Genomic DNA, 115,343 nt, shown 5'->3' on the forward strand with positions numbered 1-115,343 from the left:
ATGGCGAGGATTTTGCTATTTAGTTGTTCTAAATGAGAAATTTTTAACGCAGGTAGCGTCAGATTTGATCCTTCAAATTGAGCAAGGATCAGACTAATGGGTATTAGGCTTAGTGGCAAACGGTAGACGAAAAAAAACCAGCATAAGCTGGTTTTTTTATTTGGTGCGAATGGGGGGACTTGAACCCCCACGGCCGAAGCCACCACCCCCTCAAGATGGCGTGTCTACCAATTCCACCACATTCGCAAATTCGGTGTATTTCCTAACGATTAGTTAGGTACGTCAGAAGCTGGATTTTCTTCTGTCGCTGGCACATCATTTGTCGCTGGAACTGTTGTTGCAGCAGCTGGTGCCTCTAGATTTTCCCACTCATTAGTCTTTTTAATCTGACCCGTAGTTAGGTTACCTAGCACAATACTTAGCACAAAGAATATCGTTGCTAAGATTGTTGTTGTCTTGGTCATAAAGTTGCCTGCGCCTGATGAGCCGAAAACTGTCGCTGATGCACCTGCACCAAACGAAGAGCCCATATCTGCGCCTTTACCTTGCTGAATCAACACCATACCAATTAGTGCTAACGCCACAATTAAGTAAACAACCATTAGAATTTCGTACATTTACTTATCCTTTTGCACTTCTGCATATTGCGGCGAAACTCTCAGGTTTTAGGCTTGCGCCACCGATAAGTCCACCGTCTATATCGTCTTGTGCGAATAACAATTCACTGTTCTGTTCATTAACACTGCCACCATAAAGAAGTTGCAGTGATTGTGCAATTTGCTCATCATTTTCTGAAAGCAAATCACGTATAAATTTGTGTACCGCTTGCGCTTGCTCTGGAGATGCTGTTTTACCAGTACCAATAGCCCAAACAGGTTCGTATGCTATCACAGAGTTAGTTAGCGCTGCCACACCTAATTTGGCAATAACCGCGTTTATTTGCCTAGCAACTACTTGCTCTGTCTGCCCATTTTCTCTTTCTTCTTCAGTCTCACCAACACATAAAATTGGTGTCAAACCTTGTTCTTGAGCATGTGCAAATTTATTAGCAACATCTTCATCGCTTTCGCCATAAATAGCTCGACGCTCTGAATGACCAACTAAGGTATATGTTGCACCTAGCGATTTTGCTAGGGACGCCTGGATCTCTCCAGTGTATGCGCCTTCTTTATATTCCGAAACAGTTTGTGTTCCGACAGTAAGCCCTTTACTTGCTGCTTGCTCAATGAGCATGGCAGGAGGAAAAACAATTACATCTGCTTGAAATGTTTGATTGCTTACTGCTTCTGATATTTGGTCAACAAGGGCTTTTGAGCCATTCATTTTCCAGTTACCAGCAACAATTTGCTTTCTAGTTGTCATACGATACTCCGCAGTAGAAAGCGGGTGAGATACTAACTCTACTCACCCGAAGTTACAAGAAATAAATTTAATTTTTGGTTTAATTGCTCACAGATTCAACAACTTCAGCGATTTTTTGGGCAAAATCGATAACTTGCTTCTGTTGCTGAGCTTCAACCATGACGCGAACCACTGGCTCTGTACCAGATTTACGCAATAGCACTCTGCCCTTTCCAGCAAGCTGAGTTTCAACTTCAGCGACAACTGCTTTAACAGCGTCTTGCTCGGTTGGATCATCTTTAGTGCTATAGCGCACGTTAATCATCTTCATTGGGTACTTGCTAAAACCTTCACCCAAATCTTTTAATGTTTTATTCTGCGCAACCATGGCAGCAAGCACTTGTAAGCTTGAGACAATGCCATCACCGGTGCTGATCAGATCCAGATTTAAAACGTGACCTGAACTTTCGCCGCCGATTTTCCAGCCTTTCTCACCAAGAAGTTCCATTACATAGCGGTCACCGACTTTACTGCGCTCAAAAGCAATTCCGCGTGATTTAAGGGCGTTTTCGAGCCCCATGTTAGACATTACCGTACCGACAACACCGCCACCTAATGTGCCATCAGCATGAGCTTGGCAAGCGATAATATAGACGATGTCATCACCATCAAATACATGACCGTCGTGATCGACCATCATAACTCGGTCACCATCACCATCATAAGCAATACCAACATCCGCTTGATGTTCAAGCACGGCTTTTTTCAACGCTTCGACATGCGTTGCACCGCATTTTTCGTTGATGTTGACACCATTAGGTTCACACGCGGTTGTGATCACGTCTGCACCAAGTTCACGCATGACACTTGGCGCAATGTGATAAGTCGCGCCATTTGCGCAGTCCAGCACCACTTTCAACCCTTCAAGCGATAGCTCTTTAGGAAACTGGCCTTTACAAAATTCGATATAGCGACCATCCGCACTCTCTAGACGCTTAGCTTTGCCGAGCTTTTCAGACGCGACACACGTCATCGGTTCATCCAGCTTTGCTTCTATTGCAAGCTCCACCTCGTCAGGGAGCTTTTTACCATCGCCACCAAAAAACTTGATGCCATTGTCATGGTATGGATTATGAGATGCACTGATCACAATACCAGCTTCAGCTCTAAACGTTTGCGTCAAATAAGCAACAGCAGGTGTCGGCATAGGCCCCAATAAAATCACATTGATCCCAGCGGCAATTAACCCAGCCTCTAACGCGGTTTCAAGAAGGTAGCCAGAAATGCGGGTATCTTTGCCAATAATTACCTTTTTGGTACCACGCTCAGACAGCACTTTTCCAGCCGCCCAGCCTAGTTTCATTGCAAATTCAGGCGTAATTGGGAACTCGCCCACCATGCCCCTTACACCATCCGTACCGAAGTACTTTCTTGTTGTCATTGAGTAACTCCATTGACCGACGCTAGCCATACATTAAGCGCGTCGCTTGTTTCTTTTACGTCATGAACACGAATTATGTGCGCGCCTTTCTGCGCACATATCAATGCACCAGCTAGACTCGCAGCTACGCGCTCATGCGTTTCCCGAGTGAGTAGTTGTCCAAACATGGACTTTCTAGAGAGGCCTGTCAGAATAGGCAAATCGAAAGCATGAAACTTGTCCAATCCACCTAATATCTGAAAGTTGTGCTCTAGAGATTTACCGAAGCCAAAACCAGGATCTAAAATCAGCCGGTTGGTATCAATCCCAGCTTGCTTGCACGCACTGATCCTAGCTTCGAAAAACTGACTGATGTCTGAAAATAAGTCATCATAGTGAGGGTTATTTTGCATTGAGCGAGGTTGACCTTGCATATGCATTAAACAAATTGGTACATCACTGTACTGAGCTGCGACTTCAAGCGCGCCTGGCTCTTGCAACGCTCGAACATCATTAATGATATCAGCGCCAGCCTCTATTGCTTGTTTCATCACCTCAGCTTTACTGGTATCTACCGAAATCACACAGTTAGAGTGTGTGCGAATTGCTTTAATAATCGGTATTACGCGCTGTAATTCTTCTTCTAATTGTACGTCTGGCGCGCCGGGACGAGTGGACTCTCCACCTATGTCTAAGATGGTAGCGCCTTGTGAAAGCATTAAATTTGCTTGCTCGATTGCGCTATCAAGGTGAGTAAAATGTCCACCATCAGAAAATGAGTCGGGAGTAACATTTAAAATCCCCATTACCTGAGGCTTATCTAAACTAAGGGTGCGCCCTTTGGGTAAACGTAACTCGTACATTCTATACCTATTTTCTGTAGTCTAAGTTTGGTGATAACGAAAGGCTTATAGCAGTTGATTTAAGTTCTCGCATTTAATGTCATAAAACTTATATCAACTGATACAAAAAAGCCCCGATTGCTCGGGGCTGTCGTATTCTACCTAATCTTACGATTTGTCATCAAGCTCTGAGTTTGATGATGTGTCGTTTGACTGCTCTTCTGCTGGCTTTTCAGCTTTAGGCTCAGGTTTTATTTCTGTTACTTTCGCAGATTCTGCTTTTTTCTCTGGCTTAATGTCATGCGCATCCCTTGGTGGACGAACATCACGACGCTCCATTAGATCATCAATCTGCAATGCATCAATCGTTTCGTATTTCATCAACGCATCTTTCATCGTGTGAAGAATATCCATATTATCTTTTAGAATTTGCTCCGCACGTTTGTAGTTGCGATCGATGAAATCTTTAATTTCAGCATCAATAAGCTTAGCGGTTTCATCTGACATACCTGACATGCGGTGAGAACCACCACCCATGTACATCTCGCCTTGCTCTTCTAAGTACATCTGTGGACCAAGTTTCGGACTTAAGCCCCACTGAGTAACCATTTTCTTAGCAATATCGGTTGCGCGCTCAATATCGTTGCTCGCGCCTGTCGTTACTTTGTCATCGCCGTAAATCAGCGCTTCAGCGATACGACCACCGTATAAACTCGAAAGCATAGATTCTAGGTGTTGCTTAGAGTGACTTACACGGTCTTGCTCCGGTAAGTACATTGTTACACCTAATGCGCGACCACGTGGAATAATAGACACTTTATATACTGGATCATGCTCAGGCACTAAACGACCAACAATCGCGTGACCGGCTTCGTGATAAGCCGTCATTTCCTTCTCTTGCTCGCTCATCACCATGGACTTACGCTCAGCACCCATCATGATTTTATCTTTCGCGGCGTCAAATTCCGCCATACTTACCTTACGCTTGTTGCCACGAGCGGCAAACAGTGCAGCTTCATTCACAAGGTTAGCTAAGTCAGCACCAGAAAAGCCCGGCGTACCACGTGCAATCACAGACGCTTCAACATTATCGTCTAAAGGCACTTTACGCATGTGAACGTTTAAGATTTGTTCACGGCCACGAATATCCGGAAGACCAACGACGACTTGGCGATCGAAACGACCAGGACGTAATAATGCTGGGTCTAGTACATCAGGACGGTTAGTAGCAGCAATAACGATAATACCTTCGTTACCCTCAAAGCCATCCATTTCTACAAGCATTTGGTTAAGTGTTTGCTCACGCTCGTCGTGACCACCGCCCATACCTGCGCCACGTTTACGGCCTACCGCGTCGATTTCATCGATAAAGATGATACAAGGCGCAGCTTTCTTTGCCTGTTCAAACATGTCACGAACACGAGATGCACCAACACCAACAAACATTTCTACGAAGTCAGAACCGGAAATGGTAAAGAATGGTACTTTTGCTTCGCCAGCAACGGCTTTAGCAAGTAGGGTTTTACCCGTACCTGGAGGACCAACCATCAACACGCCTTTCGGGATGCTACCGCCCAACTTTTGGAACTTTGACGGGTCACGCAAGAAATCTACTAGCTCAGTAACATCTTCTTTCGCTTCGTCACAACCAGCAACGTCCGCAAATGTTGTCTTAACTTGGTCTTCGCTCATTAATCGAGCTTTACTTTTACCAAACGACATTGCGCCTTTGCCGCCACCGCCTTGCATTTGGCGCATGAAGAAAATCCATACCCCGATAAGCAGTAGCATTGGGAACCAAGAAATAAAGATATTCGCAAGGAAAGATTGCTCTTCCGGTGCAACACCTTTGATATTTACGTCGTTCTTAAGTAAGTCATTAACCAAATCCAAATCAGTTAATGGAATTACTGTTTGAAAACGATCTCCACTTGAACGAACGCCACTAATCACGCCGGTTTGACGATCAATACTGACTTCTCTTACAGAGCCATTGCGCACATCCTTTACAAATTGTGTGTAACTCGTTTGGCGATCATATTGTTCGCCACCGTTAAAGCTCTGGAACACAGTCATTAGCACTACTGCAATCACTAACCAGAGTATTAGATTTTTAGCCATATCGCTCAAGGAGTTAACCTCTTGTATCCAAAAAAATTCAAATTCAACTTGATGCTTTCCAACTGTACTACAGTTTGTAGCCCGTCGCCACTACATATACTTCGCGTGAACGAGGACGAGACGCTTTTGGTTTACGGATCTTTACGACCTTAAAACAATTACGTACCTCTTGTACAAATTGATCAAAGCCTTCTCCTTGGAAAACTTTAACCGCAAATGCACCGTTTGGTTTTAGCACTTGATGGCACATATCTAATGCTAGCTCGACCAGATACATACTGCCAGATTGATCGGTTGACATATTTCCGCTCATATTTGGTGCCATATCAGAAAAAACCACATCAACATTCTTACCGTTTATTCTATCCAGTAACGCATTTAATACCGCTTCTTCTCTGAAGTCCCCCTGAAGGAAATCGACACCCGCTAATGAGTCCATCGGTAAGATATCACAAGCAATAACTTGTCCGTCAATATCTACCTGCTCTGCGAGATACTGCGACCAGCTCCCCGGAGCAGCTCCTAAATCAACTACCGTCATTCCTTTACGGATCAATTTATCCTTTTGCTGGACTTCTTCCAGCTTAAAAACCGCTCGTGAACGATAGCCACGTTTTTGGGCTTCATGCACATACGGGTCTTCTACGTGTTCTTTTAACCAACGTTTCGAACTGGCGGAATGTTTTTTATTTGCCATATTAACTACAACTCATTAGTAATATTGTCTAGATGGCGTTAGAATATCGATAATTCAAGCCTTTTAATAAATAAGATTGTATCAATATGACCTTATCAAATAAACAAAAGCAGTTCCTAAAAGGGCTAGCTCATTCTTTAAACCCAGTTGTTCTTCTAGGCGCAAACGGCCTAACCGAAGGCGTCATGGCTGAAATTGAGCAAAACCTGAACATTCACGAACTTATCAAGGTAAAAGTACCAACCAATGATCGTGAAACTAAGAAACTGATTTTTGAAGCAATTGTTCGTGAAACAAATGCACATAAAGTACAAACCATTGGCCATATCATTGTGTTGTACCGCCAAAGCGAAGACAAAAAGATCCAGTTACCTCGTAACTAATCTTTGTTGTCTGCGACGTTTTCACCTGAAGACGTCGCAATCTCTTGTAATAAACTCGCTTCTTCTGCTTTTACTTTCTTAATTTCCTGCTCACTCACCTGAGGCAGTAATTTCTTCTCAAGCGCCAATGCGTCAACAATAAAGTCGTTCGTAAGCTGATTAATAATGCCACTCTCTGCATTTAACAGTAGACTAAACCCAATTCCAAGCTCTGGAATAATCACCACATCGGTACGATAACCTTGCACCCAGCCGCTATGGTAATAGAGCAGTTTGCCATCATAGCGATAAATTCGCCATCCAAGTCCATAGTAAGCTTCTTCTACGTGGCCACGCCAAACGCGCCTGCGCAGCTCACGTTTCGTCAACGTATACGGCACTGATTGCTTACTCAGAGCATCTGGTGATAAAACACTTGGATACATACCTAATTGTGCTTTTAACCACTGCGCCATATCAGCAGCACTAGCGTTTACACCAGCTGCGGGGAGTACTTTATAATAATGCGGCTTTAATTTAGCGGTATGCCAACGCTTTCGCCCTCTGACATGCGGCCACGCAAAATTATCATTTTTTGTCATTTGCTCGTAGCCTAGACCGGCGTCATGCATATTAAGTGGCGCGAAAACAAACTCTTCCATCCAAGTTTTGTAACTAATGTTCGTCGCCTGCTCGATAACATCTCCAATCAAGCTAAACATGACATTTTGATAACCATAACACTCCCCGGGCTGACATAACGCTTTGACTTGCAGTAAGCGCTCAACAATTTGTGGGTAGTCCATGCGAGACTCGATTAAATTATCGTAGGCATTAGGCACTAAGCCACTCGAGTGACTTAACAAATGATAGAGCTTAAGTTGGCTATAATCACCTTGGGCGACTTGCGGCAAATAGCTACCCACTCTATCGTCAATATTAAAATACCCTTCGCTCGCCAATTTAGCAGTTAGACTTCCTGCAAACGTTTTTGAAACCGATGCCAAGCGAAAGCGAGTTTGTTCGTTGACCACACTTCCTTGTCGACTTTTTGTCTTGCCAAAACCTTCTGCGTAGCTGCCGTGCTCGACATGCACGACGGATAAAGCAGCACCGGGCACCGATTTTTCTTTTAGTTTGCGCTCGACTTGCTTAGAATAGCTCTTTAAAAATTGTGACCATTGCTGGTTTGGGGTTTTTGCAATCGTTATTTTTGGATAACTAATGCAAAAAAAACAAACTAATGTGAGAATTAGCGACTTCATAATGACTCATTTCATTAACACTCGCCCGCCATACTAACATGATGAATTGGCGGAACTCACTAAATATAAGAAAATAACTGTTTAATTGAGGTATTTTAATGCGTTTAGTGCTAGCAGCTCTATGTACAAGTCTACTTTTTGGATGTGTCACCACAGCGCCATTAGCGCCAAAGTTAGATGTACCTAAGAAGCCACTACTAAAAAAGTCTGTTTATCAAATCAGCTATAGTACCGAACTTAATTCCGCACGAATTAAATCAGTGCAATTGCCCGCTCATCCACTTACTCAAGGTGACACAGTCTACATCAATGCCGATAAGGTAAGCTTGACTGATACACTGAGAAAGCAGATTGTTGCTTTACTTGAGAAAAAAGGTCTGAAAGTTGTTGCAGCTAAGAACGCAAACTACACGCTAACGATTCATCAACTTGATTTGGAGTTTGCAGCTAATAAAACGTACGCACTGGATAGGCCAAGAAATCCACATCCACATATTGCTGAACTTGCTCAAAATTCGCCAGCATTTCAATGTACTAATATTGTGGCTTCTGTCAGTATGCGTTTAGCACATCAAGCGTCATCCGATGTTGTCTGGTTTGCCAAGTCATCGGTAGATAGCGCGGGCTTCCAAGGTATCCCTTTACAATTCACCTTTACTGAAGTGGAAAAAATAGAAAACGAACACGATGTACTGTCGTTTATCGTCGCACAAAATACCGACGAGGCACGCCGTCAACGTGGCGAGAAGCCCGTTGATATTCCTCCTTACAAGGTAACTAAAACGGTTTCACCGCTTGAAAAAACCGCTGGTGCATGTACCCAAACGGAAGTATCAGCGTTAACAGCGGATATGCAAAAACACTTGGCCGAGAGTTTAATTGAAAAGCTAAACGTTAAGTAACATAAGTACTCGCCAGTTTGATAGAGGTCAACTGCAGGCTGGCGCTACACTTATTTACAGACAATAACGCTTTTAGGATTATACTCGACGCAGAAAAATAAAAAGTTCGGAGTAAAGACATGGAGCAATACGGCACAATCTTATTGGTTGAAGATGATACTTCATTGGCGCAATGGGTCGCCGAATATCTTGATAACCAAGGCTATAAAACACATTGCTGTTATCGCGGTGATGAAGTTATTGAACGTGTTAAGTCACTAGACCCCGACCTTGTTTTACTTGATCTTATGCTCCCTGGTAAGGACGGTATCAGTGTATGCCGCGACTTACGTCAGTTTTATAACAAGCCTGTTATTATGCTCACTGCCAAAGATGAAGAAATGGATGAAGTCATCGGTTTGGAAGTCGGTGCTAGCGATTACGTTATCAAGCCTGTTCGTCCTCGTGCCTTACTCGCTCGGATCAAAGCAAATGTGCGCGCTGCACAGGAAAAACCGCAAGATCATCACGCAGCCAATCACGAACTCGTAGTTGGACAGCTATGTATCGACACTCAAGCTCGCAAAGTCAGTGTTGCTGGCCAAGAAGTCATCGTTTCTAGTGCTGAATATCTACTACTGCAATTTTTAGCCAGTCACGCTGGTGAAGTTGTCTCTCGCGATGCGGTATTTAAAGCGACAAAAGGGAGAGAGTATGACGGCCTCGACAGAAGCGTTGATGTACTCATTTCTGCCTTGCGTAAAAAGTTTAATGATGATCCTCAAAACCCAGAAAAAATTAAAACGGTGTGGGGTAAAGGATATCTACTCGTACCATCAGCTTGGTAATGAAGGTCGCAAGCTAATATCGTGAAGAAACTCTACATCTACTTACTCGCTGGTGCATTGATTTCGATCTTTGCACTGGGTTGGGTGATCGACACCTACAATCAGCAAACCGCTCCCTTAGAAGATAGTTTTGAGTGGCAAAGCAAGCTGATCACCGGCCTTGCGAAGCAAGTTGCAAATATAGAGCAGGAAAAGCGCGAAAATGCAACGGCGTTAATTGCCCAACAATTCGACATCAACATTCGTTATAAAGATGGCGATACTTTAGCCATGCCGCTCGAATTAAAGCAACAGATGTTACTACCTGATGGGTTAGTGATAGAGAATGAGAATGTATATCTGCTAAAAACAACCCCTGAAATGGCGCCTGATTACGTTGAACTTGAATGGGAGCCTCAGGTTGAACAGGCAGATTACGACGTATTGCTGACGTTATTTTTCTACGGTGGCATTTGCGCAATATTATGGTTTATTCTCTCTCCGTTAGTTAAACGCTTGATCGTTCTCAACACTGCAGCAAAGCACTTTGCCAGCGGTAATCTAAGCGCGCGCATCGCCCCCAATCATTTCACTTACATCCGTGACTTAGAAAATACCTTTAATCGAATGGCAAGCCAAATAGAGAAGTTAATGGCTGAGAATAAGCTAATGGCCTCCAGTCTTTCTCATGACATTCGAACACCTGTTGCGTGTTTAAGGTTTGGCCTTGATGCAGCTTTAGATGAAAGTGACATCGATGCTATTCACGACTATTTAACGCGCATGGAAAAAGATCTAGATCAAATGGAAGATATGCTCTCGAGCTATCTATCTTTTGCGACGCTTGAACAAAAGTCTCATTTACTCAAGCACGAAGTAACAACCCTATCTCGCTATGGTCAAGACCTGATGCAGCAAATGCAACCAAAGCTGCAAAAGAACCAGCTGTCTGGCCGCGTAGAAATTCCTGAACACTTAATGATCCATGGTGACTTACATTGGCTTGCAAGAGCGATAAGTAATTTGATCAGCAATGCCTGTGATTTTGCCACTGCCAGTGTGTTATTAAGTGCACACCGCACCGAGCATTGGCTCATTATTACCGTTGAAGACGATGGCCCTGGGATCGCGAGACAAAATTGGGATAAAGTCTTTAGTCCTTTCTTTCAAGAGCAAACTCACCGTAACCGTGCAGGTAAAAGCTACGGCTTAGGCCTTGCAATCGTTGCAAAAGTCATGGATTGGCATCATGGTACAGCCACCGTTAGCCAGTCAGAACGATTAGGTGGCGCAAAATTTGTGCTTTCGCTACCCTGTAAAGAAAAATAATTATTGTAAATAAGTCGCTACACGTCGACTTATCTCATATAGAAATAATCGTGAAAACATTAGCTTATAAGCTAAGCTTTGCTTTTTGAGTGCAACAACTTAATTACGGCTAAATATCAGGCTAAAACTTGCGCTAAATCAAGATAATTTACTCTTTTTATTTCTTTTTAATTACAGTAGATTGTCAGCGCCGTTAGAAATTTTTAGAGAAGTATAATAATTATGAGCAATGTCCGAGGAGAGTTCAGCTCTCGCTTTGGTTTTATTATGGCCGCCGCAGGGTCGGCGGTAGGTTTGGGAAACATTTGGGGATTTCCAACACAAACGGCATCCAATGGTGGTGCTGCGTTTGTTTTAGTTTATCTGGTTTTGGCTTTTTGTCTTGCTTATCCAGCACTAATGGCAGAACTCGTCATTGGTCGTCACGGCCAAGCAAATGCCGTATCTTCACTGCGTAAACTAACAAATACAGCATGGCAAAGTAAACTTGCTTTTGTTGTCGGATTCGGCGGCATAATTTGTGCGGGTCTTATTTTAAGTTTCTATGCAATCGTGGCTGGGTGGATGTTTAGCGCAACACTTGAACCCATCGCAGAAGTTGCATCAATGACTCAAACGCAATCTTGGCTTGCTGATTCGTCTATGTCGCGCAACATCGTCTTTACAGCCGCCTTTATTGCACTCACCGTGCTTATAATTAGTAAAGGCGTAGAAAACGGGATTGAAAAGTGGTCAAAGCGTTTGATGCCTGCACTTATCGGTATTTTATTCTCGTTAATTGCGTATGTATTAACCCAAGAAGGTGCCGTTGAAGGTCTTAAGGTGTATCTTGTTCCTGACTTTTCTTCTGTGCTTAATCCGCAGTTACTCGTTGATGCCCTAGGACAAGCATTTTTCTCGCTTTCGCTTGGTACCAGCGTGATGATCATTTACGGCTCATACATTAGTAAAAAAGAGAATCTAGTTTCACTTGGTGCAATGGTTACCTTAATCGACGTCTTTATCGCATTCGTTGCCGGCTTACTTATCATTCCCGCCATGTATGTCGCGCAAGCGCAAGGCGTAGAGATTTTTGCAGCTGACGGCTCACTGCTTAATGAAGACACCTTAGTGTTTCAAGTATTGCCAGCATTGTTTGATAGCATGGGGAGTATTGGCCTTTTGGTAAGCTTCGCTTTCTTTGCTTTGATGAGTATTGCCGCACTCACCTCGTCTATTTCGATGCTAGAAGCGCCCGTATCCTATGCCGTTGAACGTTTTGCATTGGGCAGAGTACAGGCCACCTGGATCATCGGTACCCTGGTAACAGCCGTAAGCTTCACCATTTTGGTAAACATCGAAACCTTGTTCGGCTTTACTGTTAGCCTAACAACTAAGTTTGGCCAGCCACTACTTGGCATGCTGTGCTGTGTATTTGTCGGTTGGATTTGGCACAGAGCAAAACTGCTTAAAGAAATTGAATCAGGATGCCCGGAAGTTGGCAGTAGTTTTTTCTGGAAAGTATGGCCTTGGTACATCCGCTTCGTTTGTCCAATCGCTATTGCTGCGGTATTTTTAAATTCACTATAATTTCGCTCATAAAAAGAGGCTATTCGTAGCCTCTTTTACTTTTTAACAAATAGCATATCCTGATGCGGGATCCCATCTTCTAGATAACCTTCACCTTGCTTCACAAAGCCGAGCCCAGTATAAAACTTGTCTAAATAACACTGCGCAGAAATAACTAAAGCCTCATGGGTAATATCCGTTTCACAACAAGCAATCGCACGATGCATAAGGTCATGTGCAACGCCCTGTCCTCGCAGCGTTGATGAAACAATAACACGGCCAATGGATGCAGTAGTTACGGATTTTCTATAACAACGTGCATAGGCTAAAATTTGTTCATCTTTTACCAAAAATAGATGTCGAGTGTCAGGCGCCCTATCGGTATCATCAATTTCTGGATAGGGACATGCTTGTTCCACAACGAATACATCAACCCTTAGCTTTAAAATCTCAAAAAGCTCATCTTTAGTGAGCGCATCATAACTTCTAATTTGCCAATTCATTTTCTTCTCTCATTTATGCTTGGAACAAAAACGCCCAGACAAAGCTGGGCGTTTTAGAGTAAATTAAGTGATTATGAGAACAGCCGCTCCAACTGATCGCACAATTGAGAGATATTTACGTGATCGTGCTCAATCGTTAGATCGACGTAACCATCCCCTCGAAACGCTCTGTCTAACTCTATCAGTACATGAGTACGATGCGCTTCAGGTACAAACGAAAGCTCAACTTCTTGTAGTCCAAATAATGCACGTGAGTTTGGTCGGTATTCTAATTCTTGGTAACAACCAGAAACAGACTGAAACTCAGACGCTCGTAAATAGCCCTTTTCTACATCCGCTTTCACTAAATGGAAGCCTAAACGCTCCATCGCTGTCATACATGCTTTCACCGCTTCATTTGGATAAATGTGTAAAGCATCTTTGTCTGACGGATCGATTGCTAAATCAATGTCTAAACCAGTTTCAATCCAAACATGACAACGGTTGAAGCCCGCATTGATTTCTGTGATTGGTGTTTCTGAATGAAGTCGAGCTTCAAAAGGAATAACTTTTTCTTCGCCTGGGCCTATCGTGAAATTATTACCTACACGCCAACGGTCAATAACATGATTACTAAAGTATTCTCCGTCTTCCCCTTCAACCTTAACTCTTGTCATTAGCGCAAGCTCTAAACCTGTTACTTCTTGGCTAACGTCACCGCCTTTTACTACAATTTGCGCTTGAAATTTCTGTCCCGGGTGCAAATGCTCTGTTTCCAATACAGTATCTACTTTTGCCGCACCGATACCGACAGATGCTAGGATCTTCTTAAACATTACGTCTCCTGTCCGGTATGTCCTTACCTGCATCATAACCATATTTTTTCCAACTTGTCAGCGAAAATTTATAATTTATATATCAGGAGGTTTTGGTACACTGCTCATATCTTGGATAAAAATTTAAAGTTATGGAACTGCTCTATTTTGCTGTCGCATTTGCATGCGGATTTTCTGTTTATCAATTAAAGCTTCCTCCTTTGATTGGTTTTTTGATGGCAGGCTTTGTCTTAAACCTACTTGGCCATAAAACCACGGACTTACTTACCCAACTGGCAGATCTTGGTGTAACGCTGCTGCTTTTCAGCATCGGCTTAAAGTTACGAGTTGGTAACTTAATAAAGCCTCAAGTTTGGGCGCCAGCGAGTATGCATATCATTACCAGTACGGCGTTTTTCGCTAGCCTGTTGTTGATGCTAGGGGCGATGAGCCTACCTTTATTTACCGACCTAGACTGGCAAAGTGCTTTATTGGTTGGCTTTGCATTTAGCTTTTCCAGTACCGTTTTTGCGGTAAAAGTGCTGGAAGAACGCGGTGAAATGGCAAGTCTTCACGGTAAAATCTCAATCGGTATTTTGGTTATGCAAGATATCTTTGCAGTTATCTTTCTCGCCGTCAGTACGGGCAAAGTACCCAATATTTGGGCACTGGCACTGCTTGTAGTGCTACCGCTTGTACGCCCAGTTATGTTTTGGGTATTAAGCCGCTCAAAGCATGGTGAGTTACTTCCTCTTTTTGGCTTCTTTTTTGCGTTAGTCGCAGGTTATCATGCCTTTGAATTTGCGGGTCTCAAAGGTGATCTCGGTGCGCTGATCATGGGTATGATTTTTGCTCCACATAAAAAAGCCGGTGAGTTATCAAAATCACTACTGAATGTAAAAGACATCTTGCTTGTTGGCTTTTTCTTGAATATTGGTTTGAATGCCACGATTACACTGGATGCACTTTTAATAGCGATTCTACTGGTAATTGTTCTACCGATTAAAGTCTCACTTTATTATCTTTTCACCAATATGTTCAAATTGCGTGCTCGTACATCGCTATTGAGCGCTTTTACACTCACTAACTATAGCGAGTTTGGTCTTATCGTGTGTGCCGTTGCATCTGCTTCTGGTGCGGTTGCTCCTGACTGGTTAGCAGTCGTGGCTATTGCTGTTTCTATTACTTTTGTGATTGCGTCTCCGCTAAACAAACGCTCGAACGAAATCTACGTTAAATTAGAGCCTTGGTTATTAAAGTTTGAAAGCCAAGACCGCTTAGAAGAAGAGCTCCCCGTAAACCTAACCGATACCAAAATCGTAATATTTGGCATGGGAAGAATTGGAACAGGTGCTTATGAAACGATACAAGCTAGCTTCCCAGACACCGTTGCAGGTGTAGATATTAAGCCAGAGGTAGTTGAAAAACATGTATCCAGAGGCCGCAGAGTATTGACCGCTGACGCAACCGATCCTGACTTTTGGCAACGTGTAAATCATTCTGAAGTAGAAATGGTAATGCTCGCGATGCCAAAGCATATGCAGAACATTTACGCACTAGAACAGCTCAAAGCATCGGGTTATAACGGCCAAGTTACCGCCATTGCGAACTATCCTGATCAACAGAAAGAATTAGAAGAAATGGGTGTGAATTCTACCTATAACTTCTACCTTGAAGCAGGTAGTGGTTTTGCAGAACACGTAAAAGAGAAATTATTTACTTAAATTAGATATTGGTTCTCAGTATCATAATTGGTACTGAGAACTATTTTCATATTCAGATCATTGTGTTACGTCTAGACGTCTATTTTTATTGTTTCATTCCTCTCATTATTCGATTTACAAAGCTTTACATCCAAGATGGTAATTTGCCCCGACTTCAGAGTAAACTGATCACATCGGACATGGCGTAAGTATCTATTTTATGAACATAAATTGATACCGAATGCCTTTTGAACATCGTGTCACTGGATTGTGAACAAGCACTACCTCTGGGGGTTTTATGATTAAGAATAAATCTAATGGTCAATTTTCTGCAGTAGTGGATGACGTCAAGGCTGCGCCTTTTTCAGACCTCCAAGAAAGACTAGACGCAATTCAGGACAGCGGCATGACAGCGCTGGCAATTCGCAATATCCTGTTTCATAAAATGCTCGATATGCATGCGGTACCAAACGATCATTATTTAAGAGATGAAGAAACTCCGAGCCGTTTAGACGATCCAAAACTAATTGAGAAGTTAAATGAGCTAGGCTTTTTCCGCAGCAAGCCTTCATCGCAACTACACTAGTAAAGATTTAGGGAGCCTACTCTCCCACATAGGCTGACAATGCCCGTCGTCAGCCTATTTTCCTCTTCCAAGCACAAGCTTTCACCTCTTTCACAAGCATCCTAATAAAGTAATAAATAGCGTAAGCTATTACGGTGATTAGCAACACCAATTTTTCCCTGCAAAGAAGTGGAGCTGAGTAACCGAGATCAGTCACCCTGCGAAGATTTTAGTGGTGGGTTATTTTTCTTTTTCGGTAATAACGTTTTCCAAGCCTGCTCAAATGGCTTCAAATAAATCGCGGTCAGTGAATCATGCCCTGCATCATATTGTCCGACTCCAATGGTAATTTTACCCGCACTCGAAGCCTTAATCAGCGAGCCATACATACGGTCCCAAATGGCTAGCGCTGAACCTAAATTGGTATCAAAATGGATTGGATTGTCACTGTGATGCACTTGGTGTTGTGCCGGACTAATAAACCAATTCTCTAACTTATCACCCCAACTCAGCCAGATATGTGAATGCCTTAAATTGGCCCCAAAGATATTAAATAAAAAGACAAACGCATTCGCACCAAGAATATCGTACATGCTCAAACTACTGCCAAATACGTAATACCCTATTCCGACTACTATCCCCTGAGTTAATGCCATACGACAGGCGTACAGGTAGCTTTCAACGGGATGTGAGCGATAAATGGTAAAGGGAGTCAGGACTTTTGCAGAATGGTGTACCTTGTGAAACTCCCAAAAGAATGGGATTTTATGTAGGATCAGGTGCAGCAAGAACCGAGTGAAGTCATCGACTATAAATAAAAATAACGTAAATAGTCCAATCACCAGCCATTCTGGCGCTTCAAGATGTAACGCTGGACCAAAAAGCGCTTCAAGCCCACCGGATAACCCTAGCGCCACCGGTACCATAGTCAACACGATAGGCGTGAACGTCGCCGCCTTTATCAATCGATTTGTGACCAATAAACAGTAATCGAGCTTGGCGCTTTTGCACCACCACACTTGCTTGGGAAACAGAAACTTTAAAAAACCTTTACCAGAGCGCGCTTTTTCTGTGGCGATATAAACAGGAACAGCCATCAAAATGGCACTAAACAAGTATGGCAAATACACTCTTTTATTGGCATCGAACAAGTAGCCTGGGAGTTCAGTAATGCTTTGCCATAATTGCTCTAACATAGTCATTTCCATCAAAAAGAAATAATGAGTTCATATATTTTTGGAATAGCTCCATAGGTCTAGCGACAGGCGCCATGAAGCTGCGGCCCTTATTTTAAGAGCCGCATAGACAATCAATTAAAACTGGTATTTATAGCCTAAACTAAATTGTCTTGGTTTGCCTGGGCGCGCGCCATACGGGCGGCGACTGACAATTTCTGCTTCATCGAACAAGTTATCGATTTTAGCATAGATTTGACCATACTGGCCTAGCTCGTAACTTGCAGATACATCAACGATGGTTGTGTTTGGCACCTTTGCGCCTTCAAGTACAAGCTCAAAGTCTTCAGTGCTTCTGCCAGCAGCTTCGCTCATCTCACTGATGTATTTGATGGCTACGTTAACTTTCCAGTCACTTGCTGCGAGGCCAATGTTAAAAGTGGCTTGATGAGATGGTAAATACGGAAGCTCATCACCATTTTTAATATAACCCCATTGTGCGAACGTTGTCGCACGCTCATTCTGGAATTCACCTTTCGTATAGGTGTAGGTGAGACTATAAGGGATATCCAGTTGAAGGTTCAAAGGGTAACGTTGTGCAAACTGCATTTCGAGACCGTAAACATCCACCTCACCGCCACTGAATTGCTGATCTTGCTGGTCATCAACACCACAATTAGACTGACCACAGCTTTCGTTCAGATTCTCATAATCGTTGAAAAAGCTCACAATCTCAAACTGAGTCACACCATCATTAAAGCGCCCACCAAATTCGTAGTTAACACTCTTCTCAAGCTCTATATCTGGATCTTGTTGTGGTGAAGAAGGCACAAAACCTTGGTGCACACCAAATAAAAGACCGGCATCATCAGAAAGCTGATAGAAACCACTTAGGCTAGGTAGCCAAATACGGGTGGTTTTATCAATCCAAACATCGGCATCTTTATTATCTTGGTAAGACATGTCCATCAGCTCGCCACGAAGACCAAGGCCGAGTGTCAACGCATCAAGTTGTACTTTGTCTTCTAGATATACCGACCACGCTTTAGTATTTTCAGTATTCAGTGATGTAAACTGCTTTGAACCCTCTAGCAACACAGGTGAACCACCTTCCATTGCATACGCTTGCTCAAAGTGTTTGCGCTCAATTTCATCTTCGTGGAAACGCACACCAACTGCGATGTCATGAGTTAAATTAAACAGGCTAAAGCTGGTATTGGCATCGACTTGAAGACCTTGAGAGAAATACTCACGATCATTAGTCCCCATATTCAAAAAGATATTTGAACCTGCAACGACAGAATCCCTTGCCCCTGTGATCACGCCGTACTCATTTGCAAAAGTCTCTGGGTTTGCCATGATTTTTGAAAGGGATGGCCCACTTTTACTACCTAGACTATTAAGCTTAAGCCAAGCTCGCTCATAGTCATTACGGTACAGCCTTGTTGTAACGTTAAAGTCTTTGCCATCAAGTACATGAGATAACATTACCTGAGTATGCTTGGTATCCATTTCTGCAGGCTGAGACGCTGCGTATCGACGATACGGGTTTTCAGCAAAATCAGCATCCGTTAAACCTAGGTAGGTTTCATCGGACAACTCGTCGGCATAGCTGAGTTTTAAGCCAAATGTATGGTTTAGCTCACCTTGAGAAAGTTTATAATTAAACTTAGCTAATATATCGTTCTTCTCAAACCCCGTATCACCACCGCCATCAAGCTCTTTAAAACCATCGGCCTGTAGATTTACCGCTTCGAATAAGAAGCCGACATTATTTACTACTGAACCGTAGTAACCGTGTGCTTTGGAATAACCGTCGCTGCCAGCCGCAACATCAATACCGCCTTCTGTAAATTCTGGCACTTGGCGAGTCACTAAGTTGAGCGCACCAGCAACTGTTTGCGGACCATGCTTGATAGCCGCTGGCCCTTTGAACACCTCAACCGCAGTCATACGAGTCGTAACCGGAAAATAATAAGCAGCCGGCGCAGAATAAGGAGCTGGGCCAATGAGCACACCGTCTTCCATAATGGTGATTTTTTTGCTTCGCTCAGGTGTTACACCACGAAAACCAATGTTTGGTCGCAGGCCATAACCATCTTCTTCACGAATATTAACACCAGGTACATTAGAAAGAATACGGTGAATATCGTCGTATTCGTATTCTGCCAACTGCGCTTCTGACAACAAGGTTGCAGAGCCGGCTTCTTTTCGCAATTTATCGTGATGGCTGATAATAGAGATATGCTCAATATCTTGATTATCATCCGCAGCTTGCGCTTGAGGTAGTGCAAAAATTACCGCCACCGCTAATAAAGATTTCTTCATGTTCATGCGCTTAGTCATTGTCACCTGCCGAAGTTTGTGGAAGTTCTAGGGCGAGCTTTTCGATAAACTCGGTCTTTAAATCATCCGTCACTTTTTTAACGTCTGTATGCGTTTGCGTCACTTGCTCTGTAGAACCTGCAAGCTCAGCTTTCAGGCTCGCATTCATCGCAAGCAGAGTAGCTTCTGCCTCCGCTAGCCCTGCAAGCATGCGCTCTTTTACATCACTACCGTTCTCAGCATCTAAAAAGTCGTCAAAGCCCAATGTATTCTCAGCATCTTGGCCATTACCAGTGAAGATGTTTCTAAATGCTCTGATGTTAGCAAGTAAATTCTCTTTCGAATGTTCTGCAATTGGCGACTCCACCGCTTCAGGGCAAGCCTCTAAACCACACGCATTCGGAAAACCTAGGCCTAACGGCGTCGCTATTTTGCCGTCTTTTAGCTCTTCGGTCATGTAAAATAGCGCCTTTGATATTTCATTGAGCGCTAAGTGAGGCGTGTCAAACGGTGACCCTGGTTGTCCTGCATTAACAAGTTTAGCTGCGTAGCCATTTTCTCCAGTCCATTGAGACAGAAGTGAACTACTCTGTGCTTCAATGTCTTTAGCCACTTCAGTCGCAAACTCACAACGCGCAACCGCTCTTTCCTGAGTTGAACGGCTATTCCATGGTGCCAAAGCATCATTCACTGACGAGCAGTTGTGATCAAGGTTGGCATTGAATAGAAGGTGCTCTAAGGCAGTTAAGCCTTTACGGTTTGCAGTACGCTCAGAGATATTATAAGGATTGCTAGCATTACCGTTAATAACGCCATCCTCAAAATACACCACATCCAAGTCGATATCACATAACGAGCCTGTAGCGGGCCAAACATAAATATTATTTTTAAGCTCTTTACTATTGGCAGTAAGTGGACCCATTTGCATCAATTCAACATACTGCCACCCAACCATAGCGTTGCGCCAACTTTGTTGAGCATTTTGCTTTAACGCAGCGGTATTTTCAGCCAGTACTTTTTCAGCACTACAATAACTCGCAACTTCAAGTTGTTGTGTTACAGCGAGTTCATTGAATTGCTCAATTGCAGGGGTAAGCACATTATTCACAAGGTTATTTACCAAGGCTGCTTCATCAAATTGCGTAGGTAAAGTTGGGTTATCCGTTCCAGAGTTATTATCCTTCACTCCAGGTCCTTGGCTACTTGAAGTACTTTCACCACAACCAGACAATACCAAAGCCACTGCGACGGCAGCGGCACTTAAACGTTTAGATACTCTCATTTGTATTCTCTATTATCTATATACAACAAAAGGTTAGCAGAATTAACGGCTAACCTTTTAACGTTATAAACGAAAATTTAGATTACCAGCTGGCAACATTCTCAGCATCGAAATCATATGCAGTTGCAATGATTTCTCGCGCTTCCAATAAAGCAGTCTTATAAGCTTCCACTTTATCTGCCGCGAATTCAGGCTTATCACCCATTAATTCATGGATTTTAACAAAATCTGCATCTGTAACAGGAGAAAACGGATTAAACTGGAAGTTTAATGCGAAGCCTTTCATTTCAGACCAGTGCTTTGCTACTGCATAGAATTGATCAGCATCAAAATCACCTGATGCGATATCATCTAAATCACCATCATCATTTGAGATTGTATCATTGATATAATGCACAACGGTTGCAGCGATAGACTTTTCCCATGCTAACAACGCTTGATTACGCAATGCTTCTAAGCGTGCTTTGTCCTCGTCTTCCCACTGCGCAACATTAGTACCAACATTAGCGTTGATAAGTTTACGCGCTTCAATAAATGCTAATTGTGCTTCAGCGCTGAAGTCTGTTGGGTTAGCGTTAGATTTAGTGCCACGGTCACGCTTTGCTGCATTGGTTGAGTTACCAAAGTTAAATTCAGATAGTAGATCGATTTTGCCGTCATTATCCAAATCATGATAACCACTTGCATACGCTTCACGGCCACCTTTAGCTGAAAGTTCATCGTCTGTGTAGTCTAGATAATCAACAGCAGCACCGAAATAGCCATAGCCTTCATCAAACTTGTGTTCAAGTTCAGTGTAGCTTTTGCCATCCGCTAATGTCGCGTTATCAGCTGACTTTTCACCAATGAGTAAATCATCTAGATAATCGTCCGCACCTTGAGAAAGCGATACTGCACCGTTTAAGTGTTTTTGCATTAGCTGGGCAAGATCAAGGCCTTCCGGTGTTACATATAGTTTGTTCAGCGTGATAGCTGTGCCATTATGCTCTGCTTTGATTGTTGAGCCATTTTCAAATTGCTGAAGTTGCGCTTGTAGCAGGTCTAAATAGTGTAGGGCTAAACCTTCAGGTGTTTTTGGCTGTGTACCAAAGTTAACCCAACCAGCCATGACACCATCCTCTTCCCATGCTTTATGCATATTAGAGGTATCACGTCCCGCAATTTTACCACCTTCGCCAGCGACGTTTTTCAGTGAACTTGAAATTTGTCCTAATGTAGTTTGTGCAGCGTTTGCGGCAACAGCGAAATCAAGGGTTTCATCCAAGACCACTGTGTCTGTCGGCATTAAGAAGGTTTTAATCTCAGTGATTGCCGCTTCAGCTGTTTTTTGCTCCGCCGCATTACCCACAGTTTCATTATTAAGCTTACCCATTAGGCTCTTAATATGAACCATAGCTGCGTGACGTGCGATTTGGCCAGAATAAGAAACTGAAGATTCACCTTGTGTGTTATTAAAGGCATAGCGGTTTACACCCGCTTTGTTTTCTTCAGCAATTTGTTGAACAGCAATTTCAGCTTCAACTTCTGTTTTTTCGCCTTTGCTGTCAGTTGCCGTGATAGTTACCGATACTTTACCGCCTTCAACCTGTTCGAAGTTTAGTGCGTTTGCAGCTTTGAGCTTAACCGCACCGTCAACAATTTCAAAACGGTTGTCAGAGATGGTTAGTGTCAATGCACTTACTTCATCGCTATCGTCAGAAAAAGAGATATTTGCAACAGCAGCACCAAGCGTATCCTCAGATACTGATGCACTGTCTACGGTAATAGTAGGTGCAGCATTGGTGGCTGGAGGTGGTGTTGTGTTGTTATCATCGTTGTCATTTGAGTTGCTGCTAGAGCCACCACATGCGGTGAGGCCTAAAGTTGCAGCGAGAATAGCAGTCGTTAACAGAGACTTTTTAAGTGCCATTGAATTGTTCCTTTGAGACTAATTATGTTTATATTTTCATAACTAGGCGTAAAGTATACACACACCTAAATAGCAATCAATATTATTTGCATTGTATAAATAACAATTTTTTTAAAAATGCTACGTAACAGCTAACTACTCCAGCGCTATCACTCGTGAAAGAGAATGCTGATACTCCATATAAAACAAAGGGATAGCATCATAAAAATGACATTATCCCTTTGTATCAGAAACCTGTTTCACAAATTTCTCCGAATTGAACATTCGAAAAATCCGAAGTATCTTTGCGTTAAATCAAATTGTTACTTTTTAGTTCCAAACGTCGGTAACAAATAAGTAACCCTGACGCCAAATCGTTTTGATCTTCTCTGGACGACTCGGATTATCGTGTAGCTTTTTACGCAAGCGAGAGATGCGAACGTCTATTGTCCGAGTATCTGGGCGATAATATTTGCCAAGGATCTGCTCGTATACAAAGTCACGTTTCACTACTTTGCCGCCATTGCTCGCAAGTAACCATAGCAACTCAAACTCATGGGTTGTGAGGTCAATGCGCTCCTGCCCATAACTCACGCGCCTGGTGTTTTTGTCGATATGCAGCTGGCCAAAGCTTAATTGCTCTGGCTCATCGTCAAACTGCGAGTTTGCAGCTTGCCTTCTTAACACTGCATCAAGTCGAGCTCGCCATAATCTAGGCTTTGCGTCTTTGGAAATAACTTCGTCAGCACCGAGCTCTAAAAACAGGCTGTGAACATCCTCGTCATCGCTGTCAAGACTGACGATCACGGGAGCTTTAAATCTTTGTCTAAATTGGCTGATTGAATCGCAGGTTGGTACGGATGCGATAGCTTGATCAAGCACGATACCGTTAATAGATTTCCCTGAAAAACCGTTCAATTGACCTAATTCCCTCAACAACTCAACAGTATAGCCTTGCTCTTCAAGCATTTTTTGTTGTGATGTCAATATATTGTTATTGCTTTGTGCAACCAAGATAGTGGACACGGACGCACCTCATTCATTCAACATGGATGAACACAGTGTAGTCACGCAACCTGAATGGATGCTTTACAGCGTAAATAATCCTTTTGCCGTATCCCAAAGTGCTTTAACAACTGGGTCATATAACCGTTTATTCTTAGTTACAAGTCCAATTTCAATTTCATCCGATCTAAGCTGTAAAAGCTGAACTTGATTCTTAAATGGACTTTGACTAATTACTATCTCGGGGACACACGCAATACCAAACCCTAAACTCGCGAGCGCAACCATAGCTTCATGACCCGAAACATGCGCATAAACTTTAGGAACAAAATTGTGTTTTTTGCAAAAGTTATCGATTCGATCTTTTAACACGCCTTGCTCTGGCATAATAAAAGACAGCCTCTGCCACGGCATTTCGCTATGACTATATTCATCAATAATAGACTTAAGCGGACAGTCCATCGTTGGGCCAATAAACACCAATCTCGAACGGCCGATTGGCAAGTACTCAATACCGTTCGGTAGATGTTTTGGCTTCACTGCTACCGCAACATCTTCCTTACCACTAGCCACTTCTGCTATTGAATGCGCGGGATCACCAGTAATAAGATTTAACTCTACTTGCGGGTACAGATGGCGAAACTTGGAAAAAAGATCATAAATAAAACTGTAAGTCGCGGTCACTGAACAAAATAAACTCAGCTCACCAGTCAAAGGCTTATCATCGTCAACGCATTCACTCTTAAACTGCCGCCAGCTTGCTAATGTCGCTTGCGCGTAATGAACAAACGCCTTGCCTTGCTGAGTCAACTCTACGGTGCGATTATCTCGTAGGAATAAAGGCGCGCCAACTTCCTCTTCTAACTGCTTGATTTGACGGCTTAATGTCGGAGGACTTACAAAGCAGCGTTCACTCGCCCGAGAAAAATGCAGCGTATCTGCAAGTGCCAAAAAATATTTAAGTTGTTTGTGATTCATAGTATTTCACCTTTTGAAACACTATAGTTCAAATATATCATTTTACGCAATCAAAAGTTCGCCCTACTCTGACTTCAATCTATTTCTACAGAATCAGGAAATATCATGTCGAATTACTTTAATACTTTATCTTTACGTGAGCAATTAGCTCAGCTTTCTCAATGTGAATTCATGGATCCAAAAGAATTCGAACAAGGTGTCGACGTTCTGATTGGTAAAAAACTGGTCATCGTTGGTTGTGGCGCACAAGGCTTGAACCAAGGTCTAAACTTAAGAGATTCTGGCTTGAACGTCAGTTACGCACTACGTCCTTCAGCAATTGAAGAAAAACGTCAATCGTTTCTTAATGCATCTGAAAACGGCTTTATTGTTGGCACTTATGAAGAACTCATTCCTGAAGCTGATTTGGTTCTAAACTTAACCCCTGACAAACAACATACTTCTGTTGTAAACGCAGTCATGCCGTTAATGAAAAAAGGCGCAACACTTGCCTACTCTCACGGCTTCAACATCGTGGAAGAAGGTATGCAAGTGCGTGAAGATATCACCGTAATCATGGTTGCACCAAAATGTCCTGGCACAGAAGTACGTGAAGAGTACAAACGCGGTTTTGGTGTACCTACGCTGATTGCAGTTCACCCTGAAAACGACCCTGAGGGTAAAGGTCTCGCGCAAGCTAAGGCATATGCGGCGGGAACCGGTGGTCATCGTGCTGGCGTATTGCAGTCATCATTTATTGCTGAGGTAAAATCAGATCTAATGGGTGAGCAAACCATCCTATGTGGTATGTTGCAAACTGGCTCACTACTATGCTTTGACAAAATGGTAGAAGAAGGCATTGAACCTGGATATGCATCAAAGCTCGTACAATATGGCTGGGAGATCATCACTGAAGCGCTAAAACACGGTGGTATCACCAATATGATGGACAGACTGTCTAACCCCGCTAAGTTACGCGCATTTGAACTGAGTGAGCAACTAAAAGACATCATGCGCCCGCTCTACAACAAGCATATGGACGACATCATCAGTGGTGAGTTTTCAGAAGGTATGATGGCTGATTGGGCTGAAAACGACAATAAATTGCTTACATGGCGTGCAGAAACCGCACAAACTGCGTTTGAAAAGCAAGCGAATACTGATGCTGAGATTTCAGAGCAGACTTTCTTCGACCAAGGTATTTTGATGGTTGCTATGGTCAAAGCTGGTGTAGAGCTAGCGTTCGAAACCATGACAGCAGCAGGCATTATTGATGAATCAGCGTACTACGAATCACTACACGAAACGCCGCTAATCGCGAACACCATTGCGCGCAAAAAGCTGTTCGAGATGAACCGTACTATTTCTGATACCGCAGAATATGGTTGCTATCTGTATAATCACGCATGTCTACCACTATTGAAGCCATTTATGGAATCAATCACAAAACGTGAGATTGGTGAAGGCTTGTTAGACAGTGACAATTATGCTGACAACCAAAAGCTCATAGCTGTAAACCGTGCGATCCGTAACCATCCGGTAGAAAAAATAGGTGAAATCCTTCGCGGTTACATGTCCGATATGAAAAAGATTGTTTAGTAAGTAGAAATAAATTTGCGTCAATAATATAGCAAACTAGTTCGCTTGTTAGTAACCAAGGCCACTTTCCACCCTGAGATTGTGGCCTTTTATCTCTATTTCTCAACATAACCACCCATTTAACTCAAATACAGTTAACACTAAATACTGAGATTAACTTTATTTTATAAACCAAAATTATTTTTTTGTGACTTGGATTGTTACTTGTTCCGAGCTGGTTATTTACTATGCTAGAATAATCGGTTCCACGGGATTACACACACTAATCGAATGCAAAACACAGGTTTAACAATTACTCAAAGAATTACCCTTTTGGGTAGTCTCATTGCGATTGCTGTCGCTTGTTTAATCGGGTTTACCTCGCTTTACAGCGCCAAAACGCTCATTAATGAACGCATGATGCAGTCTGAATTGCCAAGCAAGATAGAAAGTATCAATAAATCATTAAGCAAGCAGATAGACACGTTGAAAAATGCAGCCGAGCAGCTTTCAAGCAATTTATTAATCACCCAAAGTGCCAAGCAAAATACTTTGGACGAAAAACTTCTTGTCAACGAACTCAAGCGTATTGCGGCGCAGTATGACTTAGTTACGGCTTCTTGGGCTAACCGCGAAACCAATCAATATTGGAATCAAAACGGCTTTCTGCGAGTACTAAATAGAGAGCAGGATGGTTGGTTTTTCGGCTTTACCACTAGTGGCTCGCCATACTCTATTAGTATCTATCAAGAAGCACCGGGCGATGTAAAAATGTTTGTAAACCATCAACAGCTAAGCGGTGTTGGTTTAGCTGGACTTGCGAAAAGTATTGATGACATGCAGGCGATGCTTGCTAATATGAAAATCGAGCAAAGTGGCTTTGTTTTCGTCATTAATAGGCAAGGTACGGTGCAATTGCACCCAGATGCAAGCAAAGTCGCAAAGTCCTCAATTGAAGACTTTTACGGCCAGCACAGTCGCGATTTTACCTCCACACATGGATTTATCGTTAAAGAGTTGGAAGTGGGTGGCGAAACCAATTTAGTTGCAGCGAGCCCAATTCCAAACACAGATTTGCTTGTTATTGCCCAAGTGCCAACCAGTGAAATCAATAGTGGGATCACTTCTTTGCAGTGGCAAATCATTGGTTTTTCGCTGGTGATTGCGCTAGTGGCGAGCTTTTTTAGTATGCTGCTGGCTAAAAACTTAAGCGCGCCACTTAAAAAGATGGCAGATTTATTTGAACAGCTTGGCAGCGGCGACGCAAAACTCAATTATCGTTTACCAGACTCAGCACAACCTGAACTTCATGCTTTGGCTGGCGGCTTCAACCAGTTTATGGCTAAGATCGAAGAAGCTATCCACATGGTTGCGGAAGAGAGCCGTTCAATTCGCGTGACGAGCGAAGCCGTGTTTAAACAGAGCCAGCAAAACTCTCAGTCTCTGGATGAACAAAAGTCTCAAACTATGTCTGTTGCCGCGGCAATCAATGAAATGGGTGCGACAGTACAAGAGATAGCGAGCAGCGCGACCAATACGGCAAAATTAACAGAAGAAAGTAAAGCGTCAACTAAGCGCAGCCGTCAAGGTGTGCAAGAAAGCCAAGAAACACTTCACTTACTTGCTGGTGATATCGAAAATATGGCAGGTCAAGTCGCTACATTGGCCGAAAAAACACAGTCCATTGCCAACATCGTTGATGTGATCAGAGGCATATCTGAGCAAACCAACTTGCTTGCACTCAATGCCGCGATTGAGTCTGCGCGTGCGGGTGAGCATGGCCGTGGGTTTGCCGTCGTTGCAGATGAGGTGAGAGCGCTTGCGAGCCGTACATCACAATCTACCGACGAGATCCAAGCAACGATATCTGAATTAACTCAGGTGTCTGGCGCTGTCGTAAACCAAATCCAACAATCCAGTGAACAAGCAGAGCAAAGTGTTCAAACAATGCAATCGTCAGTGGAGTTAATGTTGGAAATATCGGAAACCGCAAATCAAATAAATGACATGACCGCGCTTATCGCAACAGCGACAGAAGAGCAAAGTAATGTCGTCGCGGACGTCGGCCGCAACATCGAGCAAATTAGCGAAATAAGCGATGCCGTGATGAACGAGCAACTTGACACGGAACAATCAATTCAGCGTCTTGCTGCATCAGCAAAAGCGCTTGATGATCTCGTCGCGAGCTTTTAACCTCTGTTCAACTCTAAAGTAAGCCTGCATGTTTGGTCTTGTAGGCTTACCCTTTCAAATTGTCTCTTTGTTACATAGTGTAACAATCACACCGCGCAAATTTTGCAATTATAGTCTAAATTCAATAATAGTAAGGGCCAAAGGTAAGCAATGAAGCCATAACTAAAAGTCAGCCGAATGCCCAATCTGGAGGTTGTATGAAGATAGTAATTCAGTTCTCTATTATTGTGCTTAGTGTTTTACTTAGTGCCTGTAATAGCACTCCCAAAGCGACGATAGACACGTCAATTCTCAATTCAAAGCATCAATTTAATATCCAGCCTGTAGAGTCATACTCAGAGGTATTTCAGCTAAACAATCAAATTAAAGCAAAACTCGCGCAATATTTTCATAACGACGAAATTGGCGTTAAACGCGCAAAAATGTTGATGGCGTTTTTGGTCAATAGTGGCGACGATTCAATGTCATATTTATCTGGTGCTAATCTCACTGCCAACCAAGCTTTTAGTAATATGAATGCCAATTGTCTTTCGCTTTCAATTTTAACCCATGCTATCGCGAGACAAGTGGGTTTGAGAACACAATTTCAACGTGTACACATACCCGAATATTGGGATGAGAGCCAAGGCTACAGCTTGCTTACAGGGCACGTAAACATAAAAATATTTGAAGTGGATAATACCCAAGATTCTGTAAAAACACTGTATGTCAAACCCGCTTCCGTTACCGTAGACTTTGACCCTAATAGCAGAGCACAACATTTTAGTACATCGGCAATAGATACAAACACTATCTTATCCATGTTTTATAACAACAAAGGCGCCATGGAAATGATTAATGGCGACCTTGACATGGCCTACAGTTACTACAAAGCAGCGGTAGAGAGCGATCCCTATCACGATGGCGCATGGGGTAATCTTGGGATCCTATATCGCCTAACTCAACAGTACGACCTTGCTGAGCGCGCATATAACCAAGCACTTGCCATCAATCATGACAATCGAAACGCACTAGGCAATCTTGCAAAACTTTACCACCTCACAGAGCGTGACCACGAAGCAAAAGTGATCGAAGCCAATATTCACAACTTAAGAAAGAGCAATCCCTATTATATGCTAGTGTTGGGTAATGAAGCGTTTAAGCATGGAAATTTAAGTCGCGCTAAGCATTTTTATCAAAAAGCTTATCAACTCGACCATAGTATTCACGGCAGTTTCTTTGGATTAGCAAAAGTCGCATTTGAGGAAGGGAATAGAGAAAAAGCAGAGTACTACCTCAATAAAGCATACAAAGCATCTGTCTTCGAGCACGACAAAACACGCTACGAAGGCAAATTAGCCTTATTGAGAGGTGTTGCAAGCAACCAGTTAAATTCCACAGACAACGATGAGAGATAACAATAACAATGAAGAAGCTCCCGTTCAAACTACTCGGCATAATGCTGACCGCGATATGTACCACGAGTGCAGTGGCGCAAACGCAACATCCAAGTATTGTTCATGTTGATAATATATTGGTGCAGGATTTACAAACACTTACGAGCATTAGTCACCAAGGCCGTAAAAGTGGAGCCCAATCGCCTAACATCAGTGCACAATATATTTTTGCTGCTTTTGAGCAATTAGGTGGAAATCCGAGCTATCAGCACTTTACCTTTAGAGCCGGCATTTTTAGTAAAGACGCAGGTCACAACATCACAGCGACTTTGCCTTGCACCCAACCTCGTTGTGACAAGGCCATTGTTATCAGTGCGCATTACGACCATTTAGGAACCACAGGACAGAGACATTATCCAGGCGCCAATGATAATGCATCTGGCGTAGCTGCGATGTTACACATGGCTAGGCAACTCAGTAAAACAAATCGCGCTCGCGATATTTTGTTTGTCGCAACCGATGCAGAAGAGCGCGGCTTACATGGTGCAAAACATTATGCCAAGCATCTTAACCGAGAAGTTGAACTCAACATCAACCTTGATATGTTAGGGATAAATAACAACAACCGTTTATTTGCGTTGTTTTCACCGGGTTTCAAGGAATATAAAACAGAGCTTCAGAACAAGGCGCAATCTTCAATAAAATTGACCATAGTATCGTCACAACGACAAATTGAGCGTTATACAAATAATCCTAGAATTGATTGGCACAAAGCAAGCGATCACTACGCCTTTTATCGTCAAGGGATCCCCTATATTTATTTCGGTATGGGTGAAGATAAACATCATCACACCACCAGAGATACACTAGAGAATATGGATTTAAATAAGTATCAGGCAGCGGTAAACCTCATCAATGACTTTATTTTGTCATTAACGCGTTCGCCTTTTGACTCTACTAGCTGAATTTTTTGTGCTTTTGTAAGCTGCTTAACATGCCACTCAAGTTTTGCAGCTTGAGATTTAGTACCAGCAGCACATTGAAATTTTAACGTTAAGGGCCCTTTACCTTTTAAATTTTTTGCCCCCTTCCCAGCCTGATGCTGCTCTATGCGCCGCTCTACATTGGTTGTTATTCCTGTGTACCAATGACCAAAGCGCGTTTCTAGGATATATAAGCTCCAAATAGCTTGGTGATCCGTTTTATTGGGCTCGCTAAGTAACATTTTTCCTAGCACTAACAGGCTCTCCTCAAAATCTTATCAATGACTTCTACCACACATGGCAGCTCTTGCAACTTATCTGCGAACTTTTTACACTTAGTGCAGTCCAATTCCGCTAAGAGACTTTACCTTCTCTGTGCAATCGGTATCATGCAAATAACTGATAATAAGGATACACAATTTCATGCTGTCTAATAAAACCCTTTCTGTTTGGCTCAGTGCTGTAGTTATGACGGTATTTATGTCTGGCTGTTCAAGCTGGATTTATCGCATCAACGTGCCACAAGGTAATTTCTTAGAGCAGTCAGATGTAGATAAACTTCGCGTGCAAATGACCAGAGAGCAAGTGCTATATGTGCTAGGTACACCGCTTGCTAAAGATACTTTTAACAACAATATCTGGCATTACCAGTACGTATTTAATATTGATAGAGAGTCAGAGGTCAGAAAGTCGTTTAGCGTTTATTTCGAGAATGACAAACTAGTTCGCGTAAGCGGCGACTTCGAAGAGCCAGAAGAATTTAACACTCCTTTAGACTCATAGAGTCAAAGGGCACACATTATTTCGTAGTCAAAGGGGAAAGGTATTTCCCCTTTTTTAATTAACCTGAGGTTTGGATAAGGAATGAGCTAACTCATTGTTTTTAATACCACATTAAATTATACCCTTATCTAGCCAGACAGTTTTAGGGATAACACCGCTTCTGCGTCCTGCTCTCGCTAAGGTACCTACATCCTGTAGGCAAGGCGAATTTACGCACCAATAGTTGGCTATTGGAAGTGAATTCAACGCAGTTAGCGCTAAAACTGGCTGCTAGAAAGGCATTAACTATCCGAAGCTCAGGTTAATTATTCCTTATCTCCTAAAGAGACAGGTCGCCCACCGGTAACTTTGCTTGCACGACCTTCTTCTTTTGCTTTCTCCGCACGGCGCCTGCGCGCTTCTTTCGGGTCAGCAATTAACGGACGATAGATTTCGATTCTGTCACCATCACTGACTACTTGCTGTAATTTTACCGTTCGGTTCCAGATCCCGAGCGTCAAATCATTCGCATCTATCTCTGGGCATTTTTCTAAAATCCCTGACTGTAGTACTGCTTGCTCAGCAGACGTCCCTTCAGGCACATCAACCGACAATGACGTCGCGCTGTCTGGCAATGCAAATACCACTTCAACCTTTATCATCATCTCGCTCCGTAAACAACTTTGGCTCGCTGGGTAAACGCAGACACCATATTCTTGGCCACTTCATTAAATAGCTTGCCAAACGCCATCTCAATTAATTTGCTCGCGAATTCAAACTCTAATTTTAAACTCACCTTACAAGCCTGTTCATCAAGCGCGGTAAACTCCCAATAACCATTTAAAGACTTAAATGGTCCATCTACTAGGCACATTTTTACTCGATTGCCGTCAAATTCATTTTTTGTGGTAAACCACTTTTTTAGGCCGGCTTTCGAAATTTCTAGACTCGCGGTCATCCCTTGTTCATCATTGCTGATAACTTTTGCATCTGAGCAATGCGGCAGAAATGCGGGATAAGCGTCAACATCATTGACCAATTCAAACATTTCCTTGGTGCTATACATCACCAAAGCACTTTTTTCTATCTGTGGCATAGACACTCCAAATCTTAATACAAGGATTTTACCAAGGTTTTGCAGATTTATCTTGTTTGCAGCCACTGACTAAGTAAAAATACGTCACATTAATGAAAAAGCGCTGTCTTAAAACAGGATTTATAGGTAGACTAAGCCATTATGGCAAAGAAAAATTCAAGTAAATCAAATAGCAATACCATAGCGCTAAATAAAAAAGCGCGTCATGAGTATTCACTACATGAAAAGTTCGAAGCAGGTATCGAATTACAAGGCTGGGAAGTAAAAAGTATCCGCGCCGGTAAAGTCAATATCTCAGATACTTACATCCATATCAAAAACGGCGAAGCCTATTTGTTGGCCAGTCAAATTCAGCCGCTAAATAGTGCCTCTACACATGTGATATGCGATCCGCTTCGTTATCGTAAACTGCTACTAAATAAACGTGAAATCTCACGTCTTATCGGTGCGACCGAGCGTGATGGTTATTCTCTGATTGCCACAGCAATGTATTGGAAAAAGTGCTGGGTAAAACTCGAGTTCTATCTTGCGAAGGGTAAAAAGCAACACGATAAACGTGCTGATATTAAAGACCGTGACTGGTCACGTGATAAAGAACGTTTGATGAAACACAATGTACGTTAATTTATTTTAATATACGAACAGAACGAAAAAAGCAGGCTTAGCCTGCTTTTTTGTGTTTGATATAAAGTTAAGTGTAAAGTGCTTAACCTTTGTACTTTTGCATCACAAGTGTTGCGTTTGTACCGCCAAAGCCAAAGCTGTTTGACATCACCGTATTAAGCGGCCCATCACGGCGCTCGGTTACAATGTCTAGGCCTTGTGCTTGCTCATCTAGTTCATCAATATTGATCGATGGTGCGATAAAGTCATTATCTAGCATCAGCAAAGAGTAAATCGCTTCATGCACGCCAGCCGCACCGAGTGCGTGGCCTGTCATTGCTTTAGTTGCACTAATAGCTGGGGAATTATCGCCAAACAACTCTTGAATAGCACCTAACTCTTTCACGTCACCAACTGGTGTTGAAGTACCGTGCGTGTTTAGGTAGTCAATCGGTGCGTCAAGACTTTGCATCGCTTGTTTCATACAACGTACCGCGCCTTCACCTGATGGTGCTACCATGTCGTAACCATCTGATGTCGCACCATAACCAACGATTTCAGCATAAATGTGCGCGCCGCGAGCAAGAGCGTGTTCTAGCTCTTCAACTACCACAATACCGCCACCGCCAGAGATTACAAAACCATCACGATTTGCATCGTACGTACGTGATGCGCGCTCAGGCGTTTCATTGTACTTGGTTGACAACGCACCCATGGCATCGAATTCCATCGCGAGCGTCCAGTGTAGCTCTTCACCACCACCAGCAAAAATAACATCTTGTTTGCCTAGTTGAATTTGTTCAACTGCATTGCCAATACAGTGTGCTGATGTTGCACATGCAGAGCTGATTGAGTAGTTCACACCTTTAATTTTAAATGGTGTTGCCAAACACGCAGAAGTCGTGCTTGCCATGGTACGTGGAACCATATAAGGCCCTACACGTTTAACGCCTTTTTCGCGCAGAATATCAGCGGCTTCAACTTGGTACTTAGACGAACCACCACCAGAACCTACGATAAGGCCTGTGCGTTCGTTTGATACTTGCTCTTCTGATAGCCCTGAATCTTCAATTGCTTGTGCCATCGAGATATAAGAAAACGCTGCCGCGTCCCCCATAAAACGATGTGCCTTACGGTCAACGAGAGATTTTACGTCGATATCTATTTTACCAGACACTTGGCTACGTAGGTTGTAGTCTGCAAATTCTTGGTTAAAAGCAATACCGCTCTTACCTGCTTTTAATGACTCTAAAACTTCTTGCTTGTTGTTGCCGATGCTCGAAACAACACCGATCCCCGTAATAACGGCTCTTCTCATGGGTTTATTCCCTTCGATATTACAAATTATGCGTAGTATACGCTGAATTTTAGCGCCAAGTGGTCAGCTTTCCAGCGTACACATGTACTCTGAACCTAAATAACTAAAAATGCAACCAGACTATTGAGTCGAAAGACAGTAAAATAGTTCCCAAATAGTCGAACATAGAGTCTTTCATGATAAAAAACGCTCAAATACACTTCAACGATGCTGGTACCCCTGTTGCCGATAGTTTTGACGATGTCTATTTTTCCAACGATGATGGGTTAGCTGAGTCACATTACGTCTTTTATACTCAGAACCATATCGACGAGCGGTTACAAAATCATGGCAAAGACCGATTTGTCATCGCAGAAACTGGTTTTGGTACTGGATTAAACTTTCTCAACGCTTGGTATCACTTCAACCAGCGTAGCAAAGACGCATGCGTTAACCAACTCCACTTTGTCTCATTTGAGAAATATCCAATCCATATTGATGATTTAGTTAAAGCGCTACAAGCTTGGCCTACGCTTGCCCCGCTCGCCGAAAAACTTTGCCAACAATACCCGATGGCCCTTGAAGGATGTCATCGCCTAGAGTTTGACGATGGTCAAGTGACCTTAGATTTATGGTTTGGTGATATTCACGATAATTTACCACAGCTAAGTTTTGAGCAAGCCGGATTTGTCGATGCTTGGTTTTTAGATGGCTTTGCTCCGAGTAAAAACCCAGATATGTGGCAGCAAAGCTTATTTGATGCCATGGCCAATATGAGCCGAGATAGCGCTACTTTAGCAACATTTACCGCCGCAGGTTTTGTCCGCAGAGGACTACAAGACGCCGGCTTTGCGTGCAAAAAAGTCAAAGGGTTTGGTCGCAAACGCGAAATGGTGGTTGGAACGCTGAGCCGTGCCAATAAAAACTCCAATACTCCAGCGTATTACAGCACCACACCGCGTAAGCTAGAGAGTATCGCTATTATTGGCGGCGGTATTGCCTCAAGTTGTTTGTTGTATCACCTTAGTAAACGTAATCTTGGCGCAACACTTTTTTGCCAAGACGACGCGTTAGCCAAAGGTGCTTCTCACAATCGTCAAGGCGCGCTATATCCAAACCTGCAAGCAGATCACACGCCATCAAGCGAGCTATACGCCCACAGCTTTTTATATGCAAAGCGCCTTTATCAGCATATTGCAAATACAGGCTACCACTTCGCACACGATTGGTGTGGCGTACTCTTGCAGTCAGTTAGTGAAGCCAAACAAGCGCAGCACCAAAATCTAGCTGAAAAAGCAACTTGGCCGCATGACTTAATTCATGCCGTTGATGCCAAGCAGGCTTCAGTCATAGCAAATACCGCACTGCCCTACGGTGGTCTTTATATTCCAGAGGCAGGCTGGCTAAACCCGGCAGAGGTAACGCAAGCGGTGTTTGATGCAGCTCACGCATTCAAAGCGGTGTCGACTCATTTTAATACTGATATACAAAAGCTTGAAAAAACTGAGAGCGGCTGGCTGTTACACAGTGAAGATAATACATTTGGGCCGTTTTCAGATGTTTTTGTCTGTGGCGGTGAGCACTCTGACCGATTCGAGCAAACCAAACATATTCCTATACACGGCGTTCGCGGTCAGGTCTCTCATGTTGATGCTGGAGAAGGATCACAAAAACTCAATACCGTACTTTGCCATAAAGGGTACTTTACTCCCGCAATGAATGGGCAGCATTGTATGGGTGCGACATTTGAAAAAAATAGCAAAAGCCGAGAGGTAAAAGCCGAAGATGATGCAGTTAACCGCGCCCAGCTTGAACGCTTTTATAAAGACACGGATTTAGCCGCGAGTCTTGGCGAGATCACCTCTGCAAAAGCCGCGGTACGTTGCTGCTTTAACGATCATTTGCCTATGCTTGGTCAAGTCCAGCATAACGATGAGTTTTGCTCGGCGTTTGCTAATTTAAGAAAGGGAAAACACTACGGTTTTGGGAAGCCAGCACTACCCTATCAAGGAATTCATATTGTTACTGGTTTTGGCGCACGAGGACTGTGCAGTGCTCCACTTGCTACTGAGCACTTAGTTGCAACTCTACTTGGCGAAGCAAGACCTTTAAGCGAGCGAGTACATCAGGCAATCCACCCAGCCAGATTGCTCGTCAGGGATTTAATTAGAAGTAAAATCTAATAATGGCTAAGGCATAACATCACCTAGATATTATGCCTTAATCGATATACACCCATTACACGGTAAAGACCTGTCTATTTACGACACCCCAATAGTCGTCTTGATATTGAGATTCGCTGTAGTCGATACCGTTTAACGTCAATGCGTTGCGCCAAAAATTGATCGCGTGATCTGCGCCTTGAATTTGCTTGACTTGCCAATGCCCAGGATACATTTGCCATATTTCGGACATAAACGAAGAACCAAGTTTACGTTTTCTCGCTGTAGGCACGATATAAAACTCACATACCTCAAAGGTATTTTGCGCTTTAAAAATATTGATAAAGCCAACCGGATGGCCATTTTCATATGCCAAGTAGCCAAAGTGCTGTTCATCTATTGGCGTATCTATCTGAAATAAACCGTTACTATCTGGTAATTTTTCCGTCAACACTGAAAACTCAGCTTCATATGCTTGCACCAAATTAAAATAGACTTGTGTTAATGAACCCACTACTTGACGAATTTCCAAAATACCGACCTTTACTCAGAATTAGTCGGCGCAACTTACAGCAATAGTGCACAAAGTTAAACAGACAAAATTACTATTTCATCTGAACTTGGAATTAGAAATGAACTAACTAAAATGCATAGATCAAAAATATCATGCGACTCTAGCACGGTACTTTTACTCCGGATATAAAACCCAATACCGGCAACGGCATTGGGTTATGGTTAATATTAAGTCAGAAAAGTAATTGTATTTAGCTGCTTAATACGGGTTATTGGGTAAATAAAAGTTACTCAAGTTTCCGTTAATGGAGAGCGCGAGTTCACCGCTACTATGTGTGTGGGTGTAGATGTTGTAACTCTGCCCCGGCAACACTTTAACCCGCAAAAAGTCTTGATATTGTACTGCTTGACCGCAAGCAAGTGCTGTTCTTTTAGTTTGTGCTGTTTCTTTGAGAATATAAACTTCAGCGCTGCCATCCACGATCCCTTCGCCTTCGCTATTGATGAAAATTGATGTTGCTTCACTCGCTGCAATATTAAAATAGTTACTACTGTGGCGAGCTAAAGATACGGCTGCACGTCCCATTCTGTCACGCTCAGCAAAGTGCGTGTCTGTTAGGGCATTGTCTAGCATGGGGATAGAAACAAACCGACTACTAAAATTCAGTGTTTCGTGACAAAAATCGGTTACTACTTCACTGGAGATAGCACCGAGCACACCATCAGGATCGTAAATACTGTCGGCCAGTAACGCCATTCCAGCTGATGTACCACCAACAACACCTCCCTTATCAAAAACGTGCTGCACCGCGCTTTGGACAGAAGTTCCTTGCCATTTATTTAGATAATCAGACTGATCGCCTCCAGCAAACCAGACAAACTCAGCACTGCGAATAGCCCAATCAACATAAGGGTCATTAGCCTTACTAACAGAATCAATAATTAACGTCTCAACTGAATCTGCCGCCATCAGACCAAGTAAGTAATCATTGTACGCGTCCGTGCCGGAAGTACGCAGTACCACCACATCAGCACCATTACCAATATGAGGAGCTACTCTTTGGCTAAAAGCATTATCAACATCGGTTCCCCCTCCCATTAAGAGCGTGGCACCGTTATCCGGTGTGAGCGTGTTGCACGTGTCTGAGCTATTTCCAGCAAGATAAGCCTTTAATGCCCCAGGTTTTGACGGACGAATACCGTAATTACACTCTCCAGTTGGCGGCGGAGGAGTTTCACCTTGGACAAAATTCACAATCAAATCATACCAACCAGAGCCACTATATCGGGTTAGCTTTATATAATAGGTACCTGCAGTCTCAGCATAAAAACTCCCCGTTTCTGGTATTTGACTCGTTTCCCTACTGACAACTGCTGAGCCTGTTTCTTGATATAAGAACCAGTCAAAATCATCACCAGAGCTATGGTCTAGCGAGATATCTATCGAACCTGGCGCCGCCACATCAAAAGTAAACCAGTCGATATCACCTCTGGATAACTCGCCGCTAATTGTCGTGTTATTACACACTCCACTATTGGCATTACCTTCGCTGTCGTTAGATTCAGTTTCCGTAGTTGAGCAAGCGTAGCTATGGCTTGCAACAAGCATTAAAGCAGCTAGTGATACAAATAGAATGTTATTGTTTTTCATAGTATTTACCTGAATGATATATGTTTCTATGATCCGTACCGTTGCATTGCAAAGCTACGCTGCCGCACACGGTATTTGCACGAAGCGCCCACTGCAACTTATACACTGATGACGATGGCCAAAAGTGCAGAAGTAAGCCTTATACCAATTGAATTAATTCTCTAATCAATTTGAAGGGTGAAATAGCATATTAGCTTCGTTAAAAATTTCTCATTTAGAACAACTAAATAGCAAAATTTTTGCCTTGCTACTAAAGCTATTTCCCCGCTTCAAGATAGATCATTTACTTAATACAACTGGTATTATTAATTTGGTTTTGTGAAAAACCTAAACGCAATTAGCGTTAGAGCTTACATTCGCATTGATACGGAACGTGATAAAACCCGACCAACAAATTGTCGGTGGGAATAGAATTGAAATTCAGGTGAGGCTATTCGTCGAACCACTCACTCAAGTGGTAATTAACGGAACATTCATGCAGATCACTAGGGCGTTGTTTGTTGTAGATGAACATTTACGTCTCCTAGATGATAGTTAAAAGAATGAGTATTAAGCAGATGTAAACAACCTGCATAAAAAATATGGCATGCAACGCCTACCTTTTCAACTTTTATTATCAAAAACTCAACAAAACAATCATCGAATGACGTCAATTACGGACTCTCGACATAACAACTCGGCTTTCTTGGGCAGCTTTTTCCTCGAGTACAAATCACCCTAACAGAGCCCTCAAGCCCTCTTTCAATCCACTGAATATTTAAAATCTTGGCAACACGGAGTAATTGGGTTTTCATATGATAGGGCACCACACTCGCGCCACCATGGCTAATACAAGCTTTTTGTAACTCTCCAATCAAGGCGTCAGCATCAATTCCTTGTGCATTAATAGCAGGATTGAGATCAAGACCCGCGCACAGCACCCTTGGACGATTCGCCACATCAACGATTTTTACTGACTCACAGCAATACAGACGCGGTTTACCATTAACATTCAGGATCGAAAGCTGAGCACTGGCACTATTACTATCATCATGAAATTTACGAAATACGGCCCAGTGTTGACACGGATCGGCAACGCTACGCATATTACCCCAAGGTAAAGGAATGCCATTGCCCCGATACACCGCCTTGAGTTTACCAGCTTGATAAGCATCAAAATAATGCCAATGTGGATAAGGTGAAACCGATGTCATTCTGCGCATTGCAACGGAAGCAGAAATACCAAGTTGCTCATGGACGCGCACATCGTAACCTCGGCTTTCGAGTAACTGCCGAAATGGTGTACGGGGACACAATAAGGCCCCTGCGAAGAAGCTCGATTCAAAATCCTGCCACGCGCTCAAAATATCTTGGGCATTTGGAGTATCATGATCGGGGTTATCGTTACTTTTACGACTTTCTCCGGTAGTGAGTACACATTCTAACCCTTCACTATTGTGAAGCACTGCATGGCCAATATGAACGGCTAAATCGTATTTCATTCTCGCGGGATGTGCGTGCAACGCGCGATTTATAAACACCATGTTTGGCTCTTTGAAATAAGAAGTGATCATCCCCTCTCCGTCAGGCGAAGATTGCTCAAACCACTCCACTTTTCGACCTTTTGCTAGCAAAATTGCCATGAGGTCATCACAGCTGAGATAGAGATTTTTGCCTCCCACTTCATCGGCTGCTCGCTCTAAATCAGGAAAGTGGTTTTGATGGTGTTCTTGGTGGGCACGGATCAAAAGGTGCGCAAACTGCCTACCACTGATCCCCGCTTGGGATAGCATTTCTGGGATCGCAATTTGTAATATCTCTTTGGCAAATAGAAAGTTGGGCTCTAAAGCCATCCCCACTATCCCACCGAAATTGCCTTTATCTGGCGCTATCTCCGGTGCTTCTGGTTGACTATCTAAAAACCACTCAATCGGTTTTTGAAATACATTAGAGAAGTTTTCGAGCATCGCTTCGCTTGGCGTACGCTGGCCTCTTTCAATCATTGATAGGTAAGAAACGGAAGGCGCGCTGGCTGGATCTTGCTTAACGCATCGAGCCGATAAGTCTTCTAAAGTCAGATGGTTACGCTTTCTTAGATTTCTTATTTTAGTGCCCAAAAAGTGAGACTTTCTAATTAAGCTTGCAACTTTTGCCATGATTTCACACCCCATTTTTGTGAAATTCACACTGTGAAATTCTTTTTGTGAAATTATTTGAATATTTAACTTACACTCAAAATGTACACGAAACAACCAGAATATATTTCCCAATTTATGACAACATGAACAAGTGAGGTGGATCATGGCAGCGCAATTACAACCGCATACAGAGCAACCAATTGACGATACGAAAGCGCAACAGTCAATGCTGGCAAAACAGTATCTTGATGAACAATGTCCTTTAGAGTTTGGCTCACACATGGAGGTGACAGACTATGTGGTTTACTACAATCACCTGCTTGCGTTTTTTGCCAACGGCACCCATTGTGGTTTAAAAAATTGTAGCCAATTCGTCGCGCTTTGCGGTCACCGTGAAACACCGGAGGCTATTTTGTTAAAACAGGACGATGGCTTACATATTGAAATTACCTTCAATCGCACCGGAATGCTCGGCCAATTTGATAGCGCCCATATCGAAGATATTATCGTCGAAACACCACTGGCGTCTGTGGTTGGTAAAAAGACTAAAACCCAGCTACAAAAACTATGGATGAGCTTTTATCACGGCGTGCAACAACCAGCAGGAAAAGCCTGTTATCGTGCCAAAAATGGGGATGATTATGAACTTTGAGTAAACACTCGATAATTTGTAATCAAATCGCTCAAACATTCAGTAAGTTTTAAGCTAAGCTAATTAAAATACCGCTCTTTTTTCGACTGAGCACATGACTAAATTGCTTAATTTTCTAAAAAACATTAACTGGATGCTTTGGGCGCTCATACTTGGCATTTTTGCTGGTTTAGTTTTCGGTGAACGGTTATCATTTTTAAAACCTATTGGTACAGGTTTTGTAAACCTGATGCAAATCACCATTCTCCCTTATATTGTCGTCAGCCTTATCGTGGGTTTAGGGAAATTTAATCCCGAACAAGTTAAAAGCATTCTTGCAAAAGCAGCGCTAGTCATGATCTCCATTTGGGTGGTAGGTCTTGCTGTGATCTGGTGCTTTATTATGACATTACCAGCGCATGATGCCGGGACCTTTTTCTCCCCAGCATTGGTCGCCGCAGCTCCCGAAGTAGACTTCGTTAAACATTATATTCCCTCTAATCCTTTTGCTTCTATGGCAGAAGGTAATGTACCGGCCTTAGTCATATTTTGTATTGCGCTAGGCATGGCGCTTATTTCTAATCAAAAGAAAAACCGTTTACTCGATGTGTTAGAAGTCGTTGGTCAAGGTCTGTCGGTGATTTCCAAGAAGATCATTGCCATCTTCCCTATCGGCATTTTTGCGATGACAGCAAGCACCGCTGGCACCATGAGCGCAGAAGAACTGTCTGAATTGCAAGTGTACTGGGTTGTCGTTTTATGTGTCGGCGTGTACTTGATGTTAGTACTACTACCTATGCTTGTTGCTGCACTCACCCCTGTTAAGTACCGCGACCTCATCATGGTTATGCGCAATGCATGGATCACCGCATTTAGTACCGGAAACGTTTTTATTGTATTGCCGGTGATCACCGAGGGGATCAAAGATCATTTACGCAAAATAAAACAAAGCGACGAAAGCTCTGATCACATCGCTGAGGTGTTAGTGCCTATCGCTTATACCTTCCCGAGTTTAGGAAAGCTTACGACCCTCATTTTTGTCTCTTTTGCAGCATGGCTTACCGGCAACCAAATCGGCATCGAACAAATTCCTAATGTGTCTTTATCGGCGATGCTAAGTTACTTTGCAAACGTACATATCGCGATTCCCTATTTGCTCGATACCTTGCGTGTCCCGGCTGATACTTATCAGTTATATTTATCGATGTCAGTACTCACCGCAAAAGTGGTTTCACCGACCACTGTGGTATATATCTTCGCATTTGTATTTTTATGTATTTTCATCAACCGCAGGCAATTACACCTAAAACGCGTGCGCTCGGTTTATTATTTAACGCTACTATCTGCACTACTCCCAGCATTCATGTTGTTGAGTTTTACAGCAAATAATTACCTTGGTAAGCAAACTAAATCGGCCGATGAGGCTATAGCTAATATGGTGATCTCGGATACCGTACCTGCTCATGTGCTTAGCTATGTCCCTAAAGCATACCAAAGCGGTGAGTTGTCTTTGACAAATATCGATGTGATTAAAAAACGTAACTTGCTGCGTGTTGGATATCTTATCGATAATGTGCCGTTTAGTTACTTTAATCAAAAAGACCAGTTAGTGGGTTTTGATGTCAGCCTCGCACATAGGCTCGCATCCGACCTTGGGGTTAAAATCGAGTTTATTCCTTTTAAAAAGCCACAACTGGCAGAGTATCTCAACAAGGGATATTTCGATATTGCAATGTCCGGCCTTGAAATTAATATTGCCGACTTACAAAGCGTGCGCTTTAGTGACAAGGTGTTGGAGCTGCAACTAGCGCTCTTGGCCAAAGATCATGATTTAAAGAAATTTGCTGACAAGTCAGCCCTACTTACGCTTGATAAGCTGAATTTAGCTCACGTTGAGTATGCTCCGCTACTCAAACAATTGGCGCAGCAAAACCCTAAGGTAAAAGTATCCAGCATTAACAATCTGCAAAGCTATTTTAAGCACCCAGAGAAATATGACGCCTTAGTGATCAGCGCAGAGGCGGGCTTTGCATGGAGCATGTTCTACCCTGAATTTGGCGTTGTGGTGCCGGAAGGAGCGAGCTTGAAATACCCCGTTGGATTCGCTGTCGCCAAGCGCAATCAAGATCTACTGAGTTATGTAAATGCTTGGCTGACTATCCAGCATACCAATGGCCGTATTGAAAAAACTTATGATTACTGGATCTTAGGAAAAGGTAGTGTACAAAAGCAAACTCGCTGGTCGTTAATGGATGAACTGGAAATCGACCCCAACACACTTATTGATAAACTGAAGTTTTAATACCAACGGAATAAAAAACGCCGTCAGTTAACACGTTAACTGACGGCAAGTCTACTCACTGGGCGAGCTAGCTTTCAAGCTCACTTTAACCTTAGCCAAACCACAAAATAAAACAAGTTTTTAACAAAAAATTCATCAATTTGATAACCGACTTCGCAAACCACTACTGCGACTGACACTTCGATTCATACCCTGCACTAATACTTTATATTGTGCCACCAATTCAAACTGCTGTTTAGCTCGGGTGATCCCAGTATAAATAAGCTGGCGATTTATCCCCTGCTGCGCACGTTGAATTGGTGGTAGTATCATTGCCGTGTAAGCAAACTCAGAGCCTTGCGATTTGTGGATAGTCATCACGTACACTCTATCAAAGCTCGGCAATCTGGCAGGATAAAAGCGCCTAACGCTTCCCTGTTCATCGATAAATGATGCCTGTAGTTCACCCTGTTCATCGCGTAAAATGATCCCGATATCACCGTTAAACAGTTTCAACTGATAATCGTTTTGGGTGATCATAATGGGCATACCAACGTAAAAGCGCCCTGTCGGTTGCACTAATCCCATTTGACTAAGCTTAAGCTCTATTCTGCGATTTAACTCGTTCACACCGTAAGGGCCTTCTCTCACGGCCGCAAGCAATTGATAACTGGCAAACTCGCTATGAATTATGGCCTCACTCTCACCATGATGAATGGCAAGCAGGTATCGTTGGTATTGCTCCGCCGCTCTAGCAATTAGGGCATTGTAGGTTTCACTATTTAATTCATGATGCTGTATATCGCTATAACCTTGCCCCAGCACGCTGTCTAATTGCCGCTTATTGTTACTATTTACGGCAAATGCTAACTGACCAATCCCACTTCGACTGTCAAAACGGTGACTTTTTTGTAAAAACGCCAGATTATCTTCCAACATAAACTCAGCGCTGGTATCACCCGACTCAGGCAGGTTTTGTTTACTCAACTCCGCTAACTTTGCTTTTAGTGCCTGACTGTAATGTGGTGCTTGCCCAAGCGTTAAGTTTTCACATAAGTCGCTGAGTACGTTACCGGTATCTACCGATGCGAGCTGATCTTTATCGCCGAGCAAAATAAGCCGTGCATGTTTTGGTAGTGCATCCACCAGCTTCGCCATAAGCGATAAGTCCACCATGGATGCTTCGTCAACGATCAGCACATCAACATGCAGCGGGTTATCTTGATTGTGACGATAGTGCACGCTATTAGGAATAACGCCTAACAAGCGATGAATAGTTTGCGCGTGCTCCGGCAGTAAATCAGCAAGCGCTGGCGGCAGGTTTAACCTCGCTTTCGCACCAATAATTGACTCACTGAGCCTAGCAGCTGCTTTGCCGGTCGGTGCTACTAGCTTGATGGTCAACGGCGCTCTGTTATACAGCGATTGTAAAATAGCAAGCAGTTTTGTGACCGTCGTGGTTTTTCCCGTACCGGGACCACCCGTGATGACACAAAATCGCTTAATAATAGCAAGCGTACAAGCCACTTTTTGCCAATCAATGTCTTCTTCACTGGCTGGAAAAAACGACGCCAACAGTGCACTCAGTTTTGCTTCGTCCAGCGTAACATCGGCTTTTGCCAACATTTCAAAGTGTCCAGCAAGCCTTGCTTCATAATTTGCTAATCTCGCCAAGTAGAGCTTATTACCGTATAGCCGAAGCGGCTTATCTTCACCGATCGCAGGATGCTGTGCAAGCGCTGCAAAGGCTATACCTGTGCTTGAAAATGGCGACAACTCTACAGATCCATCCGCAACCGCGTAGCTGAGCTCAAACGGATCCTGGTAATTAATACTGTCTAACTCTAAACAACTATGCTGACGACCATGAGCGATTAATAATAGTAAAAATACATAGAAGTGATCGTCGTAGCCTTGCTGATTCAGCAACTTGGCTAACGCGATATCGGCTTTACCAACTCGTTTATGTTCAAGCAATAACGTTATAAAGCTATGATGATCGAATGCCTCAAAGTCCATACTCAACTGGCTCATACAGACTCCTCAAATAATGCATCTAATTCTAACACCTGCTCTACGCTTAACTGATTGAAGAAAACCCCCTGATTGTCCGGTAATGCACGTAAGAACAAATAGTAGTTCCCGCCCAAATGCTGCTCAGGGTTATAGTCCACAAGGCGCTGCTTTAACAAGCGGTGAAGTGCCACGGTATAAATCATATACTGCAAATGATACTGATGAGACGACATCGCGGCATTGAGGTTATCGTAGTGATAATCTTCAGGGCTATCACCTAGGTAGTTGGACTTATAATCGAGAACAAAAAACTGTCCTTGCCACTTGAAGATTAAGTCGATAAACCCCTTCAGCATGCCTTTCACATCATCAAAGTTTAAAAACGACTTTTGTCCAGTGATATCACTGAGGATCTTGTTCAGCTTCACCGCACTGAGTGGTTTCAGTGGCAAATAAAACTCCATTTCAACAATGCAGTCGTCCGGTGGCAGCACACCAAGTTGTAAATGAGGATGTGGCGCAAGTGGTGCTGCCAAACAGCTTGTTATCCAGCGCTCAGCGGTCTCTTGCCATTCGGTCGCAATACCAAACTTATCCAAAGACTTAGTGACCGCTTCGGTCAGCGTATACTTATCTTCGTTTTTGGGGGAATGCGGTGCGGTAAAATCTATAAGCTCAAAGATTTCGTGCAAACAGCTGCCCGGCTTGGCCCCCTTAGGAAAAGTATAAGAGGTTTTTTCCCGCTCTTGACGCTGCTCAGGTAAGTCCAGTAAATGGTTTTCGTCCACGGCCCCAGCTGGTTTATCACCATGATGCGTGTGATAGCTTAGCTGGCTAAAGCTTGTAGTACGCCAGTGGCGTTCAATCTGACCGCTGAAGGTTTTCGCAGACAGAGCTAGAGGCTTGTCTTCAAGTTTAGTGTTTATCGCTTGCTGTGGCGTGGTGATTTCATCTAATCTTACATATTCCATTGCCACATGTGCTTTACACAACTGGCTTAAGGCACTTTGCCAAGCCTCGGCACTGTCGAAGATTTCCGTGCCAAACAAGGCAAATCCTAAAGCCGTTTTGTGCAGCGCAGACTTTTTACTGCGCCCTTGTTGAATGTCGTAAAGCCCAAGCTCGCAATAATGCACCGCACGCGTCAGCGCAACGTAAAGTAAGCGAATATCCTCAGCCAGTCGTTCTTGCTCTGCTTTTTCTTTGGCGTCGTCACTGGCTTCAAGATCGACAACTAGCTTATCCCCTTGGTGATAAACTAACGTATCAGGTTCACGAAACCCAAGCGCAAATGGCATAAAGACAATCGGATACTCCAAACCTTTTGATGCGTGCATGGTCACAATTTTTACCAGGTTGGCATCACTCTCTAAGCGAATTTGGCTGCTGTCACTCTGGGCGTTATTTAGCTGCGATAAAAACCAACGTAACACACGACCCGTGCCATCGAGCTCTAATTGCTTATGCTGTAAAAGCTCAGCCAAATGACGGAAGTCAGTTAGCCAACGCTCCACTTCCATTCCCTGCTGCTGCCAAATCACTGGCAGCTCACAAGTTATCAATAAGTGTTCCAGCATCGCCATTGCACCAGAGCGATACCAAAGCTGTGTTAACTCACTAAATAACTGCAAATAACCTTGCCACTGCTGCTCATTAAACTGCAAGTCGTATAGCGCTTGATTGTTTAAATAAAATAATGGTCCCGCAAGCACGCCTCTGAGCGCCGCTTCGTCGTAACTCCCGTGCAGTACATCAAGCAGTTGATACAACGCAATTGCTAACGGCTGCCTAAATACACTATCTCTGGCAAGGTACACACTGGCAATATCGAGTTGATTTAAGGCTCGTTTGATCAAGCTCGCTTCTATGCGGTCGCGAACTAAAACACAGATATCCGCTGGCACTACTGGGTTTTCGCCAATCTTCGCAATCCGCGACTGCCCTTGCTCGATAAGCTCTGCAACTCGACCTGCGAACGCCTGACTTAGCCGCGCTTGCGCGGCGCTTTTGCTAAGTGCTTCATCCTCATTTGGTAATACACTAAAGCGCAGAGCTGACGACTTTTTAGACGCAATAGTAAATTGCGCATCCTCGGCTTTACCTTGCGCGCTTACCTCAATGAAAGGGATATCTTTGTTGTAGATAAAACTATTGGGATGGCGAGTAAATATCGTATTCACTGCGGCAACCACGTCACTATCGGAGCGATAATTGGTTGCAAGCGTATACTGCCTGTCTTGCGCAACTCCTTGCTTTGCACCGATATAAGTAAAAATATCCGCTCCACGAAAGCCGTAAATGGCTTGTTTTGGGTCGCCTATCAAGGTTAATGCGGTATTTTCCTTTGCGTAAACTCGGCTGAAGATCCCATATTGAATGGGATCGGTATCCTGGAACTCATCTATCATGGCAACCGGATATTGCTGTGCAATTTTTTCGGCTAAGCGCTCACCACTATCGCCCATCAGCGCTTGATGCAGCTGCTTAAGTAAATCATCGGGAGAGATCAAGCCATATTCTTCTTTATGGGCGTGAAGCAAAGCTCTTACCTCGTTCACCGCGTGTTGTACCAGCGCGATTTTAAGCCCACTCCCAACCAATTGGTGGAGCTCTGCCAAGGTATCAAAGTGACGAATAAGCTCATGCTCCAGCGGCGTTGTATTCTTTTTATATTGAGCAACATCAGCAAGGCTTTCACTGCCCCAAAGTCCAAAGGAATGATTACTGCTACCAAACTCAAACCACCACTGCTCACTGTTGACATAATCCTCCAGCGCTTGAAGATTAGCTTTTCGCCCTGGTGCCCGATTGCCTGCCAGCCCCGCGTTTTTCAACACATTGATGTAGTCAGCTTTGACTATTTCGGCCTTTAGCCACAGTGCTAGTGTTTGGTATTTTTCGCGAGCTGCAAATACTGCATCTAAGGAAACAGAGGGTTTAATTTCGGCATTTTCTCTTGCTAATAAGGGTCTAACTTGCTTCGCCAGTGCATAAGGTGTAGCAAATTGCTCTATCACAGCCTGTGTTTTTTCTGTATCTAGCGGATAGACAAAACGTCGCCAATGATCTGCCATCGCGGCGTCAATCAACTCGCTCTCATCAAGAATAAACTCGAGGTTAAATGCCACCTTAGACTCAAAAGCGTGTTGCTTCAGCATTCTTTGACAAAAGCCGTGAATGGTGAATATCGTAGCTTCATCCATTGACTTAGCGGCAGCATCAAGGAGATCAAAGGCACGCTTTTTATCTTCAACTTGCGCCAAAATAGCACCTATCAGTTCATCTTTACAGACTTCACCTAGTAGCACGTCTCGAGCTTGAACAATGCGTTTTCTCACTCGGTCTTTGATCTCTTGCGTTGCCGCTTCTGTGAAAGTTACCACTAAGATTTGTTCAACGCTTAACGGCTCATGTTGCTTATCAGAAGTACGCAAACCAAGTAAATAACGCAGATATAAACCGGTGATGGTGTAGGTTTTCCCCGTACCTGCACTGGCTTCAATTAGGTTTTGGCCACTTAGAGGCATAGTAATGGGATTAAGCATCTCCATGGCGTACCTCCTCAGCGGCATCAAGAATAGGTGTTAACAAAGTAAGGCTAAGTGCACAAAAACACGCTTCATGAGCTGACAAATCGCTAAAGCATAGTTGAACATAGGGATCTTCCCCTTCTCCTCGACCAACATATTGCGGCTTAAATTTATTTACGGCCTTTTTAATATCCTGTGTTTTGGCGTATTCCATGCTAGAACTTGGAAAAAATGCCACAGGTTCACTCAGTGCTTGCTTATAAAAAGCCAGCCACTGCTCCAAATATTGCTGTGCTTGCGGCTGTGAAATAGCGGCAAAGTGCACGCTTTGATCTAGCCCAACAATATAAGTAGTAACTTCATGCCCCATTACACAGGCCGCGCAATGATGTAAAAACCCTTTAATCAAATCTTTGGCTTTAATGCTGGCACTACGGTAATACACTTGCCTGTTGTCATACACACAATCAAGCCAACCAACCAGTATATGCTCTGCAACACTAAGTTTTAGCTCTAGAGGCTCCTTTGGCTCATTAAGTAATGGGGCCAGTACGTTAACCATAGGTTCAACGCGGGTGAGCAGGCCCTCCAGCTGTAATTTGCCAATGTTTGCTTGAGGCAGCGAGCCTCGTTGTAATATCTGTTCAAGATTTAAGGGCTGTTGTTGTAGCTGAGCATCCAACACTTCATCTAAATATTGGTAGCGCTCCAAAGCATCTAATGCAAAAGGCTCTTCATCGAGTGTTAACGCTTCTATTGGTTTGAGTTTAATGCCCAGCGCTTGCTGATAAAATAACTTTTGCGGCTCGCAAACGCCGCGCAGCAAATCGCTAAACTCAATTTCTGCGTCTAAAACTGGTGCCAACGGTTTTATTTCATCAGCTTGCGCCGCTCTATGCTGCCAAAGCCAGGTACGATTGTAGCTCTGTAGTGAGCCTGCTTTAAAATGTTCAGGATTAAAAGGTTGTAATGGCAGTTGTGAAGTTAATCGAGTAACAAGCGACTGCTTTGGCATATCTTCAAAATAAAAGCTGCGATCTAGATATTCAGTCAATTCGCTGACTAGAACAGATGGCACTTGGGCTTCGTTGTTAAAGCAAGAGCGGCCAATATAACTGATATACAAGTTTTCTCGAGCACTGAGTAACGCTTCTAAGAACAAGTATCTGTCGTCTAGTTTTCGTGAGCGATCGCCTTTACGTCTCGTGGAGTGTGCGACTAAATCAAAACCAATAGGCTGCACAGTACGAGGATAGTCCGCGTCATTGAGACCAAGCATACACACCACTTTAAATGGAATAGCACGCATCGGCATCAGCGTACAAAAGTTTACCGCCCCGGCTAAAAAGCGCTGCCCAACCCCTTTTTCTCTGACGCCTTGCTTGACCAAATACGCTAATATTTTTGCTGAAACTGGCGCTTGAATATCGCCATTTTCATGGTGTTTTTCGATATTCTCTATAATCTGCTCAAGCTTAAGTAAATCCCAACTCTGTTCAGACTCTGACGAGTAAAATAGCGCCATGGCTTCACGTAGAATTGCTGCGAAGTTCGTTAAGGTCTTTTCGCTGTTGAGTTGTCGCTTTAACCAAATCAGCGCATCAACAAAGCCAATAAGCTTGTTAAGTACTGCCACCGACATACCTTCGACTTCATCAGCAGGATAAATAGATGCGAACGGCGTCTGTTCGTCGTTTGTTGCAACCCCTAAGAGCAAACGGTTGAGTCCATGCTGCCACGTATTTAGTGGTATTTTTGGCAAGCCATATTCGCTTTTATGGCTGTCATTTAAGCCCCATTTAACACTGACCTGATCAAGCCAATAGCGAATTAAGTCAAACTCATGGCTTTCAAGGTTAAACTGTTCGGCGATCGGCAAAACGCCCAACAAATCGAGAATATCCGACACGCAAAAACGGTTATTGGGTAAGTCTGTTAGTGTCACAAAAGACGTTAAAATAGGCCGCTCTTGCTCGATTGCAAGATCGGAAATCGCATAAGGGATCCTTAGCCTATCTTCACTGCTGTCAAACACTGCTTTAATAAATGGCGAATAGGTGCCCACATCAGGCATCATGACGATAATGTCTTTAGGCGTCAGGCTTGGATTTTGTTCAAACAGATTGAGTAAATAATCATGGAGTCGCTCGACCTCACGCAGTGGCGTGTGGCAATCCTGAAAAACGATGCTGGTATCATCCGCCATAATGGGTAACTTGCCCTGCTGCGAAACAAACCAATTTTGATCAGCGGTTAACGACTCTCCTTTAAATGCCAACTGGTAGATCTCTTGCTGTACTTGGCCAAGCAGGCTGTCATCAAACGCGTCATCAAATCCATCTATCCAACTGGCATCAAGCTGCAATAATTGCTCAAAATAGTCACGCCCGAGCTTCCCCCATGAAGAGAGGAGTGGATTGCCAATGTAGTAATACTCGCCGTCTTTCGCTTCAAGTTCTGGCATCTTGGCGTATTTTGCAGCGACTTTAGCTTGAGTCTTCTCATCGACTAAATCTCCCCAGTAGTGTTCACTGGGGTTAAAAAAGAATAAAAATACATTCGTTTTTTGGCCAAGCGCTTGAAAAATATCAAGCTGACTGGTCGATATGGCCGACAGTCCAAATATACAGATCCGCTCGGGAAGTTTGCCATCTGGTGCATTGGCCAGCCCTTGCAGTAACTGATCGTGCATGTTGGCACGGTGATACGGACTTTGTTCAAGTGCTTCAACATGGTGGACTAAACGACGCCAGAGATCAGGCTGCCAAGGGGCGATGGCTTCAACATCCACATCTATAAGCGCATCTTGGCCCTGATCCCAAAATTCAATCCACTGGGGGCGGTACATTAAATATTGGTCAAAAACGTCGGCAATTTTTTCACACAAGGCAAATAGCTTAATTCCTGACGGGTCGTCACCTAAATAGTGCTTAAGCGCAATATATTGAGGCTTATCAATGCAGTCAGGTAACAGCGTAAATAGCTTCCAAGTCATATTGCTTTTATTAAAAGCGGATTCCTTGGGAACATCATCAATGAAATTTTGGTATAGCTTCCAAATGAAGCTAGATGGTAATGGAAAGTCGACCTGTGCACTTATTCCTAAGTGCTGACTCATACCTAGTTTGAGCCATTCAGACATACCAGGAGATTGTACTAACACCACTTCTTTTGCAAAAGGGTTAGTGAGTGGTGCTGATTTTATGAGTGTGCAGAGTTGCGCCTGCAAGATTTCCATTCGATTCGATTGGATGATGTGTAACATGTTGTCTGCCATGCAGTTTAACGCTGTGTTAAGTGTATCTGAATCTTCCTATAAGCGGTAGTTATTGAGGTTAATGCGAGTGCGCTTGAGTAGAAAAGCGACAACCGTCGCTTCTCAGATTAAACTGTTAGAACAAATCTATATCAGAGCTCTCTTCCGGCGCTTCAATTTTATGCTCAGACAGCAACTCTTCGTAAAAACAAAGCATATCGCGACCGTTATCTTTTGCGTAATAAAGCGCTTTGTCGGCGTTTTCAAGCACAGTGATGGGGAAATCATATGGACTAATGCGAGACATTCCGACACTGACGGTGAGCTTTTTTACGAATGGGAAGTGGGTATTTCGTACCAGCTCCATAAACTCGTCCATCTTGGCTTTGATTGAATCGTAATCGGTTGGCTCAAAGACCAGTACAAATTCTTCACCACCGAAGCGAAACAATAAGTCTGTGGAGCGAAAAAACTGGCGCATACGCTGTGCTAATAACAGTAAAACCTCATCTCCGCATACATGTCCGTAGTTATCGTTTACTTTTTTAAAGTGATCGATATCCATGATCGCAAGCCATGAGGTTGAACCTTTATGCACCGAGCGCACATCACCATGCCATACCGTTTTATGTTGTTTGATAACTTGCTTTTCAATCAGTTGTTTTAAGCGCTTCTCAAACGTTTGACGATTCAGTAGTCCGGTGAGTTTATCGCGCTCGTTTTCGTGAAGAATAGTGAGGTAATTTTCAAAAATGCGGCAAAATGCATTAAGTAGTACTTGATCTGCACTCGACAACCCAGTGCTGATAACCGCTATCGCACCGACAGGCTTTTCCTGAAGGCTAATTGGCACCCAACGATGCTCGGTGCCATCTTTCGCTTGTACCGTAATGATACAGGCTGACTGCAAGCAAGAAATTAATTCCTTATCAGGTTCTTTAACTAAGCTTCGCTCTTCCCAATCAAATTCCTTATCGGACAGTTTTCTTAGCAACAAGCTTCTCTCTATCGCGATCTCTCCAGGAACGAGCAGATCCTTATAAACAGCGACTTCTTTACAGCCTATGAACTCTTGAATAGTAGACACTAAGCTGTACTCGAGAGAGTCAACGTCTCTCGTTTTTGTTATTTTGATAACGGAATTTAGTAAATCTTCTTGCATGTCCGACGCACTCACAACTGCATTGCTGGCATATTATTACACACTTAGCGAACAAATAAACTCCAAAGTACTCCTTTATTCCTATCAATGTTAAAAAATAAGCTACAATCCAGTTGATTATTAATTAGCAAATACTTGAGGGTTAAACACTTAACTGCTCTCAAGCTTAATTGATAAAGATGACAACTTTTGCATCAAAAGTTTTCGCTTTACCACTGACGCCTGCTTTAAGCTTATGCAATGTACAAAAAAATGCCAAACTTAAGTGTTTGGCATTTCTCTAAATTCATACTTATGGGTTGGTTTTAGTCTAATGTTGCGAGCATAGACTCATCATACTCTTTCACGGCTTGACCGGCTTTCACCTTCTCCACATAATCAGGATTGGCAATGAACGGTCTACCAATCGCCAATAAATCAAATTGTTGATTTTGAATCGCTTCTGCACCTGACGCTGCAGTGTAGCTCCCCACACCAACTAACGTTCCTTTATAGATGCTACGCAAATAAGCCGAGGCACTGCCGCCCAAATATTCAAACTCCATCGCGTCATCAAAGATACCCACGTGCAGATAGGCTAAGTTGCGACTGTTTAATGCCGAGATTAAGAAATCAAATACCGCTCTGTCTCTTTGATCACCATCCATGTTGAAGTAAGCACCGGGTGACACTCTCAAACCCACTCTGTCGGCACCAATACGATCGGCGACAGCATCGGTGACTTGCAAAGCAAATCGACTCATATTTTCTGGTGTTTGACCATACTCATCGGTACGCTGATTCGCGGCGTGATGTAAGAACTGATCAATTAAATAACCATTGGCACCGTGAATTTCCACTCCATCAAAACCAGCTTCAATCGCGTTTGCTGCCGCTTGGGCATAGTCGGCAATGAGTTTTGTAATATCTTCCTTCGTCGCCGCTTTTGGCGTTTGGTAGGTTAAATCACGCATTCTTGGAATTGAACCTTCGATACCAATAGCCGACGGTGCTAAGACCTCCCCATCAAAAAAGTACGGGTGCGCAACACGTCCAACGTGCCACAACTGCGCAAACATTTTGCCACCTTCAGCGTGTACAGCATCTGTTACTTTTTTCCACCCTGTAATTTGTGCCTGTGTAAACAAACCTGGGGTATTCGGGTAGCCTTGCCCATCAGGGCGAATAATCGTTGCTTCACTGATGATTAATCCAGCTTTGGCTCGCTTAGCGTAGTACTTCACCATGTCATCGGTAGGTACTAAATCGTCGTCTGCCATACAGCGCGTCAATGGCGCCATTAGGATGCGATTATTGAGTGATATCGTGTTATTTAGCTTAACATTTTCAAAAAGTACCTGTGGCATGCGTGTCTCTCCATATTTGAATATACATTCAAGATAGGGATTCTTGAATCATTATTCAAGTTAAACCTTTACATTTTTTTCATTGTTATCAAAAATAGGGGTGAAGTATTGGTATAATGGCGACGTTTAAACACATTTGGTGCACTTAGGAAATCGATGAGAACAGCAGAGTTTGATAGAGAAACCGTACTGAGAAATGCCATGCAAGCATTTATGACTTATGGCTACAACAAAACCAGTATGCCCAAACTGACCGAAGTAACCGGACTCCACCCGGGTTCTATCTACTGTGCGTTCAAAAATAAAAAAGGTTTGCTATTAGCCGCCATAGATCAATATCAAGCAGACCGACGAGTGCATTATCAAAAGCTGTTCGAAAACAGCACCAGCCTTCGCTGTGCACTTAAGCGATTCTTACAAGATCTTGTCGGTGAATGTTTAGGCGACGAGTCAAAGAAAGTGTGTTTGCTCACCAAAACGCTTAATGAAATTGGCGAGCAGGATGCGGAAATTCAAGCGGCACTCAGCGCTAACTTGCACCAATTTGAATCACTTATCAGGCAACAGTTTTTGATAGCTTGGCCCGATAGTGAAGCATTAAGTGAAGATGAAGCCACAAAGAGGGCCCGTTTCTTTATTATGTCTGTATATGGTATTCGAACTTATGCAGCGACGCAGTGCGATAGCTCACACCTAAATGCACTGGCAGATAGGTTATTGGAAGTCTCAGTTTAAAGCCGAGAGCTTTGCGCTTGGCTAAACTGCTGTTTAAACGTATCGTGTAAACTCTTGTCTATGTATTCTAGATGCCAATTAATAAAGCGCTCGTCCATCGTCAAGCCCGCCAATACAGAGTTAACCGCCGCTAAAAACCCGCGTGTAACGGGTGTATCCCGACAAGCGATATGCCCAGTAATAAATGGAGCAAAACCACTAACCGCAATTGGTACGGGTTTTTCTGATGCGTCTTTCGCGTGGTATGCAATAACCGAGGGATATTCAAGCAGCAACTCAAAACGCTTGCTCATCAACATAGAATACATTTGCGCTTCGTTTTCGCTGCCTTCTTTCACGTAGAGCTGATCTGCTGGCGTCTGCTGTATCATGGCATCGGCAATATCACCATATGAGCGCTCTTTTTCTACGCCCAACAACCATTTGGGATGACTCGTTAACAATGTCTCTAGGTTTTGCTCGGTTTGTGTAGACAACAATTGCACTGAGGGTGCAGCAAAAACTTGTAACCCCAAAAAGTAAGTGGTCGGCTCAGAAAATAGCAATGTTTCACTGCGCGCTTTATTCACAACTAAGTTTCTAACGCACTCCCCTTCACCCCCTGCAATATTTTTAAGCGCACGGTCAACACTGGCATCAGACTGTGTAATCTCAAACTGAGTTAATTGGCTTTGCAGATAGGAAAATACACGGCTTTCGGTTTGAACACCTTGAGAAGGGTTATTGTAAATTGTGATTGCTTGCGGCTGGGGCTGAGCGATTGAATAGCTACAACAAAATAACAAACCAATTAGTATGCCAAGTCTATTCATTGATACATCCTTTTATTTCCCGTTGAAACGTGCCACACGCCGTTTGATATATAAGGCAGAGTATACAACGAGAACAAGCCCAAGATAAATGAATCACCGGAATTGATATCTACGGATACTTTTCATACAACACTGTTACTTTCGATATTTTTCGTACAGAGAATCAATGGAGTATTCAAATAGCGCTTTTATATGATTTTTAGCCTCTGGAATTGAGACAAGCTCAAAATCGACTGAAGCAGATTTACCACCAAAGAGTCCAAAAGTAGCTGGTTTAGACACAATATCCAAAGTCAGTAATCCGCGGTTATTTTCTATTGGTGTCAATTGGTAAGACGCGCACTTACCGCCTTCATCGCCAAGTATAAAAAAGAACCCGCCACCTTCCCCAAGTGCCTCAAACAATTCCAATTCCTTGTCCCAAGGGTAATGATCAATAACATCCCAAGCCTCACGATAAGACTGTAATTCTTTTTCATAATTGATGAGCTCAGTGCCACCGTCACGATGTTGGTAATAGACTTTAACTCGCCTCATTAAACTTACCTTATCCACTAACATCACATTTTTTGAGAATTTGCTGCCGTAGAAAAGCCTTCAGCAGCTTAGTTGACATACTCTACATTTGCGCCGCAAATACGTCATGTATTTTCTCTGGCGTTAGCTGGTTGAAATCACCGTCATGATAGCTTTCGACATATTCAATAAAGGCGCTTGGAGTGGTCGTAATAGCTGACAGAAGCCAGCTCGAACCGTCATCTTCATCATTAGTAAACTCTACTGCTCCTTGAGACCAAGTTGCTTCATTATCAAGTCGCCAAATACAAAACGTGACCTCTTCTATTTCGAAAGCCTCGTCATTCAGTACTTCCAACAGCTCTGTTGCCGCTCCCTCGTACATCCCCGGCCATACACCGTACTCTTCTTGAGCATGAGGGCTAACTTCCGATCCATGATCGAATCCCTTGATAAGGAGCGACTCGCCTTTGATCACGACAACAATATTGTCGCCGCCCCCATTTTCGTAAGTCGCGATATCAATACCAGCAACCCAATTTTCGGTATAAGTAAAACAGCGCAAATACTCATCATCTGAGATTTCAATATCTAATGCCGCACTGGCCTTAAGAGCCAACTTTAATTCCTTATGTGATATTTTGTTGAGTTCCATCTTTTTTCTCTATGTTGGAGGTGAGTTATTGTGTAATTTAGCACTTTCTAAGGTCTAAATTATGATGAGTGTCGCTGCTTTTTTGACTTTCAGAGTCAACTTCCGGAGCAGCTGAATTATGCTACTATCTGGAGCCGAACAGAAAGGAAAGTGTTACTTTCCACTATTCTGCCAACTAACACTTGGTTAACCCCTTATGTAATAAGGGGTTAACTCACTACAGGGGACAGACAATATGGATATATCAGATACCCGATGGCACACTAAAACCAAAGCTTCACCTGCTACCTCATATCGTTCGAATACGGTCACCAACCAGAACAATACACGCAATACACAGGTGTCTGTTTCTTCATTGGCAGTGAAACTAAAAGAAGCACAACAGGCAATTGACGCAGCTCGTTTAAATCAGCAATCATTTCCACAGAATAACAACGTTTTAACGTGGCAAGCGCAAAGCAATCAAGAAGAGGTTAATTCGGCTAAGTGGGAGTTTGAGCAACTGTCCAAACCTCAACTGGAGACTATCGCCATGGATCCCAGTAATACCTTTTCAAAAGCAGAGAAGGCTGCTGCTTACGAAAAGTGGCATGCACTTGATCAACGAGCGTTGTCTGAGCTGAAGCGGAACGCCCTCAATGATGATAATGCAATGACATCATTTGAAGCTGCGCTATACACACATAGCCAGACATTCTCAGAACTCGGTAAAGCTATGCTCCCTGATGATTATCTTTCGCAAGCACAGTCACACTTCGAGTCAGCGCTCCAAGACATGAACTTATCAGCGCATACAATGAGCAATCAAGCTGAGCATTACTATAGCCTAATGGTTACAGATCTGTTTGCTGGCAATGAACCTAAAGTGCACAATGGCGCTGAAGGGATGTCTTCACATAACTTAGAACGCAGCAACTATGACTTCTTGACTCATAAAGACAGATTTATGCTGGCTGATATGTATGAATATGCAGAGAAAAGTGGCATAGATTTCGAGTATATTCAAAAACTTGCTAGTGACATAGGAAACTACCGACGACATGATGACGGCAAATTACTCAGTAATTTCAACGAGGGGCATTTTAATACCGAAGGCCAAAAGCTCACTGTCGGATTTACGCAAAGAGATCAAGCCTCTATAGATCGCCTGATGAATAATGGTGCACTATCTTCCAGTGCTCTGGACGCGGGCTTTGTATCTTTTATCACAGACCCTGGCCTTGGCGCACTCTCTCACCAAGGCAGCTACCAGTTTCTGGCACATATAGCAGAAGTAACAGCCGGTATTGCGACCAGTGACTCAGCAACGCAATTTAAAACGTTCACCGAGGCAAGTAGCATCAACGAGCGCTATGTCATGACCCAATCTGAAGAAAGTATTTCCCTCCCAGAACCGGATGTGACATGCAAAAACGGGGTCTGTGAGGTAACCGAAAAAGGACGGAAAAATGGCGTAACCTTAACGCAAAATACTCAAGTGCTAGCACCGCCTATTGAGTTCAAGCCTGCTCAATTTGATACCCTACTCCACCTACAAACCGACCCCGATACTCAGAAATCAGTCTGGTTCGAATGGCTTTTAGAAAAGTAATTTTTAAACTTAAAGTGGGCGTTTCGTATTTTTGTAAATAAGATAGCCAAACTCGCTCAACCTCATGTTTGTTTAGCTTTATATCGCTGAGACATTTAAGTCGAGATAAATCACGGGTACTGAACTCAAATTCGTACGACTATGCCGTTTGCGGCTCCAGCCGATAATCTAAGGCTAAACTACACAAGCAAAGGTATTTTTAAATAGAAATGACGTCAACCAGTATGGCTTTTGAAGATGCGCTGTATTTAGGAAATAAAAGCGAAGTTTAGGGTTATCATAGCCCCAAATTGTCCCCAAAAGTACAATCAGCTTTTAGTAGGTAATTGATTTGAATAAAGAAGAAATGGCGGAGAGAGAGGGAGTCGAACCCTCGATACGCTATAAACGTATACACGAGTTCCAGTCGTGCGCCTTAAGCCACTCAGCCATCTCTCCGCACTGAATTGCGGGGCTAATACTATGAAAAGCCTCGCACTTTATCAAGCAGTTTTTTGCTTTTAGGATCTATTTGTCTATTAATCCTACTATTTTTGCAAGGATGCAGAAAAATCTAGCATGCGATTGAGCGAACGTAGTGCACCTTCACGCAATTCCATATCAACGAAGACTTCTTTGCCTTGTGGGCTGATAAGCGCTTCTTCAATTGCCTGTAGGCCGTTCATTGCCATCCAAGGGCAATGGGCACAGCTACGGCATGTGGCGCCTTCACCAGCGGTTGGTGCTTCGAAGAACTCTTTCTCAGGGCAAAGTTGCTGCATTTTATAGAAGATACCGCGATCGGTGGCAACGATAAACTTCTGATTATCCATTTCTTGCGCAGCTTTAATTAACTGACTCGTTGAGCCTACTGCATCCGCTAAGTCTACGATTTCCGCAGGAGACTCAGGGTGAACCAGTACCGCAGCGTCAGGATGTAGCTGCTTCATGTCTTTAAGGGCTTTGGTTTTAAATTCATCATGAACGATACACGCACCGTTCCACATGATCATATCGGCGCCCGTTTTCTTTTGGATATAAGAGCCTAAGTGCTTATCCGGACCCCAGATGATTTTTTCGCCTTGCTCATCAAGGTGCTCAACAATCTCAAGCGCGCAAGAAGAGGTGACGATCCAATCCGCTCTGGCCTTTACCGCAGTTGAAGTATTGGCGTATACCACCACTTTTCTGTCAGGGTGTTGATCGCAAAACGCAGAAAACTCGTCGATAGGGCAGCCTACGTCCAACGAGCAAGTTGCTTCGAGTGTTGGCATCACAACGGTTTTGTGCGGTGTTAATATTTTTGCCGTTTCGCCCATAAAGCGCACGCCGGCGACGATGATCATGTCTTTGTCTTCTTGCTTAGCGCCAAATCGTGCCATTTCTAATGAATCAGCAACACAACCGCCAGTTTCTTCAGCAAGTGCTTGGATCTCAGGATCAGTATAATAATGGGCAACCAGTACCGCATTTTTTTCAACTAATAGCGCTTTGATACGCGCTTTATACTCTGCTTTTTCTTCAACGGTAAGAGGGGCAGGTTTTGGAGGGAAGATATAATCTTCCGGCATAATACGTTCAGCTAGACTCATTTCTCGACCACTAGTCCACATTGCATAATTAGGTAGAATTATACGAAAAATACAGGGGTAATCCTAGCGAATGTTTAGTTCAAAATGGCGAGTTTAAGAAAGTATTTTGAATAATATATGAAGAATAAGAGGATGGTGGGTCATGATGGACTCGAACCATCGACCAATGGATTAAAAGTCCACTGCTCTACCAACTGAGCTAATGACCCGCTCAAGAATTATAAGTGCCATTGATTCGTCCTGAAGAGGTGTTCCGCTTAGTCGTCCTGACTCGCGTTCAAAAAGCTGCGAAGCCTTGCTTCGGTCTTTTTTCACCCAACTGAGCTAATGACTTGCTCAGAATTGAATTCGTATGCTTGTAAGTGGTGGGTCATGATGGACTCGAACCATCGACCAATGGATTAAAAGTCCACTGCTCTACCAACTGAGCTAATGACCCGCTCAAAATCGAATTCATATGCTTGTAAGTGGTGGGTCATGATGGACTCGAACCATCGACCAATGGATTAAAAGTCCACTGCTCTACCAACTGAGCTAATGACCCGCTCAAGCATTAAAAGTGCCATTGATTCATCCTGAAGAGGTGTTCCGGCTCGTCGTCCTGACTCGCGTTCAAAAAGCTGCGAAGCGTTGCTTCAGTCTTTTTTCACCCAACTGAGCTAATGACCTGCTCAAAATCGAATTCGTATGCTTGTAAGTGGTGGGTCATGATGGACTCGAACCATCGACCAATGGATTAAAAGTCCACTGCTCTACCAACTGAGCTAATGACCCGCTCAAAATTGAATTCATGTGCTTGTAAGTGGTGGGTCATGATGGACTCGAACCATCGACCAATGGATTAAAAGTCCACTGCTCTACCAACTGAGCTAATGACCCGCTCAAAATTGAATTCATGTGCTTGTAAGTGGTGGGTCATGATGGACTCGAACCATCGACCAATGGATTAAAAGTCCACTGCTCTACCAACTGAGCTAATGACCCGCTCAAAATCGAATTCGTATGCTTGTAAGTGGTGGGTCATGATGGACTCGAACCATCGACCAATGGATTAAAAGTCCACTGCTCTACCAACTGAGCTAATGACCCGCTCAAAATCGAATTCGCAAGCTTATAAAGTGGTGGGTCATGATGGACTCGAACCATCGACCAATGGATTAAAAGTCCACTGCTCTACCAACTGAGCTAATGACCCGCTCAAATATGAATTCTAAAGCTTGTAAAGTGGTGGGTCATGATGGACTCGAACCATCGACCAATGGATTAAAAGTCCACTGCTCTACCAACTGAGCTAATGACCCACTTAACGCAGCAGTTTTTTGTTACCAATCGCCTGCTGCGGGCGCTTATAATACTTATTTAAATTTTGAGTGCAACTGAAATAGCTAGTTTTTTTCACTTTTTATGACTAAGCGCCTAATTTTAAGGCACTCAGCTCAAAAAGTGATAATTACATCTTCGCTAAACGCTCTGTTGCCAATTTTGCAGGAGTCGTACTTGGATACTCTTTAATCAATTTATTAAGGAGTGTCTTCGCTTCAGCGGCTTGTCCCTGTTTATGTAAAATAGTACCCAGCTTTAACATCGCTTCTGGACGTTTATTCGATTCAGGGAAATTATCAACAACGGTTGCAAAATGAGACTTAGCTTTACCATCGTCAGATTTTATTAAGAATAGCTGACCTAACCAGTAATGCGCGTTCGGCACATACACTGAATTTGGATACTGCTGTAAGAAACTTTGAAACTCAGGGATCGCCGCATCGTAGCGCTTATCCTTCATTATCATGTTTACTGTACGGTCATACGCTTCATTCTCAGACAGATTACTGCTGAATGCTTGCTCTGGCGTAACATCAGGCGTTACCGCAGCTGCAGTGGATTGTGACTGGTCATAAGCTTGACTAACGCGATTTTCAATCTCTTGATACAACTCACGTTGACGTTGTAACACTTTTTCAAGCTTATAGCTCTGCTCTTCTGTCACACCGCGCACTTGGCTTACTTCTTCTTGCAAAAGATTAAGCTGTTGCTGTAACTCAGCCTGTAGCAAATTGCGGGTTCTCATCATACTCTCAAGTTGAGAGACACGTTCTTCTAGTGTTTGATTTGAATTTGCAGCTTCTGAAACAGGAGCGGGAGCAGCCCAAACTTGGGCGCTCCCGCTCATGAGTAAGAATGCTGCCAAAATAGTATTCGGCTTCATAATAACTCTTTCTTAGTACACTAATACCGCGCGACGGTTCTTAGCGAACGCTTCTTCTGTACGTGACTTAATCATTGGTTTTTCTTCACCATAGCTCACTACAGAGATTTGGCTGTCAGAAACACCAAGGCTTTGAAGGTATTTAGCCACTGATTTACCACGGCTCTCACCTAGTGCGATGTTGTACTCTGGCGTACCACGCTCATCAGCGTGACCTTCAACAAGTACTTTCACGCTTGGGTTTTTCACTAGGAAATCAGCGTGCGCTTGAAGTAGTTCAGCATATTTGCTCTGAATAGTAGATTTATCAAAATCGAAGTAAACGATCTGTTCTTGACGTAGGGCTTCATATTTCTCACGTAGTTTTTCTTCCGCAGATTTCTCGCGAGACATAGTGTTTACATCAACAGTGTTGTCTTGTGTGGTTGCCGCTTGGTTGCTTTCGCTAGCCGCGCCCTCATCAACACTTGAAGATGAGCTACATGCTGCAAGTGTCATCACTGGCAACGCGACCATTAAGGCTTTTAGAGTTTTGTTAAGTTGCATCGAGTATATTCCTATATCTTTATAAATCTAACCAGCAAAATTACTGTAAAAACGGCGACCAGGCTGGTGCCTTAACTTGACCGTCCAAGACAGGTAACCTTGCCTTGAAACGACCATCCATAGACACCAATGCCAATACCTGCTTATTATTGTGCAAGGTGCTGTATATTATCATCGAACCATTTGGTGCAATACTCGGAGACTCATCTAGTCTCGTACGAGTTAGCACTTGAAACAGCCCGGAATCTAATTCTTTTTTCGCAATGTGGTAACGGCCCAGCGTACGGTTAACCATAATCAGACGTTTACCATCTGGCGTGATCGAACCTGCTAAGTTCATGTCGCCGTCGAACGTAACTCGCTTAGACCTACCAGTTTTTAAATTTAACTTATAAATCTGAGCATTACCACCCCTTTCAGATGTATACACAATTTCTTGACCGTTTGGATGCCAAGAAGGCTCAGTATCTATACTACGATGACGAGTTAAGCGTGTTTCTTGACGAGTTTTCAGGTCAATTAGATATACTTCTGTCGCACCACCTGAGTCCTTAGAGAGTACTGCAAGTAATTTAGTTCCATCAGGAGAAAACTGTGGTGCGCCATTAATACCAGGGTGACTTGTGACAAGTTCGCGTTTTCCAGTGTAAATATCTTGAATGTAAATTTGCGATTGGCGATTTTCAAAAGTCACGTACGCAAGTTTGTTTGCATCCGGCGACCATGCAGGAGACATTAACGGCTCTTTGGAGCGCAATAACACCTGCTCGTTGTAACCGTCATAATCGGCAACAACCAATTGGTATGGCTTATCTTGGCCATCACGTACGATGACGTAGGCAATCTTAGTTCTAAATGCGCCTCTTTCACCCGTTAAGGCTTCATATACTACATCGCTGATTTGGTGCGCATAGTTTCTAAAGCCCGTACTGCTAACAATACTTTGGCGTCCTTCAAGCACATGGTCGTCGCTTTGCATTAAGCGACCATTTGACATAATGCGAGTTTCACCACCAGTAAGCTGTGCTCTGATCACGTCAATCAGTTCATACTTTACCAAGTAGCGTCCAGCAGATTGCTGGGTCACTGTGCCTACAACTACCGCTTCAACCCCCGCATCGACCCATGCAGCGTAGTCGATTTCTGAGTCAGTTGTAGGTAATTGAGGCATGTCAGCCTCAGCAACGGGCTTAAATTTACCGCTGCGCATCAAGTCTGCAGAAATAACGTCACTTAAACTCGACGGCATTTCACCAGTGCCATTATATTTAAATGGTACAATTGCGATGGGTCTGGCACTGTCTACCCCTTCTGTTATCACAATTTCAAGTGCGGCTTGCGCAAACTGTGATACACCCAGAGTAAAAACCAGCAATAAGGTTGTGAACTTCTTTAGCATGTTCGTCCTTTAAAAATTTGGTTTAATTGTTAAATTGATATTCTTAAGCTGTTCAAACACGTCTTTATCTTTAGAAACAGGTAAAGTATCAGCCATTTTCACAGCACGGATAGCAGCTTCACAAACTAGCTTGTCGCCACCCAATGACTCTACATGCGTCACAAGGCCGTTAAAGGCGAGACGAATGTTTACTCGGCATTGTTTACCTTTCATCGTTTCATCGATAAGCAAGTTAGCTTGAATGCGTTGCATGATAAGTGCTTTAAACTTATCCACTTCACTCAATACTTGCTGTTGCCGGATCTTCGCTCTTGCTGCCTGTTCCTTAGCAAGCTGATCACGCAGCATTTGTTCTTCAAGTGCCTTTTGACGTTGACGCTCGGCTTCTTCCGCTTTTCGTTTTTCCTCAGCTTCGCGACGTTTCCTCGCCTCTTCAGCTTTTCTTAAGCGATCTTCCTCAGCTTGGCGCTGAGCTGCAGCCTTTTTAGCAGCTTCTTCCGCAGCGGCTTTTTCAGCTCTCGCTTTATCAGCCTGCTCACGTTGTTTTTTCTCAATTTCGCGAGCGCGTTTGGCTTGCGCCTCAGCTTGGCGAGTCTCTTCCAACTTAGCTTGACGCTCTTGCTCCAGCTTTTTAATGCGCCGTGCTTCGGCTTCGCGGTCTTTTCTAGCTTGCTGCGCACGTCGCTCAAGATCGCGAATACGGCGATCTTCAGCAGCTTGCTTTTCTTCTTCACGCTTTTTTAAATCCGCAATCTTTTTCTCAACCGCTTGCTGATCAACCGACACAGCAGAAACCGCCCTTTCAGGCTTTTGATCTTTTTGCTGTGGATTTAAGGTGACTTCCATCACAGTGGGTGTATCAACTTGAAAATTTGCCGTAGCAAATAGCAGGCCGCCAATTGCACCATGAAGCAATACTGACTTAACTACGCTGCTAGATAATGAACTCATTACTCATCCTCAAATGATTTAGTCATTAGGCCAACAGAAGGAACACCCGCTTTTTTCAAGAAGTCCATTAAATAAAGTACTTCTTGATACGACACTCTGCCTGAACCTTTAATCATTACAGGGGTATCTGGATTTTGTTCTAACTTAAGTTTAATCACCGCAGCTACTTCTACTGCATCCATTGGTGCTTCAGGGTCCGTACCAACAGTCACAAAATAGCGACCTTCAGCATCAATGGTGGCAATAATCGGTGGCGAGTCTTTGGTTTCAACCAATTCAGACTCTTCCATCTGGGGTAAGTCTACTTTTACGCCGTGTTGGATAAGTGGAGCCGTTGCCATAAAGATGATCAACAGCACCAACATAACATCAATATAAGGAACGACGTTGATCTCCGCGACGGGACGACGTTTCTTACGCTGATACATTTTGTTTTGCCTCTACTTGTGTTGCAGCCTGACGATAAAGGATATTAGCGAACTCTTCCATAAAGTTAATGTACTGAGTTTCTAGCTTTTCTACATTTTTAGCAAATCGGTTATACGCCATAACCGCTGGAATTGCCGCAAACAGACCCATGGCTGTTGCAATCAACGCCTCAGCAATACCTGGTGCAACCATTTGCAGTGTCGCTTGTTTCACTTCGCCAAGCGCGATGAAAGCATTCATGATCCCCCAAACGGTACCAAATAGACCGATGTAAGGACTGATAGAGCCAACTGTTGCTAAAAAAGAAAGGCTTGATTCTAACTTTTCAATTTCACGAGAAAGCGCGACACGCATTGAACGGTGAGTACCTTCAACAACAATTGAAGGAGATTGGATATTGCCTTTTTTATGCTTTGCAAACTCTTTAAAGCCGGATACAAATAGCGCTTCTAGTCCTGACGCGCTACCAGTCCTTGCAGCTATTTCATTATAGAGTTTGCTAAGATCCATACCGGACCAAAATTTTTGCTCGAAATTCTTTGATTGGCTTTGGGCTTGAGAAATGACAGTTTTACGTTGAAAAATAATTGCCCAAGAAGCAATAGACAATCCCACCAGGGTCAACATAACAAGTTGTACCAAAAAGCTGGCTTTTAAAATTAGATCGACAAAATTTAGTCCCGATTCCACGTTATTATACTCCCAAAAGTGTTTCGGCAATGGTAGCCATTTATATTCTTGCGCTCTACCGAGCAATATCTAGAGATAGACTAGATTTACTACCAAAAGGTTCAGCTAGTTTAACCACACTACAAATACCTTACAATCTCAATACTGCGAATTCATTGTATTTGACGATAAATAGAGCAAAACAGTGTAACTCCCTTTGCTTTACCCAAACTTAAGCAAATTCGACAATCTCCATCACAGCCTCTAAATATGGCCCAAAACTGCATAAAATAGGAGTTTTATGCACAAATAGAGAATAAAACCTCAAAAAACAGATTGGTCTTACCAATTAACAACAGATTATCTAATATTTACATTTTGCGCATTTAACATACAAAACCATATTTTACATAAACTTACATGAATACTTCACCACATTTAAGCTCACTTTTTAACCTTAGCAAAAACTTTGATATTAGTTTTTTTTATCTGAAAAAAGAATTTTTCTAGTTTGATGAAAAATCAAAACCTCTTTAATATACACCCTGTACTGAGCGAGCAGCTGAAGTTTCAGCAAAGCACAGTTACTTGCAATAGGATTCTGATTTTTCGTATTGCTTAGATGACGCATTTTGTGGATAAAACCCAAAGTAACTCATCTTGTTCCCTGGATTACTTCCTTCAACTTGTTGTTTTGCCCGCATTATTTGCGGGCTTTTTTTTGCCTGAAATTTGGCACAAGCTCAACATTACGCTCCACGCTTTCTTTAACACTCGGTCATTTTGCGGTTTTTATTTAGTGTTTGGCTTAAAAGACGAGGCAATCTACAAATTGTTTAAGCAACATATAACCCACACAGGTAAGTTACCTCAGCAGTGATGGATCTTGCTTGAATTTAGCTGACACAAAATAATGGATTTGTGCAAACGCGATTTGCAATAAGTGAGTGTAGAAATGAAATAGCCGAGTGAATACTCGGCTATTATGAAGAATAAAGCTGTTCGTTACCCAACTTAGATCATTCTGGCTTGCTTAGCTCAAAATGCATATAGGCTTTGTCAGAGACAATACGCCCTCTTGGCGTGCGTTGAATAAAGCCTTGTTGGATCAAAAATGGTTCTATCACATCTTCGATGGTTTCTTTTTCTTCTCCAATTGCCGCAGCAAGGTTATCCAGACCAACCGGGCCACCGGTAAACTTTTCAATGATTGCTAGCAGATATTTGCGGTCCATATAATCGAAGCCACATTTATCAACATCGACCATATCCAGCGCTAAGTGCGCAATCTCTTCAGTGATAGAGCCATCGCCCTTCACTTCAGCAAAGTCTCTTACCCTGCGTAGTAAACGATTTGCTATTCGTGGTGTACCGCGCGCTCGACGCGCCACTTCAGTTGCGCCCGACTCGCTGATCTCTAGATTTAAATGATACGCTGAGCGAGTCACAATCGAAGACAAGTCCGCAACCGAGTAAAACTCCAAGCGCTGCACAATACCAAAACGGTCTCTTAATGGTGAGGTTAATGAGCCGGCACGTGTCGTTGCGCCAACCAAAGTAAAAGGCGGTAAATCCAGTTTAATCGAGCGTGCAGCTGGGCCTTCACCAATCATGATGTCTAATTGGTAGTCTTCCATAGCAGGATAGAGAATTTCTTCCACCTGAGGGCTTAAACGATGGATCTCATCAATAAATAACACATCCCCTTCTTCAAGGTTAGTGAGTAATGCGGCTAAATCCCCTGCTTTTTCAAGCACAGGTCCTGAGGTAGTTTTAATATTAACCTCAAGCTCGTTTGCGACAATGTTTGCAAGCGTGGTTTTACCTAAACCTGGCGGACCAAATATCAGCAAGTGATCTAAGGCTTCCTGTCTTGAACGTGCCGCCGCAATAAAAATTTCCATTTGCTTTTTGACATGTGGCTGACCAGTATAATCATTTAGTAATTTAGGTCTAATCGCCCTATCCACTAAATCTTCATTACCTTGGATCTCAGGTTCAATTAATCTATCTGCTTCAATCATAGTTACATCATCGATTTAAGAGCGTCTTTAATGATACTCTCGGTCGTCATGCCTTCTCTGTTTACGGCTTTTACCGCTTTTTGTGCTTGAACTTGTTTATACCCTAATGCCATTAAGGCTGCAATCGCTTCATCTGCTGGGGTATCACTTACCGTCGGATGCTCTTGCGGCGCAAGTACAGCGGCATCGCTAAACGGTGTGAGTAAGTCATTGCCAAAGTCTTTTAGCTTATCTTTCATTTCAAGCACTAGGCGCTCAGCGGTCTTTTTACCAACTCCTGGGATCTTAACCAAAGTCGTTGCATCGCCATGATTCACGCAGCTAACAAATTGCTCTGCCGACATGCCCGACAAAATCGCAAGTCCGAGTTTTGGACCGACTCCGTTCGCTTTAATTAACGTTCTAAACAATGCACGTGCGATCTTGGTATTAAAACCAAACAGTAACTGCGCATCTTCACGTACTACAAAGTGAGTAAATACTGAAACCGGCTCGCCCACGCTCGGTAATTCATAAAAACAAGTCATAGGCATTTGCACTTCATAACCTACACCTGCAACATCAATTAATATCTCTGGTGGCTGCTTTTCTAACAGTGTTCCGCTTAATTTTCCTATCATGGTTATCTCAACCTTCCTCTTACGGTTTTACGCGCTGCGCCTGCCATTTTTATTAAGTTTTGCCTTGAGTGCGCGTGACAAATCGCCACCGCCAACGCATCTGCAGCATCAGCTTGGGGTGTGCCAGGCAGCTTTAATATGCGCTTTACCATTTCCTGTACTTGGGCTTTGTCTGCACCACCGGTACCCGCAACGGCTTGTTTAACTTGCCTTGCCGAATATTCACTCACAACCACTGACTGCATGGTCGCGGCAACTATAGCCGCACCTCGCGCTTGACCAAGTTTTAAGGCTGAACTTGGATTATGCGCAACGAACACTTGCTCAATCGCAAAGTCGCTCGGCGAAAACTGCTCTATGAGCTGTGTGATCCCTTGATAGATCATTTTTAATCGAGTGGGAAAGTCATGTTCACCAACTTTAATGCAACCGCTCCCCAAATATTGGAACTTTGCACCTTGGTGAGCAATCACACCATAGCCTGTAAATCTTGACCCTGGATCAATTCCTAAAATGACAGCCAAACGCATCGTCTCTTGGTTTTTTGGTTATAATGCCAAAATACTGTATAGATTACCAGTTATAAGCTAGTTCATCTGATCAAAAAAGGCGACCTAAGTCGCCTCTTTTATATCTGGTTGACGAACTTACTCGCCTTCACCTTGCTCTACTAACTGCTTTTCTATTGAGATAGCAAGCTCTTTTAGCGCATCTGGGTTTGCAGGGCTTGGCGCATCAGTCATCAAGCACGACGCTTGCGTTGTTTTCGGGAACGCAATAACGTCACGGATGTTGTCAGTGCCACACAGTAACATCACTAAACGGTCAAGACCGAATGCCAAACCTGCGTGCGGAGGCGTGCCATACTTCAGAGCATCGAGTAAGAAACCAAACTTCTCTTGCTGCTCAGACTCTTCAATACCTAGGATCCTGAACGCCGCTTGTTGCATTTCGTTGTTGTGAATACGAACCGAACCGCCACCGACTTCGTAGCCGTTAAGTACCATATCGTATGCATCAGAAAGTGTACCTGCTGGATTTGCTTCAAGGTCCGCAGCACTTACGCCTTTAGGCGCAGTAAACGGGTGGTGTACCGCGTGTAAGTTACCTTCGTCGTCTTCTTCAAACATCGGGAAGTCAACAACCCAAAGTGGTGCCCATTTAGTTAGATCAGTGATTTCTAAATCAAGACCAATCTTCAGACGTAGCGCGCCCATGGCTTCGTTTACAGTATTACGCTTGTCTGCGCCGAATAGAATAATGTCACCTGTGTTTGCACCTGTGCGTTCAAGCAGTGCATTGATCACTTCTTCATTCAAGAACTTAGCGATTGGTGACTGTACGCCTTCGATACCCGCCTCACGGTCATTCACTTTCATCCATGCAAGGCCTTTCGCACCGTAAATACCTACAAACTTAGTGTATTCATCGATTTGCTTACGTGAAAGTTGTGCGCCACCTGGTACTGACAGTACTGCAACACGACCTTTTTCGTCGTTCGCAGGGCCGCTTAGTACTTTAAATTCAACATCTTTTACGATGTCTGCAACGTCGATAAGCTCAAGCGGGTTACGTAGGTCTGGTTTATCTGAACCATATTTGCTCATCGCTTCGCTGTATGGCATCACAGGGAACTCACCCAAATCAACGTCTAGGAAAGACTGCCACATTTCACGGATCATTTTTTCTGTCACGCCACGAACTTGATCTGAGCTCATAAATGAGGTTTCGATATCTATTTGAGTGAACTCTGGCTGGCGATCGGCACGTAAGTCTTCATCACGGAAACACTTTACGATTTGATAGTAACGGTCAAAACCAGACATCATTAGTAGCTGCTTAAATAGCTGCGGCGACTGCGGTAGCGCATAGAAACTGCCTTTGTGAACACGACTTGGTACTAGATAGTCGCGCGCGCCTTCAGGTGTTGCTTTAGTTAGTACTGGCGTTTCAATGTCTAAGAATGCATTTTCATCCAAGAAACGACGCACAAAGCTACTCGCTTTAGCACGCATCTTAATGCGATCGCTCATTTCTAGACGGCGTAGGTCTAAATAACGGTATTTAAGACGACGCTCTTCAGAGTTTTGCTGATTGAAGTCAAGCGGTAATGGTTCTGAACGGTTGATAATGGTTAAGCCAGTACCTAAGATCTCAACTTCACCCGTTGCCATGTCTTTGTTAACTTGGCTTTCAGGACGCGCACGGACAACACCTTTGATCTGAACACAGAACTCTTGGCGCAACGTATTCGCTTTATCCATTAAGCCTTCCACTTCAGGATCGAATACCACTTGCACAAGTCCTTCTCTATCTCTTAAATCGACAAAGATTAGGCCGCCAAGGTCACGACGTTTATTGATCCAACCGCATAGTTCTACTTCTTGATCAACGTGGCTTTTGTTTAAGTTTCCGCAATATATTGAGCGCATAGTTTTCCTGTCTCTCAGTTACACCAAGCGGTAACTGGCATTAATATGAAAAATTATCGGCGATTATATAAAAATACCCGACTTGATGTCATCCTTGATCCCGTTTTGTTTCTAAATTTCGTGAACTTTATTACACTGACACCACCATTTAAACGAAACAAGCTCAATTATGTTATACCTTGGCTGCCCACAGTGGAGTTCAGCTCACTGGAAAGGACGCTTTTTTACGACTCACTGCCAAAGCAATAGAATGCTCCAAGAATATGGGCAAATATTCAACTCTGTTGAAGGCAACACCAGCTTTTATGCTGATCCCAAACCTAACACCATTGAAAAGTGGCGAAATGATGTGCCTGAGCACTTTCGTTTCACCTTTAAAATTCCTAAGCGCTTTTCCCATGAAATGGCGCTGCAAAACTGTCAGCAAGGCATAAGCCATTGGTTGCAGCTATTTGAACCTATTTTCGACAAACTGGGGATGGTGATGCTACAGCTGCCTAAAGCATGCGGTCCAGAACATTTGCCAAAAATAATCGACTTTTGTTCATTATTACCTAAAGAGCTGCAACTAGGCATCGAGGTACGTCATTTAGGGTTTTTCGACAAGTCGGATAACGAACGACGTTTTAACCAATTTTTAATGGCAAATAGTTACAACCGCATCATGATGGACACACGACCTTTATTCAGCGAACCTGCAAACACCCAAGCGATCATTGATGCTCAACAAAAAAAGCCGAGAGTGCCATTACATGTGATAGCAACTAGTAACTCACCAATGATACGTTATGTTGGTTGTTCAGACTTAGAAGCCAATCGCGCCTTTTACCGCCCTTGGCTCGCCAAGATAAATCACTGGTTGGATGAAGGGAAAACACCCTATGTGTTTTTCCATACCGCGGATAATTATGATGCCCCCATACTAGCCAAGCAATTTATAAATGACCTACAAAGGAAGGACATCACATTGGGTTTATTCCCCGCTGAACAACAACCTCAACAAAATAGTTTTTTGTGAACTTTCACAATAGCTTGCAACCAAGTGTAAAATATACTAGCTTGTTCAGTGAATAGAAACACATACAAGCAACCCTGCTTATTTACAAAAAGGAAATTATAAATGATAAAATTAAACAAAAAGAAATTAAAAGCGCTTTCAGAAAACAAGCAAACATTACCTAACAACGCTACTCGAAAAATTGCTGGTGGAATATCTGGTGATCATGTTTGTTGTTTTTCAGAAGGCTGTCAAGACCAAATTGCTGTTGCACCTGCTGGTAACTAACTCATTGCGTAATAATGCCTTCTAAAAGTGGCGCAAGCGTGTCTCTTGCGCCACTTTTAACACTCAATACGTACATTTTTCAGTTAGCTATTTAGCACGACTTGGCTCAAATTCTTCGTAGTGAGGTAAGCTCGCATCGAGACCTTCCAAATTCGCTTTGCTGGTAACAAAGTTGTGAGACATAGGTCGATATCCGAGTCTGATATACCTAATCGTAATCTGAATTTGTCTGGTAAGTCGTCATTGGAACTAAACAGAGGTGATGCACAGTGCGCACAAAAATCACGTTTACGTCCAATTTAAAATACTTCATGTTTTCAGCCTCTTTTACCACGTTCAATTCATAGGTATTTACAAATCCATTAGTCGCATATGCAGTAACGATAGGCTTACGACACAATGAACAGTGGCAGTGGATAATATCGTTAATTTTACCGATAATTTGCAGCTCAAGTTGGCCACATAAACAACCTGCCTGATACATCAAGCTCTTCTTGAAACTATTCGTGTTTGTTTTTTAATACATTATACTGCTCGACATGATTTGTTCTAGAAGTAACCACATGGGATTTCACTCGCTATTTTTTTCATTACCCAGACACCATTCAATCGTAAGTTGAACAACTTATTACCTCGGGGCAAATTAAATCGTACTCGAACGTAAGTATCCTCTCGGCCATCAATTACAAAACGAAAAAGCCTTATATGAGTTTCACCAATCAGCTAAAGCAAGCGCTTTAAGCGCTACTGGAAGTACTGGTTGTACATGAGCTTGCATATTTCAAAGAAAAGGATGTGCGACATTCCTAACAACCGACTTTTCAGCTAAATGTTGTCAACTTATGTATAACGATTGTGGGTCAACATCACTAACTGTTTAGCTCATAAGAAATAAAATCATGAACTTTCGTTTGTGTCTGAAATAAAAATAAAGATTAAATTTTTTGACCTTATACTCAACAATAAGATAACGCTATCGAGAGCTCAGCGATTAGCTGTTGTCACTATCAGAATAAAAATAAGTAAGGTACAATTTTCTTTATTCATCTTTCTAAGCTTAAAAACACAAAGAATGCCATCTTCAAAAGTAAAATTAGCTCCGTTAAAGTATCTATCGTCATACTCACTTGAAGTGCAAGATCAAGTCAGAACGATGATTGAGCAAGATACACTAGGTCAATTTTTACTTAAGAAGCACCCCAAAGTGCATGATATTAAAAACGATAAATTGCTTCGTGAATATGTCATAAATTTAAAGAACACTCACTTACGGAAGTCCTCTCCATTAAGTAAAGTTATTTACGATAAAAAAATCCATGCTGTAAATAACGCTCTGGGCTTGCATACATTTATTTCAAGAGTTCAGGGAAATAAGTTAAAGAGTAAAAATGAAATACGAATTAGTGATATTTTCAAAACAGCACCTGAGGTGTTTTTAGAGATGATTGTTGTTCATGAGTTAGCCCACATCAGAATAAAGCAACACGATAAGGCATTTTATCAATTGTGCCAGCATATGCTCCCTAACTACCATCAGCTAGAGTTTGAAATGCGTGTATACCTAACTCAACTAGAATTAAAAGGTCAAATTTACAAATAAAAATCAAATTTTGATATTTATTTGAATGAGTGTGATTACCAAGAACTAGATAAGTTTGACTGTCGCAAACTGAGGGTTATAACTACATAACGCTTATTACCTGAGCCGAATTTACGCCCAATTTAGCTCAATTTATAAACGTGATGGCTCACTTTAAAACTCTCATCCTTCATAAAGAATGCGCTACCAAACTTGACTCATCGAAGTTAAATAGCGGAGTACTCGATAGCTATTACTGAATCTCACTCTAGTACAACTGTTTAGCAAGCAGCCTTGATTCAAGCATATGGAGCCCCACTATCATCAACTTGAGCTAGAGTTACGGCTATTTATGCTGATGTGTGAAACGGAAGGCAACACCAATTACACTTAACTGAAGGGTAATTGGTGTTTTGAGAAATTAGCGTTTACAGCTTGGTGCAAAACCACCCGTACGCGCTTTGTTAGCGGTTGCTTGGGCAGTTGTCATGTTTGCTTGTAATTGCTTAATTCGATTTTCAGGCGCAGGGTGCGTCGACATAAATTCTGGTGGACGCTGTTCGCTCATTTTCGCCATATTTTGCCAAAGCGCAACCGAGCCTTCAGGATTAAAGCCAGCCTTAGCCATTAGATCTAAGCCGATAACGTCCGCTTCGCTTTCATGAGAGCGGCTAAATGGCAGTGCCACACCATACTGCGCACCAAGACCTAATCCCTGCATAATGGCATTGCGATATTCGATATTATTCATTTCAAGCACCGCCGCACCTGCTTGCAGACCAAACTGCAACACACTGTTTTGCGATACGCGCTCATTAGCGTGTTCAGCAATAACGTGCCCTACTTCATGACCCATCACCGCCGCAAGTTGATCTTGGTTTTCTGCAACTTTGAGAATCCCCGTATGAACCCCGATTTTACCGCCGGGTAGCGCAAATGCATTGGCAGAGTCATCTTCAAAGACCACAACTTCCCATTGCTGGTTTGCGTAGTTTGTTGGGAGTTGTGCTATCAAGGCATTTGCAATACACTTAACATAGCGATTGGTTTTAGCATCAGTATCGACTTTTTGCTCTTGCTTCATTTGTTCAAAGCTTGCAACACCCATTTGGTCCATTTGCTGCTCGGAATAGAGTGCTAACTGAGTGCGTCCGGTAGGCGATGTTTTGCAGCCAGCAAGCGTTGCTGCCACAGCTATCGCGAGAACCAGTTTTTTCATAACTTGTTCCTTTTCTTATTTTATAACTTAAGTTTCTCTAAGTTTACCGCAATTTCGTCACTTAACGAGACTAACTTAGTACAATATAAAAAATTTTTCATGAACTTCTGCTGATCAAAACGCCGTCTTTTCGTTGCTCTACTCTAGTGCACCGAGTTCCATCTCCATATAAAGCGTCTCTGATTGGTGTATTTATTCTGCTTAACATTAATAAGGTAACAATACCAACCTATGAAGTCATCAACACTCCCAGCAATACTCTTGCCATTACTGGCTAGTATTGTCGCGATAACGCCTTTGGCTATCGACTTGTATCTCCCCGCGATGCTTGCGATTGCAGACAGCTTGAATAGCCCGCTTGAGCAAGTACAGGTTTCTCTTAGTAGCTATTTAGCAGGTTATGCTGTCGGCATGATGGTGTTTGGCCCCCTTGCAGATAGATTCTCAAGACAGACGTTAGCTATTTGGGGCTTGGTCGGCTTTACCGCATCGTCAATTGGGCTTGCGCTAACGAATGACATAGATATGTTTTGCTTCTTACGGGTCGTTCAAGCATTTTGTGGTGCCGCAGCAACAGTCGTTGTACCAGGCGTGATCCGCTATTATTACAAAGAGCATACAGCCAAAGGGATGTCTTATGTTTCAATGATCATGATGATCGCGCCACTAATTGCTCCCTCACTTGGTGCGCTGATCTTGTTGTACTTTGATTGGCACGCCATTTTTTGGTTTTTAGCGGTTTATGCTGTACTCGTTATCATCGCATTACAGTTTTTCTGTATTGCAATTCCGACCAAAGCCGATGTACCGCTTAGCTTATCGTTTTTCTTAAAAAGCTATCGTATTGTGTTAACACAAAAGAAGGCCCGCTACGATATTCTTTCTTCGATGCTGGCATCATTCGCATTCTTTTGTTTTTTAACCTCAGTTTCATTTATTTATCTTGAGTATTATGGCGTGTCGGAGCAGCTGTTTGGAGTGTTATTCGCCATGAATGTGATTGCATTGATGCTCGGTAACTTTGCCAACACGCGTTTAGTGCCAAGGCTTGGTTCTAGGAGAATGCTCAATATCGGTCTTGCGATTGGTGTCGTCTGCTCCACGATCTTAGTCATACTCAGTAGCCAATCAGTCTCGGTTTGGGTGCTAGCTTCTGCCATTGCACCTTTGATGATGAGTTTGGGGATCATTGCCAGCAACGCTGATGCACTGATATTACTGAGTTTTGAACATCAAACCGGTACCGCTACCGCGGTGATAGGCACGCTACGATTTGGTAGTGGCGCTTTGGTCGGCCCTTTACTTGCACTCGCGGTTCCTGAGTCACCTTTGCCATTCTCAAGCTTTATGTTCGCTGCCATTGTGCTGACTATCGTCTGCCAATTGTTAAACAGGCGTTTTGAGAAAAGTGTCAACGCTACAGAAATCAAAAAATAATACACAAAAAGCCCCGACTTGCGGGGCTTTTCTCTAAAATTGTTATTAGATCAGGTTAATTTAGTTCTTTATCTTTCCAGAACTTGGTACCTTTTACTGTTGCTTGCAGTGCCAAACCACTTTCAGTAAAGGTGTACACTGTAACATCGCCATAATAGGCTTCGCCTTCTACCGACGCACCTTTTTTAGCCGCTTTCGCTGCAGCATCTGCATTTCCGCCAAACGTCCAGCCTGAAGTAACAAACTTATTCATTGCTTCAGGAGTATGGAATACCATCACAATACGATAATCTTTTACACCTAGACCAAGGCCTACACCACCTTCAGCCATGTTCATATAAGTGTTACTTCCTACCGCTTTATCGTGTACGACACCGTAACCTGTTCCAGCTGCAACAAATAGCAGATTAATATTGGCATTAGAAAAAACAGCATAGCCCGGCGCTGCCGCAATTTGCGAACGCGTATCTGGCTTTTTGCTGTAAAGCTGAGTAAGTACATCGTTTTTCATATCTAGGATGGCACGTTGCTTTTCAACCTTGTCACCATCGCCCATTGAAGCACATGCACTAAGCATGACGGCCAAAAAGCCAGCCATTAAATGTTTAACGTTTACCATAGGTTTTTCCTTTCCTGCATTAATTGTGAAAATAACACTACCTATCATAGACGCTTAGTTTGAATGCTGGATTAATTTAGAGGTATGTTTCGAGTCTTGCCAAACCAGCGGCAAAGTTGCGCTTACCCGTACCTAAACGGAAGTGGCACTCACTCTCCAATAGAAATAACTTTGCGGGTAACAATAGCGTGTTCGAGGTCTCTGCAAATTGACGTGACCACTTTTCAGGATCCTTTACTGAATTAATCTTCAGCAATGACAACACACCGCCATGCGGCTCAACCCAAGTTACTTTTTGCGAGTATAAACTGACAAATTCACGCATCAATTGGACGTTGTTTGCAATGATTTTCGCATTATACGCTAAGATAGTTTCACTATGCAGTAATGCGGTCGTCGCCAATAAATCATCCACTTTACTGCCACAAATGCTTAAGTAGCTTTTACCAGCCAACAGCGCATCCGCTAGTGCTTTCGAACCGCAAATTGCCCACCCTACTCGGACGCCAGGCAAGCCCATGCTTTTGGATAATACACCTAACGTAATCGACCGCGGATAAGCCGAAAAGCGCCCACTTACTGCGCGGTCATCGCCATGCCTCTGTGCTGATACTTCATCACTTAAAATGTAAGCACCACACTGCTCTGCTAGCTGCTGTATTTGTCCAACTTCTTTGTCAGTCAAGCCTGTGCCCGTTGGATTATGAGGGGCATTGACGATAATGAGTTTGGTTTTTGTCGTCACTGCGTTTTTGAGTCTTTCTATATCAACCTGCCAGTTGTCCTCTTCTCGCAATGGCACCGTGTTGACGATAGCGCCAAACTGTTTGGGGAGTTTTGCAAGCGATGGGTAACTTGGCGTACAGACCACCACCTCATCTTGTGGGTCTAGTAATTGCGCCATCGTAGTGAAAATAGCTTCTTGAGCACCGCTAAACGTCACAATTTGATTAAGATCCACACATGCAGTCGTCGGCAGATGATAAGCTTTAATCGCCGCTTTTAGCCTTTCACTGCCCGCAATCGGGTTATAACCCAGTTCAATATCTGGCATTTTGCCGCCACCAAGTTCAATAAGTTCACCAAGCGTGACGCCTTGAGCGCAGGAATCACTCAAGTTGATATCGATGGGAGCAGCCAAGCTTTGACTAAACTTAATGTGATCGGGTAATACTAATTCCATTCTTTAACCTAAAAAAATCATGCCAGCACTTTGGCTGGCATGGGTATCAACGACTATTTAAGACGCCAAAGCGTAAGTTGGCATCGCTCTAGTTCAACTTTACGTGCGTTTTTGCTTATGGCGGACATTACTTCATCTTCAGCCAATAGTTCAAAATCTCGTCCCAGTAAAATTTCTAAACCATCACGGCCCGTGACATTCTCACCACTGACCTTATAACCGCCCAACCAGTTTTGTGCTTGGGTTAGCGCCTTGTCCCACTGATAGGCTGAGCTTATCGCAAGGATCCCGCCTGCATTCAAGCGCGATTTAATTTGGTTTAAAAAGGTTTTTGGTGAATATAAGTATTCCACAACACGATGACACAAGATTAAGTCATACTCGGCGAATTGTGGTTTAAGGTTATGCCCATCCCCTTGGCAAAAATGAATACGCTCACTGAGTTCATTAAATCCCAATTGCGAAGTAGACACTTCGTGGAAGTCCACGATTTCACCTTCAATCTCGGTAGCAAAGCGTACCGGCGTGCCTTCTTTTAAGGCCAACGCGTGTTGAATATTGCGCGCAGTAAAATCAATGCCATCTACTTGAGCAAAGTGTTTCGCTAATTCAAAACTTGCACGACCGACCGAGCACCCCAAGTCCAGCGCTTTATCTGTATTACCTTGATAATGCACCATTAGCTGTGAAACAACACTTTGCAATGGGTTGCCAAAATGCATAACAGGCTTGCCGTAGTGGCTATGTAGCGCATTGGCGACGTCCGCATCCATTTCACACAAGTTGACCTTTTGCACTGGCACTTGTGGGCTCTCACTTTCGATGTATCTGAATCCGGCATGTTGGAAGAAGTGGCGTCTAAAGGCATAACGAGAATCTCGCACGGCTTCGTTGCCTGTAGAAATCCAAGAACCACCTTTTATCAGATTGTGTTTACCGTCAAAAGTGGGTGTCGAGAAATCATCGTATAAAGGGTGCACTTTAAAGCCGCTATATGCGTCAATCGGACTTTCCGTCCATTGCCAAACATTGCCGATGATGTCGAATAAGCCTTCAGTTTCAAAACGGTTAACCGGACAGCTTGAAGCACATACCTCAAGGTTAATGTTTCCTGGCGCTTCACTCCATGTCGGCAGATCAACATCGAGCTTATCGCGTAGTACTTGCCACTCTGCTTCTGTTGGTAAGCGTACAAAGAGCTCACTTTGCTCAGACTTCCAATTACAAAAAGCCTTAGCTTCGAGGTAATTAACCTCAACTGGCCAATTGAGTGGTAATGGAATTTCCTCGGCTAAGTTTCGCTGCCAAAAGCCTGTGTCTTTTTTTACCCAAAAGCGCGGCATGGTTGATTTAGTTGAAGCCAGCCAAGCTTGACCTTCAGCCGTCCAAAACTCAGGCTGATTGTAGCCACCAGCTTCGACAAAGGTTAAAAACTCTTGGTTTGAGACCACATATTTACTGGCCTTGAATGGCGCCACTTTGACGTCTTGTACACCATATTCGTTATCCCAGCCGTAGGTTTGATTTGATTCAGGTTTACCGAGGCGAACATTACAACCGCTTACTGAGATTAGGTTGTTGTCAGGTGTATCACCGTACTCATCACACGCTTCCCAACCGGGTTGTAAAGTCAAGTCAGCCAGCGGCAGCATCCGCATTATTACAGAAGAGGTTTCTAGGTGGATACGTTCGTGTTCAATACCCATTAGGACAACCCACGCAAGGCTATCTTGAGTGATTGGTAGGGTAATATCCATCTCATCGATTAACCCGTTAATAAGCGCATTCACTTGTTGGCGATAAGCACGCACTTCTGGCACTGTTGGCCAATCGTAATTATTGCTATCAAGGTCGTCCCAAGACATTTCATCTACACCGACAGCGCAGGTAGATTCAATATGAGGATTAACGCGTTGAGTGATGTATTTCCCTAACATCAACTTATTAACGTAAAAACAAGCTGTATGACCGAAATAGAAAATGAGAGGATGCCGTAACCGCTCAGCCTTCACAAAATAGGCGTCGTCATTGTTGATATTGCTAAATAATGATTCGTACTGCTGCCAGCTATTGTTGAAGTATGCTTTGATCTTAGCGCGCTTTTTCTCTACATCGCCACCCGAAAGCCAGATTGGCTTTAATGTATTTGGTCTTTCCATACAATTATCTTCTTTAAACTTGCTACTTCGATACATACACCATTTCAATGCATGCAGCTTTTAAACTTTGCTCACTTTGCCACTTAATACCAATGGCATCTTGCTGTATACGTTTGATAATCTAGCTTAGACCACTGATATCAACTTTTTATGACCTTAACTTATTCACATTTAATTTTCACTGCCGACAGGGCGATTTTCGGAAAAAACTTCACTTGGCACATCTGGCATATGTGATAAAAATAAAAAGAGCGCAACTTAGGTCACGCTCTTTTGGCAGCGGGGCTGCATCACAATGAAATTTACGCGACAGCTGGCTCTATAGACTCAGCCGAGCTGGACTCCAATGTCAAAAACACCAACACCATGATATTGGCGATAAACCACAAGTCTTTAATCACAAATTGTCCCAAACCACCAAGCAAACTCATGTCGCTAAACGCACCGGCTGCGGTAAACAAAAAGCTTTGTGTCATAACAAATACCGCAAGACACCCAAGGCTTGCAACACCAATCAAGACTCGCTGTTTGAACCAAATGCCAATGCCGAGCAAGCCTGCCATCAACATGTCATAGGCGCCTATCACGTTTGAGGCTTCTTGCACGGTAAACAACTCATACATCCAAGACATAAACGGTGAAGTTTCCACTAGCGGCACGATTGCCTTTGCTTCAAGTTCGAGAAATTTCATTCCACCTATCCAGACTAAAACCAATGCCACGGGGAAATAGTTCGCCCATACGAGCGTTCGCGTGTTGATATGATGACGGCAGTAGAGAAATAGTGCGATGGGTACTAACGCAAAATACTTGATGATCCCTTGCCCAGAACCAATAACGGGAAAGCCGCCATGAGCTGCTATCCAGCGATTTTCGGCAAACAACGTCAACAACGTAAATAAACTAATGATGGCGATTAAGGCAAGCGGCCACGCCGCAGGAATAATCTTACATTGCTGTAAAATGACTAGACCCGCGGCGACCATTAATGCAAAGCCAAATACAATGCCAAGCGTGGCAACAGGCACCCACTCCGTTAACCCGTAAAAGCTAAAGGTACCTGAAATGGTACTTGGCCCAGCGCCAAACAAAAATGAAATGCCAAGCAGTAATAAGCTCACTGCTAACACGCCTGAAATAGAATAATCGATAGTTCTGAACGACATATCTAACCTCTTAATATGCTATTGTCTATAAGACCCGAGGTTTGAGAAAGTTCATTCAGTGTTTGTGAAGTTTATACCCATTGCAAGCTGTGTTAAGTCGTTAGGTCGACAGCCCAGTTCAACGCCAGTGCGCCGCAAAGTCAATGAGTCGCGTTAATATTGGGCTTTGAAATTTATCTTTACGCGTCACCAACCAAAACTGCCTCGGTACGGTTTTTAAACCAGAAAGCGCCTTAATTCGTTGCTGTGCTATGGCATGTTCAGCGGAGTATTGTGAGATACATGCTACACCGAGCCCTGCCGCAACACCATTTATAATCGCCTCGGTGGAGTTTAACTCAAACGCGGTTCGCCACGACGTAAGCTGCGCTGCAATGTTCGCTAAGAAAAATTCTCGACTGCCGGAGCCTTGTTCCCGCAACAACCAACGAGATTGACTTTGTATCAGCGTTTGAAAGTCAGTTACCGCAAAGTCCATTGCACTCACGATACACATTTCATCTTCAAACCAAGGCATGATGTCTAAATCTTCGCCTATCACTCGACCTTCAACAAAACCAATATCTAATTCGTAATCACGAAGCATGGCACACACCTTCGCCGTATTGGTGATAAACAACTGCTGCTGCGTATGCCCTGTTTGCTGCTGAAAAGCCGCTAACATGGGAGGCAGCAAATGATTGCCTAAAGTATCGCTGGCACCAATTTTAATTTCGCCATATAGCCTCTCGCTTTCTTTAAATAGGGACTCTAAGAAGCGACATCTATCAAGCACTTGATGCGCATGCGGTAGTAATAACTCTCCGGCAGGATTTATCATTAATCGATTATTTACACGATCGAATAATGGTTGTTCGAGGTGACGCTCTAACTCCGCCAGTGCCATACTAACAGCAGCTTTAGTTAAACATAGCTTATCCGCTGCGGCCGTGATCGAACGCTCTTGCACGATTACCGTAAATACATTGAGTTGCTTAAGGGTTATCATTAAAGTTAAGAATTATTGAACACTAATTTAAATATATTCAGATATTCTTAATTAAAGCGCAAGCGTATTATCCCTGCACCGAACAATTGTTGTGAAATTACGCATGGCTACTCTTCTTTCTTATGGTAAAAAACTCACCGCCAATATCCCCACCCCGATGTCTGGTCTTGCTCTTGGGCTAGCTAGTTTAGGCTGGTGTATCAGTAACCTCTTTCCCACATTTTTTGTGTTAAAACCTTTAAGTGCACTGCTGGCTGGCTTTATTTTATTGTTGTTAGTGCTTAAGTTTATTCATCAACCAGCTCTATTAAGAGCAGATCTCGCAGATCCAATAGTTGGGAGTGTATTACCAACCAGTGCCATGACAATCATGGTGATTTCGCATAGCATCGCGGCCTATTCACATCTTATTGCAACTGTGGTTTGGCTACTCGCCATTGTGCTTCACCTAGGGTTGCTAACCAGCTTTGTGTATTTTCGCAGCCGCAATTTTGAGCTTAACCAACTAGTGCCAAGTTGGTTTATTCCCCCTGTGGGGTTTGTCGTTGCCGATGTCACCTTTAACGGCATGGCAGCGTTGCAACCTTTGGCGATGGGGCTTTGGTACTTGGGAGTGATATTTTATCTGCTGCTGCTACCGTTCATGATTTACCGTTTGTGTAGAGGCAGTGCCATACCACAGCAAACCCAGCCCACAATTGCAGTCATGGCAGCGCCTGCAAGTCTATGTTTGGCAGGATATTTAAGTGTCCATCCAATGCCAGCGGCTGGCGTGGTGTTTGCCCTATTGAGCATTGCTATTGTTATGACCTTAGCGATATACATTGCTTTTATTCAGCTTCTACGGCTGCCATTTAGTCCCGCTTTTGCAGCATATACCTTTCCATTAGTCATCGGCGTCACCGCCATTAGTAAGGTCGTCACTTGGCCCGGCAGCGAACACTTAAGCTTAGGCTGGTTAAGTGTGTTGCAGTACCTAGTTTGGTTTGAACTTGTTGTTGCGATCGCTGTAATTAGCCACGTTTGTATTCACTATACGCGATTCTTACTAAAAATAAGCGCCGCCAATTCAGAGAGTTAAAGCTAATATTGCAATAACCTAAACACACACCATTTACTTAGCATGCTAACTAATCTAGAATACTTAGCATGCTAAGTAAATATATCTTAAGTTATGTCGTCACTTCCATTTCATGAAACGCTCGATCTTAGTCTCTGTGGCAAGTTAGGCCGAGTCCATAGAATTTGCCGTCAAGCTGTAACCCAAGCTGTGGAGCCACTCGGTTTTACCCAGCCACGCTGGACCGCCATGATGCATATTCATCATTTGGGTGAAGGTTGCACACAACACCAATTGGCGTGCAGTCTAGATATCGAAATGCCAAGCCTGACTCGCACGATGAAACAGTTAGAAGAGAATAACGTCATTGAGCGCCGCATTGATAAGCAAGACAAACGCTGTCGTAAAATCTACTTCACCGAACACGGGCAAGCCCAGTTAGCGCAGCTAAAGATGCGGATCAGTGAAGTTAAGGCACTTTTATATCATGGGCTTAGCGATGACGAGCTCAATGCTATTGCACATGCTTTGGTCAAACTTGAGAACAATGCTCAGCATTGTTGTGACAATATTTCTGAAAATGGGAGTACCAGTGAGTAAACTTAGTCCAGATCAGCAATTTTCCCGCTACGTAAAGGTTTCAATCGCCCTTTTTGCACTCTGCTTTAGCTATTTTATCTTTGCTGATCTCTATATACCAATGACGCCCCAGGCACGTGTGTATCATCAAGTAACCAAAGTGACGCCTAAAGTCAGTGGTGAAGTGCTTGCAGTAAATGTCAGCAATAACCAAAGAGTTCAGCAAGGGCAACTACTACTTACTATCGACGAAGCACCGTATCGTTTAGCATTAGCTAAGGCTGAGCTCGCTTTGGCAAAAGTTAATCAACAGAACAAACAATTAGACGCACAGGTAGTTGCCCAGCAAGCACTAATAGAGGCTGCTGTAGCCAAGTATGATGAGCAACAGCGACTTTATAAACGCAGCCAATCTTTGCTGTCACAACACGCAATTTCAACGCAGGAATCAGATCAAATTAAAGCAAATTTTGCGACGGCTAAGTCACAGCTCAGTGCACTCAAAGCTAATCTACATGCGCTTGAAGTAAAGCGTGGTGCAACCGACGAACAGAATATTGCACTAATGCAAGCACGAAATGCCGTAGAGCAGGCTAAATTGCAACTCAGTTATACCGAAGTCCGCGCGCCCCATGATGGCATCATTAGTAACTTACAGATCACCACGGGAACCTATGCTCGCACGGGTGTGAGCCTAACCAGTTTGGTTTCGGACAATGTTGACTTAGCTGCGGATTTCAGAGAAAAATCGCTTTACCACGTTAAACTTGGCGAACAAGCGCTAGTGAGCTTTGATGCGTTACCGGGCAAAGTATATCCTGCCGTGATCCATGAATTTTCTGCCGGCGTTAGTGATGGACAGCTCAATGCCGACGGCCAATTGGCTGCCGTTGAGACCTCCAACCGCTGGGTGCGAGATGCGCAGCGTCAACGCGTTCATTTAGCATTTGATGAGCCATTACCTTTACTAGCAAGTGGTGCCAGAGCGACAGTTCAAGTCCTGCCTGAAAGCACTTTGCTTGCAACCCTTGCACAAGCGCAAATCAAATTCGTCAGTCTACTTCACTACGTTTATTGATATGAAAGTTGCACTAAACGCCAATGACCTAAGACAGATGCTGCGTATTGCAACTGGGAGTACGCTAGGCTTTGCACTAAGCAAACTGCTCAACTGGCCGTACGGTATCTTTTTTACCGTCTATCCCATGCTGCTACTTGGCTTAGTACCAATGTTAAACGCACACATAGTGCGCCAGTTTATCTTAAGTGGGTTGGTCTGTGCCTTTTCGGTATTGGTGCTACAAGGGCTATTTGGCTTCCACCCTGCGTTAATGTCCTTACTCACCTTTGCCTTATTTGCCTTTTTGTTTTTGCAAATGAGCAAAGGCGTTAACTTCTTATTTGGTGCAATGAGTGTGGTGGGACTGTCAATCCAACTTCATTTTGCCAGTTATGCTTCAACCAGTGGCGGCTTATATTCACTCATAGCCAGTAACTCTCTGGCTATTATCATTAGTATCGCAACCGCATATGTAATGCATTGGTTATTTCCGGATGTTACTGTGCGTCAATTACCGCCACGGCCAGCGAAAGACGCGGCAAGTATTCGCCATGAAGTCTTACTGTGCGCCACCGTAGCCACACTCTCATTTATGATATTCCAAATCCTAGATTTACAAGATTCCGTTTCCGCCCAAGCGGCATCAATATTAATCCTTTTTCCACTGAGTTGGAAAGCGGCGGGCACAGCGGGCTGGCAACGTGCAGTTGGCACGCTGATAGGTTGTAACTTGGCGTTAGCAGCGCAAATCCTACTGCAAACCTATAGCCAAATTTTACTTTTTCCAATTTTGATTTTATGGATCTTAGTCTTCATTTTTAGTCGCTACCACTTGTTAAGTGGTGGTGCTCCTGGGATTGGCTTTGGTATTATTACCACTTTTGGGATCTTGTTTGGCCAATCTCTCGCACCAAATCAAGATTTAATCTACAGCGCACTGTATCGCTTCAGTTCAGTGAGCGTTGCAATTACGGTAAGTCTCTGTGCAATCTACCTTATTCATCGCCTACTTAACCACTTTAGTGCAACGCGCCACCATACCTACGCCTGAATAAAAGGAATCCACTTGAAGCTTGGAAAACGCTTACAGACTTTGCATGATGTTGTTACTGAAGACTATCAACATATTTGGGACTGCTGCTGCGATCATGGCCAGCTTGGCGCACAATTTTTAGATTCGAGCCAAGCGCACATACACTTTGTTGATGTAGTCCCAGCGCTTATCGCGAAAGTAAAATTGGATCTCGCGCGCTTCTTTCCAGAAGCTGAAACGCGCTATAGCCTTTACACCCAAGACGTTGCGAAGCTCCCTCTTGCACAATACTCAGGCAGGCAGTTAGTGATCATCGCAGGTGTTGGCGGCGACTTAACCGCAGAACTGATGACAAGTCTTTGCTGCAATTTGCGTGACGAGGTCGATTTCTTGCTTTGCCCAGTTCATCATCATTATACCTTGAGGCAAACCTTGCAATCTTTGCCACTTAAGGTGATCCATGAATCATTGGTTGAAGAAAATCGACGTATTTACGAAGTGCTCTATCTCACTTCAGGTAAGACTGGCACTGCCATAACCCCATTGGGCGAAGCGATTTGGCAACAAGGCACGCTGTCCAAACGCTATTTAGAGAAAACGCTGGATCATTATGCACGAGTTGCCAAAGGCAAACCCGAAGCGCAAGCCATTTTATTGGCTTATCAACACCTTACACTATAAAACACAGCGCACTCAGCCAAACTAGCTGAGTGCCATAACTTAATCGCTGATAAAGTCCACTATTACGCTTTTGCTTGTAAGCGTTGGCAAGCTGATAGCTAAAACCGATACAAACAAGTACACAAGCAGTAGAAAACCAAGCAAATAGCGAGTTTAACGGGCTTACAAACCAGACCAATAAAGGTGCGATGAGTAAGCTTAATAGCATTACCATGCCCGCGAAAGAATGAATATTACACGCTCGACTTGGCGAGGTTGTGTATGGATCCCGATCCATAGGAAAGAAACCTGCAACAGCGGTTGCTAGACCATGACAAACAATCAAACCGCCGATAACACCTAACGCCCAGTTCCCTTCGGGTACCAAGATGATATAAAAACCAAAACAACAAAATAAAAAGGCTAAGGGGTAATTATTAACTGCAGGAGACAATCGCTCTGTTGGGCTGCCACTGGCGCCTAACTCACTACAAAATTGATTTTTGTGACTATAATTTGGGTAACGCTTGGCAACGCCATACACCCCTACCAGCATCCATATACTTGCTAGTATGCCAAAATAACTCACCAACTCTTGCAACATCACGCCTATCCTTAATGCGCTAAATTTATGTCTACACACTTTATACTAATTTAGGAACATACGAAACCAAGCAGCTGCATTCAATTTAGTGTATTTTCCAGCGCTCCAAAATAGCTTGTTGTTGACCACTTTGACTTAATTCCGCTAGTGCGTGCTGCAAGCGGTTCGCAAGCTCATTGGGAAACTCTGCATTCACAGCCAGAGCCAACTCACTTGGGAAATGCTCAAGAAGTAACTTATGCTCAATTGCTTTTGGGTCCAGCTTAAGGGCGTTTAGTTCTTTCTCGAGTGTTAGTGTGTTGGTTAGTACAAAATCAATCCGGCCCTTAAACAATAAATTCCAAAGACTTTGGTAGTTTGACACTAATATCAGCTCATAGCCTTCAGAAAAACCAGCTTGTTTGAGAAAGGTTTCACTATAATAACCGCGTATGGTTCCGGTACGATACCGCTTTGCAGCATCAAGATCGTTTATTGGCGTTTGAGATTGTTTCAGGCCAATAAGTGATGCGGACGTATGGCACATAGTACCCAAAAAGCGGAAATAGACTTCTCGAGTTGGTGTTTTTAGCCAAGATAACAGCACCACATTAGGTTTAGTTTCTAATTCGTGTAACACACGTGCCATCGGCATTATTTCAATTTTAGCAGTAACATTTGCTTTATCTGCTACCGCTTGAGCAAGCTCAACCAGGCCACCATCCACTTCTCCTTGGCCATTAATAAAATGATAGGGAGGCAAATCTTCCGCAACAAAATGCACAGTTTCTTGCAGCGAAGCAATTATTTTGGTTGATGCAAGTAGCGCCATAAGGAATAAAGTTTTCCGGATCATTTTATCTCAATAAATTAAATAATCATTCGGTCAGTGTGCCCGTATTTACATTGCAATTCAATCCGCAGCAATGGCTATATTACTTCAGAAAGTATTTCATTTGATAATCCAGTACATCATGTAGTAATGGTTTTACCTCGCCATGGGCACAGTTAGCTACTTATGACCTGCGTTTACCGCTGCCAGACCTTGCCAATCTTCTAAATCTTGTTCTGGCTTTTCAGCACGAAATTGTTGATACAATACGATACCTTGCTCATCTTCTAAAATATCGACTTGTACGCCCTTGCTTTCAAGTAGCGGCTCATTGCCTGAAGCATTCGTGATATCCCCCACCACGACTCGCTGAAAACCACGCATGTAGAGTAATGTTGCGCATACGTCACAAGGACTTAGGCTGGTATACAAAGTGGTTTTACTAAAATCAATCCGTCCCGCATCTCGAATTGCCGAGGTTTCACCGTGATTATATGGGTGACTCTCTTGTACTAACGTATTATGTCCTTTACCTACAATTTGATTGGTCTCATTATCAACAATAACCGCACCAATTGGGCAACCGCCCTCTTCATAACCCTTTTTTGCTAGCAAAACAGCAATGCGCATAAAGTCTTTATCGCAAAGCTTACGCGTAAAGTTGCTATCGAGTAATATGCCAAGACTCTTGGTTGGCATATGTGCAATAGCATTGAGCGCTTCGCTATTTACTTGGGTTTCTGCGTTGAGTAATACAGTCATTTTTTTATTCCTTGTTGTATTATATGAACCGAGCATAACACTATAACTTGGCGCAATTATGAAGTACCCAATCACATAGCTTATCTAACCAAGGTTTTGCCGCATCTAGCGGCCAACCGCAATTGATCCGCAGATGATCTTGATACAACTCACGACTTGTAAATAAGCTGCCTTGGCGAATCTCAATCCCAAGTTCAGCGAGCCGTAAAGCTAGTGCATCACAGTCAATATTAGGCAGTTTCAGCCATAATGCCATTCCGCCCTGAGGGGAAGATATTTTACAGCTCTTTGGTAAACGCGATTTCAAATAGCTTTGGTAAGCGAAGCAGTGTGCCGCTAAGGTACGATTAAGCGTCCGTAAATGGCGCTGATAATGTCCTGTCTCAATAAAGCGTGATACCGCCATTTGTAAACATTGATTTGGCATGCCGTGAAATGCCTGCATGAGCGCGGCCACTTGGCTTTGATAACGCCCAGCTTCACACCATCCAACTTGCAAGCCCGGCGCTAACGTCTTAGACACTGAGCTACACCAAATTACATATCCGGCTTTATCCCACGCCTTTATCGGTAAAGGCATTGTTTGATTATGGCTCAGCTCCCCAAAGACATCGTCTTCAATAATCGCTACTTGATACTGCGCAGCAAAATCCGCAAGCCACGCTTTTTGTTGCACAGATAGACTGTGCCCTGTTGGGTTTTGGTGGTTTGCCGTAAGCAAACACACTGACACCCTTTGCGTTGTCACTACCTGTTCCAAGGCTTCTAGGTCGAGTCCTTCGGGCGTCGTTGGGATCTCAATCACCTTGAGCTGTAGCGTTGCAAGCAGTTGCAATAAACCTTGATAACAAGGTGACGGCACCACCACACAATCCCCCGCTTTTGTAACAGCCTGCAGTCCCGCCATCACGGCTTGAATACAGCCGCCAGTCACCACGAGATTATCAGGATTCAGCGCCAACCCCTTTTGTTTAAAGTGCTTAGTTAGATTCTCTCTAAGCGACGTCAGCCCCATCGCATTGGGATAATGAAAATGGTGATACTGAGGAGAGTCGAACGCTTGCTTTATAAACTTAGTCAGGCGATTTATGGGCATCAATTCAGGTGCTACTTGCACCGTCGATAACATTGTATTGAGCCCTACGACAGAGGGTCTTAACGCACTTTTAGGAGATTTCACTTCACTCGTAAACGTGGCAAAGTCAATGTCACTATTTTTTGCTTTCGGTTTACAAATATAAAAACCAGATTTCTCTTGAGAAGCTAAGAAGCCATTATCCTGTAATTCCTCATAGGTTCTAATTGCGGTACTCATGCTCACGCCATGCTGCTTGGCAAAGATCCGAAGCGAAGTCATTTTTTCACCGCATTGACGCTCACCAGCATTTATCTCTGCAATCACCTGCTCACTTAATGTAATAAACTTCCTCGCCATCTGTACCCTTAATAACCAAGAATTCTGTATCTGTACTGCATTTTTATCGAAGTTACACTGTAATTCCAGTATTCGATCACAAATAGGATTGACACATGACGATGACACACAACCAATGGCAAGCATTACCCCAATTGCTCACTGAGTTTTCTAAACTTACCGAGGCATTTATACAGTCTAACAATAGCCGTCCAGTCGCAGGTCAAGATATTGCTCCGCCCGACCTAACACTCACAGAGTCTGGAATTGCATTTGAATCACTGATAGAGATTTTTAGTAAACAAGTGGTGCCAAACTTAAGCACCAGCATTGGGCCTAGGTATTGGGGATTCGTCACTGGCGGCGCAACACCTGTTGCCACCTTTGCCGATTGGCTAGTGTCAACCTATGACCAAAATGTCTCAAAGGGCGATGGCTCCATTGCCACCAATATAGAGCGGCAGGCCATTCGTTGGCTAACCGAATTATTCGACCTGCCTGCAAGCTTTGATGGTCTTTTTACTACAGGGGCGACAGCGGCAAATTACTTAGGTGCAGTCATAGCACGCCAATTTGCAGGCCATCAACAAGGGATCAATGTGGCAGAGGATGGAGCCTTCGGTTTAGAAATTGACGTTTTTTGCGCGACGCCCCACGCGAGTATGATTAAGGCGCTTGGTCTTGCAGGCCTTGGCCGTAACCAAATCACTAGAGTCGCAACGCAAGTAGGCAATGAGGCTACGGATATTGCAGCGCTTGAGTCAGCGCTTGCAACAAGTAACGCCAAAGGAAAGGTTGTCATCGCCAGTGCCGCCACGGTTACTGGTACTAATTTTGACGATTTAATTCAGATCCGCCATTTATGCGATAAACACCAAGCTTGGCTGCATGTTGATGCTGCATTTGGCATTTTCGACCGGCTGGTCTCTGGCTCAGAAGGTCGCACTAAGGGGCTAGAGTTAGCCGATAGTATTACCTTGGATGCACACAAGTGGCTCAATGTGCCATACGACTGTGGGATCTTTCTCACTCGTCATTTGCACTACTTGGTTGAAAGCTGCGACGTTCCAGCTCCTTACTTGGTCACATCAAAAGCCGACCCCGACTTTTTTTCGATGGGTGTAGAGAACTCTCGTCGATTTAGGGCACTGCCCGTTTGGATGTCATTACTTGCCTATGGTAAAGACGGGATCCGTCAATGGGTAAGTAAAAATATTGCGCAAACTAAACAGCTTGCTGACTGGTTTGCTGATTCTCCAGACTATGAATTAGTCTACTACGGAGAGCTGAACGTGGTGCTTTTTAAGCCAAGTGGCAAAGACGACGCAGCAACAACCGCCCTTCTTCATGCCATTAATGCAGACGGCCGTATATTTGTCAGCCCAGGGAGTTGGCAAGGACAGAAGGTGATCCGTGCTGCGCTCAGTAATTGGCAAACGGAGCAAGTCGATTTAGACATAGCAAAAAGCGCATTAACCGAATTAGCTAAGGCGCTTTAACATTATAATATTTGAAGTTAGCTAACGCTGTGATTAGGAGTAATACTTTGCGCCAATTTGCGACTGTATTCCTCAAAATCGATATTGCTTTGCTCACCAAGTCCAGCCACCGCATGAGAAATAAACTGCGGTGGTACAAATAGATAAGTACGTTTTTTAAATTTCCAATGACGCACGATGTGCTTGGGCTGATGCTTGTCTTCATCTAACCCAGCCAACGAAAATAAGTCTTGCCAGTCACTCTCGGTATCGCCGGTCGACTGGGCAATACTTTGTGGTTCGATACTAAGCAAAATTGCCGACGTTTGTGGCACGCCCATCAACAGCTCACCAATAAAAAAGATGCTACCACTGCGGCAAAACTGCTGCTGCGCTTCCGTCATCTCAGATTGCTCTGCCATCTTCGCCCTTTGATATTGCATACCATTAAACATGGACTTGGCAAAAGGCAGCTGCTTTTCAGAAAACTCTCGATTTAAGACATGCTGAAACAGCGCTTTGCCGAGCGCATTACCTACGCCATCGTGACTAAAAGTGCCTTCTTCCACATTGGTTTCAATGAAAAGCCCTGACTCTACCAAAATATTTTTCACAGCTTGGTAGTTAAATATTGAAAACGGCTTCCCCGTCACCGGATTTGTTGTCGACGTCACCGCTTTTGTCATTGCGGCAAAAAACACACTGATATCAACGAATGCACTTTTTAAGTCAGTGTCAAAGCTCTGAATGCTATCCGCCGTGGCACACAACATGATATTACCCGTTTCATTAAACACATAATGTTTAGTAATTGGGGTATACATTGGCTGTGACTGCGGTTTTGACGGTTTATCTTGCTTGCTAAACCAAGTTGAGAACATTATTTACTCCCAACATTAACTGTCCTTTTTAGTCGTTTTACTGGCTGCAGTGGTTTGCGGCGATGCGGCTATGACACTTCGCATTGATTCAATCAGATTATTAAATTCAGGGTCTGACATCGCCTCATTGAGCGATGCAGCTTGCTTAACAAATGCAGGTGGCACAAATAAGTATACTGATTTGCACAGACTTAACTGCACGTCTGTATGCCCGCCTTGTAAGCAAGGGCCCGCTTGCCAAATGGCTTTTACATCATTGGCATCCGCTGAAATGACAATGGGCGCGATAGAAATTGCACCAAGCAGATATTCACAGACAAAAATGATGGTGCCGACCTTTTTGTCTTGGCTGTCGGAACTCGCGCTGATACTTACCGAGGCTTGCCCCATACCAGCGATCATATCCATCAATGATTTACCTATGGAGGCTAAATTACCACTGAGCCCTAGTAAAGTTTGGATCAGTTGGCTTGATAAGGTGACGCCACTTTGCTTACTTTCAAATTGAATATTGCTATCTGTCACTTTGACAAACAATCCTGAGCTTGACACTAATTTATTGAGTGCATCGTAGTCGTACAGACTTGTCCCAGCTCCTGCCATCGCTTTTGTGAGCGCGGCAAAAAATACGCTGACTTCACCAAACGCATTTTCAGCTTCTTGCGGCAATACACTTCCACCTGCGGTACTGTTTAGTGTACTTGCGATAAATAAGTTGCCGGTGGCATTCACTACAAATTGTTTAGTCGCTGGCACTTCATTGCTGTTTGTCGTCGTTAAATTAGCGGCCCTGGTTTGTGCATTGCTCACTACAGTGCCTGGTTGAGATGTTGGCATACTCGTTCCTTAGATCTTGATCTAGCAGATATTCTTCTTATGTCGATTTAGTGTAGTCGCATTTTAAATTACTTAAAATTTACTTTTGTGATTTTTTATAACCCAATCCATGTCATAAAAACAGCACTAAAATAAACTGGTGGGCGTACCCTGATGATGTAACAACTGCCACTTACCATTTTGCTCAACCCATAAAGATGACCGATAAGCATGCTCTGAAAGCGTGCCATCAGTCTTTCTCCATGCAGAGCGATAAGTAAGAAGCAAAGCGTCACTATTCATATAAGCACAGTGAAACTGCTCTGCTACCACCTCCCCATCTGGCCATTCTTCTTCATTCATTAAGCATAGGATCTGGCTCAAGTTATATTGGCTTCCAGAGCGTCCAACCTCAATAAATTGAGGGTGAAGGAGTTCGCGACACAACGCCATATTATGCCTATTTTCTTTGCGATGAAGCGCACACTCCTTCGCGATGACTTGCTCAATAATTGACGTTGAACACATCAGAGCAGACTAAGGCTGTTTATCAAATACAATGACGCCCTCTGGGATGGTATACCAGTCTTGCTTTTCACTAACCCATGCATGAACTGTCGGTTGAATAAGGCGAGTATCGTCCAAATTACTTGGTTTGAGTTTAATTGAATTTGGCTCTGCGGGATTAAAGTGGTAAATGCGATTGCCGCAAGTTGGGCAAAACTTAGCTCCGCTAACGTTACCGCTGTCAGCTGGGCGCCGCCATTCTTTCATCAGACCCGAAAATTCAATATCGTCTTTATCAACAATGGCAGTAATGCTAAATGCGCTGGTTGACAGTTTTTGGCAAGCCTTACAGTGACAGGCGACCACCATTCTAGGTGCTGCTTTTAACGTGTAGCTTACTTCACCACATTGGCACGAGCCGTTAATTGGAAATGTCATAAAATATCCTTGCTTAAGTTCTGTCTAACTTCATTGGAATAAATCTAATACCGTTTTTCTGTGCTTCTTGCCCTGTCGCCTGAAAACCTAGCGCAGTATAAAAAGATGCTGCATTTAGCGATGAGCACAATGAGACTTGAGCTGCGGATGTACTCGCTAGTACAGTATCTAATAGTTGCCGACCAACCCCTTTACCTTGGGCTGACTTGGCAACAAATAAATGGGTGAGATAGTTACCATCTCTTAATAAAGCAAATCCAATCAGCTCACCGTTTAATAACGCCTTGGCACCGACAAAGTTGACGTTGCACATCACCTGAGTCACTTCAGGTAATATTTCGTTTAAATAAGTATCTTTTCCAAGCTGCGAAAAATGGGGTAAGACGTCAGCCTCTGAAACTTCGCGCATTAACCTTTCAATAGTATCAGCATCCTCGCCCTGAATAGCCTTAATTGTTACTTTCACTTACGACCCTTTTGGTTTATCGCGTGCTTACATTTCTGGCAAAGGTTGCACCGAATAAACAGTGCATCGCTAACAAACTACACACTAACGTACTGAGATCAAGCTCAAAGGCCCAAAACCATATTGCAAATATCGGGTGTATAACGATAAGCAACCACCAACTCACTCGGCCCACTCTATATAGAAAGTCATTATGTTTTTGCTGAAAGTTTAGTAATCCAAACGCCCATGGAAAAAATGTCCAAACCAAAGACATGATTAATAACATAGTCACTAACAGTTTGATTAATACTTCTCCTAGCATCTATAGTCCCTCAAGTGAGGTACGCAAAACATCTTGAGGTTTAATATTGAGTTCATCACGTCCAAACGCAAAACTATCCCGCTTATAGCGGGGGAAAATATGCAGGTGATAGTGGCTCAATTCGTTAAAGTGCCCGTTGTTTTGCACCAACGTAATCCCATCTGGGGAAAATTTACGCTCAATTCGCACATAAAGGTCACGCGCAACGCGGTGGACTTCAGCCAGTATGGATTCTGGGACCTGAAGGAGCGTTTCATAAGGGGATTTGGGGCAAATTAAGATATGGCCAAAATTTATGGGGTCATGATCGGCAAACGCAATCACCTGTTCTGATTCATATACGATAACCGCTTCTATATTCCGAGCAACTATCTGTTCTACAATCGTCATCAGCTACCTCTCCTTAACCTGATTACATAGCGTAATGTACCTGAGCAACCCTCTTCCTGCCAGTGATATATTCTATTTTCTCCTTTCTTAAGTGAATAATTTTCAAGCCTAAATTCACTCACAACCCATTTAAACCAGTTACATTATTCAATGAATAACCCTACAAGGAATACAACATGTTAAAAACGTTAGTTACGGTGGCTTTATTAGCTTCTGGAAGCGTAGCCAGTGCCGCAAATCACGCAGCGACCCATCATGCGATTCATTATGAAGGACGCGTCAGTAAAAACTATGCCGATGGCAGTGTGAGTTTTAATTGGCCGGGTACCCAGCTGCATACCATGCTCACCGGCCGTGCCTTTCATATCGAGTTGATGGGCTACGGCGATCAATTCGATGTACTGATCGATGGCAAATTCATAAAAAAGCTAAAGACCAACGCCAATGGAGTCGCTGAGACCTTCACGCTATTTGAAAGTACAAAGGCAGAAACCGTCACAATTGAACTCGTTAAACGCTAGGAGCACTACGAACACAATACCCAGATCCTAAGTGTTGATGTGGACGGAAAATTAGACTCAATCCAGCAGCCACAGCCCCATATCTTATTTATTGGCGATTCAATTAGCGCAGGCTTTGGCAGTGAGTCCACCCAAAGACAGTGTGAATGGAGTGAAATTATTGATTTAAGTAACGCGCGTAAAGCATTTCCATATATGAGCGCACAACAGTTGGGTGCCAGTTTTACCCAAGTTTCATACTCAGGTTTAGGCTTAATTCGAAATTGGGGTGGCAATCAGCCACATCATACGCTGCGTAGTTACTATGACAAAATGTCAGCAGTATTTACCGACAACACTGACTTTGAAGATAAGTTTCCACAGCTTATCGTGATTGAAGTAGGCACCAATGACTTTAGTACCGATCCAACCCCTGCAGAGCCTTGGCAAACTATTGATGAAGTCAAAACGCAGTGGGTAGAAACAATGGTCGTTTTCACCAAACAGCTGCGTGCAAGATATCCTGCGGTTCCCATTATTTATATGCCGCGCCCGGCATATCCATATAACTTTATTATTCCAGCAACTCAAGATGCAATTGCAAGGCTTAATCAGCAAGATATCAGTAAACTATACAGTCATACATTCGACTCACCATTAGAAGGCTGTGTGTGGCATCCAACCGCTTCTGAACATCAATACATTGCTGAGAAACTCGTTACCTTTATTAAGCAGCAAACACTTCTCTAAGTAAATGCTCGGCGTTATTCAGTGAGATTAAGCTCGATGTACTGAATAACACGCAAACCATTTACAAACTTTCACATTGTTTTTTATACAAAAATTCACAACAAAAAAATCAATTCACCCACTTTAAAAACAAATTAATGAGAACGATTTTTATTTGTAAAAATAATATTCGTTGAGACTTATACTTTTATCAATACGCAAAGCTGTTACTTTGAACGATTCACCTTTGTTTTGTTTTTTGCAAAAAAAAAGATACAGGGATAACCTTTTAGCAATAACTTACCTCTTTTCAAGCACACAAAAACATGATTAAGATCGTTACGTTATAACATTTTTAAAATAATCATTTGTATCAAATAAATGATGGTTCTTTTCACATTCGTTTTTGCAGTTGGAATAACAAAATGACAAGGTCACTCCTGACAGTTAGCGTGCTTAGTAGCTTATATTCTTCACTTAGTGTTGCCGAACAATCCATTGAAACAATCGATGTACATGGCACTCGCGCGCCTCTTTACAGCACGAGAGACGTGAACGCTTCGGCATTGGGGATGAAAGATCCGCAGCTTCTTCCTATTTCCATTCAATCATTTTCTGAAGAACTGATCAGCAATCAAAGAGTAAAAACGCTAGGCGAAGTCCTTGCCAACGATGCTTCTGTTCAAAATACCTCAATTGGTACGGTTTTCGACTTTGTGAGTCTGCGTGGCTTTCAACTAGATTGGACTAATGGTCTAAGACGCGACGGTTTAGCGCTTGCCCCCTACCAAGATGTACCGCTAGAGAATATTCAGCGCATTGATATCGTTAAAGGCCCTTCAAGTCTCGTATCAGGCTTTAACAACCCCGGCGGTACCATCAACTATGTGACAAAGCGCCCAACCATGGACGCCTTTTTGGATGTCACAACAGAAGTACGTAGTCGTGGAGGAAAGTATTTACACATCGATATCGGTGGGCCAATTTCCGACGAGCAAACACTCGGCTATCGTATAAATGCAGCAGCAGAGAAAAACGGTGACTTTACCGGTGGTGATGACTTAGAGCGCTATTTCTTTAGTGCAGCACTAGATTGGCAAGTCTCAGACCGCCTATTTATCCGATTAGACGGCGATTACCAAGACAAAAGCACCGTATCACAGCCTTTGATAGGACTGGCCAGCGACCCCAATGATCCTGACCGTAAAATATTACCGCCCTATGTCGACACCAGTGATGTATTGCTCGGACAACCTTGGGCAAAGTATCAAACCGAGTCATATAACCTTGCCGCACGTGCTGATTTTTGGTTGAACGACACGTGGCAATGGGTAAACCAAGCTGCGCTTTCTGGTAATGATAGGTTTACCGTTTTTCCTGATATCTACTCAGTTGATACACAAGGTAATGTGCTGTCTGCCGCTATCCACATTACTCCAGACGAAACGTATGACACACTCTCCGCACATAGTTTTATCAGCGGTCAGCTTACCACCGCGGCAATTGAACATGAGCTAGTTATCGGCGTCAGTATTCGTGACTATGAGTCGAAGGATGGCCGTTGGTTTGAGCTAACCAACCCCGTTGGCAATATTTTCAATCCAATTCATAGCAGTAAACCGCAGTTCCCTGATTATCCAGAACCAACCAAAACTGAAGCCTCTGAAAGCGCATTATTTATCACAGATACCTTGCACTTTAACGATGTATTTTATGCCACCTTAGGGCTGCGTCATATTCAATACAAAAAAGAGCAAACTCTACCTGGCCAAACTAAAACCACGCTAGACGACCGAACTTTTAATACTCCCATCATAGGTCTTAACTACAACCCAAGCGATCAGCTCGCGTTTTACGCCAGTTACTCAGAAGGCGCGGGAGAAGGCGGCGTTGCAGTCATCGGCAGCGGTGCAATAAACGAGGGCGAATCACTCGGCCCACAAGAAAGCGAACAAATTGAAGCTGGCATAAAATACCAAACGGACACCATGAACTACTCGATAGCCGTCTTCGAAATAGAAAAGATGTTGGAGTACCACAATCACATTACTAACTATTTCGTGCAAGACGGTGTCCAGTCACATCAAGGTATTGAGCTCAATGCCAGTGGTTCATTTACTCACGGCCTTGCAACCGTAGCATCCATTACCTTGATGGACCCGAGCTTAGATAAGCTTGACGGCGAGCCCGCACTTAATGGCAACACCCCAGCCAATGTGCCTAAATTTCAAGCAAATCTTTATGTCGACTATCAGCTGCCATTTTGGGAGGCGTTAAGCATCAATGCGGGTATTTTCCATGTTGGTGAGCGCGAACAAAACGTCAATAACACGCTAAAGCTACCAGCCTACACGCGCTTCGACTTGGGCGCTAAATACCACTTTACTGACATTAACACCACGCTACGACTCAAGGCCGAAAACCTGTTCGACAAAGAATATTGGCTATCTGGCGGTGCCAAAGGCATAGACTGGGGAGTCGCTCCCGGTCGTGGCCGCACCTTTATCGCCTCATTAAGCGTGAGCTTTTAAGGATAATTCATGACTACACCTGTTATTCAAATCGACAACCTGCAAAAGCGCTTTGGTGAATACCAAGCGTTACAGGGATTAAACTTGAGCGTACATCAAGGTGAAATTCTAGCGCTGCTAGGCCCAAATGGGGCAGGTAAAACCACCACGATTAATTGCTTACTGGGCTTTTTACAACCGGATGCCGGGGAAATCACCATCGCTGGAATTAATCCACAACATGACGTAGTAACGGCAAGGCAGCAACTGGCCTATATTCCTGAACAAGTCGCGCTCTATCCACGACTTAGCGGACTTGAGAATCTAGCGTATTTCAGCAAAATGGCCAGCATAGAAAAGACCGACGAAGCCTTTCGCACACTGCTCAGTGAAGTAAAACTGCCAAGTCACGCTGTAGACAAACCCGTTGCAACCTATTCAAAAGGGATGCGACAAAAAGTGGGCATAGCTATTGCCATTGCTAAGCAAGCCAAGGCATTGATCTTAGATGAGCCCACATCAGGTCTTGATCCTTCAGCCAGCCATGAATTTAGCCAGCTCATTCAGTCACTAGCAAAGCAAGGCGTCGCGATTTTAATGGCGACCCACGACTTATACCGTGCTCAAGAAGATGCCCATCGCGTGGCAATTATCAATCAAGGGCAATTAGTCGATACCTTAGTCTATGAACAACTGCAAGAAGTCCAACTTGAATCCGTTTACCTCAAACATATCAAGGTGGGTGTCTGATGTTTCAAACGACATTCAAAAAGGAATGGCTCGATACCAAGCGGCAGGGACAAGCGCTTTGGCTTGGAGGCATTGCAGTATTGCTGCTCTTGCTTGCCTGCTTAACTGGTTTTAAAAGCCACCAAAGCTATCAGCAAGCAGTTATTGAGGTGTCTCAATCAGAGCAATTTCGCTGGTTAAATCAAGGTGAAAAAGGCCCTCACTCCGCCGCCCACTACGGTATTTACGTGGTCAAACCCACTACCCCACTGGCCGCACTCGACGCGGGATTACAAGCATATCAAGGGAATGTGTTGAGGCTTGAGGCCCATATTCGTAACGATAGCATGTTTCGAAGTGCGCAAGATAACTTACCAATGTCACGTTTTGGCAGCTTATCGCCCGCCTTTGTGCTGCAAGTGTTACTACCGCTATTGATTATATTAATTGGCTACCCACTACTTGCCCGAGAGCGTGAGCAAGGCACCTTAAAACAACTGCTCGCATCGGGTGCAAGCCCTGCAAAGCTGTTTATCGCCAAATGTGCGCTGCTTTTTGCTATTTCTTGCTTATTTTTATTGCCTGTTGCGCTCTTTTTACTTTATAGCCAAGTAACAAGCGCGGAGTCTCATACACTCAGAAGTGGGTTATTTTTACTATTTTATTTGGTTTACCTATTGCTTTGGTCGTTACTCACCACCACGTTTTCAAGTTTACTTCCAACGGCAAGGCGCGCATTGGTAGCGCTATTAACCATTTGGGCCTTTACAACACTTTTACTACCAAAACTGGCGATGAATATCGCGACCACCATTCATCCGCAAGGTTCAGGTCAAACGTTTCAAGCAAAGCTTGAAAGTGAGGTTTATACCGAAGCACGAGTTGAAGCAATCGCAAAGTTCAAACAGCAAACATTGACTCAATATGGTGTTAGCAATGTAGAAGACTTATCTTTTGATTATGCCGGAGCACAACTCCAATTTGGTGAACAATACGCTGATAAAATTTTTGACCGCTTATTTTCAGCGCGTTTAGCTCAATTAGAAGCGCAATCACAAAGCTATCAACTTGCAGGGATGCTAACGCCGTTTATCGCGATACAAACGCTGTCGATGGCCACCGCTGCCAGCGACTTTGTCCACCAGCAAGCATTTGAAAATGCGGCAGAGCAGCACCGCCGTATGATGCAAGAAGTGCTTAACTTTAATCAAAGAGATCACGGTCACAAGGCGGGCGGCCATTACACTGCGGGCGAGGAATTATGGCAACAGATCCCAAAGTTCGCATTCCAATATCCCAATTTTATTCGTTACCTGCCTCACTACGTTATCAGCCTGTTTAGCCTGAGCTTTTGGCTAATCGCTCTGGTGTTATTGAGTTTCTTCGCGATTAAAAAGCTGCGTTTGGAGGAGCAAAGATGAAACGTTTAATGTTAGCTACTGAGTTTAAAAACCTCTGGCGAGAAAAGCTCGTACTCGCGCTGTTCTTGACCACCAGCGTGCTTGCACTAGTGGCATTTTTTAACGCCCATTACTTTGCTAAAAAACAGCATGATGTGGTGCTTGCCGCGCAGCAAATGCAGCAACAGGCCATCCAAGATGCCAAAGCTGGATTACCCGAAAGACTCGCCAGTACAGCAGACTATAAGTGGTGGGAAGACCCGTACGACCTGCGCGGGCAGGCTTTTTACTTGATGCAAAATTACGCCACTAAAGCCCCGCTTGCAACGTCACCAATCGCAACAGGGCAAGCCGACGTATTACCTTACTATTTTAAGATGCTAATCAAAGAAAAACAGCACATCGTTCATCAATATGACTATGTTCACCCACTATCTCTGCTGTTAGGCCAGTTCGATTTAAGTTTTGTGATTGTCTACTTACTGCCATTGCTCATTATAGGCATTTGCTTTAATGCGTTAGCGAGTGAACGCCAAGGTGGACAGCTAAGACTACTGATCCTTCAAGGAGGCAGTGCAACCCTCCTTCTGACCTATCAATTATTGCTACGAAGCACGTTAATTGTGCTGCCATTTTTAAGTGTTAGTAGCCTACTTTTAATAACAATACGAGAGCAGCTAGGGGTGATTGAACTGCTGAGTTATAACCTTATCGCACTATGTTATTCTGGGTTTTGGATTGCCTTAACCGCTTGGGTAAATAGCAGAGCTAAAAGTGCGGCAAATAACGCAGCTACCTTGGTCACCTGTTGGCTTGCCTTGGTGATTGTGGTTCCAGCTTTGGTCAATACCAGTATCGCTTTACTCGACCCAACGCCTTCACGAATTCACTACATAGATAGCCTGCGTGCCGCCAGTGACGATGCCCAAAAAGCGAGTGAAAAGACTTTAGCTCAGTATTTTCAAGATCATCCAGAGCTTGCCAAAAATGGCAGTGGTGCCAGCGATTACGCCACCAAAAAAATTGCTACTATTAATTCTGTCGAACGCGCAATGGCAGCCCAAGATGTACTATTTTTAACGGCGCAACAAGCACAGCAACATAACGCGCAAAAGCTACAATACCTTTCCCCCGCACTCATCGTACAAACACTGTTGGTTGATTTAGCGGGCAATGGGTTAGCACGTCATCACGCCTTTATGGAAGAAGTTGAAGCTCATCATCAAGCACTACAAGGTTTCTTTGCCAGCGAAATTGCCAATGCCAATCAAAGAGGCGATTTTGCACCTTGTGAGGGTTGTAGCGCAAAGCCAACGCTCACAGATCTTGCGGATATTCCTCAATTTAGCAATGACTTTGCCACACCCGTGAACAACTACACGCCATTAATCTGGTTGCTGCTACTAGCCGTTGGCCTGCTCGTTATAGCAAAACGCCACGTCAACAAGTTAGACAGTGCAAATAACAAAGAGGTGTTAGTCGTATGAGTGATGCCTTCACTGCAAAATTGCATCCGCAAACACAAAGCCTGCTAACGGAGCACCAAGCCAAATTATTTGAATGGGCGGCAGCATTGGGAGCGCCGCTACATTTAGTGTTTCCTCAGCGTTTTGCGGAAAATATCGAAACCCTGCAAGCCTACTTTATAACGCTCGGGCTTGAGCATGAGATTTATTTTGCCAAAAAAGCCAACAAAGCCCAATGCTTTACTCTAGTCGCGTCTAATCACGATATAGGGATAGACGTGGCTAGTGTGCAAGAGTTTGAACTTGCCCTAAGCGGTGGTATTCAAGGGGTAAAAATTGGTGTATCTGGTCCGCATAAATCAGATGCCTTACTTAGCTTAGCACTTGTACATCAAGCGCTTATCGCCATTGACTCAAGTGCTGAGTTAAGCTCGGTCATTACACTGGCCCGCCAGCGAAAGCGCCCAGCGCGAGTGCTACTGCGTTTACAAACACAACCAACTAAAGCCTCACGCTTTGGCAGTTCACTGTGTCAGCTTACGCCATTATTAGCTCAGTGCCGAGAATACGAGGAGTGGGTAAGCTTAGAAGGATTTAGCTGCCACTTAAGCGGATACTGCCCACAAGCACGTGGCCAGAGCATCCATACTTTAATCGATGCGATAGACGAAGCTAGGCAAATAGGACTGTCGCCATCAAAAGTGAATATTGGCGGTGGCCTGCCCGTCTCCTATCTACAAAATGAGCAGTGGCAACAAGCCTTGGACTTCGAATGCTTTTTTGCAGGTAAAACCTTTGCAGGGTTTTATCCCTACCATAATGAGCAAAACCCTGCGGACACCTTACACGCTATTTTGGCAGTGAAGAACGCGCATGGACAAACCGCATTAGCGGCATTACGCCAAAAGAGCCTAACACTGATGCTCGAGCCTGGCCGGGCACTGCTCGATGAGGCTGGCATTAGCTTGTTTAAAGTGCAAGGGACAAAGCCGCACCTAGGCACATCAGACTGTCATATCGCTACACTTTCGGGCTCAAGCTTATCGCTGTCAGAACAGTGGTTTGAAAGCGAATACTTGCCGAGCCCGCTGTTACTCACTGCACATTCAAACCGCAAGCAAGGAGCGTATCGCGTGGCCTTTGGCGGAGCAACCTGCCTAGATAGCGACATGCTAAGCTGGCGGTTTATTCCCTTGTCGCAACTACCGAAGCGCGATGACCTAATGATTTACCTCAACACCGCAGGATATCAAATGGATTCAAATGAATCCGAGTTTCACTCTATGCCATTGCCACGAAAAATCGCCGTAACGTGGGAGAACAATACACTTTCTTGGCAGCTACTTAGCTAAAAGTTACCCAACAACACAACGTAAAGGAGCCTATTTATGAACATAAATGCGCAGCATTCGCTCGCCTCGACATTACACCTAACCCCTTATTTAAGGGTATCGCAAAGCATTGGTAATACCCCGCTAATGCAGTTTTTAAGCCTACCAAACGGTAGCAAACTGTATCTTAAGCTTGAGCAGTTTAACCCCACCGGTAGCGCTAAGATCCGAATGGCGAAGTCTATGTTAGATGAAGCAGAAGCCAACGGCCAACTGAAGCCGGGGGGCTGGGTCGTTGAGTCAACCTCTGGCAATACCGGCGTTGGTCTTGCGCTGCTTGCAGCGGAGCGTGGCTATCGCTTTACCGCTCTTGTGGATAACCATGCGGCAAAAGAGAAAATCAGCAATATGAAAGCTTTTGGCGCGGAAGTGATCTGTGTTAGCGAAGCCGGAGACGACAGCTTATCGACTGATATTCGCGATGCGATGGCCGCAAAGCTGGCAAAAGAGCAAGGCGCATTTTGGACCGCCCAGCACAATAATTTTGCCAATAGTCGCGGTTATACAGGACTTGCGCAAGAGGTCTTTTATGAACTTGGTGAACACATTACCCACCTTGTCGGTGCGGTTGGCACAGGTGGGTCGCTATGCGGCACAACAAGGGCTCTGCGGGATTTAGGTTGTCATCAACTCACAACGATTGGGGTTGAACCTGTGGGTTCTGTGATCTTCGGTGGACCAGGACTAAATTATCATCAGTCAGGAACGGGGACGCCTGAAGGCGCTGAGATAGGCCCTGTAATTGAGTATGAACTTATCGACAAAGGCGTGAAGGTATCTGACAAACAAGCGTTTAATACCGCCAGATACCTTGCAAAGCACTACGCCCTAATGATCGGTGGCTCGGCAGGTGGGGTGATATACGAAGCGCTACAGGCGTTAAAAACCGCCCCCGCCGATAGCTTATTTGTAGTGCTCGTTTGTGACGGTGGCGAGAAATATCTCGATACGGTATTCAATGATGATTGGATGGCAAAACACGACCTTATCGACATTAACATCGAGCAAGAGCTCGATGACCTATTAACGCAATATAAACCTGCCGCGAGAGCCTAACCATGACCCAACAAACTGTTCTGCCGATACTAAATGAAGCCCGATTGGCGCAACTTGATTTTCCCTATAGTAAAGTCATTGAGGTGGTGGAAAATGCCTTTCGCTCACTGCATCACCCTGACTCTGCAAACCCACTCAAAGTGATTATGACGCCACAAGATGGCCGCTCCATTGCCTATAGTATGGCTGGCCGAGATGCTGCAAGTAATACCGTAGGGTTTAAGGTGGTCTACGAATACGATCCTGACAGAAGCCGTAACCAATATCAGTTTTACTCTTTTATCTTCCTTTGCGATGATGCCACAGGCCACCCTGTGGCCCTCATGGATGTAAAAGAACTAGGTCCTATGCGCACGTCAGCCACCTCCGCCTTGTTTGCAAAGTATGCCGTTCATTCAGATGCCAAAAATGCGTTGGTTGTAGGCACAGGTGTTCAAGGGCAAATCGCTTTACCTATGCTCGTCACGGCATTACCACAACTCACACATCTAACCGTCCACGGCAGCTATCAAACAGGTTTGGAAGCGGTTCAGCTAAAACTAAAGGAGCATCACCCACAGCGACAAGTTGCGGTATCACAAGACTTAGAAGCTTCAGTAAGACAAGCCGATGTGATCCTTGCCGTTACTGGGTTGTCCGCCAAAGAGAACATTAAATATGAATGGTTAAAACCCGGCGCTGTGGTGATTTTAGTTGGCTATGGAATCGAAAAACCAGTGCTACACCGAGCTGATAGATTGCTCACAACGGATGCAGAACAAATGAAGGTCACCGGAGACGATTTATTAGACGAGAACGGTAAACTACCTGCCGTTGATGCGACATTAACGGACATACTGAATGGTGAAAAGCCAGCACGCACCCACCCTGATGAAATTATCTTTGTCTATAACAGCGGCATGATCATTACTGACGTGGCGCTCGGACGAGCGGTTGCAGACTTTGCCATCACACAAGAAAGCGTGGAGGAAGTAACGTTATGGTAGCTTCAGCGCGCGCCGATATTTTTAAAGTAAGCCAGCTTGCAGGGCCGCTTATTCTAACCAATCTGCTCTACGTGGCAATTGCAACGATAGATCTTATCATGCTCGGGATGTTGAGCCCGTTAGAACTGGCTGCTGGCGGCCTCGCCATTGGTATTTTTAATCAATTTAGAACCATGGGAACGGGCGTTGTCACGGCAACGGGTAATTTGGTTTCTGATGCAATCGGTAAGGCTAAACTAGATCAGATCACTTCTCTTTTTAACGCCAGCATGCTTATCGGAACATTTTTAGGTCTACTGTTTGCCGCCGCGATGTTTGCCATAGAGCCATTTTTAAGGTTTATCGGTACATCTGAGGCAATTGCCAATTTGACGACCCAATATTTAACCGTTATCGCTTTGGGCCTATTACCTTGTTTTTGGTTTCAAAGCGTACGGCATTTTAGTGTTGGATTGAAAAGGCCAGGGCCATTGATGTTGATAACCGGCGTATCTGTTGTCCTCACTATCGTGCTCAACTATGGCCTAATTTTTGGTCAGTTTGGTCTACCACAACTCGGTTTTGTGGGGGTTGCGGCCGCCACGTGCATCGTGCTGTATTTATCGTTTTTGCTGTTTATACTATTTGCCAAGCGCGATGACGTACTCAGCCCCTACCTCACTATAAAGTTTTGGCAAACCGACCGCGAAGCACTTAGCAAAACATGGAAAATGGGCGTGCCAATTGGCGCAACTTACGGACTTGAAGCTGGGTTTTTCACCGTGCTTGCGTTATTTGTGGCAACACTCGGCGTTAACGCGTTAGCCGCCCACAACGTGGTAAGCCAAATGGTGTACATCGTATTTATGGTATCTGCCGGCATTTCATCTGCTTGTTCTATTTACATCAGCGAAGCCAATGCTGCGGGGGACTTTCACCATGCGAAACGCATCGGCAATTTGGGCATTATTTGCGGTGCAGCGGTCATGTCTGTTTTCGCCTTAATCTATTTATTCACACCCGAATTTGTGCTGCGGCCATTTTTAAGTGCAGAAGAATTACAAAACTCCGATGTCGTTGTTATCGCCATAGAGCTACTCGTTATTGCCGCCTTTTTGCAGTTTTTTGACGCGTGGCAAAATATCGGGCTCGGTATCCTGCGTGGACTTGGCGATGTTAAAAGCACCCTAATGCTGTCTTTAATTGGTTATTGGTGCATTGGTCTTCCCGGTGCGTGGTTATTTCAAGAATTTTTCTCTTTGGGGATTTTGGGCGTTTGGTACGCCTTAATGTTAGGACTTGCGGTCACAGCGCTATCTGAGATCTGGCTTTTTAATCATAGGGCTAACCGTTTGCTTGAGCCCACATCACTCAAGGAGCAAAACGCATGACAACAACAATGCCAAACCCAGCCCGTAAAGAAGTCATTGCACTACCGCCTTATGGTGCAGGACAGACCATTGAGCAAGCAACAGCGCGCAATCTCCACCCCAATATGATAAACCTATCAGTGAATGAAAACCCTTTAGGGCCGAGCCCTGCAGCGCTTAATGCTTTTAAGGCACAGCTGCATACCGCTAGCTGCTATCCAGACAGCCAATGCACAGAGCTAAGCGAACAGCTGGCAACTAAACTTAACGTTGCCAGAGAACAAATTGTACTCGGCAATGGCTCTGAGGATGTACTCTCAATGCTCTGCAAAGCCTTTCTCAGTCAAGGCGATAAAGTGTTAGTGGCTAAGCCTACCTTTGCGCTTCATGGGATTTACGCCAATATGATGGGGGCAAAGGTACTGGAGGTGCCGATGCAAAGCGATTTGTCCTATCGAATTGATGATTGGCTCGATGCTATCGCACATCACCCAGATTTAAAAATGCTGATGCTTGCAAACCCATCCAACCCCATAGGTTGTACGTTTGATGCCAATAATTTGCAGCGCCTTATTGATGCCTGTCCGCTCAATACGGTTATCGTCATTGATGAAGCATACTGCGAATATGCCCAAGGCCACAAACAGTTTGTCGATAGCTTAACACTACTTCAAACACAGCCTCGTCCCTACGCGGTATTACGGACTTTTTCCAAAGCCTATGGTCTTGCAGGGCTTAGAGTGGGCTACGGCGTAATGGCAAATGCACAATTGGCGGATTATCTGCACCGCGTACGTACACCTTACAATGTAAATCGACTAGCACAACTTGCAGCGATCGCGGTACTACAAGACCCCTCATATTTGGCAGACACGGTCACGCAAACGAATCGCGAAAGGGAAAAACTCAGCGCCTCCCTCACCGAGCAGGGTTATTTTGTCGCGCCAAGTCTAGCCAACTTTTTATTTATTGATGTCAAGCAGCCGTCTGCGCATGTCGCATCTTTGCTGCTGCAACAAGGAATAATGATAAAACCTTGGCTAGAATCAGGTTTTGATCATTTTGTGAGAGTAAGCATCGGGCTGCCAGAGCAAAACCTTAGGGTGCTTGAAGCCTTTAAACAGTTGTAAGTATCGCCCTCTACGAGGGCTTTTAAGCACAAGCTGCCTGCTGATTTAAATGGTAAAGTACTTGGCTGTCGGCCTTATGCGTAAATAAGGTCGACTTTTCTGGAAAGTACTTGCCTGCTTTAGCAGCAGCAAAGATGTCTTCAATTTGGGGAGCACGACAGATGGTAGTTACAACATGAGCGTTATCACTCAGCTCAACTTTATTTTTAGACCACAGCTCCTCAAACGCTGGCAGTGACTGCAGTGCTCTACGCAACTGGGTCTGAATAAGATAAGAATCGCTTGTCGCGCGTCGTAGGACAAAATATAGAGCAGCTTTCCCCAACCAAATAGTATAATCGGCCTCAGTCTCCGAGGATTCACAGATATCAAAATTGCTTAGGTGCTGTTTGAATTTGGTAACATCTACAGCTTGTGTGTAAGATGCCTGCACCGCGAAACTCGTTATCACCGCATCTTGCTGTGGAACTAACCATGCCATCATCCGAGATTGAGGCGCATGACGTTGGCTTGCTGCAAACATCCTGTGATGTCCATCTGCAACTAGCCATTGCTGATGCATTGTGATCTGCTGCCTGAATTCTTGTAGCACGTAAGGGCTTTCAACAGTATAGAGGCGATGAGTACACTCACCGCAATCACTGTACCACTGCGCAGTTTCAACACATTCCGCTTGCCATCGCACCTCATCCAAGTCAAGTTTTCCGACCAAAAGACAAGGGGGTAACAGCAACTTCTCGCTCTGAACACGCTTTTTCAGCGCCATAGCATGGGAAACCGAAACCGACTCGTGAGGCAGAATTGCTTGCTCAGGTAACGCTGAAACGTCGAGCTCGGCCAAAATGCCGGTAACCAAAATATCACCTTGCTCCACTTGGTAAAGATGAAGTGGTCCATCCGTTATTGTGATCATAAAATAAACCTTGCACCAATTTAGATACAATATAACATACCAATTACTGGGTAACATCAAGTTTACATGACAATTTATACTTAGCTGGCTATTGGAAGTAAATTCAAAGCAGTTAGCGCTAAAACTGGCTGCTAGAAAGGCATTAATAATCCGATTAGCTACAAACATCCACCGCCAGCGCTAATTTCTCAATACCATGTGCGGGCAGCCAGCGTTTGTACTCAACAAAACCATGCTTATTATACAATTTTATCGCAGGTGCATTTGCGGTCGCAGTTTCAACAATCACTTTTGCAGCATCAAACTCCGTTAAAGCAAAATTCAGTAATTTACCCGCAATCCCTTTGCGAAAATAACTGGGATCGACAGTCAGGCTATCTATTTCTAGCGTTTTCTCAAAAATGACAATTTCAATGACTGCGGCAAGATTTTGATTTTCAAAATATCCATAAAAGTGACTCGTCGCACCGCATATATCTTCTATCGTTCGAGATAAAGGCGGAAAATAACTCGCCCCAATTAACTCAGCTTCTATTTTGTATGACCGTTGAAATACATTGAAAATCTCTCTCGCCACCGACGCATCGCGATTGTTTAATTTTTGGATCATATATTCCGCTTCCCAAATGTTCCCATAACTTTACCAATTGGTACTCAAAAAAGTACCAATCTATTGGTCAAAACACAACGCAACCAGTTGAAAAATTTCCAAGTTTCATGGAAATGCGATATAAATGGACCAGGATCATTGCTTTTATTAATACCAAGGAAGTGCCCTATGTCATTAGCCAAACACACACTCGATTTATCACTCACGGATAAAGTGTGGTTCAAATATGTGACTCTAAAAAACAAAAATGAATTGAACGATAACTCTCAAGTATCACTCAAATCTATCGCTGCGCTGGGCATGCTTTCCGGTGGCACTGAATTTTTATTTGCATTACTCGTCTTCGCCTTGGCTATCACAGCATCCTTTATTGATGGTGAGTACCCACGCTATATTGCTTTCCCTGCTTGTTTAATCGCATTTTTAATTATCTTTTTTACTAAAAGAGTCATGCTGTACAAAAAATTTGGCTTTGGCTCTCAATGGGTGATGGACGTGTCGAAAAACCAATTAACCATTTCGCCCAAAGCAATAAAAACAAAAGTAACTGGTACGCAAAAAATTGCTAGAGAAGACATTACTGAAATCACCTTTCATTACTTGCTATTGAACGACCGCAAAGGCGGAAGAATAAAAACCACGGCCAATTTATGCTTTGCCGAAATCTTATTAAAAGATGGTACAAAAGTAGAACTCAATGGCACCCGGATCGGCTTTTTTGACTTACTCTACTTGCTTATATTCTTTGACTATCCCTTAGTTTATCGAAATACGTCTGCAGGCGGCAGCTCTGATATTGCTATCATTTTACTGAGACTACTCTCTCTTTCTGCCATTGCCGCCGGTCTTGCTAAGCTTGCGCTGAATTAAAAAGGTTCACGCTTATTCTCGTGTAAATTGTGTAATAAGCGCTTCTCCTTTGTCGCCATTGATTTTCTCAATGGCCTCGAGCATTTCAATGATCCGTTGACGGTCAAACGGATTAGTGATGGTATTGCGCACATCGTCGATGATGGCCTCTAAGTAATTAAATAAGCTTTCCGTCGCGTGTTGATCCGCACTTGAGCGAAACAGTATATTTTTAAACGCTTCCAACACATTGACCATGACATAGCCATCGGTCTTTGCATAGTTTCTTATCGGAGTAAAATTATCATGCAGTAATTCATCAAAAGACGCTTCGTGAATATATAAAAGCGGCTCATTTTTAGCGTGTTTAAAGGAGTAGTTCACATCGCAAATATCCAAACGCTGGATAAGTAAAATACTCAGCATATCAATCGCCTTTACCGCAGTACCGGGGTCATTAATCCCTGGACTCATGGCCTTCACTGCAATCTCCGAGATTTGTGTTAAGCCATAGCGATAATGGTCGCTGATATACTCTTCAACATAAAAAATAAAACAGCTAAGTAACGCATCATGTAGCGCCTCATCTTCACTAAGGTCCTTGTTGCACTTAAGAAACGGGTAGCCTTTAACGGTAAAAAACCCTTGTTTAACTGCAATATATATTTTTAAGTCATGTTGCTCACACAACCCGCACAGTTTGTCACTGTGTACTCCCTTAAAATACCCCTCTTCTGTGCTGGGTAGGTTATGCCAACTCGAGAAGTCAGGAAAGTTATTAAAAGGCTGCTCTTGCTGTTTAGTGATAATATTCTTCATCTCATTTTTGGTGTTGTTAAACAGGTCATTTAGCACATTATCGACCTGTATGGCGCGGGAGATTGAATGGATAAAAAACACAAAAAAGCCTAAAGAGATCAGTCCAAACACCAGCGAAAATAAAACCCCTAACGCCGGGATCCCAGTTTCACCATTGCCCATGCCACGAATGTTTATCAGCATAATGATGGCATAAATGATACTGCCGAGATAAAACCCCAATACCAGCTGGTGCGACTTTCTGGTGATAAGACCTGGCAGTACTCTAGGTGATAACCCAGCGCTGGCATTATTCAGCACAATCATCACCATTGAAAAGCTAAATACCGTCAATGAGATGATACTACCCACGAGCGTGCTTAAGATGGTTCGTGCGTTCTCTTCACTGTCGACCAGTACAATCGCTATAAGCTCCTTAAAGTTGCTGATAGGAGCTGCATATTCAAGTGCCGTGGTTATGAGCGCGAAAATGAAAAATGCAACTGCAAGTAAAGAGGGGTAGAAACCGATACTACTTATTAGTTCGCGATAATTTTCCGCTAACTTGCGAGGTGTGAACATAGCTATCCTTACACTTTGAGGGTCGAGTTATACCAACTTGCTTTACTTAAATGGCCTATTTTGAGGCAAGAATTTTGCAGTTTAGTTGTTCTAAATGAGAAATTCTTAACGCAGTTAGCGGCGAATTTGCTCCTTAAAATTGCACATGTATTAAGTAAAATTGGTATTGTATAGCCTAGCAAGACTTGAGCAATAGAGTAAGTAAAGCAGCTAGAGTTTTAAGAGGTTAGCTTTGAAGGGCTAGCAGAACTAACCCTAAAACTTACTTGCGATTATGCAATAATCAAGAAGCCAACAAACGCAATTGCAGCCGCAATCAACGCATAAGGTAGCTGAGTGATGGCGTGACTGACTAAGTTACAATCTGAGCCTTGGGCTGCTAATACCGTAGAATCCGAGTAGAAACACGCTTGGCTTCCAAATGATGATGCCGACAACAATGCGCCTATCACCAGAGGAATATTAGCATCTACAGCAACGGCCAATGGCATCACGATAGGAATAGTCACAGCGAAGATCCCCCAACTAGAGCCTGTTGCAAAAGCCAAAATAGCCATAGATAAAAACACCATCGCAGGCAGTAAACCAGCTGTCATATAAGGACTCAGCGCATTTATCACATATTGTGGCAATAACAGTTGATCGCACACATCCTTAAAGATAAATGCGGCGATAACTGTTCCTATTGCAGGTAGCATGCATTTAAAACCATTGATCATTTGCTCAAGCATGTCTGCAAGCGGCATCAACCTTTGCACCATATAAAATGGGATAGTCACCGCCAAAGTCGCTAACAAGCCTTTCCATACATCAATGTCAAAATACACCGTAAACGCCACCAACAAACCAATGGGCACCAAAAAGTTAACCAGTTTGCCTTGAGTGTCGGCTTGTTCAAATTCCTGCTC

102 protein-coding genes, 11 tRNA genes and 1 pseudogene (1 of these 114 cut by a window edge) are annotated in these 115,343 nt (G+C 43.6%); 40 read left to right on the forward strand and 74 right to left on the reverse strand.

Annotation, left to right across the window (positions count from 1 at the left end; genetic code table 11):
• Positions 1-161: 161 nt before the first annotated feature.
• The 7 genes from GSF04_RS15765 to rlmE form a co-directional block, all read right to left on the reverse strand.
• Positions 162-246: transfer RNA gene (locus GSF04_RS15765), tRNA-Leu, on the reverse strand.
• Between the two features lie 23 nt (positions 247-269).
• A complete protein-coding gene (gene secG, locus GSF04_RS15770) occupies positions 270-617 on the reverse strand; it encodes a preprotein translocase subunit SecG (RefSeq protein ID WP_010373860.1) in 348 nt (115 codons plus the stop codon).
• Between the two features lie 4 nt (positions 618-621).
• On the reverse strand, positions 622-1,362 hold the full coding sequence (gene tpiA, locus GSF04_RS15775) for a triose-phosphate isomerase (RefSeq protein ID WP_039497380.1): 741 nt from the start codon (positions 1,360-1,362) through the stop codon (positions 622-624).
• A 79-nt stretch (positions 1,363-1,441) separates the two neighbouring features.
• The gene (gene glmM, locus GSF04_RS15780) at positions 1,442-2,782 is read right to left on the reverse strand and encodes a phosphoglucosamine mutase (RefSeq protein ID WP_010373858.1); all 1,341 of its coding nucleotides are present in this window, start codon (positions 2,780-2,782) and stop codon (positions 1,442-1,444) included.
• Positions 2,779-3,624, reverse strand: a complete 846-nt coding sequence (folP, locus tag GSF04_RS15785; protein ID WP_039497378.1) for a dihydropteroate synthase — start codon at positions 3,622-3,624, stop codon at positions 2,779-2,781. The genes glmM and folP overlap by 4 nt, the downstream gene beginning before the upstream one ends.
• 147 nt (positions 3,625-3,771) lie before the next feature.
• The gene (ftsH, locus tag GSF04_RS15790) at positions 3,772-5,724 is read right to left on the reverse strand and encodes an ATP-dependent zinc metalloprotease FtsH (RefSeq protein WP_010373856.1); all 1,953 of its coding nucleotides are present in this window, start codon (positions 5,722-5,724) and stop codon (positions 3,772-3,774) included.
• A gap of 67 nt (positions 5,725-5,791) precedes the next feature.
• Entirely contained in the window at positions 5,792-6,421 is a 630-nt protein-coding gene (gene rlmE / locus GSF04_RS15795) for a 23S rRNA (uridine(2552)-2'-O)-methyltransferase RlmE (RefSeq protein WP_017215956.1), read from the reverse strand.
• Positions 6,422-6,507: 86 nt separating this feature from the next.
• On the opposite strand from rlmE, the gene yhbY reads away from it, so the two are divergent.
• A complete protein-coding gene (yhbY, locus tag GSF04_RS15800; protein WP_010373854.1) occupies positions 6,508-6,804 on the forward strand; it encodes a ribosome assembly RNA-binding protein YhbY in 297 nt (98 codons plus the stop codon).
• On the opposite strand, the gene GSF04_RS15805 is transcribed toward yhbY, so the two are convergent.
• Positions 6,801-8,048, reverse strand: a complete 1,248-nt coding sequence (locus tag GSF04_RS15805; protein ID WP_211857814.1) for a serine hydrolase domain-containing protein — start codon at positions 8,046-8,048, stop codon at positions 6,801-6,803. The two genes, yhbY and GSF04_RS15805, sit on opposite strands and share 4 nt — an antisense overlap.
• A gap of 98 nt (positions 8,049-8,146) precedes the next feature.
• Between GSF04_RS15805 and GSF04_RS15810 the strand changes: the two genes are divergently transcribed.
• The 4 genes from GSF04_RS15810 (at position 8,147) to GSF04_RS15825 (ending at position 12,654) form a co-directional block, all read left to right on the forward strand.
• Positions 8,147-8,950, forward strand: a complete 804-nt coding sequence (locus GSF04_RS15810; RefSeq protein WP_211857815.1) for a hypothetical protein — start codon at positions 8,147-8,149, stop codon at positions 8,948-8,950.
• Positions 8,951-9,069: 119 nt separating this feature from the next.
• On the forward strand, positions 9,070-9,777 hold the full coding sequence (locus GSF04_RS15815) for a response regulator (protein ID WP_039497374.1): 708 nt from the start codon (positions 9,070-9,072) through the stop codon (positions 9,775-9,777).
• 21 nt (positions 9,778-9,798) lie between these two features.
• Positions 9,799-11,085, forward strand: a complete 1,287-nt coding sequence (locus GSF04_RS15820; protein WP_211857816.1) for a HAMP domain-containing sensor histidine kinase — start codon at positions 9,799-9,801, stop codon at positions 11,083-11,085.
• A gap of 222 nt (positions 11,086-11,307) precedes the next feature.
• Positions 11,308-12,654, forward strand: coding sequence for a sodium-dependent transporter (locus tag GSF04_RS15825; protein ID WP_045987612.1), 1,347 nt, complete (start codon positions 11,308-11,310; stop codon positions 12,652-12,654).
• A gap of 35 nt (positions 12,655-12,689) precedes the next feature.
• On the opposite strand, the gene GSF04_RS15830 is transcribed toward GSF04_RS15825, so the two are convergent.
• Positions 12,690-13,136, reverse strand: coding sequence for a GNAT family N-acetyltransferase (locus tag GSF04_RS15830; protein ID WP_211857817.1), 447 nt, complete (start codon positions 13,134-13,136; stop codon positions 12,690-12,692).
• Between the two features lie 71 nt (positions 13,137-13,207).
• Complete coding sequence (locus tag GSF04_RS15835) at positions 13,208-13,951, reverse strand: sporulation protein (RefSeq protein ID WP_010605088.1); 744 nt, start codon at positions 13,949-13,951, stop codon at positions 13,208-13,210.
• Positions 13,952-14,082: 131 nt separating this feature from the next.
• Here GSF04_RS15835 and GSF04_RS15840 point away from each other — a divergent pair, with 131 nt between their 5' ends.
• Both GSF04_RS15840 and GSF04_RS15845 read left to right on the forward strand, forming a co-directional pair.
• Positions 14,083-15,654: a cation:proton antiporter family protein gene (locus tag GSF04_RS15840; protein WP_045963476.1), complete on the forward strand. Its 1,572-nt coding sequence runs from the start codon at positions 14,083-14,085 to the stop codon at positions 15,652-15,654.
• A gap of 277 nt (positions 15,655-15,931) precedes the next feature.
• Positions 15,932-16,219, forward strand: a complete 288-nt coding sequence (locus GSF04_RS15845; RefSeq protein WP_010373837.1) for a hypothetical protein — start codon at positions 15,932-15,934, stop codon at positions 16,217-16,219.
• A 188-nt stretch (positions 16,220-16,407) separates the two neighbouring features.
• Here GSF04_RS15845 and GSF04_RS15850 read toward each other — a convergent pair whose 3' ends face one another.
• The 6 genes from GSF04_RS15850 to ilvY all read right to left on the reverse strand — a co-directional run bounded on the left by GSF04_RS15850 (position 16,408) and on the right by ilvY (position 24,851).
• A complete protein-coding gene (locus GSF04_RS15850; protein ID WP_211857818.1) occupies positions 16,408-17,394 on the reverse strand; it encodes a sterol desaturase family protein in 987 nt (328 codons plus the stop codon).
• 117 nt (positions 17,395-17,511) lie between these two features.
• The gene (locus tag GSF04_RS15855; protein WP_211857819.1) at positions 17,512-19,719 is read right to left on the reverse strand and encodes a TonB-dependent receptor; all 2,208 of its coding nucleotides are present in this window, start codon (positions 19,717-19,719) and stop codon (positions 17,512-17,514) included.
• Entirely contained in the window at positions 19,712-20,980 is a 1,269-nt protein-coding gene (locus GSF04_RS15860) for an imelysin family protein (RefSeq protein WP_211857820.1), read from the reverse strand. Before GSF04_RS15860 ends, GSF04_RS15855 begins: the two co-directional genes overlap by 8 nt.
• Positions 20,981-21,062: 82 nt before the next feature.
• Complete coding sequence (locus tag GSF04_RS15865; RefSeq protein ID WP_211857822.1) at positions 21,063-22,889, reverse strand: Ig-like domain-containing protein; 1,827 nt, start codon at positions 22,887-22,889, stop codon at positions 21,063-21,065.
• A 309-nt stretch (positions 22,890-23,198) separates the two neighbouring features.
• Positions 23,199-23,894 (reverse strand): response regulator transcription factor, encoded by a 696-nt coding sequence (locus GSF04_RS15870; protein WP_211857824.1) that lies wholly within the window; start codon positions 23,892-23,894, stop codon positions 23,199-23,201.
• Between the two features lie 63 nt (positions 23,895-23,957).
• Positions 23,958-24,851, reverse strand: coding sequence for an HTH-type transcriptional activator IlvY (gene ilvY / locus GSF04_RS15875; protein ID WP_010605095.1), 894 nt, complete (start codon positions 24,849-24,851; stop codon positions 23,958-23,960).
• 105 nt (positions 24,852-24,956) lie between these two features.
• On the opposite strand from ilvY, the gene ilvC reads away from it, so the two are divergent.
• From ilvC to GSF04_RS15895, 4 genes are all read left to right on the forward strand, one after another.
• A complete protein-coding gene (ilvC, locus tag GSF04_RS15880) occupies positions 24,957-26,429 on the forward strand; it encodes a ketol-acid reductoisomerase (RefSeq protein ID WP_039497351.1) in 1,473 nt (490 codons plus the stop codon).
• Positions 26,430-26,699: 270 nt separating this feature from the next.
• Positions 26,700-28,601 (forward strand): methyl-accepting chemotaxis protein, encoded by a 1,902-nt coding sequence (locus GSF04_RS15885; RefSeq protein WP_211857827.1) that lies wholly within the window; start codon positions 26,700-26,702, stop codon positions 28,599-28,601.
• Between the two features lie 197 nt (positions 28,602-28,798).
• Positions 28,799-29,998 (forward strand): tetratricopeptide repeat protein, encoded by a 1,200-nt coding sequence (locus GSF04_RS15890; protein ID WP_039497346.1) that lies wholly within the window; start codon positions 28,799-28,801, stop codon positions 29,996-29,998.
• An 8-nt stretch (positions 29,999-30,006) separates the two neighbouring features.
• Positions 30,007-30,942: a M20/M25/M40 family metallo-hydrolase gene (locus GSF04_RS15895; RefSeq protein WP_211857829.1), complete on the forward strand. Its 936-nt coding sequence runs from the start codon at positions 30,007-30,009 to the stop codon at positions 30,940-30,942.
• Here the strand turns inward: GSF04_RS15895 and GSF04_RS15900 are convergent.
• Positions 30,870-31,202, reverse strand: coding sequence for a GIY-YIG nuclease family protein (locus GSF04_RS15900; protein ID WP_211860033.1), 333 nt, complete (start codon positions 31,200-31,202; stop codon positions 30,870-30,872). The genes GSF04_RS15895 and GSF04_RS15900 overlap by 73 nt on opposite strands.
• 181 nt (positions 31,203-31,383) lie before the next feature.
• Here GSF04_RS15900 and bamE point away from each other — a divergent pair, with 181 nt between their 5' ends.
• Positions 31,384-31,743: an outer membrane protein assembly factor BamE gene (bamE, locus tag GSF04_RS15905; protein ID WP_211857832.1), complete on the forward strand. Its 360-nt coding sequence runs from the start codon at positions 31,384-31,386 to the stop codon at positions 31,741-31,743.
• A gap of 305 nt (positions 31,744-32,048) precedes the next feature.
• Here the strand turns inward: bamE and GSF04_RS15910 are convergent, their stop codons facing one another.
• Positions 32,049-32,384 carry an RnfH family protein gene (locus tag GSF04_RS15910; protein WP_010379113.1) on the reverse strand — a complete coding sequence of 112 codons (336 nt, stop codon included), beginning with the start codon at positions 32,382-32,384 and terminating at the stop codon, positions 32,049-32,051.
• Positions 32,384-32,818 (reverse strand): type II toxin-antitoxin system RatA family toxin, encoded by a 435-nt coding sequence (locus GSF04_RS15915; RefSeq protein WP_099028822.1) that lies wholly within the window; start codon positions 32,816-32,818, stop codon positions 32,384-32,386. The genes GSF04_RS15910 and GSF04_RS15915 overlap by 1 nt, the downstream gene beginning before the upstream one ends.
• 141 nt (positions 32,819-32,959) lie before the next feature.
• On the opposite strand from GSF04_RS15915, the gene smpB reads away from it, so the two are divergent.
• Entirely contained in the window at positions 32,960-33,442 is a 483-nt protein-coding gene (smpB, locus tag GSF04_RS15920) for an SsrA-binding protein SmpB (protein WP_010379116.1), read from the forward strand.
• Positions 33,443-33,524: 82 nt separating this feature from the next.
• On the opposite strand, the gene fabB is transcribed toward smpB, so the two are convergent.
• Positions 33,525-34,739, reverse strand: a complete 1,215-nt coding sequence (gene fabB / locus GSF04_RS15925; RefSeq protein WP_211857833.1) for a beta-ketoacyl-ACP synthase I — start codon at positions 34,737-34,739, stop codon at positions 33,525-33,527.
• Between the two features lie 176 nt (positions 34,740-34,915).
• Here fabB and mnmC point away from each other — a divergent pair, with 176 nt between their 5' ends.
• Positions 34,916-36,901, forward strand: coding sequence for a bifunctional tRNA (5-methylaminomethyl-2-thiouridine)(34)-methyltransferase MnmD/FAD-dependent 5-carboxymethylaminomethyl-2-thiouridine(34) oxidoreductase MnmC (gene mnmC, locus GSF04_RS15930; protein WP_211857834.1), 1,986 nt, complete (start codon positions 34,916-34,918; stop codon positions 36,899-36,901).
• A gap of 55 nt (positions 36,902-36,956) precedes the next feature.
• Here mnmC and GSF04_RS15935 read toward each other — a convergent pair whose 3' ends face one another.
• The 3 genes from GSF04_RS15935 to GSF04_RS15945 all read right to left on the reverse strand — a co-directional run bounded on the left by GSF04_RS15935 (position 36,957) and on the right by GSF04_RS15945 (position 41,179).
• Complete coding sequence (locus tag GSF04_RS15935) at positions 36,957-37,412, reverse strand: GNAT family N-acetyltransferase (RefSeq protein ID WP_211857835.1); 456 nt, start codon at positions 37,410-37,412, stop codon at positions 36,957-36,959.
• Between the two features lie 240 nt (positions 37,413-37,652).
• Positions 37,653-39,044 carry a pre-peptidase C-terminal domain-containing protein gene (locus GSF04_RS15940; protein ID WP_211857836.1) on the reverse strand — a complete coding sequence of 464 codons (1,392 nt, stop codon included), beginning with the start codon at positions 39,042-39,044 and terminating at the stop codon, positions 37,653-37,655.
• Positions 39,045-39,697: 653 nt separating this feature from the next.
• Complete coding sequence (locus GSF04_RS15945; protein ID WP_211857837.1) at positions 39,698-41,179, reverse strand: DUF3612 domain-containing protein; 1,482 nt, start codon at positions 41,177-41,179, stop codon at positions 39,698-39,700.
• A gap of 145 nt (positions 41,180-41,324) precedes the next feature.
• On the opposite strand from GSF04_RS15945, the gene GSF04_RS15950 reads away from it, so the two are divergent.
• Positions 41,325-41,813 carry a malate synthase gene (locus tag GSF04_RS15950; RefSeq protein ID WP_010379126.1) on the forward strand — a complete coding sequence of 163 codons (489 nt, stop codon included), beginning with the start codon at positions 41,325-41,327 and terminating at the stop codon, positions 41,811-41,813.
• Between the two features lie 94 nt (positions 41,814-41,907).
• A complete protein-coding gene (locus GSF04_RS15955) occupies positions 41,908-44,094 on the forward strand; it encodes a cation:dicarboxylase symporter family transporter (protein WP_045989677.1) in 2,187 nt (728 codons plus the stop codon).
• 135 nt (positions 44,095-44,229) lie between these two features.
• Here GSF04_RS15955 and recD read toward each other — a convergent pair whose 3' ends face one another.
• The 5 genes from recD to GSF04_RS15980 all read right to left on the reverse strand — a co-directional run bounded on the left by recD (position 44,230) and on the right by GSF04_RS15980 (position 55,383).
• Positions 44,230-46,107 (reverse strand): exodeoxyribonuclease V subunit alpha, encoded by a 1,878-nt coding sequence (gene recD, locus GSF04_RS15960; RefSeq protein WP_211857838.1) that lies wholly within the window; start codon positions 46,105-46,107, stop codon positions 44,230-44,232.
• Positions 46,104-49,640 carry an exodeoxyribonuclease V subunit beta gene (recB, locus tag GSF04_RS15965; RefSeq protein ID WP_211857839.1) on the reverse strand — a complete coding sequence of 1,179 codons (3,537 nt, stop codon included), beginning with the start codon at positions 49,638-49,640 and terminating at the stop codon, positions 46,104-46,106. Before recB ends, recD begins: the two co-directional genes overlap by 4 nt.
• Positions 49,627-52,884 carry an exodeoxyribonuclease V subunit gamma gene (recC, locus tag GSF04_RS15970; protein ID WP_211857841.1) on the reverse strand — a complete coding sequence of 1,086 codons (3,258 nt, stop codon included), beginning with the start codon at positions 52,882-52,884 and terminating at the stop codon, positions 49,627-49,629. The genes recB and recC overlap by 14 nt, the downstream gene beginning before the upstream one ends.
• A gap of 127 nt (positions 52,885-53,011) precedes the next feature.
• Positions 53,012-54,037: a GGDEF domain-containing protein gene (locus GSF04_RS15975; protein ID WP_045990615.1), complete on the reverse strand. Its 1,026-nt coding sequence runs from the start codon at positions 54,035-54,037 to the stop codon at positions 53,012-53,014.
• 305 nt (positions 54,038-54,342) lie between these two features.
• A complete protein-coding gene (locus tag GSF04_RS15980) occupies positions 54,343-55,383 on the reverse strand; it encodes an alkene reductase (protein ID WP_039497319.1) in 1,041 nt (346 codons plus the stop codon).
• Between the two features lie 156 nt (positions 55,384-55,539).
• On the opposite strand from GSF04_RS15980, the gene GSF04_RS15985 reads away from it, so the two are divergent.
• Positions 55,540-56,118 (forward strand): TetR/AcrR family transcriptional regulator, encoded by a 579-nt coding sequence (locus tag GSF04_RS15985; RefSeq protein ID WP_211857843.1) that lies wholly within the window; start codon positions 55,540-55,542, stop codon positions 56,116-56,118.
• On the opposite strand, the gene GSF04_RS15990 is transcribed toward GSF04_RS15985, so the two are convergent.
• The 3 genes from GSF04_RS15990 to GSF04_RS16000 all read right to left on the reverse strand — a co-directional run bounded on the left by GSF04_RS15990 (position 56,115) and on the right by GSF04_RS16000 (position 58,065).
• The gene (locus tag GSF04_RS15990; protein WP_211857845.1) at positions 56,115-56,930 is read right to left on the reverse strand and encodes a hypothetical protein; all 816 of its coding nucleotides are present in this window, start codon (positions 56,928-56,930) and stop codon (positions 56,115-56,117) included. The two genes, GSF04_RS15985 and GSF04_RS15990, sit on opposite strands and share 4 nt — an antisense overlap.
• Before the next feature lie 135 nt (positions 56,931-57,065).
• On the reverse strand, positions 57,066-57,467 hold the full coding sequence (locus GSF04_RS15995; RefSeq protein ID WP_130126116.1) for a hypothetical protein: 402 nt from the start codon (positions 57,465-57,467) through the stop codon (positions 57,066-57,068).
• A gap of 82 nt (positions 57,468-57,549) precedes the next feature.
• Positions 57,550-58,065, reverse strand: a complete 516-nt coding sequence (locus GSF04_RS16000; RefSeq protein ID WP_211857847.1) for a hypothetical protein — start codon at positions 58,063-58,065, stop codon at positions 57,550-57,552.
• Between the two features lie 271 nt (positions 58,066-58,336).
• Here GSF04_RS16000 and GSF04_RS16005 point away from each other — a divergent pair, with 271 nt between their 5' ends.
• Positions 58,337-59,692: a hypothetical protein gene (locus tag GSF04_RS16005; protein ID WP_211857849.1), complete on the forward strand. Its 1,356-nt coding sequence runs from the start codon at positions 58,337-58,339 to the stop codon at positions 59,690-59,692.
• Positions 59,693-60,039: 347 nt separating this feature from the next.
• Here GSF04_RS16005 and GSF04_RS16010 read toward each other — a convergent pair.
• The 21 genes from GSF04_RS16010 to aspS all read right to left on the reverse strand — a co-directional run bounded on the left by GSF04_RS16010 (position 60,040) and on the right by aspS (position 72,539).
• Positions 60,040-60,130 (reverse strand) — tRNA-Ser (locus tag GSF04_RS16010).
• Positions 60,131-60,219: 89 nt separating this feature from the next.
• Positions 60,220-61,263: a quinolinate synthase NadA gene (gene nadA / locus GSF04_RS16015; protein ID WP_026000839.1), complete on the reverse strand. Its 1,044-nt coding sequence runs from the start codon at positions 61,261-61,263 to the stop codon at positions 60,220-60,222.
• Positions 61,264-61,396: 133 nt separating this feature from the next.
• Positions 61,397-61,472: transfer RNA gene (locus GSF04_RS16020), tRNA-Lys, on the reverse strand.
• Positions 61,473-61,626: 154 nt separating this feature from the next.
• Positions 61,627-61,702 (reverse strand) — tRNA-Lys (locus GSF04_RS16025).
• 29 nt (positions 61,703-61,731) lie between these two features.
• Positions 61,732-61,807 (reverse strand) — tRNA-Lys (locus GSF04_RS16030).
• A gap of 154 nt (positions 61,808-61,961) precedes the next feature.
• Positions 61,962-62,037 (reverse strand) — tRNA-Lys (locus GSF04_RS16035).
• 29 nt (positions 62,038-62,066) lie between these two features.
• Positions 62,067-62,142, reverse strand: a tRNA-Lys gene (locus GSF04_RS16040).
• 29 nt (positions 62,143-62,171) lie between these two features.
• Positions 62,172-62,247, reverse strand: a tRNA-Lys gene (locus GSF04_RS16045).
• A gap of 29 nt (positions 62,248-62,276) precedes the next feature.
• Positions 62,277-62,352 (reverse strand) — tRNA-Lys (locus GSF04_RS16050).
• A 30-nt stretch (positions 62,353-62,382) separates the two neighbouring features.
• A tRNA-Lys gene (locus GSF04_RS16055) sits at positions 62,383-62,458 on the reverse strand.
• A 30-nt stretch (positions 62,459-62,488) separates the two neighbouring features.
• Positions 62,489-62,564: transfer RNA gene (locus tag GSF04_RS16060), tRNA-Lys, on the reverse strand.
• A 149-nt stretch (positions 62,565-62,713) separates the two neighbouring features.
• Positions 62,714-63,469, reverse strand: coding sequence for a tol-pal system protein YbgF (ybgF, locus tag GSF04_RS16065; protein WP_010377599.1), 756 nt, complete (start codon positions 63,467-63,469; stop codon positions 62,714-62,716).
• Positions 63,470-63,481: 12 nt separating this feature from the next.
• Positions 63,482-64,015: a peptidoglycan-associated lipoprotein Pal gene (gene pal, locus GSF04_RS16070; protein WP_017215988.1), complete on the reverse strand. Its 534-nt coding sequence runs from the start codon at positions 64,013-64,015 to the stop codon at positions 63,482-63,484.
• 40 nt (positions 64,016-64,055) lie between these two features.
• Positions 64,056-65,414 carry a Tol-Pal system beta propeller repeat protein TolB gene (tolB, locus tag GSF04_RS16075; protein ID WP_128727756.1) on the reverse strand — a complete coding sequence of 453 codons (1,359 nt, stop codon included), beginning with the start codon at positions 65,412-65,414 and terminating at the stop codon, positions 64,056-64,058.
• Positions 65,415-65,423: 9 nt separating this feature from the next.
• Positions 65,424-66,365: a cell envelope integrity protein TolA gene (gene tolA / locus GSF04_RS16080; RefSeq protein WP_211857851.1), complete on the reverse strand. Its 942-nt coding sequence runs from the start codon at positions 66,363-66,365 to the stop codon at positions 65,424-65,426.
• Positions 66,365-66,793 carry a protein TolR gene (tolR, locus tag GSF04_RS16085; protein WP_039497303.1) on the reverse strand — a complete coding sequence of 143 codons (429 nt, stop codon included), beginning with the start codon at positions 66,791-66,793 and terminating at the stop codon, positions 66,365-66,367. Before tolR ends, tolA begins: the two co-directional genes overlap by 1 nt.
• Positions 66,780-67,484, reverse strand: coding sequence for a protein TolQ (gene tolQ / locus GSF04_RS16090; RefSeq protein WP_010377591.1), 705 nt, complete (start codon positions 67,482-67,484; stop codon positions 66,780-66,782). The genes tolR and tolQ overlap by 14 nt, the downstream gene beginning before the upstream one ends.
• Before the next feature lie 998 nt (positions 67,485-68,482).
• A complete protein-coding gene (ruvB, locus tag GSF04_RS16095) occupies positions 68,483-69,487 on the reverse strand; it encodes a Holliday junction branch migration DNA helicase RuvB (RefSeq protein ID WP_010377587.1) in 1,005 nt (334 codons plus the stop codon).
• 2 nt (positions 69,488-69,489) lie between these two features.
• Complete coding sequence (ruvA, locus tag GSF04_RS16100) at positions 69,490-70,107, reverse strand: Holliday junction branch migration protein RuvA (RefSeq protein ID WP_010377584.1); 618 nt, start codon at positions 70,105-70,107, stop codon at positions 69,490-69,492.
• 2 nt (positions 70,108-70,109) lie between these two features.
• On the reverse strand, positions 70,110-70,631 hold the full coding sequence (ruvC, locus tag GSF04_RS16105) for a crossover junction endodeoxyribonuclease RuvC (protein ID WP_010605128.1): 522 nt from the start codon (positions 70,629-70,631) through the stop codon (positions 70,110-70,112).
• Positions 70,632-70,754: 123 nt separating this feature from the next.
• Positions 70,755-72,539: an aspartate--tRNA ligase gene (gene aspS / locus GSF04_RS16110; protein WP_211857854.1), complete on the reverse strand. Its 1,785-nt coding sequence runs from the start codon at positions 72,537-72,539 to the stop codon at positions 70,755-70,757.
• A gap of 250 nt (positions 72,540-72,789) precedes the next feature.
• Between aspS and GSF04_RS16115 the strand changes: the two genes are divergently transcribed.
• Together GSF04_RS16115 and GSF04_RS16120 are read left to right on the forward strand one after the other, a co-directional pair.
• Positions 72,790-73,557, forward strand: coding sequence for a DUF72 domain-containing protein (locus GSF04_RS16115; protein ID WP_052258370.1), 768 nt, complete (start codon positions 72,790-72,792; stop codon positions 73,555-73,557).
• 102 nt (positions 73,558-73,659) lie between these two features.
• The gene (locus GSF04_RS16120) at positions 73,660-73,824 is read left to right on the forward strand and encodes a hypothetical protein (RefSeq protein WP_211857855.1); all 165 of its coding nucleotides are present in this window, start codon (positions 73,660-73,662) and stop codon (positions 73,822-73,824) included.
• An 87-nt stretch (positions 73,825-73,911) separates the two neighbouring features.
• Here GSF04_RS16120 and GSF04_RS16125 read toward each other — a convergent pair.
• Positions 73,912-74,308 (reverse strand): annotated as a pseudogene (locus tag GSF04_RS16125) (GFA family protein).
• 588 nt (positions 74,309-74,896) lie between these two features.
• On the opposite strand from GSF04_RS16125, the gene GSF04_RS16130 reads away from it, so the two are divergent.
• Positions 74,897-75,424 carry a YgjP-like metallopeptidase domain-containing protein gene (locus GSF04_RS16130; protein ID WP_039497933.1) on the forward strand — a complete coding sequence of 176 codons (528 nt, stop codon included), beginning with the start codon at positions 74,897-74,899 and terminating at the stop codon, positions 75,422-75,424.
• A gap of 400 nt (positions 75,425-75,824) precedes the next feature.
• Here the strand turns inward: GSF04_RS16130 and GSF04_RS16135 are convergent, their stop codons facing one another.
• Entirely contained in the window at positions 75,825-76,622 is a 798-nt protein-coding gene (locus GSF04_RS16135) for a M48 family metallopeptidase (protein ID WP_039497298.1), read from the reverse strand.
• Positions 76,623-76,853: 231 nt separating this feature from the next.
• Here GSF04_RS16135 and GSF04_RS16140 point away from each other — a divergent pair, with 231 nt between their 5' ends.
• Positions 76,854-78,059, forward strand: coding sequence for a Bcr/CflA family multidrug efflux MFS transporter (locus GSF04_RS16140; RefSeq protein ID WP_211857857.1), 1,206 nt, complete (start codon positions 76,854-76,856; stop codon positions 78,057-78,059).
• Between the two features lie 55 nt (positions 78,060-78,114).
• On the opposite strand, the gene GSF04_RS16145 is transcribed toward GSF04_RS16140, so the two are convergent.
• The 5 genes from GSF04_RS16145 to GSF04_RS16165 form a co-directional block, all read right to left on the reverse strand.
• Entirely contained in the window at positions 78,115-78,678 is a 564-nt protein-coding gene (locus tag GSF04_RS16145) for a YSC84-related protein (RefSeq protein WP_010377570.1), read from the reverse strand.
• Positions 78,679-78,754: 76 nt separating this feature from the next.
• Positions 78,755-79,861: an aminotransferase class I/II-fold pyridoxal phosphate-dependent enzyme gene (locus GSF04_RS16150; RefSeq protein ID WP_211857859.1), complete on the reverse strand. Its 1,107-nt coding sequence runs from the start codon at positions 79,859-79,861 to the stop codon at positions 78,755-78,757.
• Positions 79,862-79,914: 53 nt separating this feature from the next.
• The gene (gene ovoA / locus GSF04_RS16155; RefSeq protein ID WP_211857861.1) at positions 79,915-82,020 is read right to left on the reverse strand and encodes a 5-histidylcysteine sulfoxide synthase; all 2,106 of its coding nucleotides are present in this window, start codon (positions 82,018-82,020) and stop codon (positions 79,915-79,917) included.
• Positions 82,021-82,322: 302 nt separating this feature from the next.
• Entirely contained in the window at positions 82,323-83,186 is an 864-nt protein-coding gene (locus GSF04_RS16160; protein WP_211857862.1) for a DUF417 family protein, read from the reverse strand.
• Between the two features lie 118 nt (positions 83,187-83,304).
• Positions 83,305-84,174, reverse strand: coding sequence for a LysR family transcriptional regulator (locus GSF04_RS16165; RefSeq protein ID WP_211857863.1), 870 nt, complete (start codon positions 84,172-84,174; stop codon positions 83,305-83,307).
• 103 nt (positions 84,175-84,277) lie between these two features.
• Between GSF04_RS16165 and GSF04_RS16170 the strand changes: the two genes are divergently transcribed.
• From GSF04_RS16170 to GSF04_RS16190, 5 genes are all read left to right on the forward strand, one after another.
• Complete coding sequence (locus tag GSF04_RS16170) at positions 84,278-85,255, forward strand: TDT family transporter (protein ID WP_211857864.1); 978 nt, start codon at positions 84,278-84,280, stop codon at positions 85,253-85,255.
• Between the two features lie 93 nt (positions 85,256-85,348).
• Positions 85,349-85,834, forward strand: coding sequence for a MarR family transcriptional regulator (locus GSF04_RS16175; protein ID WP_211857865.1), 486 nt, complete (start codon positions 85,349-85,351; stop codon positions 85,832-85,834).
• A complete protein-coding gene (locus tag GSF04_RS16180; protein WP_211857866.1) occupies positions 85,827-86,891 on the forward strand; it encodes an HlyD family secretion protein in 1,065 nt (354 codons plus the stop codon). The genes GSF04_RS16175 and GSF04_RS16180 overlap by 8 nt, the downstream gene beginning before the upstream one ends.
• A gap of 1 nt (position 86,892) precedes the next feature.
• Positions 86,893-87,924 (forward strand): DUF2955 domain-containing protein, encoded by a 1,032-nt coding sequence (locus tag GSF04_RS16185; protein ID WP_039497279.1) that lies wholly within the window; start codon positions 86,893-86,895, stop codon positions 87,922-87,924.
• 15 nt (positions 87,925-87,939) lie between these two features.
• A complete protein-coding gene (locus tag GSF04_RS16190; protein ID WP_211857867.1) occupies positions 87,940-88,587 on the forward strand; it encodes a tRNA (adenine(22)-N(1))-methyltransferase TrmK in 648 nt (215 codons plus the stop codon).
• Here the strand turns inward: GSF04_RS16190 and GSF04_RS16195 are convergent.
• The 4 genes from GSF04_RS16195 to GSF04_RS16210 form a co-directional block, all read right to left on the reverse strand.
• Complete coding sequence (locus GSF04_RS16195) at positions 88,577-89,170, reverse strand: DUF998 domain-containing protein (protein WP_039497275.1); 594 nt, start codon at positions 89,168-89,170, stop codon at positions 88,577-88,579. The two genes, GSF04_RS16190 and GSF04_RS16195, sit on opposite strands and share 11 nt — an antisense overlap.
• An 85-nt stretch (positions 89,171-89,255) precedes the next feature.
• Entirely contained in the window at positions 89,256-90,005 is a 750-nt protein-coding gene (locus GSF04_RS16200; protein WP_249122397.1) for a transporter substrate-binding domain-containing protein, read from the reverse strand.
• Positions 90,006-90,161: 156 nt separating this feature from the next.
• On the reverse strand, positions 90,162-90,743 hold the full coding sequence (locus tag GSF04_RS16205; protein ID WP_211857869.1) for a nucleoside deaminase: 582 nt from the start codon (positions 90,741-90,743) through the stop codon (positions 90,162-90,164).
• A gap of 40 nt (positions 90,744-90,783) precedes the next feature.
• Positions 90,784-92,178 (reverse strand): PLP-dependent aminotransferase family protein, encoded by a 1,395-nt coding sequence (locus GSF04_RS16210; protein WP_211857871.1) that lies wholly within the window; start codon positions 92,176-92,178, stop codon positions 90,784-90,786.
• 95 nt (positions 92,179-92,273) lie between these two features.
• On the opposite strand from GSF04_RS16210, the gene GSF04_RS16215 reads away from it, so the two are divergent.
• Entirely contained in the window at positions 92,274-93,656 is a 1,383-nt protein-coding gene (locus tag GSF04_RS16215) for a pyridoxal-dependent decarboxylase (RefSeq protein ID WP_211857873.1), read from the forward strand.
• A gap of 17 nt (positions 93,657-93,673) precedes the next feature.
• Here the strand turns inward: GSF04_RS16215 and GSF04_RS16220 are convergent, their stop codons facing one another.
• The 7 genes from GSF04_RS16220 to GSF04_RS16250 all read right to left on the reverse strand — a co-directional run bounded on the left by GSF04_RS16220 (position 93,674) and on the right by GSF04_RS16250 (position 97,437).
• Positions 93,674-94,516, reverse strand: coding sequence for a hypothetical protein (locus GSF04_RS16220; protein WP_211857875.1), 843 nt, complete (start codon positions 94,514-94,516; stop codon positions 93,674-93,676).
• A 15-nt stretch (positions 94,517-94,531) separates the two neighbouring features.
• Positions 94,532-95,353 (reverse strand): hypothetical protein, encoded by an 822-nt coding sequence (locus tag GSF04_RS16225; RefSeq protein WP_211857877.1) that lies wholly within the window; start codon positions 95,351-95,353, stop codon positions 94,532-94,534.
• Between the two features lie 126 nt (positions 95,354-95,479).
• Positions 95,480-95,860, reverse strand: coding sequence for a DUF4440 domain-containing protein (locus tag GSF04_RS16230; RefSeq protein WP_211857879.1), 381 nt, complete (start codon positions 95,858-95,860; stop codon positions 95,480-95,482).
• A 9-nt stretch (positions 95,861-95,869) separates the two neighbouring features.
• Positions 95,870-96,277 carry a GFA family protein gene (locus GSF04_RS16235; protein WP_045989788.1) on the reverse strand — a complete coding sequence of 136 codons (408 nt, stop codon included), beginning with the start codon at positions 96,275-96,277 and terminating at the stop codon, positions 95,870-95,872.
• Between the two features lie 13 nt (positions 96,278-96,290).
• Entirely contained in the window at positions 96,291-96,743 is a 453-nt protein-coding gene (locus GSF04_RS16240; RefSeq protein WP_211857881.1) for a GNAT family N-acetyltransferase, read from the reverse strand.
• Positions 96,744-96,759: 16 nt separating this feature from the next.
• Positions 96,760-97,047, reverse strand: a complete 288-nt coding sequence (locus GSF04_RS16245) for a hypothetical protein (protein WP_211857884.1) — start codon at positions 97,045-97,047, stop codon at positions 96,760-96,762.
• Positions 97,048-97,437 (reverse strand): HIT family protein, encoded by a 390-nt coding sequence (locus GSF04_RS16250; RefSeq protein ID WP_211857886.1) that lies wholly within the window; start codon positions 97,435-97,437, stop codon positions 97,048-97,050. It abuts the gene before it with no gap.
• Positions 97,438-97,613: 176 nt separating this feature from the next.
• Here GSF04_RS16250 and GSF04_RS23395 point away from each other — a divergent pair, with 176 nt between their 5' ends.
• The 11 genes from GSF04_RS23395 (at position 97,614) to hisC (ending at position 110,683) form a co-directional block, all read left to right on the forward strand.
• On the forward strand, positions 97,614-97,958 hold the full coding sequence (locus GSF04_RS23395) for a hypothetical protein (protein WP_249122398.1): 345 nt from the start codon (positions 97,614-97,616) through the stop codon (positions 97,956-97,958).
• Between the two features lie 39 nt (positions 97,959-97,997).
• A complete protein-coding gene (locus GSF04_RS23400; protein WP_249122399.1) occupies positions 97,998-98,687 on the forward strand; it encodes an SGNH/GDSL hydrolase family protein in 690 nt (229 codons plus the stop codon).
• A gap of 404 nt (positions 98,688-99,091) precedes the next feature.
• Complete coding sequence (locus GSF04_RS16260; protein WP_211857888.1) at positions 99,092-101,197, forward strand: TonB-dependent siderophore receptor; 2,106 nt, start codon at positions 99,092-99,094, stop codon at positions 101,195-101,197.
• 9 nt (positions 101,198-101,206) lie between these two features.
• Entirely contained in the window at positions 101,207-101,926 is a 720-nt protein-coding gene (locus GSF04_RS16265) for an ABC transporter ATP-binding protein (protein WP_211857890.1), read from the forward strand.
• Positions 101,926-103,326: a DUF3526 domain-containing protein gene (locus GSF04_RS16270; protein WP_211857892.1), complete on the forward strand. Its 1,401-nt coding sequence runs from the start codon at positions 101,926-101,928 to the stop codon at positions 103,324-103,326. The genes GSF04_RS16265 and GSF04_RS16270 overlap by 1 nt, the downstream gene beginning before the upstream one ends.
• Positions 103,323-104,792 (forward strand): DUF3526 domain-containing protein, encoded by a 1,470-nt coding sequence (locus GSF04_RS16275; protein WP_211857894.1) that lies wholly within the window; start codon positions 103,323-103,325, stop codon positions 104,790-104,792. The genes GSF04_RS16270 and GSF04_RS16275 overlap by 4 nt, the downstream gene beginning before the upstream one ends.
• Complete coding sequence (locus tag GSF04_RS16280; protein WP_211857896.1) at positions 104,789-106,123, forward strand: alanine racemase; 1,335 nt, start codon at positions 104,789-104,791, stop codon at positions 106,121-106,123. The genes GSF04_RS16275 and GSF04_RS16280 overlap by 4 nt, the downstream gene beginning before the upstream one ends.
• Positions 106,124-106,159: 36 nt before the next feature.
• Positions 106,160-107,218, forward strand: coding sequence for a cysteine synthase family protein (locus GSF04_RS16285; protein ID WP_211857898.1), 1,059 nt, complete (start codon positions 106,160-106,162; stop codon positions 107,216-107,218).
• A gap of 2 nt (positions 107,219-107,220) precedes the next feature.
• Positions 107,221-108,204: an ornithine cyclodeaminase gene (locus tag GSF04_RS16290; RefSeq protein WP_039497239.1), complete on the forward strand. Its 984-nt coding sequence runs from the start codon at positions 107,221-107,223 to the stop codon at positions 108,202-108,204.
• Positions 108,198-109,574, forward strand: a complete 1,377-nt coding sequence (locus tag GSF04_RS16295) for an MATE family efflux transporter (protein ID WP_211857900.1) — start codon at positions 108,198-108,200, stop codon at positions 109,572-109,574. The genes GSF04_RS16290 and GSF04_RS16295 overlap by 7 nt, the downstream gene beginning before the upstream one ends.
• Positions 109,571-110,683 (forward strand): histidinol-phosphate transaminase, encoded by a 1,113-nt coding sequence (gene hisC, locus GSF04_RS16300; protein WP_211857902.1) that lies wholly within the window; start codon positions 109,571-109,573, stop codon positions 110,681-110,683. Before GSF04_RS16295 ends, hisC begins: the two co-directional genes overlap by 4 nt.
• Positions 110,684-110,705: 22 nt before the next feature.
• Here hisC and GSF04_RS16305 read toward each other — a convergent pair whose 3' ends face one another.
• Positions 110,706-111,596 carry a DUF1015 family protein gene (locus tag GSF04_RS16305; protein WP_211857904.1) on the reverse strand — a complete coding sequence of 297 codons (891 nt, stop codon included), beginning with the start codon at positions 111,594-111,596 and terminating at the stop codon, positions 110,706-110,708.
• A gap of 154 nt (positions 111,597-111,750) precedes the next feature.
• Positions 111,751-112,206: a GNAT family N-acetyltransferase gene (locus GSF04_RS16310; protein ID WP_193521442.1), complete on the reverse strand. Its 456-nt coding sequence runs from the start codon at positions 112,204-112,206 to the stop codon at positions 111,751-111,753.
• 63 nt (positions 112,207-112,269) lie between these two features.
• On the opposite strand from GSF04_RS16310, the gene GSF04_RS16315 reads away from it, so the two are divergent.
• Complete coding sequence (locus GSF04_RS16315; RefSeq protein WP_249122400.1) at positions 112,270-113,076, forward strand: hypothetical protein; 807 nt, start codon at positions 112,270-112,272, stop codon at positions 113,074-113,076.
• Positions 113,077-113,088: 12 nt separating this feature from the next.
• Here the strand turns inward: GSF04_RS16315 and GSF04_RS16320 are convergent, their stop codons facing one another.
• Both GSF04_RS16320 and GSF04_RS16325 read right to left on the reverse strand, forming a co-directional pair.
• Positions 113,089-114,435 carry a DUF2254 domain-containing protein gene (locus tag GSF04_RS16320; RefSeq protein ID WP_211857905.1) on the reverse strand — a complete coding sequence of 449 codons (1,347 nt, stop codon included), beginning with the start codon at positions 114,433-114,435 and terminating at the stop codon, positions 113,089-113,091.
• Between the two features lie 272 nt (positions 114,436-114,707).
• Positions 114,708-115,343, reverse strand: partial view of a Na+/H+ antiporter NhaC family protein gene (locus GSF04_RS16325; protein ID WP_039497221.1) — the final stretch only. 747 nt of this gene lie beyond the right edge of the window; the window shows 636 of its 1,383 coding nt (coding positions 748-1,383); its start codon lies beyond the right edge, outside the window — the gene reads right to left on this strand; its stop codon occupies positions 114,708-114,710.

The organism is Pseudoalteromonas sp. A22 (assembly GCF_018141345.1).
Lineage (GTDB): Bacteria > Pseudomonadota > Gammaproteobacteria > Enterobacterales > Alteromonadaceae > Pseudoalteromonas > Pseudoalteromonas maricaloris.

What these genes read in the sequence shown, in the direction of transcription:
- GSF04_RS15940 (WP_211857836.1), bottom strand. Translation starts at nt 39,044, where the DNA reads ATGAAAAACAATAACATTCTATTTGTATCACTAGCTGCTTTAATGCTT.
- pal (WP_017215988.1), bottom strand. Translation starts at nt 64,015, where the DNA reads ATGCAACTTAACAAAACTCTAAAAGCCTTAATGGTCGCGTTGCCAGTG.
- GSF04_RS15825 (WP_045987612.1), top strand. Translation starts at nt 11,308, where the DNA reads ATGAGCAATGTCCGAGGAGAGTTCAGCTCTCGCTTTGGTTTTATTATG.
- GSF04_RS15895 (WP_211857829.1), top strand. Translation starts at nt 30,007, where the DNA reads ATGAAGAAGCTCCCGTTCAAACTACTCGGCATAATGCTGACCGCGATA.
- glmM (WP_010373858.1), bottom strand. Translation starts at nt 2,782, where the DNA reads ATGACAACAAGAAAGTACTTCGGTACGGATGGTGTAAGGGGCATGGTG.
- tolR (WP_039497303.1), bottom strand. Translation starts at nt 66,793, where the DNA reads ATGTATCAGCGTAAGAAACGTCGTCCCGTCGCGGAGATCAACGTCGTT.
- GSF04_RS15850 (WP_211857818.1), bottom strand. Translation starts at nt 17,394, where the DNA reads ATGTTAGAGCAATTATGGCAAAGCATTACTGAACTCCCAGGCTACTTG.
- GSF04_RS15815 (WP_039497374.1), top strand. Translation starts at nt 9,070, where the DNA reads ATGGAGCAATACGGCACAATCTTATTGGTTGAAGATGATACTTCATTG.
- GSF04_RS16115 (WP_052258370.1), top strand. Translation starts at nt 72,790, where the DNA reads ATGCTCCAAGAATATGGGCAAATATTCAACTCTGTTGAAGGCAACACC.
- GSF04_RS16295 (WP_211857900.1), top strand. Translation starts at nt 108,198, where the DNA reads ATGGTAGCTTCAGCGCGCGCCGATATTTTTAAAGTAAGCCAGCTTGCA.
- GSF04_RS16270 (WP_211857892.1), top strand. Translation starts at nt 101,926, where the DNA reads ATGTTTCAAACGACATTCAAAAAGGAATGGCTCGATACCAAGCGGCAG.
- GSF04_RS15995 (WP_130126116.1), bottom strand. Translation starts at nt 57,467, where the DNA reads ATGAGGCGAGTTAAAGTCTATTACCAACATCGTGACGGTGGCACTGAG.
- GSF04_RS16160 (WP_211857862.1), bottom strand. Translation starts at nt 83,186, where the DNA reads ATGTCGTTCAGAACTATCGATTATTCTATTTCAGGCGTGTTAGCAGTG.
- GSF04_RS15900 (WP_211860033.1), bottom strand. Translation starts at nt 31,202, where the DNA reads ATGTTACTTAGCGAGCCCAATAAAACGGATCACCAAGCTATTTGGAGC.
- GSF04_RS15855 (WP_211857819.1), bottom strand. Translation starts at nt 19,719, where the DNA reads ATGACTAAGCGCATGAACATGAAGAAATCTTTATTAGCGGTGGCGGTA.
- GSF04_RS15950 (WP_010379126.1), top strand. Translation starts at nt 41,325, where the DNA reads ATGGCAGCGCAATTACAACCGCATACAGAGCAACCAATTGACGATACG.
- GSF04_RS16205 (WP_211857869.1), bottom strand. Translation starts at nt 90,743, where the DNA reads ATGACTGTATTACTCAACGCAGAAACCCAAGTAAATAGCGAAGCGCTC.
- nadA (WP_026000839.1), bottom strand. Translation starts at nt 61,263, where the DNA reads ATGAGTCTAGCTGAACGTATTATGCCGGAAGATTATATCTTCCCTCCA.
- GSF04_RS16170 (WP_211857864.1), top strand. Translation starts at nt 84,278, where the DNA reads ATGGCTACTCTTCTTTCTTATGGTAAAAAACTCACCGCCAATATCCCC.
- GSF04_RS16310 (WP_193521442.1), bottom strand. Translation starts at nt 112,206, where the DNA reads ATGATCCAAAAATTAAACAATCGCGATGCGTCGGTGGCGAGAGAGATT.
- GSF04_RS15890 (WP_039497346.1), top strand. Translation starts at nt 28,799, where the DNA reads ATGAAGATAGTAATTCAGTTCTCTATTATTGTGCTTAGTGTTTTACTT.
- folP (WP_039497378.1), bottom strand. Translation starts at nt 3,624, where the DNA reads ATGTACGAGTTACGTTTACCCAAAGGGCGCACCCTTAGTTTAGATAAG.
- ilvY (WP_010605095.1), bottom strand. Translation starts at nt 24,851, where the DNA reads ATGAATCACAAACAACTTAAATATTTTTTGGCACTTGCAGATACGCTG.
- GSF04_RS15945 (WP_211857837.1), bottom strand. Translation starts at nt 41,179, where the DNA reads ATGGCAAAAGTTGCAAGCTTAATTAGAAAGTCTCACTTTTTGGGCACT.
- tolB (WP_128727756.1), bottom strand. Translation starts at nt 65,414, where the DNA reads ATGCTAAAGAAGTTCACAACCTTATTGCTGGTTTTTACTCTGGGTGTA.
- GSF04_RS16150 (WP_211857859.1), bottom strand. Translation starts at nt 79,861, where the DNA reads ATGGAATTAGTATTACCCGATCACATTAAGTTTAGTCAAAGCTTGGCT.
- GSF04_RS16215 (WP_211857873.1), top strand. Translation starts at nt 92,274, where the DNA reads ATGACGATGACACACAACCAATGGCAAGCATTACCCCAATTGCTCACT.
- GSF04_RS15980 (WP_039497319.1), bottom strand. Translation starts at nt 55,383, where the DNA reads ATGCCACAGGTACTTTTTGAAAATGTTAAGCTAAATAACACGATATCA.
- hisC (WP_211857902.1), top strand. Translation starts at nt 109,571, where the DNA reads ATGACAACAACAATGCCAAACCCAGCCCGTAAAGAAGTCATTGCACTA.
- mnmC (WP_211857834.1), top strand. Translation starts at nt 34,916, where the DNA reads ATGATAAAAAACGCTCAAATACACTTCAACGATGCTGGTACCCCTGTT.
- GSF04_RS16140 (WP_211857857.1), top strand. Translation starts at nt 76,854, where the DNA reads ATGAAGTCATCAACACTCCCAGCAATACTCTTGCCATTACTGGCTAGT.
- GSF04_RS15830 (WP_211857817.1), bottom strand. Translation starts at nt 13,136, where the DNA reads ATGAATTGGCAAATTAGAAGTTATGATGCGCTCACTAAAGATGAGCTT.
- GSF04_RS16175 (WP_211857865.1), top strand. Translation starts at nt 85,349, where the DNA reads ATGTCGTCACTTCCATTTCATGAAACGCTCGATCTTAGTCTCTGTGGC.
- GSF04_RS16290 (WP_039497239.1), top strand. Translation starts at nt 107,221, where the DNA reads ATGACCCAACAAACTGTTCTGCCGATACTAAATGAAGCCCGATTGGCG.
- GSF04_RS15845 (WP_010373837.1), top strand. Translation starts at nt 15,932, where the DNA reads ATGATTAAGAATAAATCTAATGGTCAATTTTCTGCAGTAGTGGATGAC.
- GSF04_RS16005 (WP_211857849.1), top strand. Translation starts at nt 58,337, where the DNA reads ATGGATATATCAGATACCCGATGGCACACTAAAACCAAAGCTTCACCT.
- recC (WP_211857841.1), bottom strand. Translation starts at nt 52,884, where the DNA reads ATGTTACACATCATCCAATCGAATCGAATGGAAATCTTGCAGGCGCAA.
- GSF04_RS16120 (WP_211857855.1), top strand. Translation starts at nt 73,660, where the DNA reads ATGATAAAATTAAACAAAAAGAAATTAAAAGCGCTTTCAGAAAACAAG.
- ovoA (WP_211857861.1), bottom strand. Translation starts at nt 82,020, where the DNA reads ATGGAAAGACCAAATACATTAAAGCCAATCTGGCTTTCGGGTGGCGAT.
- GSF04_RS15885 (WP_211857827.1), top strand. Translation starts at nt 26,700, where the DNA reads ATGCAAAACACAGGTTTAACAATTACTCAAAGAATTACCCTTTTGGGT.
- GSF04_RS16285 (WP_211857898.1), top strand. Translation starts at nt 106,160, where the DNA reads ATGAACATAAATGCGCAGCATTCGCTCGCCTCGACATTACACCTAACC.
- GSF04_RS16225 (WP_211857877.1), bottom strand. Translation starts at nt 95,353, where the DNA reads ATGCCAACATCTCAACCAGGCACTGTAGTGAGCAATGCACAAACCAGG.
- GSF04_RS16235 (WP_045989788.1), bottom strand. Translation starts at nt 96,277, where the DNA reads ATGACATTTCCAATTAACGGCTCGTGCCAATGTGGTGAAGTAAGCTAC.
- rlmE (WP_017215956.1), bottom strand. Translation starts at nt 6,421, where the DNA reads ATGGCAAATAAAAAACATTCCGCCAGTTCGAAACGTTGGTTAAAAGAA.
- GSF04_RS15810 (WP_211857815.1), top strand. Translation starts at nt 8,147, where the DNA reads ATGCGTTTAGTGCTAGCAGCTCTATGTACAAGTCTACTTTTTGGATGT.
- recB (WP_211857839.1), bottom strand. Translation starts at nt 49,640, where the DNA reads ATGGAGATGCTTAATCCCATTACTATGCCTCTAAGTGGCCAAAACCTA.
- GSF04_RS16230 (WP_211857879.1), bottom strand. Translation starts at nt 95,860, where the DNA reads ATGTGTTCAACGTCAATTATTGAGCAAGTCATCGCGAAGGAGTGTGCG.
- GSF04_RS16265 (WP_211857890.1), top strand. Translation starts at nt 101,207, where the DNA reads ATGACTACACCTGTTATTCAAATCGACAACCTGCAAAAGCGCTTTGGT.
- GSF04_RS15955 (WP_045989677.1), top strand. Translation starts at nt 41,908, where the DNA reads ATGACTAAATTGCTTAATTTTCTAAAAAACATTAACTGGATGCTTTGG.
- ruvA (WP_010377584.1), bottom strand. Translation starts at nt 70,107, where the DNA reads ATGATAGGAAAATTAAGCGGAACACTGTTAGAAAAGCAGCCACCAGAG.
- tpiA (WP_039497380.1), bottom strand. Translation starts at nt 1,362, where the DNA reads ATGACAACTAGAAAGCAAATTGTTGCTGGTAACTGGAAAATGAATGGC.
- yhbY (WP_010373854.1), top strand. Translation starts at nt 6,508, where the DNA reads ATGACCTTATCAAATAAACAAAAGCAGTTCCTAAAAGGGCTAGCTCAT.
- GSF04_RS16145 (WP_010377570.1), bottom strand. Translation starts at nt 78,678, where the DNA reads ATGGTAAACGTTAAACATTTAATGGCTGGCTTTTTGGCCGTCATGCTT.
- ruvB (WP_010377587.1), bottom strand. Translation starts at nt 69,487, where the DNA reads ATGATTGAAGCAGATAGATTAATTGAACCTGAGATCCAAGGTAATGAA.
- GSF04_RS16250 (WP_211857886.1), bottom strand. Translation starts at nt 97,437, where the DNA reads ATGACGATTGTAGAACAGATAGTTGCTCGGAATATAGAAGCGGTTATC.
- GSF04_RS15805 (WP_211857814.1), bottom strand. Translation starts at nt 8,048, where the DNA reads ATGAAGTCGCTAATTCTCACATTAGTTTGTTTTTTTTGCATTAGTTAT.
- ilvC (WP_039497351.1), top strand. Translation starts at nt 24,957, where the DNA reads ATGTCGAATTACTTTAATACTTTATCTTTACGTGAGCAATTAGCTCAG.
- GSF04_RS16305 (WP_211857904.1), bottom strand. Translation starts at nt 111,596, where the DNA reads ATGATCACAATAACGGATGGACCACTTCATCTTTACCAAGTGGAGCAA.
- GSF04_RS16165 (WP_211857863.1), bottom strand. Translation starts at nt 84,174, where the DNA reads ATGATAACCCTTAAGCAACTCAATGTATTTACGGTAATCGTGCAAGAG.
- GSF04_RS16245 (WP_211857884.1), bottom strand. Translation starts at nt 97,047, where the DNA reads ATGCTAGGAGAAGTATTAATCAAACTGTTAGTGACTATGTTATTAATC.
- GSF04_RS15915 (WP_099028822.1), bottom strand. Translation starts at nt 32,818, where the DNA reads ATGCCACAGATAGAAAAAAGTGCTTTGGTGATGTATAGCACCAAGGAA.
- GSF04_RS23395 (WP_249122398.1), top strand. Translation starts at nt 97,614, where the DNA reads ATGTTAAAAACGTTAGTTACGGTGGCTTTATTAGCTTCTGGAAGCGTA.
- tolA (WP_211857851.1), bottom strand. Translation starts at nt 66,365, where the DNA reads ATGAGTTCATTATCTAGCAGCGTAGTTAAGTCAGTATTGCTTCATGGT.
- GSF04_RS16185 (WP_039497279.1), top strand. Translation starts at nt 86,893, where the DNA reads ATGAAAGTTGCACTAAACGCCAATGACCTAAGACAGATGCTGCGTATT.
- GSF04_RS16220 (WP_211857875.1), bottom strand. Translation starts at nt 94,516, where the DNA reads ATGTTCTCAACTTGGTTTAGCAAGCAAGATAAACCGTCAAAACCGCAG.
- bamE (WP_211857832.1), top strand. Translation starts at nt 31,384, where the DNA reads ATGCTGTCTAATAAAACCCTTTCTGTTTGGCTCAGTGCTGTAGTTATG.
- GSF04_RS16195 (WP_039497275.1), bottom strand. Translation starts at nt 89,170, where the DNA reads ATGTTGCAAGAGTTGGTGAGTTATTTTGGCATACTAGCAAGTATATGG.
- GSF04_RS15975 (WP_045990615.1), bottom strand. Translation starts at nt 54,037, where the DNA reads ATGCAAGAAGATTTACTAAATTCCGTTATCAAAATAACAAAAACGAGA.
- GSF04_RS16280 (WP_211857896.1), top strand. Translation starts at nt 104,789, where the DNA reads ATGAGTGATGCCTTCACTGCAAAATTGCATCCGCAAACACAAAGCCTG.
- recD (WP_211857838.1), bottom strand. Translation starts at nt 46,107, where the DNA reads ATGAGCCAGTTGAGTATGGACTTTGAGGCATTCGATCATCATAGCTTT.
- GSF04_RS16135 (WP_039497298.1), bottom strand. Translation starts at nt 76,622, where the DNA reads ATGAAAAAACTGGTTCTCGCGATAGCTGTGGCAGCAACGCTTGCTGGC.
- ftsH (WP_010373856.1), bottom strand. Translation starts at nt 5,724, where the DNA reads ATGGCTAAAAATCTAATACTCTGGTTAGTGATTGCAGTAGTGCTAATG.
- secG (WP_010373860.1), bottom strand. Translation starts at nt 617, where the DNA reads ATGTACGAAATTCTAATGGTTGTTTACTTAATTGTGGCGTTAGCACTA.
- ybgF (WP_010377599.1), bottom strand. Translation starts at nt 63,469, where the DNA reads ATGAAGCCGAATACTATTTTGGCAGCATTCTTACTCATGAGCGGGAGC.
- GSF04_RS16320 (WP_211857905.1), bottom strand. Translation starts at nt 114,435, where the DNA reads ATGTTCACACCTCGCAAGTTAGCGGAAAATTATCGCGAACTAATAAGT.
- aspS (WP_211857854.1), bottom strand. Translation starts at nt 72,539, where the DNA reads ATGCGCTCAATATATTGCGGAAACTTAAACAAAAGCCACGTTGATCAA.
- smpB (WP_010379116.1), top strand. Translation starts at nt 32,960, where the DNA reads ATGGCAAAGAAAAATTCAAGTAAATCAAATAGCAATACCATAGCGCTA.
- GSF04_RS15840 (WP_045963476.1), top strand. Translation starts at nt 14,083, where the DNA reads ATGGAACTGCTCTATTTTGCTGTCGCATTTGCATGCGGATTTTCTGTT.
- GSF04_RS15990 (WP_211857845.1), bottom strand. Translation starts at nt 56,930, where the DNA reads ATGAATAGACTTGGCATACTAATTGGTTTGTTATTTTGTTGTAGCTAT.
- GSF04_RS15910 (WP_010379113.1), bottom strand. Translation starts at nt 32,384, where the DNA reads ATGATAAAGGTTGAAGTGGTATTTGCATTGCCAGACAGCGCGACGTCA.
- GSF04_RS15865 (WP_211857822.1), bottom strand. Translation starts at nt 22,889, where the DNA reads ATGGCACTTAAAAAGTCTCTGTTAACGACTGCTATTCTCGCTGCAACT.
- GSF04_RS16275 (WP_211857894.1), top strand. Translation starts at nt 103,323, where the DNA reads ATGAAACGTTTAATGTTAGCTACTGAGTTTAAAAACCTCTGGCGAGAA.
- GSF04_RS15860 (WP_211857820.1), bottom strand. Translation starts at nt 20,980, where the DNA reads ATGAGAGTATCTAAACGTTTAAGTGCCGCTGCCGTCGCAGTGGCTTTG.
- GSF04_RS16210 (WP_211857871.1), bottom strand. Translation starts at nt 92,178, where the DNA reads ATGGCGAGGAAGTTTATTACATTAAGTGAGCAGGTGATTGCAGAGATA.
- GSF04_RS16130 (WP_039497933.1), top strand. Translation starts at nt 74,897, where the DNA reads ATGCCATCTTCAAAAGTAAAATTAGCTCCGTTAAAGTATCTATCGTCA.
- GSF04_RS15835 (WP_010605088.1), bottom strand. Translation starts at nt 13,951, where the DNA reads ATGTTTAAGAAGATCCTAGCATCTGTCGGTATCGGTGCGGCAAAAGTA.
- GSF04_RS16260 (WP_211857888.1), top strand. Translation starts at nt 99,092, where the DNA reads ATGACAAGGTCACTCCTGACAGTTAGCGTGCTTAGTAGCTTATATTCT.
- fabB (WP_211857833.1), bottom strand. Translation starts at nt 34,739, where the DNA reads ATGAGAAGAGCCGTTATTACGGGGATCGGTGTTGTTTCGAGCATCGGC.
- GSF04_RS16200 (WP_249122397.1), bottom strand. Translation starts at nt 90,005, where the DNA reads ATGATCCGGAAAACTTTATTCCTTATGGCGCTACTTGCATCAACCAAA.
- GSF04_RS15985 (WP_211857843.1), top strand. Translation starts at nt 55,540, where the DNA reads ATGAGAACAGCAGAGTTTGATAGAGAAACCGTACTGAGAAATGCCATG.